We start from the raw sequence: 110,000 nt of genomic DNA, 5'->3' as shown, positions 1-110,000 counted from the left end.
CTTCGCTGAAGTAGGCCGGCAGCCGTGGATCCTGCGGGGCTACATGAAGGTATCCGATGCGGCCACGACTTCCGCCCACGTAGATGCCATGCTGCTGCTGTTCTGCCTGCTCTATCTGCTGCTCGGAGTCACGGTGGTACGCGTATTGAGTAAGCTTTTCCGCAACTATGATGTCATCCAGGAGATGATCTCTCTCGGTATTGAGAAAGGGGGCCTACGTTCATGACCTATGAGCTGCTCGGGATCACCGTTCTCTGGACCTTTCTGTACGGCTATCTCATCGTCGCTTCCGTCGACTTCGGAGCCGGATTCTTCAGCTATTACAGCGTGCTGACCGGACAAAAGAACAAAATCCATAAGATTATACAGCGGTACCTCTCCCCCGTATGGGAAGTGACGAACGTGTTCTTGATCTTCTTCGTTATCGGCATCGTCGGTTTTTTCCCGGAGACGGCTTACTACTACGGCACGGCGCTGCTGATCCCAGGCAGTATCGCCATTATTCTGCTCGCCCTGCGCGGCTCCTATTACGCCTTCTCCACTTATGGGAACAAGGAGAACCGGGGATATATGCTGCTGTACGGCGCGACAGGCCTGCTCATCCCCGCTTCGCTGTCCACGGTGCTGACCATATCGGAAGGCGGGTATATCGAGGAGAGGAACGGCCAGGTGCTCTTCCTGTGGAACCGGCTGCTTGCCAGCCCCTACTCCTGGAGCGTCGTCCTGCTTGCGATCGTCTCGGTTCTCTATATCTCGGCCATGTTCCTTACTTACTACGCAGCCCGAGCAAAAGATGAGACGGCTCTCGAGGTCGTCCGGGGCTACGCGCTCTTATGGAGCGCTCCGACGATCATCAGCTCCTTCCTTGTCTTCCTGGGGATCCGATCGCAGAATCCGGATCATTTTGCGGGGATGATGGAGTTACCTTGGATGTTCGCCGCTTCGTTCCTCTGCTTCCTGGTCGCTGTTTACTGCGTGTGGAAACGGGAGCGGTACGGAACGGCCTTCCTGTTCGTGATGCTGCAGTTCGCCTTTGCCTTCTACGGCTACGGTGCCGGGCATCTTCCCTATGTGCTTTACCCTTATATCAACATCTATGAGGGGTTTACCAATGAAACCATGGCGGGGGCACTCCTTGCCGCCTTTATCGCCGGCTTGTTCGTCCTCATCCCTTCGCTGTGGCTGCTCATGCGGCTGTTTCTGTTCGATGCGAATTATGTTCAGGGGGCGGGTCCCCCAAAGAAAGGATGACCACCATGGATGAATTTCTTATTTTCTACCTCCCCCCTCTGATCGTGGCGGTTTCTCTGGTCTTCCTGTTCCTGTGGAACGGCCGGACCCAAGACGGTGACGCTGACGGGCACCCTCAGTCTTGACACGCTCCCCCAAGCGGTGGCAGAAGCAGAAAACAAAAACCCCCCATGCTCCAAGGATTCATCCAAGGAGTGCATGGGGGTTTTGCATGTTACCTTACCGTGCCCCTTACCAGAACCAGCCGCCGCCACCATAAGGACCGAAGCCGTAGCCGCCGGGATACCCTCCAGGATACCCCCCGTAGCCGTACCCACCGCCATAGGCGTAAGGGGCTGTTCCTACTGCAAGCAGATCAAACAGGACCAAAGGCAGGATAGCCGAGGTTTTCACCTGTTTGCCCTTGCGGGGGGAGATAAAAATTTGGGTTCCGCTGACACGCACCAGTTTGCCGCGGACAGTCGTTCCGTCTTTACGTACGGCAACCACTTCTTTGCCGATCAGCTTCGACACATCTTGCTTACGGACCGCTTTGTGCACTCTGCACACCTCCGAAAAAATATAGGCTGATACAGCAAGCAGGACCCTGCTGTCTGTTACCCTATATCCTATGGAAGGCTGAGAGGCTCTGCCTGTACCTTTGTACGTGAAGCGTCAAGTTGTGCCGCTGCCCTCCAGGGCACGAATCCGGATGTACTCAGCTCCGGCGGAGCTTGCCGAGTTCCGTGGTAATCGCTTCAATCTCGGAGATGCTGAATTGGTTCTTGCCGGCTACCATCTCATAGATGTCGCGCAGATCTTCATACTGCGTATCGTTCAATTGGGAAGCCTTCAGGGCGGCGCCAGAGGCCATGCGCAGCTTTTTCTTGATTTCCTCAATCATAAATTCCGTATTCTCAAGGGTATTCACAGCGAGGTTCACGTGGTTCTTCATCCTTTCGATCGGGCAAATTGGGCTGCATATTCCTATTGTACCATGTTTTGTAGGCGGGTGCGCCGTGTAATATAATGAGAGCAAGCGAGCCCTATCAACCTATAAGGAGGTTCTTCCATGATACATACCCTGCAGTTCCAAACCCGGGAACGCGATTCCATGACGGACATCACCCGGGAAGTGCACGATCTTCTGAAACAGGTCCAGATGGAGGATGGCCTCGCCGTTGTCTATTGTCCGCATACGACTGCCGGTATCACCATCCAGGAGAATGCCGACCCGGACGTACGCCATGACGTGCTGATGCGCCTCGATGAGGTGTACCCTTGGGAGCATCCCAAATACAGACATGCGGAAGGCAATACGGCTTCCCACTTAAAAGCAATGACCGTTGGCTCGTCGCAGACGATACTTGTCGCCGGCTCCCGTCTTGTTCTCGGAAGATGGCAGGGAATCTATCTGTGCGAGTTCGATGGACCGCGGGAACGAAATGTCATGGTAAAGTTTGTACGCGGTTAAGCTTTACCGTATTAAAGTTAGGGGCTGCAAAGAATCTTAGGATGCGGATTTCGGCAGTATGCTATCCTTGCAGCCCCTCGCACAAATATTGGACATGTTGTTCGGCCAGCCGCTTGACGTCGGCGTACGTTTGATTGAAGTGGATGTTGTAAGAGATAAAACCGTGCAGCGACATGAATAGGCTCCAAGGCAGGCTGTACATTTTCTTCTCTCCGCCTTCCTGCTTGGCCACTACCGACCGTACCACCGTAGCGAAGAGATCGAGGCACTGCGCCTGCTCCGTTCTGGAATAGCGCTGCAGTTCCGGATCTTTGATCATAAACATGATCTCATAATGGTTCGGATTCTCCAGCCCGAACTTGATGAACTCCAGCATCAGCTTCTCCAGCTGTGCCAAATCGCCGAGACGGGTCCGCCGGATCATTTCTTTCTGGCGCTCGAGCAGCATTTGAAAGTCCTCGATTACCAAGGCGTAGAACAGCTCCGCCTTCTCCCTGAAATGATAATATAACGCCCCATGACTGTACCCCATCGACTTGGCGATGCTTCGCATCGTTAAAGCATAGTAGCCGTGTTGGACGAACAGCTGCCGCGCTTCCTCCAGAATCCGTTCACGGCTCAGCTCCTGTGCTACCGCTTTTCTTGCCACATCCTCACTCCCCCTGCTGCGTAATGACAATGCATCTATTACATGAAGCCGCCGAGGTTCCTTACGAAAGCTCGGCATGCTCTACGTAGCGTGATTCACCTTGCAAAATCAAACTTTGACCTTGGGTCAAATCAGTCATCCAAGCGATGAAGCTGTCGGCTTCCGTCTCCCTCGGCAGACAAAGCAGTGTCACTTTATCCGCAAATGTGGTCTCCCCCAGGAGTGTCCCCCGGCCGCGCAGCTCGTTCTCCACTTTGCCGAGCCATGTGTAGTCGATCTCTACCCGAACTTCCCGGTGGAGCACCTGATACACCTGCTCTGCCGCAGCTAGACCGGCCACCGCCCCGTCGGTATACGCACGGATCAGTCCCCCGGCCCCAAGCATAATCCCGCCAAAGTAGCGGGTTACGACAACAACGACATTCTTCAGTCCCTGATTCTTAATGACTTCCAGAATCGGCTTGCCTGCTGTCCCGCTCGGTTCCCCGTCGTCCGACGCTTTCTGGATCTCGTCCCGCTCACCGATCATATAGGCGGAACAGTTATGCGTGGCGTTCCAATGCTCTTTCTTGATCCCTTCAATGAACGCCACCGCTTCCTCCTCGGTCGACACCGGCTTCGCGAAGCCGATGAAACGGGATTTCTTGATGACGATCTCGGCGGAGCCGAAGGCCCGCACCGTCCGATACTGGGGTAACATGAGGCGTCGCCGCCCTCCTTCACTCCAAGCTTTCGAGCAGCCGCGCTCCCCTTTCAAAAAAAGCAGCCATCCGAAGGATGAACCGCTTCTTTTGCAGCCGGGGACGGCTTCTTCTCATTACATGATTTTACTTATTCAAACGGGCTTCAAGCTCCGCTTTTTCCTTCTCGTAGCCCGGCTTGCCGAGCAGCGCGAACATGTTCTTTTTATATGCCTCTACACCCGGTTGGTCGAACGGATTGACGCCCAGCAGATAACCGCTGATGCCGCAGGCTTTTTCAAAGAAGTAAACCATATAACCGAAGGTGTATGGCGTCATATCCGGCAGGGTCACGATCAGGTTAGGCACGCCGCCGTCCGTGTGGGCGAGCATGGTGCCTTCGAATGCCTTGCGGTTGACGAAGTCCATCGTCTTGCCGCTCAGGAAGTTCAGCCCGTCCAGGTCCTGGCTGTCGGTACCGATCGTGATCTGTTCGTTCACCTGCTCTACTTGAATGACCGTCTCGAACAGGTTGCGGGAGCCTTCCTGAATGAACTGGCCCATGGAGTGAAGGTCGGTGGAGAAGTCAACGGAGGAAGGGTAGATGCCCTTGTTGTCCTTGCCTTCGCTCTCGCCAAACAGCTGTTTCCACCACTCGGACACGAAGTGCAAGGATGGCTCGTAGTTCACGAGAATCTCGGTCGACTTGCCTTTGCGGTAAAGTGCATTGCGCACCGCCGCGTATTGGTAAGCTTCATTCTCCTTGAGGCTCGGATTCGAGTACACTTCCCGCGCATCCGCCGCGCCGCGCATCATGGCTTCGATGTCGATGCCGGCCGCTGCGATCGGCAGCAGACCCACCGCGGTGAGTACGGAGTAGCGTCCGCCCACATCGTCCGGAATGACGAAGGACTCGTAGCCTTCCTCGGTCGCCAGACTCTTCAGGGCGCCCTTCGCCTTGTCGGTCGTAGCGTAGATGCGCTTGCGTGCGCCTTCCTTGCCGTACTTCTTCTCGAGCAGTTCGCGGAAAATACGGAACGCGATCGCCGGCTCCGTCGTTGTACCGGACTTCGAAATGACGTTCACGGAAATGTCTTTGCCTTCGAGCAGCTGAAGCAGGTGGGTAACATAGGTCGACGAAATGTTCTGGCCGACGAAGTATACTTCCGGCGTCTTGCGCTGACCCTTCGGCAGCAGGTTGTAGAAGCTGTGGGACAGCATCTCGATCGCCGCGCGGGCGCCGAGGTAAGAGCCGCCGATCCCGATGACAACCAGCGCGTCGGAATCCGACTGGATGCGCTGTGCCGCCTGCTGGATACGGGCAAACTCCTCTTTATCGTAATCGGCCGGCAGGTCGATCCATCCTAGATAGTCGCTGCCTGCGCCGCTCTTGTTATGCAGCTGTTCGTGCGCGAGGGCTACCGCCCCTTCCAAATAGTCCACTTCATGCTGCTGGATGAAGCCCAGGGCCTTGCTGTAGTCAAAACGAAGCTTGGCTGTCATGAGTTCTAATCCTCCTATTTCCGAATGATCCGGATGCGTCTCATTTATGTATCTATAAGCTAAGAATACTTGATTTTCCATCCTTAACGCAAGAGAATTCACACGCTGCCCGGCGAAATGCTACAATGGTACCAAGACGCCCGGACCAGCCCCCCTAATCCGGCCGGCGTTCGGCTCCGGAAGACGATCCTAACGAAAGACAGGTGGAATCATGAAAACGATCGGTTTTATCGGTCTTGGCACCATGGGTAATCCTATGGCGGTCAACCTGCTGAAAAAAGGCTTTGAAGTCATTGCTTATAACCGCACGCCCTCCAAAGCCGATAACCTCCTGGCGCTGGGCGCACGCAGCGCAGCCACACCCGCACAGGCTGCCAAGGATGCCGATGTGGTCATCACGATGCTGAGCACGGACGATGTCGTCCTGGAGCACATTCTGGGGGCTGAAGGAATCATTGCGGCCCTTCGTCCGGGCCAGACGGTCATCGACTGCTCGACGGTCTCTCCCGTGACCAGCAGACGGATTCACGGCGAGCTGGCCGCCCAAGCGGTCGACTTCCTCGACGCGCCGGTTACCGGCAGCAAGCCCGGAGCCGAGAACGGCACGCTGGTGTTCATGATCGGCGGGGAGGAAGAGGCCTTGGAGACCCACCGTGATGTCTTCGAGGCAATGGGCACCCGCATCGTGTATATGGGCCCCTCCGGCTCCGGCTCCCACGCCAAACTCGCCCACAACACCATGGTCGGCATCAATGCGCTCGGCCTGATGGAAGGGCTGTCGCTGGTTACTAAGGCCGGACTCGATCCAGAGCGGTTCCTGGGCATCGTACTCGCCGGAGGTGCAAGCTCCAAGCAGGCGGAGCTCAAGGGCCAGAAGATCGTGAACCGCGACTTCAGCAACCAATTCTCGCTTGGACTGATGCTGAAGGACCTGCTGCTGGCCGGCGATACCGCCAACGACTTCCAGCTGCCTTCCCCAATGCTCCGCGCGGCGACGGGGATCTTCCAGATGGGACGGGCCAAAGGCCTCAGCGAGGAGGATCTCTCCTCCGTCATCCAGTGCTATGAAGACTGGATGGGCCTGCAGGTAGGCGCATGGACCGAAGCTCCTGCCGCCAAGACAACCGCCGAGGAGAGACGCCGCAGCGCCCGCGTGCAGCTCAATATCAAGCTGCACCTCTCGGTGTACCAGTGGCAGCAGGAAGGCTCCTTCTCGGGACAGTTGATCGACGGGACGCTCGTCGACCTCTCGGAGAGCGGCCTGCTCATTACGTCCTCCTCCCCGCTGGCCCAAGATATGTTTGTAGTCATCCACTTCCCTCAGGAAGCGGACCTGCCGCCGGTGACCGGCCGTATCATCCGCATTCATGCGGAAGGCGACCACTACCGCTACGGCTGCATGCTCTCCGGCCTGCCGCCTTATGTCCGGCTCAAGCTCGAAGCCTATGTTCGCAGCAAGGCGGAAGCGTAAGGCGCAAAAGCGAAAGAATAAAGATACAGGCTTACGGCACCAGGAACAAATAAAGAAACGGCTGCATCGTCCACGTTCGGACCTGCAGCCGTTTTATTGTTATTACTCGCTGATGTAAGAGCAGCAGTAGTCCGTTACCGTACGGACCTTCAGCTTGAACTTCTCCCCGGCCGGAACCGTGAACTCGCCCTTGCCGCTGATCTGCAGCCATTCGCTGGAGCCGGGCAGCAGGACGCTCAGGTCCCCTGCCAGAATCTCCATGATTTCTTGTACATCGGTGCCGAACTCATACTCACCCGGCATCATGATACCAAGCGTCTTCTTCGTGCCGTCGGCAAACAGCACCGTACGGCTGGTCACTTTGCCGTCGAAGTAGACATTCGCCTGTTTTACTACTGTAACGTTCTCGAATTGGGACATGGGGAAACAACCGCTCCTCTGATGTAAGTTGCTTATTTCAACAGCTGCTTCACGCGGGCAACCACGTTCTCAACCGTAAAGCCGTATTCCTTGATCACAACCGGGCCCGGTGCCGAAGCGCCGAACTTGTTGATTCCGAGCACATCGCCGGCATCGCCGACATAGCGCTCCCAGCCAAAGGAGTGACCCATCTCGATCGCAAGGCGGGCCTTGACGCCAGGCAGAATAACGGAATCCTTGTACTCCTGCGTCTGCTTGTCGAACAGCTCCCAGCTAGGCATGGAGATGACGCGGACGTTCACGCCCTCTTCCGCCAGAGCCTTCTGTGCCGCAACCGCCAGCTGCACTTCCGTGCCTGTCGCGATGATCTGTGCCTGAGGGTTGCCATTAGGCGCATCGGAGAGCACATAGGCACCGCGGTCCACGGCACCCTTCTCAGAGCCTTCCAGCTTCACAGCCGCTTGACGGGAGAAGATCAGGGCAACCGGACCTACTTTGTTCTGCACGGCATATTTCCAAGCTGCCGCCGTTTCGCTGCCGTCCGCCGGACGGATGATCGTCAGACCCGGAATGACGCGCAGCGCCGCAAGCTGTTCGATCGGCTCGTGTGTAGGCCCGTCTTCGCCGACACCGATGGAGTCATGCGTGAAGACGTAGATCGCCGGCACGTTCATGATGGAGGCCAGACGGATCGCCGGACGCAGGTAGTCCGAGAAGACGAAGAAGGTGCCGCAGAATACCTTCAGGCCGCCGTGAAGGAGCATGCCGTTCACAGCCGCGCCCATACCGAACTCACGCACGCCAAAGTAGACGTTGCGTCCGCTGTAATCCTTAGGCGTAAGCTGTCCGAGCCCCTTCATGTGCGTCATCGTGGAGGACTCCAGGTCAGCCGAGCCGCCGATGAGCTGTGGCACGGCATTCGCGATCTCGTTCAGCACGATCCCCGAAGCGGTACGCGTGCCCTTCTCTGCCGGAGCGTCCAGGGAAACCTTGGACTCCCAACCTTCAGGAAGCTCGCCGCTGAGGGCCGCTTCGAACTGCTGGGCCAGCTCAGGGAATGCCTTTGCATATTCGGCGAAAGAAGCCTTCCAGGCGTCGTAGGTTCCGACGTTCTTGCGCTTAACCTCTTCAAAGTGGCTGCGCACGGCATCCGGAACGTAGAAGTGCTGCTCGCGGTCCCAGCCGTAAGCGTCCTTCGTCAGGGCCACTTCGTCTACGCCAAGCGGGGAACCGTGAGGACCCACGTGGCCGCCCTTGCCGGCCTTGTTCGGAGAACCGTAGCCGATGACGGTCTTGACTTCGATCAGGGTCGGACGGTAGTCGGCCTGCGCTTCCAGGACCGCCTTATGGATGGCTTCCAGATCGTTGCCGTCCTCTACGCGGAGCACCTGCCAGCCGTAACCTTCAAAGCGCTGAGCCACGTTCTCGGAGAACGAGAGGTTCAGTTCGCCGTCGAGGGAGATATCGTTGGAATCGTACAGGACGATCAGTTTGCCGAGCTTGAGATGGCCGGCAAGCGAAGCGGACTCGGAGGAGATGCCCTCCATCAGGTCTCCGTCGCCGCAGATCGCGTATGTATAGTGGTCTACGATACGGAAGCCTTCCTTGTTGTACACCGCGCCGAGATGCGCCTCGGCGATCGCCATACCCACAGCCATACCGAAGCCTTGTCCGAGCGGACCGGTCGTAGCGTCAACGCCAGCCGTGTGGCCCACTTCGGGATGACCCGGAGTTTTGCTGCCCCACTGGCGGAAGTTCTTCAGCTCTTCCATAGGCAGATCGTAGCCGGAGAGGTGCAGCAGGGAATACAGCAGCATGGAGCCGTGGCCTGCGGAGAGCACGAAACGGTCGCGGTTGATCCAGTTCGGATCTTCCGGGTTATGTTTCATCACCTTGGCGAACAGCTCGTACCCCATAGGTGCGGCGCCCATAGGCATGCCGGGATGGCCGGACTTCGCTTTCTCGATCGCATCGATCGACAACGTACGGATGGTGTCGATGGAAAGCTGCTCAATCGATTTGTTTGTGACCGTCATTAGTAGTCCTCCACTCTGTTTCTTTTTGACAGCAATGTGCTAAAGGCAGAAGGGCGCGGTAACAAGCCGGAGGCTGCGGGCCAAATCCCTCCGACGCCCGTCTTGTTAACGTGTGCACAACGCCTTATGAACACTTCATTCTTACCTTATTGTACCACTGTCCGACGCAGTTTGCCATATCCCGACGCGGCAGCACGCGGGCGCTGCCCGTGTACGCAGACATTCCGTTAAAATAGATGACGATGGACCGTCCTTGCCTCCACCTGGAACACAGAGCTTCCATCCTAAAAATTCCGGCCGGCCCAAGGCCATCTCCTATTGTGCATTCCTGCCAGCCGCTTTATCCCTGCAGCACGCAGTAAAAAGAGGCGGATGGGGCCGCCGCCCACCCGCCTGCCGGTTTCTCCTCGCAACACAGCCGTCCGCAACTCATCAAGCCGTCAGGCCGCCTGTTCCCTCCGTCAGAAGATAGATGTTATCGGCCTTATCCGTTTCCACCTCGAAGGTCTTCACACAGCCCTCGTCCGGTGCTTGAACGAGGCCATCCTTCACATTGATCTTCCAGTCATGAAGGGGACAGAACACATGATGGTCGCAGACAATCCCTTCCGACAGCTTCCCGTTCTTGTGCGGACAGCGGTTCTCCACCGCATACAGGGCACCCGAGGAAAGCTTGAAGACCGCCACCTCCGTCCCCTCTACGCGGACCGTCCGCGAACGGAGCGTAGGGATATCCGATACCTTCCCAACCAAAATGCGTGTCATGGCGTGACCTCCTAAGTAAAATAGATAGTAACCCCTCTGAAAAGAGCCTCGGGACAACCGTCCCGCAGGCCGGTCAGCTTAAGGCCTTTCCGCCGCCGCAGCTTCCGACTCGGCCGCGAGGCCGGCAGCCGCTTCCGCAGCAACCGAAGCATCCACAGCCAGCGAGCCGGGCAGTTCCTCGAAGGTGGCGCGCAGTGAAGGCGTCTCGATAATCTCCTTCCACGGATCGGCCATCACCTGCAGCGCCTCATCGATCCGTGCAACCAGAGCCTGCCGCTTCTCCGGTGTATCCAGCGCGGCGCGAACCGTATCGAGCCCGACCCGCGGCAGCCATTCGCTCGTCCGCTCGTTCCATTTGCCTGTCTCCCGGTAGAACTGCAGGTAAGCGGCCGCATACTCCATCACTTCTTCTTCCGTCTTCACCTTGCAGAGCAGGTCGGTCGCACGAACCTTCACGCCGCCGTTGCCGCCGACATGCAGCTCCCAGCCGCCATCGATCGCCACGATCCCGAAGTCCTTGATCGTCGCTTCCGCGCAGTTCCGCGGGCAGCCCGATACGGCGATTTTCACCTTAGCCGGCGTGTTCAGGCGCTCGAAACGGCGCTCGATGGCAATCCCCATTCCCATCGCATCCTGGGTGCCGAATCGGCAGAACGTGTTACCAACGCAGGTCTTCACAGTACGCAGCGCCTTACCATAACCATAACCCGACGGCATATCGAGATCCTCCCACACCTTCGGCAGGTCCTCTTTCTTCACCCCAAGCAGGTCAAGACGCTGTCCTCCGGTGAACTTCACAAGCGGCACCTCGTACTTCTCCGCCACCTCGGCTATCCGTTTGAGTTCTTGAGGAGAGGTGACGCCTCCATAGATCCGCGGGATAACGGAATAGGTTCCGTCTTTCTGGATATTGGCATGATTGCGTTCGTTGACGAACCGGGATTCCCGCTCCTCCTCATGCTCCACCGGCCAGACCATCCCGAGATAATAGTTGAGCGCGGGGCGGCACTTCGAGCAGCCTTCCGTGTTCTCCCACCCCAGCACGTTCATGACTTCCTTACTTGTGGTCAGGTGCATGGAGCGGATCGCTTCCACGACCTCGTCTCGGCCCATCGTGGTGCAGCCGCAGATGCCTTCTTTGACGGCCGTCACCGCCTCTGCCCCAAGCGTGCACTGCAGCACCTCTCCGACGAGCGGTTTGCAGCCGCCGCAGGAACGCGACGCGCCCGTGCAGGCCTTGATCGCATCTACCGACGTAAGCCCCTGCTCGTTGATCGCTTTGACGATAGCCCCCTTCGACACCCCGTTGCAGCCGCAGATGATCTCATCGTCCGCCATGGCCGCTACGCCGGAGCCTGCACTCTTCCCTCCGGCGCCGCCGAAGCCTTCGCCGAGCACCACTTCCTTCTCCCGGCCGCTGACATCCTCGCCGGTCCGGACCAGCCTGAAGATCCGGGTGCTGTCGCTCGTATCTCCGAACATCACGGCACCGACCACCTTGCCGTCACGGATCAGCACCTTTTTGTATATGCCGTCGAACTCATCGACCACTTTGATGGCCCGCGTCCCCGGCGCTTCTCTGTACTGTCCGGCGGAGAATACGTCTACCCCGGATACCTTGAGCTTCGTGGAAGTTACGGAGCCCTCGTAACCCGCCACTTCCAATCCGCAAAGCCGCTTCGCCAGCACATCCCCCTGTTCATAGAGCGGAGCGACCAGACCGTAAGCCACTCCACGGTGCTCGGCACACTCCCCTACCGCATAGATATTCGGCACATTCGTCTCCAGGAAGTCGTTCACCACGATCCCGCGGTTCACCTCAATACCGTGATCCTTCGCGATTGCCACGTTCGGGCGAATCCCGACAGCCATGACCACCAAATCCGCCTCCACTACGCTGCCGTCCTTGAACTTCACGCCGGTCACCCGGTCTCTGCCAAGAATCTGCTCCGTGTGCTTCTGCAGCAGGAACTTCATCCCTTGGGCTTCAAGCTCCGTGCGCAGCATGGAAGATGCCGTCTGGTCTAGCTGGCGCTCCATCACGTAATCATGGATGTGCACAACGGACACTTCCATGTTCAGATTGAGCAGCCCGCGGGCCGCCTCCAGACCGAGAAGTCCGCCGCCGATAACCACGGCCTTCCTATATTTCTTGGCCGATTCAATCATCGTCTCGCAGTCTTTGATATCGCGGAACGCGATGACGCCTTCCTTATCCGCACCCGGTACCGGAAGAATGAACGCCCGGGAACCTGTCGCCAGAATCAGCTCATCGTAAGGAACCGTAACCCCCTTGTCGGAGGTGACCGTGCGCTTCACCTTGTCAATCTTGGTCACCGTGTGCCCCGCATGGAGAGTGATGCCGTTATCCCGGTACCAGTCCCAGTCGTTCAGAACGATGTCTTTCATGCTGGAGTCCCCTGCCAGCACCGAAGACAAAAGAATCCGATTATAGTTCGGATGCGGCTCACTGCCGAAGATCGTCACTTCAAAACGCTGGGGCGCCAGCTTCAACATATGCTCCACACACCACACGCCCGCCATCCCGTTCCCAACCAGCACCAGTTTCCGTTTCATCTCTCTCCACTCCCCACAGTGTTGTTATTTTCATGTAACATCTATTCAAACTCTGCCAACAAGGAACCATCCGCTTCATTTTATGTTATATTAACTAACATATATTGTTCTTGTGTTAAATATACAAGAGAAATCCGTAAATTACAATACCCAAGTGTAATATTTGTTAACATTTTTAATACAGCAGATTAAAATCGCGTACATTCATGTTAATATTCGATATTATTATTCGTATATATCTTCTGTAAGCGCATAAAAACGAAAAGCAACCGTTTACAGGAACTTTCTAATGTGAGGTTACCTACCACATTTCACGCCACAAAAAAAAGGCCGGTACCTTCCCTTGGGGGAAAGTACCGGCTTCTGCCGATCTCCTGCTTCGAAATGATCCTTTAACTAAACACTACCGTCTTGTTGCCATGTACAATCACACGGTCTTCGACGTGCCAGTTCACGGCACGGGCCAGCACGGTCCGTTCGATGTGGCGGCCGATCCGCTTCAGATCCTCGACATTGTCCCGGTGGCTGACCCGCTGAACGTCCTGCTCAATGATCGGGCCGCCGTCGAGCTCTTCCGTCACGTAGTGGGCCGTAGCGCCGATAATCTTGACACCGCGGTTGTAGGCCTGCGCATAAGGCTTGCCCCCGACGAAGGCCGGAAGGAAGGAGTGGTGGATATTGATGATGCGATTCGGGAAGTGCTCGATGAATTTCGGCGAAATGATCTGCATGTACCGCGCCAATACCACCGCGTCCACCTGGCCGTCCACGAGCTCCAGCTGGCGCTTCTCGGCCTCCGCCTTCGTCTCGGCGGAAACGGGAATGTGGTGATACGGAATCCCCAGCGGCTCCACCAGCCCGCGCATATCGTCATGATTGGAAATGACCATGGCGATATCGGCGTCCAGATCGCCGGACTGCCAGTGCCAGAGCAGCTCCAGCAGAGCGTGGTCTTCTTTGGAGACGAATATCGCGAGGCGCTTGCGGCGGCTGGCACGGGTAATGCTCCAGGTCATCCGGAACTCGTCCGCCACCTTCGCGAAATCGGCCTTCAGGCCCTCACGGCGCTCATCGAGATTCTCGAGATCGAATTCGATCCGGATGAAGAACAGACCGCCTTCCGGATCCATCGTATATTGGTCGGATTGCACGATATTGGCTCCGTGCTCGCAGAGGAACCGGGAAACCGCGGCCACGATACCCGGGCGGTCCGGGCAGGATACCAGCATCCGTGCACGGTTGGCACGGTCGATGCGTTTGTTTTGGGATGTCATTTTAGGAACCATGGAACTCTTCTTCTACTCCTTTGCCTTAGGGCAGCGCCGTACGTCTCAGTCCTATAACGGCCTGATGCCGTCCGGCGGCTGCCATGAATTATACTGCTGCGAATACTTGATCGCCGGCAAACCACGCGGTGAGCCTGTGGTTGACTTCTTCTTCCTTAAGCTGCGGGAACAGGTTGTCCGCCATGATCAGGTCATAGAGGCGCTCCATCGGCTCACGGCCGTCAGCCTTCTTCGCTTTGGCGTCGGTCTTAAGCAGCTCCCAGGTCTGAAGAACATAGCTGCGCGGATCGAGCTCCTGCTTTTTGAAGAAATGGCTGAGAATCTCGACATCGGCGAGGAAATCCGCACCGAACCGATCCTTTACCGTACCGCCCAGCAGAGCGATCTCCGCCTCATACATCGGGCGCTCGGTTCCATCTTCTTTGCCGATCCACGGCGTCTCCAGAATGAACGGGAGATGCTTCAGCTTCTCGTGGTGCACCAGGCGGTGCATCGCCTCGAATCCGATCCAGCCGGCCCCTACCGGAGCGTGCCGGTCTTTTCCTGCGCCGCGCGGATTCTTGCTGTCGTTGAGGTGGATGACAGCCAGCTTGTCCAGCCCGATAATCCGGTCGAACTCCTCCACCACGCCATCCAGATCGTTCACGATATCATAGCCGGCATCGTGTACGTGACACGTATCCAGGCATACGGTCAGACGGTCATTCTTCTCGACCTTCTCCATGATGGAGGCCAGCTCCTCGAAGCTGCGGCCGATCTCGGTGCCTTTGCCCGCCATGGTCTCCAGCGCAATGTGAACGCCGGTGTCCTTGACGCCCTCGAGCACTTCATTCAGCCCTTCAGCAATCCGTCCGATGCCATACTCGGCATCCTTGTCCGTGTAGGCCCCCGGGTGCAGCACGATCTGCTTCACGCCGATGTAGTCCGTCCGGCGCATCTCTTCCTGCAGGAAGCGGACGGCAAGCTCGAATGTGTCTTCCTTATAGGAAGCAAGGTTAATGATATACGGAGCGTGAACGATGATCTCGCCGATCCCGTTCTCCTCCATCACCGTCCTGCCTTCTTCGATGAACTGATTCTCAATCGGCTTGCGGCGCGTGTTCTGGGGGGCCCCCGTATAAATCATGAACGTGCCGGACCCGTAAGAAGCGGCTTCTTTGGCGGCATTGAGCAGACCTTTATCTGAAAACGATACGTGCGATCCAATTCTCACCATAGCTCTTCAAACACACTCCTTCTTTTGCCTCACTCCCGTCTATTTTACAGGGAATGAACGAAGAAATCTATAAAAGGACACAAATCATCGCCCTTCTCCATGTTTTCCCGGCCGGGCCCCTGAGGTATAATGGAGAATGAGGTGAATCCATTCCATGATCTATCTGAGCACAAAAGCCGCCCCTGACGGGTTTATGTATTTTATCATGTTCTGGGTCTTCGTTCTGATTGCCTTCATGTCCATCGGCGGCTACTTCATGTTCCGCAAATTCATCAAGGTTCTCCCCAAAGAAGACGGCAGGTCGAAGCTCGACTGGCAGAATCACTATGTCGAGGCCTCGCGGCACCTGTGGACCGATGAATCGAAGCAGTTCCTCGAAATGCTGGTGGAACCGGTGCCCTCCCCCTTCCGGGATATCGCACGCCACACGATCGCAGCCAAGATCGGCGAGGTCGCTCTAGCGGACAACGCTTCTGCTGTCACGCAGGATCACTGCATCCGCGGTTATATTCTGGCCACGCCGCGCCGCGACTATAAGAGCCTGATCTCGTACCTGGACAAAAAGCAGATCGACTACGCTCCGTACAAGCATCTGCTGCAGTAAAAAAGCGGCCCCCCGGAGCCCGCAGCGCAAACAAAGGCTTCCCTCTCCCCTTAGGAGAACGGAAGCCTTTGAGTTTTTGTCTGACCCGAACAGCCGGGATGGACGCGATGGAAGCTTTAAGGATTTATTTTTTCTTACCCTTGGCCGGCATCTCATCCAACAGCTTGGTCGTAAGGGTAGCCACATTATCTACCGCGCCGACCTGCTTCTCCCTCTGCTGCGTCCGGAACACTACGGAAGTCACCCCATCTACAGGAATGGTCATCGGCAGGTCTTCCTGGCGTACGAATCCGATCTGCCCGTCAACAATGACATAGAGATCGACCTTCCAGTCGGATTCGAGATCGAACTGAAGGTACTCACGCCCGTTGGGCCGGACCGTCGTCTCAATCTCTCCCTTACGCAGCACATTGCGGGAGATCACCCCGGTGCCATCGGCACCGATCACGGCCGGAGGCACGGATGCACCGCCTCCTGCAGAGGCATTGCCGCCGGCTGCTCCGCCGCTTACCGGAGGAACCGCCGTACCGGCCGTACCACTGCCGCTTCCCGTGCTTCCATCCCGCTCCGAAGGTTCCTCGAGCTCCACGGACGAATAATCGGCAGTATACCCGAGTCCCCGGAGATACAGATAGATCCGATCGAGGATCGTCACGGCTTCCGCACGACTCACCGCATCGAGCGGCCGGAAATATCCCGCATCATCCGCCGACATAATACCGGATGCCTGCAGGCTGGCCAGCGCTTTCGCCTGCTGATTCGAAAGCTCGTCGTCCCCGTATGCACAGTTGCCGGTTCCGTTACCCAGGAACAGCGTCGGATACACGGACCCGGCCTCCTCGGAATTCATATAGCCGCTTGCCACGTAACGCCCGTCGGCCTGTGCCTCACTATAGACCTCCGTGTCCGGCAGGAACTTCGACGGAACGTCCTTCAGGGAAGCGACGAGGGAGCAGGCATCACTTGGAGCCAGCTGCGCATTCAAGAGACGGTTGCGGAACAAGCTCCCGAGAATCTGCGCCAGCTGCAGCCGGTTCAGCCGCATATCGGGCCGGAAGGCAAGGTCGCCGTGCAAATCCTCTCCGAAGCCTCCGATCCGGAATGAGGCATCGTATATCTCGGTGATCGGCTGATACGCCCAGTGGAGCGGAGGCACATCCGCATACCCCTCCACCTTGTCCGATCCATACGCATACAGATTCGGGCGATATTTATCGAACAGCCGGTACACCATCGTCGTCCATTCCGCCTTCGAAATGCTCTGGTCCGGCAGAAAACGGCCGTCCGGGTAGCCGGTTACAATCCCTTTCTCCGACATGACTTCGATAGAGCTGATCGCCCAGGCGTGCCGGTTCGGATTCACATCCGGGAAGGGAACCGCCGCAGACGCAGGGGCCGCAGCGAAGGGAAGCAGCAGCGGCACTGCCAGCACAAAGGGCAGGACGCGGGCTCCCAGCGAACGTACATTGAACATAGGTCTGGAACCTCCCATCTCTTCCCTCTTTATCGGAAGGACAGGAGGTTTTCTTTATGCCTCCGGGAGCAGTTTCTTCTGCCTCCCTAAGTCATTCTTTCCAGCAGCGATCTCAGCCGGGCCGGATAATCGGTAATGATCCCGGACATGCCCGCCATCACCGCCCTATGCATCTGCCCTTCATCATTCACTGTAAAAGGATACACCTGCAGTCCGTTCGCCGTCGCATCCGCCACATCTTCGGGATCGATCAGCAGATGGTAAGGATGCAGAGAGTAAACATTCATACCCGAACTCTCCGCAAGCCGCCGGTGATGAACCAGGTTTGCATCGTACAGGAGCCCCACCTTCAACACCGGTTCGGCAGCCTGGAGGCTGTGGAGGATTTTGTGATTAAAAGAGGAAACCACCGTCCCCTCCAACCGGCCGTAGAGCTTCAGCAGTTCAAAAAGTCTCATCTGCAGCCTGCTGCTGTAAGGACATTTGATCTCCACATTGATCATGACGCCTGCGGGAGTCTCGCGGAAGACCTCCTCCAGTGTCGGCACAGGCTCACCGGCATACTTCTCGTCGAACCATCGTCCCGCATCAAGCCTGCGCAGCTGAGCGGCCGTTAGATCGGCGATCGCACCGGCCCCGTCGGTCGTCCGGTTCACTGTCGCATCATGACAGACGATCAGCTCACCGTCCGCAGACAAGTGAACATCAAGCTCCACCGCATCCGCCCCCTGCTTCACCGCCAGCGCAAAGGAAGCGAGAGTGTTCTCCGGCGCTTCCCCGGCCGCCCCCCGATGCCCGATCACCAATGGCTTATTCTGAAGAATGTTCATATTCCCTTCCTCCTCACGTCTGCCGTATTGTTACAATGAGCCTATTATGGGCCGGGCCGGCACAGACTTGCAACCATTATGCGTTAAGCCCATTTTAAAATCCTGTAAAGACCGCGGCTACACCACCATGCGGATACATAGATAAAAGGAAACCCGGGCCGCCGCGTCGAACTCCTGAGCACAGCGATGTATTCCATACAGCCTATCCAGCGAGGTGACCTCACATGTCCGGCCTGTTTTCTTCTCCCGTCTCCCCCGTGGTCATCATAGGTGTCCTGCTCCTAGCAGCAGCCCTCTTCGGCATCCTGCTTCGAAAACGCAGCAGGAGCGCCAACCGCCCCTTCGGGCGGCGCAGCACATCCACTCTCGGCCGGCAGAGCTGCTCGTACTGCCGCCGCAAGGTGCCCGCCAAGGAACTCACGTTCTACGCCGGTCCCAGCAAAGTGGTGGGCGTCTGCCGCCAGTGCCGGCCGCAAGCCGAACGCCAGGCGCTCATGCGCCTATAGCCCGGCCGTTCCCGGCCGCCCGGGTAAATCAAAAAAAAAGAGAAGCCGCCCGGGCAGGAAGAGCCCCTTCGACTTCTCTTTCGTCTGTGTTCCTATGATGCGGTTGAGAGGACTCGAACCTCCACGGGCGTAAGCCCACTACCCCCTCAAGATAGCGTGTCTGCCATTCCACCACAACCGCAGGTGATGCTCCTCATTATACCTCTTTGCCATCGGAGAGTAAAGCGGAGAGAGAGGGAAGCCGTAATGCAGCGACAAAAGCCCGGATGGGAATGAGCAGTGACTCTTTCCCATCCGGGCTTCATCTATGTGAAACGGCATACCGCCTTGACCGCGATGCCGGATTACAACCCAGCCGAACGCTGCAGACGCTGGGCGATCAGCATGAATTCCTCCGGTCCGATGCCCGGAGCGAACTCTTCCGGCGTCTCGTCAAACTCCGGCACCGGCGCTCCTTCCGGCACTCCGTCGATGACCTCAAGCGGCTGCCCGTCTTCGGGGTGAGTCCCTTTCCAGATGTCGCGGATGCCTTTGTAATCCTCATCGCTGAAGGTGAAGAGCTTCGTGTGCAGCCCCGCCGCTTCGTATTTGCGCGTGGTTTCAAAAGCTTTGTTGCTCAGGTTCGGAATCGGGATGAGCTTCGTTACATCCACCCCTGTCGCCACCTCCAGCGCCTTGGCATAAGCCACCACGTGAACGCCGCCGCGGACGAGCAGATAACCAACCATCTCACGTGCAACCGGATGGTCGCTCATTTCATAGACGCGCATCTTGTGAGTCCTCGCCCCACACTCCAGGAAGAAGTTGTGCAGCAGGTCGAGGATCAGGTTGCCGCTGTTAAACACATACTCCCCATTCCATGCCTTGCCCATGGAATCGTACGGCAGCGCCGATTGTGCCCCGGCAATAAAGTGCTGGGTATTGCGGAAGTTCTTCGCATCCTGGAGCGGAGACATATCCGGCTCGGCCGGAGAAGTCGAACCCGCCAGACACAGGTTGATCGCGTTCGTTACCATCTCGACGTGACCGAACTCCTCCGCCGTGATGCTTGCCACAAGATCATAGAACGGTCTCAGCTTCGTTTTGCCCTTGAAGTTAAACGATTGGAACAGGTAGTTATTCAGTGTCGACATCTCGCCAAAACGCCCGCCAAGCAGTTCCTGGACGGCAGCGGCCGCATTCGGGTCGGCATACGTAGCCTTCGGCAGGTCGGCGGCAATTCGATCGATACGTTTGAACAATAGATTTCCCTCCGTTTCTTCTTCGGAACATGGATTAAGCAGTACGGGACAAGTCTCCCCCACCTTTCATTAACTCCGTCCTCTTGACTGGAAACGGCAGAAACACTCAAAATTTTACAAAAAAAGAGCACAGAAGAGTTCTCCTCTGTGCTCCCCGTACGAGCTGAATCCGTGCCCGATTGTTTTATTTTTCCCATACCTGCGGCCCTGTCGAACCTTCATACAATTCCACCCGGGTCGGAACCACCTTCAGGATGACATACTCCGGATCATGCGGTCCTTTGAACCAGGCCTCGAACTTGTCGTTCCAGAGCTTCTCACGCAGGGACCGGTCCTCGCATACTTCCGCTTTCGCGGCGATCTGCAGAATCTCGTCGGACTTGCGCCCGTCATACCCAACAAGCACGAAGACGTTATCGTTTTCCTTCAGTTCATCCACCTTGTCCGTCTTGCTGTTGGTCGCCAGATAGATCGTCATGCCCTCATGCAGCAGCGCCATATAGCGCACCCGCGGCTGATTGCCCGATACCGTCCCGAACGAACAAACGTCATTGGCCTCAAGCACCTTCACAATCCGTTCTTCCAACTGTTCGGTTTTCAACATCCTTCTCCGCTCCCTTCGGAATGATTGGATCTGCCTGCCCATCTCTGCAGATAGATTACCCGAAAGACACCTTCCCCAAACAAATCACGGATGCTGAGCCGTTTCAATATCGAGGCTTGGAAGATGCGGGTAGACAAAACAAAAAAGGCCTGAGCTTCATCCTCAGGCCTTCTTCCCGTTCTGCTTCAATGCGGTTGAGAGGACTCGAACCTCCACGAGCGTACGCCCACTACCCCCTCAAGATAGCGTGTCTGCCATTCCACCACAACCGCGTATAAGAAACTGACCCGTAGGGGATTCGAACCCCTGTTACCTCCGTGAAAGGGAGGTGTCTTAACCCCTTGACCAACGGGCCTTATTAACTATTTTGTCGTTTCCTTCGAAGCGACAAGTGTTATTATATCGAACCGCTTGTCCTTTGGCAAGTCTTTTTTTATAAATAATATGAATCTTCGGGTTACATCTTCCGGCGTGCTATCGATGTGCGGTCAAGACCCTCCGCTTTGCAGCAAACGTTAGCCTGGAACGGCTCTGCAGCAGTACATCTTTCCACCAGAGCGTCCGCCTCCCTGACCCAACCCTCTTAGGAGGCTGCATTTAGCGGAATTCCTTGTCCCTCCGGTCGCCCTCTGGTGAATTGTGTTAGCAATGGCCTTCATTTCATGCCGAATTTACATACCCTATATAATAGAAAAAAACCGCCTAATTGGCGGTTCTTCATTGTACGGAGAGAGAGGGATTCGAACCCTCGCACCACTTGCGCAGTCTAACCCCTTAGCAGAGGGTCCCCTTGAGCCACTTGGGTATCTCTCCAAAAAAAATTGGCTCCCCGAACAGGACTCGAACCTGTGACAACTCGATTAACAGTCGAGTGCTCTACCAACTGAGCTATCAGGGAAGGACATTTTTTAATTTATCATGAATGCTGTTTCAAGTCAAGTGCCAGCAATTTCAACTTCCCCTTGCATTTGCCGCACACGTATTTACGGGGATCAACCTTGCGTTTGCGCAGATATTCCATCGGGCAGCTCACGCAGGCGAGCTTGTACTTATACGGCTCCTTGCGCTGGAATGCCTGAGGCAGGGATTGGCAGTAACGCGATCCGCCCACCTTCTCGAGCAGCCACTTGAAGTCCGCATCCTTGTGCTGATACCCTCCGCCTTTGATATGAAGATGATAATGGCAGAGCTCGTGCTTGATGATCTTCTCGACATCTTCCATACCGAACTGCTCGTAGTGGAGCCAGGAAATCTCGATATCATGGCTGCGCATAAAATAGCGCCCGCCCGTGGATCTCAACCTCCGGTTAAAACGGGCCTTGTGTTCAAACGGTATGCCAAACGACGACAGCGAAATTTGTTCCACCCACAGCTGCAGCTGCCGGTCATCCATTTTTCTCCCATCCTTTGCTCTGATCTCTCTATAGGTTTCTCACTTGAATTGTAACCGCAGGTTGGGCTACACTGTCAAGTAGGAATCGCGGAACAGCGCTTCGGCTTGTTCGATCATCCCCTGTTCCGAAGTACGGAGAGGAGCCTTTACCCCCATGTCGACGTCCAACATGAAGTATGCCCTATTGAAGCTGAATGATCAACTTGAATTCGTTGAAATGCCCGCTACGCACATGTACCAGCTCGGCGCACTGAACCAGCGGCTGCACAAGGAACTCGACAAATTGACGGCTCCGGGAGCACCGGTCCTGCCCGTCTTTATCGCCGAGTTCGACGGCATCGAGATCGTTCACCCCGGATATGAGGTGCAGCACGGACTCGAGTATATCAATGCGCTCGAGCGCTCGTTCGCTGCACTTCTGGAGCAGGAGAAGCAGTATCCTCTGATCTCCCTCCTTACCGAGATCCGCGCCCTTCAAGCCCAGCTGGAGCAGTGGTACGAAGAGGAAGAAGAGCTCGCTTAACCCTTCATCCGTTCCGTCCGCAGTGGGACCTGCACCCCGGAAGCCCGGAGCCCATAAGCTGTAGTACAGAGCAGCTAGAGCGAAGGGACTGATGAGCCTTGCCACAATGGCTTTGCAACCAACTCATGCGGGCATTCTACAACAAGAACCGCCGGCAGATCCGGCTTCTGAACGACTGCTGGTTTTTTTACCGGACCCGCAAATCCGATGAGGAGCCAAGCGACCAGCCGGCTTCCCCGGTCAACCCCTAATCAGCCGAATAGAGCATAAGCCCGAGGTCACCGGGACCCACTGTCCAGTGTACGGTCCCCTCCTCCGGCCTATGCTCTATTTCTGTTGATCCACGCTAATATCAATGCCCGATGCCTGGGTGAGCGCACTCCCGCTTCAGCACCACTAAAGCAGCTGAGCTTGGAAAAGGCAGCCGTTACACGTCCGCCGGCTTCTTCATGGTGAGGCCGACCCGGCCCTTTTTCGTATCCACGTTCAGTACCCAGACGGTGACCACGTCCCCGACCGACACCACATCCATCGGATGCTTCACGAACGAATTGCTGAGCTGCGAAATATGCACGAGCCCGTCGTTCTTAATCCCGATGTCCACGAAGGCACCGAAGTCAATCACGTTGCGCACCGTTCCCTTGAGCTCCATGCCCGGCTTCAGGTCCTCCAGCTGAAGCACATCCGTGCGGAACATCGGCGGCGGCAGCTCTTCCCGCGGATCCCTTCCCGGACGCAGCAGCGAGTCCAGAATATCGCGCAGCGTCGGCACGCCTACGCCGAGGTTCCCGGCCAATGCCTCCACATCCGCCTGCTGCAGCTTCGCTTTGAGCTCAGGGGAGCCCAGCTCCGACGCGCTCAGCTTCAGCTCGCGGAACAGCTTGTCCACTACATCGTAGGACTCCGGATGAATCGGCGTGTTATCCAGCGGATTCTTGCCTTCGGCAACCCGCAGGAACCCTACGCTCTGCTCGTAAGCCTTCGCACCGAGACGCGGCACCTTCTGCAGCTGGGTACGACTGACGAACTTGCCGTTGTCGTCGCGGTACTTCACGATGTTCTTCGCCAGCGTGCTGTTGATCCCCGACACGTATGAGAGCAGCGACGGCGAAGCCGTATTAACATCCACGCCGACGTGGTTAACCGCCGACTCGACGACGAACGTCAGGCTCTCGTCGAGCCGCTTCTGCGCCACATCGTGCTGGTACTGCCCCACGCCGATCGCCTTGGGCTCGATCTTCACGAGCTCCGCCAGCGGATCCTGCACCCGTCGGGCGATCGAGATTGCGCTGCGCTCGGCCACGTCGAGATCCGGGAACTCGCTCTGCGCCAGCTTCGACGCGGAGTAGACGCTCGCCCCCGCCTCGTTTACGATCAGGTACTGAAGGCGGCGCTCCTTCAGCTCGCCGATGAGTTCAGCGACGAACTGCTCCGTCTCGCGGGAAGCCGTCCCATTGCCTACAACAACAAGCTCAACGCCGTACTTCTCGATCAGCGCCTTGAACTTCGCCTTCGCCTCCGCTACCTTGTTGTTCGGCGGCGTAGGGTACGTGACGGCAATCTCCAGCATCTTGCCCGTGTCGTCCACCACGGCCAGCTTACAGCCTGTCCGGTACGCCGGGTCGACGCCCAGCACCACCTTGCCCTTGACCGGCGGCTGAAGCAGCAGGTTACGCAGGTTCTCGGCGAACACCTCGATTGCCTTCTCCTCCGCCTTCTCCGTCATTTCGTTGCGTACCTCGCGCTCGATCGACGAAGCCAGCAGACGCTTGTACGCATCCTCAACGACCGCCACCAGCGTATCCCTCACGATCGACGGCCCCTTCACAACCTGCTTGATCATGAAGTCATGGATCCGCTCCACCGGAACATCCAGCGACACCTTCAGCATCTCCTCCCGCTCTCCGCGGTTGATCGCCAGAATCCGGTGGGGCGGAAGCTTCCGCACAGGCTCCTGATAGCTGTAGTACATCTCGTATACGGATTCAGCCTCCGCATCCTTCGCTTCGGTCCGCAGCACGCCCTGCTCCGTCGTATGGCGGCGGACCCAAGCGCGGATTTTGGCATCGTCGGCAATGCTCTCCGCCAGAATATCCATCGCGCCCTGCAGCGCCTCTTCCGGCGTATTCACGCCCTTCTCGCCGTTCACATACCGGCCCGCTTCGCCCATCAGGTTCCCCTGCCGAGGCTGCGACCCGATCCACTGGGCGAGCGGCTCAAGCCCCTTCTCCTTCGCTACGCTGGCCCGCGTTTTGCGCTTCTGGCGATACGGCCGGTAGAGGTCCTCGACCTCCTGCAGCTTCACCGACGCTTCGATCGACCGCTGCAGCTCATCCGTCAGCTTCCCCTGCTCATGAATGAGGCGGAGCACTTCGAACTTACGATCCTCCAGGTTGCGCAGGTACGTCAGGCGCTCCTCGATATCCCGCAGCTGGTTCTCATCCAGCTCTCCGGTCATCTCCTTGCGGTAGCGCGCAATGAACGGAATCGTGTTGCCTTCTTCCAGCAGGCCTACGGTCGTCTTCACCTTGCCTGCCGGCAGCGACAGCTCCCCTGCAATCTGCTTCAGGATCCGCTCGCGTACCGCCGCTTTCTTCTCATCGGTCAACTCCAGTACAGATGTACCCGTTCCCTCTTGTGTCATCGGCTGTCCTCTTCTCCTCTCAAATCCCACACCGGTATACAGCGAAAAAAGCAGGGGCATACGCACCCCCGCCTCCGGCTGGCATAACATGGTTTTAAAATTCAATCAGTCCGACACTTATCTGAAGGGCGTCATCGACCTTGCGCATGGTTTCTTCATCCAGATGGGTAATCTTATCTGTAAGACGCTGTTTGTCTATGGTGCGAATCTGCTCCAGAAGGATGACGGAATCCCTGTCAAAACCGTGCGCTTCCGCGTCGATCTCCACATGCGTGGGCAGCTTGGCTTTTTGAATCTGGGCCGTAATGGCCGCCACGATGACCGTGGGACTGAATCTGTTACCGATATCATTCTGAATGATCAGAACGGGCCGGATACCGCCCTGCTCGGACCCCACGACGGGGGACAGATCTGCGAAAAAGACATCGCCACGTTTGACAATCAACCGAGTCACACCCCGCTCACCAGACGGTCAAGCGTGGTATCCGCCTCTTCCTCCGCTTGGAATGCTTCCGAGGCCATGTGAAGGTTGATCTTGGCCATTTCCATGTATCCACGCTGCATCGTTTCACGCAAATGCCGCTTCTTGCGCTCAGTCAAATAAAGCTTCATCGCTTGTCGGATGAACTCGCTCCGATTGGAATTTTCCTTTTCCACGAGATAGTCCACCTCCTGCAGCAAATGGTCCGGTAAACTGATCATAATTCGTTTCGTGTTCTGCACATTGGCCACCTGATCATGCACCCCCAAAAACATACAAGCACCCTACTTCCATTATGGCAAAAGTTCTGTAAATATATACAAAAGCAATATATGCACAGAGTATAGCGGATATGTTATACCGGGAGGCTCCTGAAACCATGTCTCCCTACATATTCGCGGCAAACCAAGAAAATCCTCTCAAGCCCTACGAAAAAAATCGATGGAAATGAAATCCTTTCGACACGGCCTGTCAAACCCTGACCTGGATGCTCCTTATTTGCGCTCCCATAAATGCCGCAGCAGCGGATTGATGGTCGAGACCACTTGCCCCCCGCGGATGTACATCCGGGGCACCCGGTGGGAGATCATACAGACGACTTCGTAATTGACTGTGCCCAGCCACTGCGCATGCTCTTCCGCCGAGATGGTCTCACTCCCCTGCCTTCCTAATATGACGACTTCTTCCTCACTAGAAATATCGGCAAGGGGCGTAACGTTCATCATACACTGGTCCATGCAAATTCTCCCAACGATCGGCACGCGTCTGCCGCGGACCAAAGCATACGCCTTGCCCGTCAGCATTCGTGAGAAACCGTCAGCATACCCGATGGGCAGCGTCGCGATCGTTTCCTCTTCCTGGGGCCGGTAGACCGCGCCGTAGCTGATGCCCTCACCTGCAGGCACCTTCTTCAGCATGACGACACCGGTCTTGATGCTGAGCACCGGCTGCAGGTCGACCCGCTCCTTCATCACCTCATTCGACGGATAGAGGCCGTACATGGAGATGCCGAGACGCACCATGTTGTAGGTGAGCTCCGGCGTGTCAATCGCCGCCGCACTGTTGCCGGCATGCACATAGGGGAACTCGATTCCCCGGCTGCGGAAATGTTCCACCACCTGCTGAAAGCGCGCGTACTGCTGCAGCGTATAGCATTTGTCCTCTTCGTCCGCGCAGGCATAGTGGGTGAACAGCCCTTCCACCTGCAGTCCGGCCATGCCCAGCGCCCGCTCGATGAGCGCGACGGCCTGCTCTTCACCGGTGACGCCGATCCGGTTCATTCCTGTGTCGACCTTGATGTGAATGCGCAGCGGCCGCTCCCGCGGTCCGAGTCGTTCCCAGGCATCGAGAAGTTCATCCGTGTACAGGTTGAGCGTGATATCATGGTTCCAGGCTGTCTCCAGCCCCTCCGGCGGCGTGTAGCCCAGCACCAGAATCGGAGCGGCAATCCCCGCCTTCCGAAGCTCCAGGCCTTCGTCCAGGAACGCTACCGCGATGTATTCCACACCGCACTGCAGCACCTCCCGGCACACCTCCACCGCACCGTGTCCGTACGCGTCGGCTTTGACCACCGCCATCATCCGCACATGCTCCGGCAGCACCCTGCGGAACTCTCCGATGTTATGGCGCAAAGCATCCAGCGAGATCTCCACCCGCGTAGGACGGTAAAACGAATCCATGCCTCCACCTTCTTCTGCCTCATTAGATCTTACAAAACCCAGGGAAGCCACCCTTCGGGGGCCTGATAGGCGTCCCGGAGAGAGCTTCCCTGGATGGTCAATCGCTAAACCCATGTTAATCCGTTCCACCGCAACCTGTCAACGTAGAAATTGGTAATTCGGGAGAGGATGCGCTATGAAACCCTTCCAATGGGTTATTTATTTGCCCAGCTCGCCCTGGACCGCCTGGGCGACTTTGATCATCTCATCTTGCGGCAGATCCGCTGTCGAGAGGCGGAACTCCACGCCCTCGGAGGTCCAGACGAGCGTCTTCTTCGCTTCCCCGGTGACCACGCCCAGCGTGAATCCGAGATCAAGCACATCGCCCGGCAGGTAGGACACTTCCTTGGTCGTCGGACGCGACTCGAGCAGCGTAAAGTTGTAAGTACCGGAGTAGCGCAGCATCACCGCTTTGTCTTCGCCGAGCTTGACCTCGGTCATGTCCTGGCGTTTCACGCCGCTCGGCAGGTAGTGAGGCTCGATCACGCCGAACGATGCCGTCTGCTTCGCCGCAGAGCCGGAGGCAGCTGCGCTGGAGCTGGCGCCGGTATCGATGGCCGGGCCGGCTGTGCTGGTGGCCGCTGGGGCCGCGCCCTGGCCCGCCGCGCCTGCGGCGGCTTGGCCGGCTGCGCCTGCGGCGGCTTGGCCGGCTGCGCCTGCGGCGGCTTGGCCGGCTGCGCCTGCGGCGGCTTGGCCGGCTGCGCCTGCGGCGGCAGCAGCGGTGCCGTGCGTGTCGGCGGCTCCAGCGGCGCCGTGAGCGCCTTCTGCTGCGGTGCTGCCGGCTGCGGCTCCGCCGGTGCCGGCAGCTGCCGTACCGCCCGCTGCGGCGCCCTCAGCGCCTTTGCCGGCCGCGCTGGAGCCTACCGTGCCGTTCGTGCCGGCAGCCGCCGTGCCGCTTGCTGCAGCGCCCTCGGCGCCTTTGCCGGAAGCACCCGCTTCACCCGCAGTACCTGCCGCCGGCTTACCGCTGCCGGAGGCCTCGCCGGCCTTTTCCTTCCCTGTCTCCTCATGCTTCATCGTCGGCAGGGTCTTCGTCTGCCAGCCTGTCATGTTATGCTGCATGTCGAACTGGGCTTTATCAAACTTCGCGTCAAATTGGAATTCGCTGAAGTTCAGCTCCACCATCACATTCGCGCTCGCATCCGATACTTCCACATGCTGCGGCTGGTACGTCTTCTTATCCAGCCAGATCTTCTGACGCACCAGCGAATTGTTCTGATAGTTCGCCGCCACGTCAAACACGTACGCTTTCTCATCCTCTGCGAATTGACGGTCTGTATCGGTGACAATGCTCTCTACAAGCGATTGATACAGATAGACTTGTCCCTGGTTGTTCGGCCAGTCGCTTTGGAACCGGAAGCTCTTGTTCAAATGCGGGGTCAGCACGAACACCCCATCATCGTTGCGCAGCACGATCTGCGTAATATCTTTCTTTGCGTTGGTCAGCGAGATCCGATAATAGGACGGCGCCTGATAGCACACTTCCACGTCATACTCCTGGGCTTCCGCGCTCGTATTGAGCCTCATAAGCCCTTTGGCATGATAACTTTGCAGCTTGCCGACCACCTTGTCCAAATCCTTCACGATCGAACCCGCATCCTTCTTCCCGCCGCAGCCGGTTACCACCAAGACCATACACAACATTACAAGGGCAACAACCCATGTATACCGCCGCATCCCTTCATCCCCTCCACGCCATAGTCAAGAATCCATCTGATAACATGTCTATGTGGGGACTTGGCCCAATATGCAGACAAGGGGTACAATCGAGTAGGAGGAGGCGGCTAGCCTCCGTCCTCTCACACCACCGTACATGCGGGTCCGCATACGGCGGTTCCAAAAGGTTAACAAAGTTCCGAGTAACGAGAAAGCAAACTTTTAAGCCCTTTCGCTTCCCAGTAGGAAGTCGGGAGGGCATTGTTTGTGCTACGGGACATTTCCCACGGACCTCGACGGGAGTTTGCCAACATATAGGCAGCCCAGTTCGGAACGCCGAGCGCACGTAGTTCGCGAATGCGTGTCTTCACCCGTTTCCACTGTTTCCATAGACACATGCGGAGTCTTCTCCGAATCCACTTGTCAAAGGCTTGGCAGTGCGTCTTCGCCGAGGCTAGGCGAAAATAACCTAGCCAGCCCAGCATGTACTGGTTCAGGCGCCGGATGCGTTCCTCCATCGGTACAGGCTTGGTTCGGTTCGTCAGTTCCCGGACTTTCTCTTTGAATCGCGAAATTGTCTTAGGAGCCAGCCGAATCGTCGCCTGTTTGTTCGACAGGAAACTAAAGCCTAGGAATTTGCGGTTCCATGGCCGGTCCACTGCACTTTTATCCCGGTTCACTTTCAGTTTCAGCTTTCCTTCCACAAAGCGAATCACCGATTCCATCACGCGCTCCCCTGCTCGCTTGCTGGAGACAAAGATGTTGCAGTCGTCCGCATAGCGGACAAACCGCAGTCCCCGTCTTGTCAGTTCCTTGTCCAGATCGTCCAGCAGGATGTTCGCCAGAAGCGGACTGAGCGGACCGCCCTGCGGCGTGCCTTCCGGTGTGCGCTCCAACGCTCCATGCGACATGACTCCGGCGTTCAAATAGGAGCGGATGAGCTTCAGGACACGCTTGTCCTCCACCTTCCGTGCTACTCTAGCCATGAGCATGTCATGGTTCACCCGGTCAAAGAATTTCTCCAGATCCATATCCACGACCCATCTGAGGCCGCTTTGGATATAGCTTTGTGCCTGCTTTACGGCGTCATGCGCCCGTCTTCCCGGGCGGAAACCGTAGCTGTACCCCGAGAAATGTGCATCAAAAATCGGATTCATCACTTGCAGAAGCGCCTGCTGGAGAAAAACGGTCCATTACGGTCGGGATGCCAAGCAGCCGTACACCGCCTCCGGGTTTGGGGATTTCCACCCGTTTGACTGGCGCGGGTCTGTAGCTTCCCGTCAGGAGGTTGGCTTTCACCTGTTCCCAGTGGGTTTTCAGGTAAGCTTGTAGCTCGGCTACCGTTACACCATCCACTCCGGGCGCTCCTCCGTTCTGTACCACTCGCTTGTAGGCGAGCCGAAGGTTGTGCCCTTCGAGCATCTTCTCCAGCAGCCTGCTCTGGCCTTTGCGAGAGAAAAGGTCGGCTTGTGCCGGCGAAGAACTCGGCGCTCCGGCATACCCTGGCGGCTTCACCGCTTCTCTCTGCCGCGAGCTCCCTTGCGGAATATTCTGCTGTCTCTGCTCTTCACGCGAACGCACCGGTTTCCTCTCTCCTTTCGGTTCAGCCCTTCCGCTTTCCGGCGTCCCGTACTCGCGTACTATGGCCTCTGCTGACTCCTGCGGATTCAGCGCGGCTTCTCAGCCGCGGTTACGAAGTCACTTCGCGTATCCGCAGGCCTCCCCAGATAAGAACGCCATCTGTCTGCCCGCGACCACCTAAGTTTACAGCATCAGCCCTTGGCGGCTTTGGATTTCGTCTTGTCTTGGAGACTCATCCGACTGACACTGCCTCAAATTAGGTTCGTGTACCTTGGCCCGTGCATTTGCCTCCGGCTTCCTTCAGATTCCGCCTCACGGCCGACACCCTTGCCCTTGGCTAACGGTAGGCGCTCGCCAGCCCCCGTTCGGGACTCTCACCCTAGAGATGGCGCCCATGCTGGGCGTACAAGAAAAAACTCCTGCAACCATCGGTTGGAGGAGTTTCGCGTTGTATTAAGTAGGTATTAATAAGTACATGGGCAGCTCTTAAATCCTGCGTACTGCATAGTCATGCTGGTACTACCTGTATACACCTTATTTATTACAGTGATTCCCTCTACTAATAAGCGTTCTTGTTCACGAAACCATTGATGATCGTCTTCCAGATAATCTTGATATCGAAGAGAAAGCTCCAGTTCTCAATATAAAAGATATCGTACTTGATCCGGTCTTCAATCGAGGTATCGCCACGCAGACCATTGGACTGCGCCCACCCGGTAATGCCTGGGCGGATGTGGTGCTTAACCATATACTTCGGGATTTCTTCCTTGAACTGTTCCACGAAGTACGGCCGCTCCGGACGCGGACCCACCACACTCATGTGCCCGAACAGCACATTGAAGAACTGCGGCAGCTCATCCAGACTCGTCTTGCGTAGGAACGTACCGAACTTCGTCTTCCTCGGGTCGTTCTCCGTCGTCCACCCCGTATCGGATGTACCATCCGTCTGCACCCGCATCGAGCGGAACTTATACATCATGAACGTCCGTCGGTTCAGCCCGACACGCTCCTGCTTGAAGATCACCGGCCCCGGCGAAGTGAGCTTAACGCCAATCGCGATCAGCACGAGCAACGGCAGCGTCATAAGAATCGCCGCGAGGGAGAAGATAATATCGAAGGCGCGTTTTAAGAAACGGTTGCGGAACTCGTCGAGCGGAATATCGCGAACGTTGATGAGCGGAATGCCTGCAAAGTTATCGAAGTAGGGTTTGGACGGCAGATAATCAAAATAATCCGGGATAATCAAGGTTTTGACGCCGGCCTTCTCGCAGATATTGATAATTTTACCGTATTTGTGATGGGCATTCAGCGGCAGTGCGATGATAACCTCATCCACGAGCAGGTTCTGCAGGATCGCTTCCAATTCATTGATCTGGCCCACAATTGGTTTGTAATGCTCGAACCCCGTTTCATGCTTTCTTTGAAAATCATCCAGAAAACCAACGACTTCATACCCCAGTTCCGGATGCCGGTTCAGGTTAGCATAAAACTTTTTGCCCAGCGACCCCGCTCCCAGAATAAGAACAAACTGCTTATTGTATCCTTTTTGTCTGAACTTCTTGAGAGCGATCTTTAGGGCATAACGATAAAAGCTGATGCCAAGAATATTGGATACTAAATACAGCAGCAGGTACGAACGGGATATGTCCAACTCCTTAAAAATAAATAAGAAGCTGAGCAAAATCAGCAGGCTGATGACATTAATCTGTATAATGGTGAAGAGCTCGTAAGAGAACCTCTTCTTCCGCTTCGGTGTATAGAAATTCGAGAAGTAACTGAGAAAGATGGCGACAGCGCCATAGACCATGCTCCACAAGGCATACATCTCGATAGGCAGCGGATTCTCATGCGGGATCCAGCCGCTTTTGAATTTCAACCACCAAGAAAACAGAAAGACGAGCTGGATACATAAGAAATCCGTTAGCGCGTATAATTGGGACAAAAAGCCTTGGCTTTGTCGAACCACTCTTTTCTCACCTCACCGACCCGAATCGATTCATCATCAAGGACAATACCAATTTTATGCTAATGCCAGCGTAAACCAACCCGTTAATGAGGAAAGAATATTTACGCTGGAAGTGCTTTTTATGAAAAAGAAACATCGCTCTATGAAACTCATAAATAATCTTAAAAGGCTTTCGGCGACTGCTTGCGCCCTTATAGTGAACAATCTGGGTTCTGGGGAAATAGTAAATCCCCCACCCGGCCTGCTTAATTCTATAGCACCAATCAATATCCTCGCCATACATAAAAAATTCCTCGTCCAGCATGCCTACCTGCTCGATGGCCTCTCTTCGCACCATCATGAAAGCACCAACGAGACAATCCACCGGATATTCGTCATCGGGATCCAGATGACTCAGCTGATACTGATTGAACTTAGCTGACTTGGGGAACAGCTTCGAAATGCCAAACGCATAATAAAAGGAAGCCGAAGGTGTAGGAAAGCCGCGTTTGCACGCTTTGTCCAAGGAACCGTCGGGAAGAACGATTTTACAGCCCGCTGCGCCAAACTGCGGGTTCTTGTCCATCAAGTCAACCATAACCTTGAGCGTATCCGGTTGGATGACCGTGTCCGAATTCAGAAGAAGGATGTAGCGCCCCTTAGCTAAGCGCATCCCCTGATTGTTCCCTTTGGAATACCCGACATTCGCTGAGTTGGCTACCAATGTAACAGACGGATATTCTCTCTCAATGGTTGCAACCGAATCATCTTTTGAAGCATTGTCGACCACGATGACTTCAAAGCTGCAGCCTTGTGAACGATATACGGATTCCAAGCACTGCAGGGTTAATTCACGGGTATTATAGTTAAGAATAATAATACTCAAGTCCATTAAACTTCTCCACATAGCATGACATATAGTCATATTATATCATGAAATAGTAGGAAGAGTGGAACACAGGGCCCTTACTCAAAAAATCTATAAATCTCCTGCCACTCCGATTTTCTTCTGCTATGGATGTATTCTCTTTTCCGTCTAAGCTCGCTCCACGTACTCCATACGGATTTCCACGCTCCAAGTACCTGAGGTTCTCTCACCAGAAAGTAAAGTAAGCTTGGAAGCTCATACATGAAGAGCGGCACACACTGCTTGAGGACCTCGAGCAGCCGGTCGTTTTTCATCATCATTTTATATCGGTTGATATAGGAATATCGCCGAATCCGAAGCGGGATCGTCCCTCGTGAGCCCTTCTTCCAGCCGCGGCGGTGATAGCCCTTGGCCTCCGGTACATAGAGGGCTTTCCATCCCATCACACGGCTTCTCCAAGCGACGTCGACGTCTTCTTTATAGGCAAAGAAATCCTCATCATAGAATTCGCCATCCACACTGATATCCCGCACCATTCGACTGGAATAGAACGCGGCTGCCCCGGATACGCCGAATACTTCGTCCTCCTGTCTCCACCGATCCGCTGCTTCTCCTTGCCCACGATCAAAAGCCCTTCGGGCTCTGTTGATTCGCAGGCCTGTACTATCGATAACCGTTGGGTTTTCGGTGAACACCAGCATACCTGTCGCGCTTCCAATCGATGGATCCTTCTCCACAGCCTGAACCAGAGAAACAACATAATCCGGATGCAATTTGACATCCGGATTCAGTACAAGATAGTAATCCACTCCAGGATCGGCCATGCGGATCGCCTGATTATGCCCACCGGCAAACCCATTGTTCTCCTTATTGGCGACCACCGTGATTCCTCGGTCTTGGAGCCCATGAATCGCTTGGACCGTGTTATCCTGTGATTGATTGTCGATCACAATAATCTGATGAAGGGGATACGTCTGCTCCAATACAGCCATCAGACACTCCGCAATATCATCCTGACTATTATAGGTAACGATATGCACGTTTACTTTTTTCATGCTTTAACCTGACTATATTTATGCAAAAAGTCGACCAACGCTTCACGCCAAGGGCGAATCTCGCTGAACCCGTTGATACGGATGGACAAGTGGTCCATTACAGAATAGGAAGGACGCGGTGCAGGTCTTGGAAATTCATCCGTTGTACAAGGTTCGACGATCGTCGCTTTCCCGCTCTCTTCGAAGATGGCTTTAGCAAACTCATACCAGGAGCAGGTACCGGAATTCGAAGCATGATAGATCCCGTATTTCTCCGTACCCACCAAAGCCAGCAGGAAGCCGGCCAAATCTTCCGTAAAGGTCGGAGAACCGATTTGATCATGTACCACCTTCAAACGATCCCTATCCTCCGAGAGCTTGAGCATCGTCTTGACGAAATTATTCCCATGCAGTCCATAGACCCAGGACGTACGCACGATAAAATAGCGAGAGCACAAGGATATGGCGAGCTGCTCTCCGGCTTCCTTGGACTTCCCGTATATTCCGGACGGATTGGTCTTATCGTACTCCTTGTATGGGGAAGTGCCCTTTCCATCAAATACGTAGTCCGTGCTAATATAACAGAGCTTGCTGCCGACCTTCTCTGCCGCTACAGCCATATTGCGTGTGCCTACTGCGTTAACCCGGTAAGCTCCATCGACATCGGTTTCAGCTTGGTCTACTGCCGTATAAGCGGCACAGTGAATAATAACATCCGGACGGAAAGACTCCACCTGCTCTAGACATTGCTCCAGCTCTGTAATATCAAGCTGTGCACGACCAAGCCCCCGTACTTCATGCTGCTCAGCAAACAAAGCAACAACATCCTGCCCCAACTGGCCATTCGCACCGGTAACCAGCACCTTCATGTTCTAGTTCACCAATCTCGAAGCATACTGACGGTTGTAGTACTCTTGATATGCCCCTGACTGGATCCGCTGCCACCATTCCTTGTTGTCCAAGTACCAGGCAATCGTAGCTTTGATTCCGGATTCAAAATGATACTTCGGCTTCCAGCCCAGCTCATTCGTAATCTTCGCTGCATCAATACCGTATCTGCGGTCATGACCCAGTCTGTCCTGGACATAGGTAATCAAGGATTCAGGCTTGCCCAGCTGTTCTAGGATCGTCTTTACGATCTGGATATTGGTACGCTCGTTGTTACCGCCAATGTTATATACTTCGCCGCTCACCCCATCATGCATTACCAGGTCAATCGCGCTGCAGTGATCTTCTACATACAGCCAGTCACGGATATTAAGGCCATCCCCATAGACCGGAAGCTGCTTGTCATTCAAGGCATTGGCAATCATCAGAGGAATCAGTTTCTCAGGGAATTGATATGGTCCATAGTTGTTCGAACAGCGCGTAATGTTCACATTCATGTCGTACGTTTCGTGATAAGCGCGCACGATTAGATCTCCGCCAGCCTTGCTTGCGGAGTATGGGCTGTTTGGCGCCAAGGGGGTAGTCTCCGTGAAAAGTCCTGTCTCGCCAAGAGATCCGTACACTTCATCCGTGGACACTTGAACAAATTTCTTCACTTCGTGCTTCTTCGCCGCGTCCAAGAGAACCTGGGTGCCGAGCACGTTTGTCTTCGTAAAAATTTGAGGGTCCAGAATACTCCGATCTACGTGGGACTCTGCCGCGAAGTTAACCACTACATCGATCCCTTCTTGGAACAAGCCTTCTACGAACGCAGAATCCGCAATATCCCCTTTGGCAAAAGTATAATTCGGATTATCCTGAACCGCCGTCAGATTCTCCAGGTTACCTGCATAGGTTAAAGCGTCAACGTTGATGATTTGGTACGAAGGATATTTATTGAGCATATAGATCACAAAGTTACTGCCGATAAAGCCGGCTCCGCCGGTTACAAGAACTTTCATAAAAGAAGGCCTCCGTTATTCGAAGTTGTTGTCTGCGTCTGCGAGAAGCGGATGCTTCCCATCCTTGTCCGACAGCACGGGTTTGGATACCGGCCAGTCGATTCCAAGAGCCGGGTCGTTCCACGCGATGCCTCGATCATGCTCAGGCGAGTAGTACTGGTCCACCTTATACAAAACTTCCGTATTGGGTACCAGCGTACAGAAGCCATGAGCAAACCCCTGCGGAACGAGCAGCTGACGTTTATTCTCTGCACTCAAAATGACACCGACCCACTGACCATAGGTCGGGGAGTTCTTACGAATATCCACAGCCACATCATAGATGGCCCCGGCTGCTACACGAACAAGCTTCGTTTGGGCCTTGGGATTCAACTGATAATGCAGGCCGCGGAGCACACCCGCTTCAACGGATAGCGAGTGGTTGTCCTGAACGAAGGGATATTCCAGCCCTGCTTCTTTCAGCTTCTGGGCACTGAACGTTTCCATGAAGAAGCCCCGGTTGTCTCCAAATACAGCCGGTTCGATAATGACAACTCCATCCAACTTGGTTTGAATAATATTCATCTCGACGCCACCTCTACAATTTCAACTTGCCGAACTCTTCACCAAATACAAGCTCCTGAGCCAGATCATTAGCCTTAGCCAAGGATGCATGGGTACCTGCGTCCGTCCACCATCCCTGAAGGATGTCATATGTAAGGGTACCATTAGCAATATAAGCATTATTCACGTCCGTGATCTCCAGCTCACCGCGACCCGATGGTTTTAACGTTTTAACGATGCTAAACACGCTGCTATCGAACATGTAGATCCCCGTTACCGCATAACTGCTCTTTGGAGCTGCAGGCTTCTCTTCAATCGAAACAATCTTGTCTCCCTGCAGCTCTGGAACTCCATAGCGGTTCGGATCGTGTACTTCCTGGATCAGAATCTTTGCGCCCGTTTGCTGCTGTTTGAAGTTTTGGACATAAGGAGCAATGCTGTCCGAGAATACATTGTCACCAAGAATAACAACCATTTGGTCATCACCGACAAATTGCTCAGCAAGACCAAGCGCTTGGGCAATACCGCCCGCTTCATCTTGAACCTTATAAGTGAAGCTTACCCCCATATCCGAGCCGCTGCCGAGCAAGTTGACGACATCACCCATGTGGTCCTTTCCCGTAACGATAAGAATGTCTTGGATGTCTGCTTCTTTTAATTTGGCTACAGCATGAAAAATCATCGGATACTTACCCACCGGGAGCAAGTGTTTATTGGTTACTTTGGTTAAGGGGAAGAGGCGCGAGCCTGTTCCGCCTGCTAGGATAATACCTTTCATGAGGGCCTCCTATCTTCTGTAAGAATTTATTCGATACCATCTGCTATGAGCTTTTTGACTCTATTTTTGATTTCTGATTTGGATAACCCTTCGGCGTTCATCAAACGATGTACAAATGGATCGTTAATAATAAGGGCATTTCTCTTATAAAAATTTAATAGCGATTTAACAAAACCCTCATTATTATATCTGACACGCATGTAATCTTTCTCTTTATTGATCTGTTCTTTATTATGCATGATATGATAATGGTAAACTTTGGATGAGGGACAATTCAACATCTTATATCCCAAATTTTTAATTTGAATTGCAATATCATTATCTTCAAAAGCATTAATATACCCCTCTGAGTAATCGAGCCTATCTACAACTATCCTCTTAAACAGTGTGGCCCCGCCTGGCACCCAGCCACATTCGTGCCATAGAGCAGTTTCAACATCTTCTTCCCTTTTACTATTATCTGTGAGTAAAAAAGTAATAAAGTCATTGTTTGTGATACTGTAAGTACCACCATTAAATTGAATTTCTCCATTAGGAAAAACTGTTTTACAACATACGGCTCCTATATTAGGCTCTTTCTCCGCGGTTACTAGAAGTTCTTCTATCCACCCCTCAGTAACAAGTATATCGTTATCTAAATTGATAATGTAGTCGCCTTTAGCAAACGTAGTTGCTTTCCTCCTACCGCCAGGACAACCTAGGTTCGAATCGGAATAAAAAACAGTTACTTTAGGTAGCGGTTCAACCTTCTCCCGGATAAACTCTTGGGTTTCCTGCGAGGATGCATTGTCAAAGATAATAATTTCATATGGAACTTTTACAGAATTCATTATAGACTCAACACATTGTAGGGTCATATCTTTTTTTTCAAAAGACAAGATAACAAAAGATACTAACTTATCAGACTGACCCTTTCTAATCTGATTTCTAAGTTTTGCTTCATTCTTAATTGTGGCAACTATCTTTTCTATTCGTATTGCAGCTTCCTGGGTAGTTTGCTTATCATGGATTCGATGATGATAGACTGCTTCAGGGAGATATGCGAAAGCATCCCCAAAATGAAAGGCCGTCTTTAGAGCAATGTCATAGTCTTGTGCTCCATCGAATCGAGATTCATGTAGCCCTATTTTTAGGAAAACATCCTTTTTAATAATTTTCAGATGTGTTGTATACATACCTACTAGTAATTCGTTGAAATAGTTTTGAGTAGGTCTTACTGCAAACGATTCGATTTTTCTGGAATTCGAATTTTCAAATTCGTTAATTCTATCCGTGTAACCATACACCGCATTCTTCTCATGAATAACATTCATTAACTTTGAGACTGCATCAGGTTCCAACCAATCATCACAATCTAAAAAGGCTATCCAATTACCTTCCGCTTTTATTATTGCATTATTCATAGTAGCACTTATTCCGCTATTAATATTATTTTTAAATGCTTTAAATCTTTTGTTTGTAGAATACTCATTAATAATAGCTTGCACTTCATTCTCTGTTGAACAGTCATCCACCACTACAACTTCTATATTTTCATAATTTTGGTTCAGTGCACTGTCGAAACACTGTCTAAGAAATTTAGAATTATTGTAAACCGGTATGATTATAGATACCAAATCATTATTAATATTCATTTCTTTACTTTTTGATTTACTAGTTCTTTTAAATAATCTGGGAGCACGGAGGGAATCACGAACTCTATAGTATTTAGATAAAAATCTCCACCCATTTGATTGATATATAATTTCTAATTGGTTGTTTAAATCGTCTATTAAATTATTTTGATTTTTAATGAGACTTAAAGAGTTTTGTTTTTCTTGTTCCAATTGCAAAATCTGCTGTTCGTAACTTTTAATTTTAACCTCTAGATTAGCAATCGTAGTTAATAAATCACTTTTACCTGCATCTTTCATGCCTGCACCCTCTTTAACATTAGTAGTTTCTCAAAAAGTTATTGAACTGCCGGATCAACTTATCTTTAAATTTTCTTATTTTGGCATTCTGTTCTTTATAGTTTTTATAATCCTCTACTTTAATAGTTAGGTATTCTTGTTGAATCAATTTATATACTTGCATACTTGCATTTTTAAAAAAGTCTTTTCGCCTCTTTCTATCCCTTCTATTAGGCGGCACTTTATATAAAGACGTAATTTTAGGAATAAATAAAAATGAATTACATTTAAAAGCGTACTTCAGCCATAAATGCCAATCTTCTAAAACATCTAAAGCCTCATCCAATCCACCAAATTGTTTGTAAAGTCTACCAGAGAACATTACTGTTTGTATTGGCAGGAAGTTTCTTTCCAATAAGGTTAGTATATTAAATCTTTCATTAAATATTAGATTATATTTAATATTTCTAGTTTCAGAAACCTGGACTGAAATCGGAGTTTCAAAAGCCAGACTGTAAGCCACTAAGTAATTTGAGTTATTGGTCAGGGCTGATAGCAAAACTTCAATGTGATCAGGATAAAACAAATCATCATCATCAAGAAAATTAAAATACTCACCTTTTGCAAGAGACAATCCTAAGTTTGCAGCTTTAGTTCTTCCAACTTTCATTCCTGTTGCTACGTATTTTATCGCTAAATCAAAAAACTCTACTTGTATTAAAGATTCAGCAAAATTCTGCCCATCTTCAATAACAATAATTTCTATATGTTTATATGTCTGGTTTTTAATACTCAACAAAGCTTCTCTAAGCATCTGAGGCCGATTGCAGGTTCTTACTATAACACTCACCAAAGGATTTCCATTAACAGGTGTATTTTTATACTTTGCTCCTAATCTTTCTATCTCGTAATCCCATATTTTGAATTTATATAAATCTCCATTTCGCCCGCGTCCCCAGAAAGGCATTCTCTTTCCCTTTCTCCCTTTTCTAATAGTAACACCCTTAGGTATACTATTAGAAAGCAATGCCAATAAGCGTATACGATTAATTTGTCTTCCCTTTAAGATAAGAAGAATACACAAAAGATATCCCTTGATTACATCAAAGAAACTACCAAACTTATATCTAAGAAGCAAATTACTAAAAACACTATAATAATATTGGTCCGGCTTTTCTTTTTCCGATTGTTTACGATCAAAAGTAAAGTGGTATACAGTACTTTCGGGAACATATACCAGTTTATAGCCTTTCTCCTTTAATCTCCAGCTAAGATCCACATCTTCCCCATACATAAAAATTTGCTCATCAAAGCCACCTATCTCCAAATATGCACTCCTTTTTATAAGACAAGCAGCAGCACTAGACCATGAGGTTTCAAAGGTAAGGGGGTTGTAAATTTTGGGGTGCTCATAAGGAAATTGTCTTAGCTCCCACAGAGCAATATTACCATCACTTTTTATAACTCTATTGACTAGAAACTGCAAAGAATCCGGTTCAAGTTCTGTGTCTACATTTAATAGCAAAATATAATCTTGGCAACTGTTTTTTACTCCTATATTATTGCCTTTACCAAAACCATGATTATGCTTTTCCTTCAATATATTAAAACCACCAAAAATAGAAGCCTTATCAAAGTCTTCTGCTATTCTTATCGAATCATCACAAGAATCATTATCAACAATTGTTAAAAATATATTTTTATGATTATATCTGGTAAACGCGATACTCTCCAGGCACTTATAAATCCATTTGGCAGAATTATAAGTGACAATAATAATGTCTATATTAAGGGATGACATATGCTCACCTACTTTTTCTTTAATGTCCTCCCTATGAATCTAACTGGACGGGTAACTCTCCATGAAAGTGAATTTGACATCAAGTTGATTATATTTTGTTTCTCTGATATAACTTGGCTTAATAGCTTGACTTCTGCACCAAGGTTTTCAATGTGACTAAGAGCATCAGCAAGCTTTACAATATTAATATTATAAGAAACCTCTAGTTCTCTTATTCTCAAGTCCTTCGATTTTAATTGACTACCTAAATTAGCCACATCATTTTGCAGTTGCGCAACATTTTCATTGAGTTCATTAACTTGCTCTAACCAGTTATTTTCTCTCATACTATAAAGCTGCTTGGTTTCCTCGAGTTTGGCTTTTATAAAATCACTTGCGTCTTTTATATTTTTCGAAACTCTAATATTTACCTTAATAATAATTTTCCCCTTCGTTTCAGGAACTTTTAAAAATAAATGATTTTTCTTGTCTAATGTCAAAAATGAAAAAACATTCCCCTTTTCTATGATAAGAATATTATCACTATAGGAGAGGTTAGCAAATTCAGTCTCCTTATCACAAACAAAAACTCTTTCCAACTTATCTACATTCACTTTATATAATTCAATGGATTTTATATCCACTAAAGCTGGCAAATTAACAGGATCAATTCGAATATGATCTTCAAATGGATCTGAAAACTTAAAAGACAGCTCTTTAAATTCTTCAGAAAATTCGTTTTGGTTAGTTTTCTCGTAAGTATAGACATTATTTATTGGAAGAAGAACTTGTACATCGTATAAATTATCATAGATTAAGCTAGTTACCTTTTGCGAAGTATAAGGTTCTTTATTGTAAGAACTCAGTATCCCAGATTTATATTTTTCGCCATGTACATAGACTTGGAAAAACTCTTCTTCCATCCGATAAAAGAGAAGCGCCTCATCAGTCGAAATATCTAACAGTTCCAATATTTCCTCCATTGTGACTACTCGACCGATTTGGGTTTGATACTTAATCCAGAATGCATACACACTTCTAAATAGAATAAACTTTAATGGAATATTAAAATTAAAAACCCATTCACAATCCAAAATGATATTCTCTGTCTTTTCTTCAATTATAAAAACATTATCAAATATAAGATCAATATTAGCTGGACACACACAATGCGCCTGCTCCAGTTCAATTTCTATCCCAAATACCTTTTTAAATTCATTGCATGCTTTAAAATATCCACTTGTTGTAGACTGTAGACTATGTATATACAATGAAAATTCTCGCAGAAGTAAAATGAATTTATCCTTGCCCTGATGAAGTAGAGCCTCTAAAAGCCTGTTATCCCAAGTTTGGCCATTCAAAAATTTATAGACTAACGAATTTTCTCTTTTATGGGGAATAAGGACTTGCCCACTATATATTTTAGCCAACCTCATGGTATTTTCATAAATGTTACTAATGTGCTCGTCCGCTTGAGAAGATAGCCCCCTTTTTATGACCTGTCTCCCACTATGCGCGTCTTCAACAAACAATGTTTCGGTCTGAAAATCCGGCAATCTTTCCCTTGAATATTTAGCGTAAAGAACTTCCAATTTTAATCCCACCTATCTACCGCCATTTTCACAAATAACTAAAAAGGAGTTAGCGAAAAATTCAAACTGCCCATCGGCAATTAAGTTATTATAGACAAGCCGCTCATCAAAAAGTGAGAGTCTATCACTATCTGTATTTACATAGCCATTTATATTTCCAATGTTAGGGAGCCTTTTTTCTGAGAAAACTTGGGTCGGCAATTTATAATCAGGCATAGGATAATAAAATTTTAAATTAACAAACCCATTTCTCTGGAGAAGCAATGTTATTTCATTCTTACTGAATGTTTTAACACGCTCAGTATTATAGTAATTTTGAATACTATCAAACATAACCCCAGTATGATCTTCCTTGGCACCAGCCCAATACTTCAAACCGTATTTATTCTCAATAGCGACAATAAGCTTCTTACCAGGTAAAATAAAATCTTTAATTTTTGACAAAAAACGATCAAACGGCTTCTCATCAACAGTAAAACTTGGTGCGTATTCAAGAACACCAACCAGGGTAACAACATCAAACTTTTCGTTAATTTTCATGTCATTTAGATTACCGACAAGGATCTCTAAATTACTATGTCGTTTATTTCGATAGGCATTAATCTCAGCTCTTCGTTTCGACAATTCAATCGCGACCACTCTTTGTGCCTTCTCACACATTAAACCGGTTAACGCTCCACATCCGGCACCAATCTCTAGAACACTCTCTTGAGATGAGATAGGTACCCATTCCAATAAATTTCTTCTTATTGGAGATAAATGATATAAAATAGGCCAGCGTTCATCATTCTCTACCAAGTGGGTATAATCTTCAGTATTTTTCACAATCTCTAAGATTTCGTTCTCGATATCACCGTCACTATATCCATCTTGACCAGTATAATATTTCAGATTAAGACTGACTTCACCATATTTTTTTTTCATATTAACCTCTCAATCCAAAAACATTATTTTACAGCTAGTTTGGTATAATTTATCTTTGACTCCAGATTTGCTATTCCAAAGCTACGATCCTTCCCATTAGGCAGAACCTTCAATTCAATCGCGTCATACCTTCTATCAAGAGGGGTTATCTCCTCGTTAATTAATTCAACGAATCCAAAAGAGATAAAATAGGTCCCTGGCATTAATACTAATCTATGTTTAAATTCCACCCTAATGCTTTCGTCTTCTGATAAGGGAACAAATTCATGATTCTGATAGTAAGTATTTGTTCCATATATTTCAAGACCCTTAACAGTTTTAATGGTAATCGCGTAAATTGGTTTCTTAATATATCTGTGTGCTGTCGCGTCCATTCTGACAATGACTTCCTCACCCGAAGTCACTACTGTTGTAGGTTTTCCTTTCTTATCAAGGAGACTAACTGAATCAATAGTGCCGTCTCCATTACCATATCGAAATTCCTTAGACTCCGAAGAACTACTATCGTTATCTAGTGTATTGGCGCCCTGAAACGCTTCCGTCTCTCCCTCTTCTTCATTAACTTCTTGTGCTGAGAATAATACTTTAGTGTATTTATTTACAATATCATTTGGAAGGCCTTGTTCTAGCAGTCTACCTTTATCAAACAAAATGCACTCGTCACAAAACTGCCGGATGGATTGCAGGTCATGGGAAACCAAAAGAATGGTCGTCCCAGCTTCCTTGAGGGCTTTTATTCTTTCAAAGCATTTTAACTGAAAGCGCCCGTCTCCCACGGCTAAAGCCTCATCCACAATAAGTATCTCCGGGTCAACACTTATAGCAACAGCAAAAGCAAGTCTTACATACATTCCGCTTGAGTAAGTTTTAACCGGTTGATCAATGTAATCACCAATATCCGCAAAGGCTAAAATGTCGTCTAATCTATTTTCCATTTCCCCCCTACTAATTCCCAGAATAGCACCGTTCAAGTAGACGTTCTCACGACCAGTAAATTCAGGGTTAAAACCACTTCCCAGCTCAAGCAGAGCGGCCACTCGGCCGTTTACTTCCACAAAACCTGTTGTGGCTTGTAAAGTACCAGTAATAATTTGGAGCAAGGTACTTTTTCCCGACCCATTTCTGCCAATTATTCCAACAGTCTTGCCCTTTTCAATGTTAAAAGAAACGTTTTTCAATGCGGTAAACTCTTGGTAAAAGTTTCTCTTTCCTCTATATAAGGACTGTTTCAAACGATCCTGAGGTTTGTTATAAATTTTATATACTTTTGAAACGTCGGATACTTTTATGGAAACTGAATTCATATAAACCTCCATTTATTAAATTACATCCGCAAATCCCGGCCGAGTTTTTTGAAACCAAATGTAACCCACAAAAAACACAATAACACCAATAAGCATTTCCACACCCAGAGTTCCCCATTCAGGTGTTTGTCCCCAAATCATGACTTTTCTCATATTCTCCACAACATATCCCACAGGATTTAAAAAATATAAGAATAATAGATCTTTTGGAATTAATGTTGCTGGATAAAAAATAGGAGTTAATAGCATTAATGCTTGTACTGCAATTGTAACGACTTGAGCAATGTCCCTTAAATAAACGCCTAGTGCCGATAGAAACCATCCTAAACCTACCGCTAACAACAATAATGGACAGAGAACTATGGGAACAAATATAAGTGTCCAATGAATGGCCCCCATAAAAAGACCAATAAAAAGAATCAGTAACCCCATACTGATAAGACTATTAATTAATGCTGAGCCTAGAGCAACTACAGGTAATATCTCTAGTGGAAAGACAACCTTTTTTACATAGTTTGAATTATTCAATATGAGAGAAGGAGCTCTACTGACAACATCTCCAAATATGTTAAATGTAACTAGACCACAGAATAATATAATAGCAAACTCTATCTTACTGTTACTTGCAGCATTCCATTTTGAGTTAAACACTTCGCTAAATACAAACGTATATACTACTAGCATAAGTAAGGGGGTAATAAAAGACCATAAAATCCCCAAAACCGACCCCTTATACCTGGATGCCACTTCACGGAAGGTTAAATCTTTAATCAACTGACGATATCCCCATAAATTTTTTGAAATTCCTACCGGATTTTTGAACATACAGTTTACCAACCATTTCTATAATTTTTTTACAACTACGTTATTATATCAAACTATTAGATAAGATATAAATAAAATTGGCCATTAGTATAAGTTTATGATATATTTTTTGCGTATTTAATGAAAATAAAGGAGAATTAATATGAGTCCCCAAAAAAGTTACTCCTATTCTGCAGGCTTAAAAAACTCGTCAGATTCACCCGACAAAAGTTCAATCCTATTCTGGATTCTTGCATGTATCACGACAATCTTCTTGGTTTGGGCGCCTTTTCAAAGAGCATTATTTAACGGAAACAATTTTGATTTCGAGGGCCCGATTTACTCTTCCTTTGTTTGGGCAGCCGTTATCTTTATTTTAGTGGGTATATATCTATATTTTCAATGGAAAATGGAAGTAGTAGCTGATCTAGCAGCTATTCTAATTTGGTTCCTCCCCCTAGCTTACTTGATTTCCACCATTAGCGCAGCTTCTAGTAAATATGCGACCAACATGGTTTACATTCAAATAATATACGTTGCCTTCTTTACAATTGGGTACTACTTAACAAAAAATAATAATTTAGGCCTGACACTTCTTAAAAATGCTACTGTTACAACTTCGTATCTTATTTTATGGTTTGGGATATTGAACTGGCTCGGTAACAAAGAGTTCGCTTATTCATTGGTAAAATGGTTTGCTGCCCCTATGCAGGATAACTATTATCTCCATGCAGTTATGTCCGATTCCAACGGTCCGCGTCTCACTTCAGTTTTTCAATATGCTAACACATACGCAGGCTTTCTGACTGCCCTCTTATTCATCGCAATCTACCTTGTCGTAACGTCAAAGAAATGGATTGTAACGGGGGTCCATTCATTTATGGTTATCCCCATCATTATTTCATTTTTTGTTACTCTATCTCGCGGCGGATTTGTAATACTGCCATTTGTTCTGCTTACCATATTGCCATTCCTTAAGGCTGGTCGGCAACTTTTATTTCTTATACACCTGATTCTTTCTTTCGCGCTTTCCTTTATTATTCTCAATAAAATCACTACAATTGGCGTGGAGCAATTCAATACATTCACCCCTTCCTTGGCCTCGTCCGGTTGGACAAGCTTGTTATTCGTTTCACTTATTTATGCGGTACTTGCCGTGCTTCTTCAAAAATTTGGAGAACCGGCCATTTCCAAGATCTGCAGTCAGTTTGAAAATAAAGCATGGTCGCGATTTTCCATTCCCGCTGCTGCAGTTATTATAGGTGCATTAAGTGCAGGTCTCCTCTTATCCGGAAGCGGTATAACTAAGGTGCTTCCTGAGAATATCCGTACTCGTGTAGAAAACATAAATTTTCAGCAGCACAGCGTACTAGAGCGAGGAACCTTCTACAAAGATGCACTTAAACTATTTAGTGATTATCCAGTTATTGGTGCAGGCGGAGGGGCCTGGGCTGCCATGTATGAGAAGTATCAAAACAATCCTTACACCAGTCGTCAGGCTCATAACTTCTATCTTCAATACCTGACCGAAGTTGGTATATTGGGTTTCGCTATTTTTGCAGCTATATTGATCTTGATTTTCTATATTTTTATCCGAAATTATATGCGGCAGGATGAGGATGAGAGGTCCCAGCGGTTAGTCTTTTATATCTTGGCTGTATCCCTGCTCATTCATAGCGCACTTGATTTTGATTTGAGTTATGTATATTTAGGCTTTATCTTATACCTGTGCCTAGGCGTCTTGATCTCTTGTGATAAATTGATGCTCAAAAAGTCAGCTGCTGTACTTCAACGCGGTGGCAGTGTACGTTGGATCTACCCATCTTTTATATTGCTTATCTCTCTCGTTCTTTTCTTTAATGCCGTTCAGCTTGTCAGCGCGAACCGTGAATTTAAAAATGCCAAAGCATTAGCAACATCGGGACAAAGCAGCTTAGGTGAAATCCTAGCTCCTCTAAACCAAGCATTAACTATTGATCCCACTCATCCGGATTATGTCTATACTAAGGTAGGACTTCTTCTTCAGGCCTACAATCAAACCAAGGATGAAAAGTACTTTGCAGAGGCGGATACCCTGCTCCAACAAGCAAGACAAAAAGAGCCATACAACTACCTTTTGACAGAACGTCAAATCTACAACTACATTACAAAAGAAAAGACCCAAGAAGCTCTTGAATTGGCTAACATGGAACTAAATAACTTCCCATGGAAAGTGGAACTATACGAACTCAGTATCTCCCTTAATACGGATCTGGGGCATAAGGCCCGTGAAGCGGGAAATGTCGAGCAGCAGAATCAGCACTGGGATGCGGCTTTGGCCACGCTTAAACAGTTTGAGGAAAAGCAAAAGCATCTGGCTACACTGCCAAAAGAGCAAGGTCAAGGTAATCCGTTCAATATCACACCGCGCATGACTCTTGCCCTCGGACAAATTTACTTCTTCCGAGACAACTTCGCGGATGCAGAAAATATGTTTAGAAACAGTATCGGTGGTTCACTTGATGACGCGGCTGTATTACAGAATGTCCGCTGGTATCTCGCCGCGATGCAAAAGCAGGGCAAGAGTGACCAAGCGCTGATGGACAAGCTCCTTGCTAAGGATCCGACAGAGAAGCAGAAAATCGAAAGCCTGGTCAATGCTAATCTGTAATAGCCTTACCGCTTAAAATGGTAGCCAATCCCAGTCGGGGCAGGCTACCATTCTTCTATTTAGTTATGATACAATGATCCCTGTTGTGCTATGAAAGAGGTGCGTTTAGTTTAGTAGATTAATATCTATTTAGAGATCACCCCTTACATAAACCAGCTTACTTCTGAAAGGAGAGAAATGAAGATGAACCAAGCTGTATCCCGCAAGATCGCGAGCCTGCTCGCAGCCTTCATGATGATGGCCATCATGCTGCCTGCCATGACATTCGCAGCAGCTGACTCCAGTGCTGCAAGCGCAAATGAGTCTGTATCCGATTCCGTTTACACGGACGTATACAATGTGAATGAAGAGGTCTATGCAGAGGTTACTTTTGAAGATCTGGCTTCCCACTGGGCTCAAGCTGACATTGAACTGCTCGCAAGCAAAGGCCTCATTAGCGGTGTAACGACGAGCGAATTCCAACCGGATCGTGCAATCACCCGGGCTGAATTTGCAGCTCTGATTGTTCGTTCTATCGAACTTCCATCGGTAACTTCCAGCACATACTTCACGGATGTGAATGCTTCTGCATGGTACGCTGGGACGGTTGCTTCGGCCGTGTATGCCGACATCATCAACGGTTACGAGGATAATACCTTCCGTCCGAATGACTCCGCAACACGTGAAGAGCTGGCCGCCATTATTGTTCGCGCCCTGGATAATGTCCAAATCTCTGCTCATGTCCCACAAGCTACTCAGGATAAGCTGTTGTCTGGTTACACTGATGCGAATGAAGTAGTTTGGGCTCAACAAGAGCTGGCCGCCGCATTGAATGCTCACTTGATCAATGGTGTAGCTGACAACCAACTGGGTTCCTCGAAGCCGGCTACCCGTGCGGAAGCAGCTGTTATGCTGAAGCGGTTCTTGAAGCTGGCGGATCGCCTGTAATTGAATGATGTCGAAGATAGAAGGTTGGATTCTTTGTGAATCTACCTTCTTTTTTTGTGTAAATACTACCATTAATGTCGGATTGATGATAGAATATACCCTGGTCCTTACAATTATGCGCTGGAAAAGGAGGTGTGAATACAAAGTGCAATCGAATGAACAACAAACAAATCTATTGAGAAACAAAAGGAGCACTATTGGCATGAACACACGCGTAATGAAAAAGACTTCCCAAGCCTTGGCATTATTTATGCTTGTTTCGATCCTGCTTCCCGTACTCGCTTTGGCAGCAGTGCATTTCGAGAACGTGAAGTACGATAAGTACAACAGATCGGTTAGCGGTTCGGTATACTCTGACACCTACTCCGTAGGACAAAGTGTATACCTGACTACTTATGCTTCCGGTTCTTCCATCCTGTCCGCTACATATGCAACCTACAACGCTTCGACAGGGCGATACGATTTCCGGTTGAACTGGTCGAAGAGCGTCAGCTCGACAACATACGACAGCGTGAACCTGAACGCTTACTTCAACAGCGTTCTGGAAGCAACCTACAGCGTTAACAACTCCGGTAAAAAATCGAGCCCTGGTGGCGGTGGCGGCGGTGGTTCCACCAGCAGCAACGGCAAGATTGATGCTGTAACGGGTTCCGTATCGGCTTACGAGCTGCAAACCGCTTTTGCTGCAACCAACAAAGTAGAGATCACGATCAAAGGCGAGAAGCTTGACCTGCCTCTGTCCGCTCTGCTGGATGCGCTGAAGAAGTACAACAACGCGCAGATCACGGTTATCTCCGACAACGGTACGTACACGCTCCCGCTGTCCGTACTGAACGGTGATGCTCTGGCGAAGTCCCTTTCTGCTGAGCAGAAGGATGTTACGGTTACTGTGACGATTGCCAAGAAAGCCGGCGAAGATGTAACCAAGGCTGTTTATGCACTGGGCGCTGCTCCAATCGCACTCGCTGTTGACTTCAACGTAACAGCAAGCGCGAAGGGCAAAACGGTTGCCGTTGACCTGGGCAAAACTTTCGTTTCCCGTACGCTGAACGTGAACAAGAATGTAGACTCGAAGAAAGCTGCCGGCGTTGTTTACAACGAAACAACGAAGACGCTGAGCTTCGTACCAACTACGTTCGAAACGACTGACGGCAAGACGGTTGCTACGCTGAAGCGTAACAGCAACAGCATCTATACGGTTATCGAGTCCAACAAGTCCTTCGACGATCTGGCTTCCCACTGGGCACAATCCGATGTGGAACTGCTCGCGAACAAGCTGGTTGTTGACGGCGTAACCGCAGACGAGTTCCAACCGGACCGCAGCATCACTCGTGCAGAGTTCGCTGCTCTGGTTGTACGTTCCCTGAGCCTCAACGCTGTAACGACAAACACTTACTTCACAGACGTGAACTCTTCCGCTTGGTATGCTAACACGGTAGCATCCGCTACGTATGCAGGCATCATCAACGGTTACGAGGACAACACGTTCCGTCCGGACGCAGAAATCACTCGTGAAGAACTGGCCGCTATGGTCGTTCGTGCTGCAAACTATGCAGGCATCGAGACTTCCGTTTCCTCCTCCAAGCAAGCTGAAGTACTGAGCAAGTTCGAAGATGCGGACAGCATCGTATGGGCTCAAGCTGAAGTTGCAGCTGCAATCAACGCAGGTCTGGTCAACGGTCTGACGGACAGCGAAATCGCTCCGGTAAGCGAAGCTACTCGTGCTCAAGCAGCTACGATGCTGAAACGCTTCCTGTCGCTCGCTGACTTCATCGACTAAGAGCAAGCCAAACAGCAAAGGGGCTATCCCGGTAGAGAACTCTACTTTGGGATAGCCCCTTTGCTATGCTTATGGGTCAGACAGGAAGCTCCGCATCCTATACCCTGACCTGATGTGCTAAGTTGGATCGATTATTGGCTCAAGCCTACTTTAAGGCACCCGCCCACTACCTAGGGGCTGATGAAAAAAAGGCTATATAGACCCTCAACAACCGTTTGAAAATGTGGCCGTAAAACGATTATGCCTAGAACAATAAGACAGCGGCAGGAAGACAGCCAATAGCTCAGCTTAGTTCAATGGCTGGATCATTCACTCCACCTTAGAGCAAACAAAATGACGCACTCCCCTCTAATACCAAACTGCAACGACCTGCCAGCTCCGTGCTGGGCCTTCTTCAAGACTTGGCCGCTTTCCCAATGGCCTCATACAGCCGCTGCCATGCCGGGGACATGCGCTGCAGATGGGGCGCTCCCTCTACGTCCAGGCCTTCGAGAGGATCGGAGGGTGGCGCCGTTTTGCTTTTCCTCCCACGCTTGGGCTTCACGGCATTCACAGTTCCTTCTTCCGAAGCTCCTGAAGTCCCCTCCCTCTGCTCCTCATTCAAAGAGCCGATGGCCGACAGCTCCCTAGGCTCCTGTATCTCTTCTCTCATGGCCTGTCCTCCTCTTACTTGCCGATCCACTCACGCCGTAGGGCGAACAGCTCTCTCAGCTCATGCGTCGACATCTCCGTGACCCAGTTCTCGCCCGTGCCCACGATCTGCTGGCTGAGTCCCAGCTTGCGCTCGATCATCTCATCGATCCGCTCCTCCAGCGTGCCGAGGGCAATGAATTTGTGCACCTGCACGTTGCGGGTCTGTCCGATACGGAACGCCCGGTCGGTCGCCTGGTTCTCGACAGCAGGATTCCACCACCGGTCAAAGTGGAACACATGATTGGCGGCTGTCAGATTCAGCCCTGTGCCTCCAGCCTTCAGAGAGAGTACAAACACACTGCTGCGTTCCCCATCGGCTGAATCCGGACGCTGGAAGCCCTCAATCATGGCATCCCGCTGTGCTTTGGGCACCCCGCCATGCAGGAACAGCACCCGCTCGCCAAGCTGCTCTTCAAGCGTACGTTGAAGCAGATTCCCCATCTCAACGAACTGCGTAAAGATCAGGCAGCTCTCCCCTTCAGCGCGCAGCTCCTGCACCAGCTCCAGCAGCCGGGACAGCTTGGAGGAGCGCTCCAGCTCCGACTCCACGGCCGTCCCGCCGCTGTCTTTGAGAAAGAGGGCGGGATGATCGCAGATCTGCTTCAGCTTCGTCAGGGTGGCCAGGATGAGACCCTTTTTCTCCATGCCGCTCAAGGTATCGATCCGGTTCATGAGATCCTGTACGACATTCTCATAGAGGGTCGCCTGCTCGACGGTCAGCGATATATAAGCCTTCGTCTCGTACTTGTCCGGCAGATCCAGCTGAATGGCGGGATCCTTCTTCACCCGGCGCAGCAGGAAGGGACGAATGAGCTTCTGCACGCGTCCTAGCAGTACTTCGTCACGGGTCTTTTCGATCGGCCCCACGTAATTATGATTAAATTCATTCAACGAGCCCAGGTACCCCGGATTAATGAAATCGAAAATGGTCCAAAGCTCCGTCAGCCGGTTCTCGACCGGGGTGCCGGTGAGCGCAATTTTATGTCCCGCTTCGAGACGCCGGACAGCCGTCGACTGCTTCGTATAAGCGTTTTTGATGTTCTGGGCCTCATCTAACCCTATCACATCCCAAAGCACGCCGGAGAGCGTCTCCTCGTCCATCTGAGCGAGGGTATAGGAGGTAAGCACAAGATCGACTCCGCTCACCGCCTCAGCAAAAGCATCCCCTTGATGACGCGAAGGGCCATAGTGCAGATGGACCTTCAGCGTCGGTGCAAACCGCTCGAGCTCCTTCTGCCAGTTGCCGAGCACCGAGGTAGGGCAGATCAGCATGGCCGGGGCCAGCTGCCTGCCATCATCCGCCGCCTGCTCCCGCGAAGCGAGCAGGTAAGCAATAAACTGCAGCGTCTTCCCGAGCCCCATGTCATCCGCAAGGCAGGAACCTAAGCCAAACCGACGCATGAACAAGAGCCAGGACATGCCTTCCTTCTGATAGGTACGCATCTCCGCCTGCAGCCCCGCCGGGGGTTCCACGATCGGGATCTGCTTCGTATGCTGCAGATGCTGAAGCAGCTGCGCCATATGGGCGTTGAGCTCTACCTCCATCTGAAGCGCAGGAGCAGCCCCTTCGCCGGCAGCTGCCGGATCGTCCTCTACATCAAGCTCAGCCTGCTCTCCAGCCAGCAAATGCAGCTCCAGCACTTCGCGCAGGGACAGGCCTCCCCGCCGGTCCGGCCCTCTCATGGCCTCCTGCATCTGCCTCAGCATGGCCGGGTCCAGTTGAATCCAGCGTCCTCTGACCTTCATGAGACGCTTCTTCTCCGCTGCCATGCGGGCAAACTCCTCTTCGGAGAAGTCCATATCGCCAATGGCGACCTTCCAGTCGAACTGCATCAGCTGATCCCGGCCGAGCAAGGAGCTGCCCCCTGAGCCGACAGACGACTTCAGCTTCGCCTTCAGACGCGGGGTCAGCCGCTGGAGCTCTTCCCACCAGGCCGGCAGGAACACCGAATAGCCCGCCTGCAGCAGCTTCAGGCTGCCTTCGTGCAAGAAAAGCCAGGCTGCATTCTCTCCCAGCCGGCTTCTCACTAAGCCGCTGCCGCCCTCACGCTCCAGCTCCGGAGCCGCGCGGAGGCTGCGCTCCACGTCCTGCGGCACACGCCGGGCCGCATGCTCGGCCCACTCGGCCGGCAGCCCGTCAGGCGCCAGCAGCAGTCCATCCGCCTCCAGGGTGATCTCCACCAGCCGAGTCGGATCATCCTTATCCTGCAGCAGCATCCGCAGCGTCCACTCGTCGTCCTCATCCTCCGGCTCAATAAGCTGGAAGCAGCTGCGGAACGGCACCTCGTCTGGCCGCCAGCCGGCAGCGGCCAGCCACGCCTCTTCGTCCAGCCGCAGCGACGCCTCAGCCAGCGCCTCATCGCCCACGGCCAAGTCCAGGGCCACCGCCTGCAGCAGCGGCTGCTCCCGCTGCAGCTCGTCCCAGGCCGCCTGCACGGTCGGGTCGCTCTGCAGCAGCTCGCCGAGCGCCCGGCTGAACCAGTCGCCGCCGTCGACGCCGTGCGCTGCGGCCGCTTCCATCCGCTCGGCCGCCTCAGCAGCCCGGGCCTCCGGCACGACAAGCTGCCAGCCCAGCTGGCCGGACTGCCAAGCCTGCGCGTCAGGGCGGTACCAGCCGCTGCGCAGCGCCTCCATGCCAAGGGCAGCCACCTGCCTGGCAGCTTCCAGCTGCGCCGACCAGTGCAGCGGCAGATGGATGGCCGTACCCGGCGCGGCCAGGTACTCCAGCGCCGCATAGGCGCTCAGCCGGACGCTCTCAGGCTGGCTGCCTGGTTCGAGCAGCGCACCGTACAGGCTGCGCTCATGCCATGCGAACAGCCGCAGGCGCAGCTCCGCAGTCGTGATGGCCTGTCCCCGCTCGTTGAGGGCCCAGAGCACCCAGCTGCCGTCCGCCTCGCAGGCTCCTTGGACGTCCGCCAATGATTTCAGCAGCGTCACGAAGCATCTCCTCCTTTTCGCAGTTTCTGCATCTCCTCCTGAAGCGCCCTCAGACGCGAATAGCGGGTCGTCAGGTAGACCAAATACCGGTCCCAGACCTCCGTACGCTTCAGCTTCTTGTAATGGCTCTGAAGCTTCTTCAGCAGCCGTACCGCACGCTTGTACGCATCCCGGTTCTTCTCCGCGATGAACAGCTCTACGCTGTGGTGATACCAGGGCAGCAGCAGCTCCCGTTGCTCCGTCTCGATCGGTTTGAGTTCACTCGCCCGAAAATCCATCGGGGTATACCCAAGAACGAGGTGTACGTCGACCCATTCCTTGTACAGACCGGAGTTCATCAATTCTTCCGTATAGTAATCCAGGCTGCGGGGAAGAAGCGCGAAGACAGCGTCTTTCCACTCCTGCTGCAGCCCCAGCGCCCCTCTTACCTGCTCCCACAGGGCAAAGTAGCTGCCGAGCTGACCGCCGGGAACGCGCGTCATCCAAGGAACCAGCCGCTGCAGCCACGCCGCCATGCGCTCCCAGTTGCGAGTGCGCGCCATAACCTCCAGGTACGGAAGCACCTTCGCCGGAGCCGAATGACCCATCCGGGCGGCCAGTGCCATCGCCTCCTCATCCATGCCTCCACGCATGGCGAACAGCAGCTGTGCACTCATCAGCCATTCGGCACGGGAAGACGGAAGCTCCTCCTCTTCGGAAACCTTTAGCAGCCGGGCTTTCTCCCTCTCAGCACCCGCCTCACTCCACAGCAAGTCCCACCAAAGGGCCGTATAGATCTGCATCCAGGGCACAACCGTAGAGGGTGCGGGCTGGGCATAGGAATGCAGCACCTCTTCCGTCTCCAGCAGCACCGATTCATAGTGCTCCCAGGCGGCCTGCCTTGGGATTACCCTCACTATATCCGCAAAGTGCTCCCAGCAGCGGGAAGCGAGATCCCGATACACTTCCATCCGCTGATAATACGAAAAGTCATACTGCTGCCGAATATGGCTCACCTGAATCTCTTCCGTCAGCTTCATCGCAAATAGAATGACGTGCAGCTCATAAAGCTTAGCCGCCGTCTCTTCCCAGCCTTCAGCTATAGGAAGCAGCTCACCCAGCACCTTGTCGTAGAGCCCTGATGCCGCCTGGAGGCTGCTGAAGCGGTTCGGATGAACACGGCTGCGGAAGTACTTATGCCAACCGACCGGCCCACTCCCCTCAACAGGTGACTCCAAATCAACAGCCGATTCCTCCCGGGGCAGCAAGCTTCTTGCCGTGGTCAGCGTATCCAGGATCGAGGCCCAATCGCCTGCTTCCCCTCCTCCTGCCGAGGACAGACGCGCAGCCGAACTCCCGCCCGTTCCCCCCAAAGCCGAACTGCCGGACTTCAGGAGCTTCGCAGGATCGTAATCGGCCCGGTCACACCATTCGAACACCACGGCCGCCATATGCTCACAGTAACCATCGGAATGGCAGTCACAAGTACTGTATCTAAGATCCTCCAAGTTGAGCTCAACTAGAAGCGGGTAATCCCGCTCGTAAGAGTCATCCATAACAAAGGCCCGGATCAGTACTCCATCGACGATATAATCGATAATCCGACCCTCGGAATATACTTGCCAGCCCTGCTCCAAGACTGGATATGGGAAATAACGGTAGACCGCTGCGGCCAGTCCGTTCATCGTTAAATGAAGCATAGAATGCCTCCATACTCTTTAAGGTTCTATTCTACCTTTGTGCCCTCCAAGTATATCATAAATACCTGGACGGTATGGATGACAGGCCTGAACGTTCCTCAGCAAAAGGCGACTGTCTGTCAGGGTACCCGGCTGAAAGCAAAAAAAGATGGCGGCACCCTTAAGGATGCTGCCATCTTCCGCAGATGGATCGGATTAGAATCCGCCCATGCCGCCCATACCACCCATGCCGCCCATGTCAGGCATAGCAGGCTTATCTTTTTCCGGCTTGTCAGCGATAACCGCTTCGGTCGTCAGGAACATAGCCGCTACGGAAGCCGCGTTCTGCAGAGCGGAACGGGTAACCTTCGCAGGGTCTACGATACCGGCTTCGATCATGTTGACCCACTCGCCGGTTGCCGCATTGTAGCCGATGCCTGTAGCTTCTTTCTTCAGGCGCTCCACGATGACGGAACCTTCTTGGCCAGCGTTAGCTGCGATCGTGCGAACCGGCTCTTCGAGAGCGCGCAGGATGATGTTTACGCCCGTCTTCTCGTCGCCTTCAGCAACCACGTTAGCAACTGCATTGTACACGCTCACGAGTGCCGTACCGCCGCCGGCTACAATACCTTCTTCAACCGCTGCACGCGTAGCGTTCAGCGCATCTTCGATGCGGAGCTTACGCTCTTTAAGCTCGGTTTCGGTCGCTGCGCCAACTTTCACGACAGCTACGCCGCCGGAGAGCTTCGCAAGACGCTCTTGGAGCTTCTCTTTGTCGAAGTCGGAAGTCGTTTCTTCCAGTTGGGCACGGATCTGGGATACGCGCGTACCGATGTCTTTCTTGTCGCCGGCGCCGTCCACGATGATCGTGTTTTCTTTCGTTACACGGATTTGACGAGCGGAACCCAGCTGCTCCGGACGCGTCGATTTCAGCTCAAGGCCGAGTTCTTCCGTAATGACTTGGCCGCCGGTCAGGGCAGCAATGTCGCCGAGCATAGCTTTGCGGCGGTCGCCGAAGCCAGGAGCTTTGACAGCCACACAAGTGAACGTACCACGCAGACGGTTGACTACCAGCGTAGCCAGGGCTTCGCCTTCCACGTCTTCCGCGATGATCAGGAGCTGCTTGCCGGATTGAACCACTTTCTCGAGAACCGGCAGGATCTCTTGAATGTTCGTGATTTTCTTATCTGTGATCAGGATGTACGGGCTGTCCAGAACAGCTTCCATCTTGTCCGTGTCCGTAATCATGTAAGGGGAGATGTAACCGCGGTCGAACTGCATGCCTTCAACCACTTCCAGCTCCGTAGCGAAGCCCTTGGACTCTTCAACGGTGATTACGCCGTCTTTGCCCACTTTCTCCATCGCTTCTGCGATCAGCTCGCCCACTTCGTCGTCAGCAGCAGAGATAGCCGCTACTTGTGCGATGGATTGCTTGCCTTCGATGGACTTGGAGATGCTTGCCAGCTCTTCAACCGCTGCACGAACCGCTTTGTCGATCCCTTTGCGGATAACCATAGGGTTAGCGCCAGCCGTTACGTTCTTCAGACCTTCACGGATCATAGCTTGAGCCAGAACCGTAGCTGTCGTCGTACCGTCACCGGCGATGTCGTTCGTCTTCGTAGCTACTTCCTTCACGAGCTGAGCGCCCATGTTCTCGAAAGCATCTTCGAGTTCGATTTCCTTCGCGATCGTTACACCGTCGTTGGTGATGAGCGGGGAACCGAATTTCTTCTCGAGTACTACGTTGCGGCCTTTAGGACCGAGTGTAACTTTAACGGCATTCGCCAGAGCGTCAACCCCGCGGAGCATCGCGCGGCGAGCGTCTTCGCTGAACTTAATTTCTTTAGCCATGAATGAACCCTCCCGAATATAAAAATGGTACTGCCATGTATACTTCCTCCGGACGACTCCGGATCCATTGTGTAAGTAAGTGAAAGCGTCTAACTTAAGTATATAGCGGCTGCGTTCCTAAGCCAGAATCGCCAGGATGTCGCTTTCGCGCATAATCAACAGCTCACGGCCGTCGAATTTCACTTCCGTACCGGCATATTTGGAGAAGATCACGCGGTCGCCTTCTTTCAGCTCCAGCGGAATACGCTCGCCGTCTTTCAGGGTACCGCTGCCTACAGCGACGACTTTGCCTTCTTGCGGCTTCTCTTTCGCTGTGTCCGGCAGAACGATGCCGCTTGCGGTCGTTTCCTCTTTTGCAATGGCTTCAATAACTACGCGATCACCCAACGGTTTGATCATGAGAAAATAGCCTCCTTTAAAATTAGGTACAGAGTCGAGTCGAATCTTGTTGTTAGCACTCGAATACCTCTAGTGCTAACAACACTCTTTATGATACCGACTTCGTCGTGAATTTGCAAGTGCTTTTACAACTTTTTCGCACCTCCCCCATTGTATCCAAGCAAACCGGAAATATACGGCAGCTGCTCCCCGGCCGCGAGCTTGAACGGGGTCTCCCGCCCACATCCTTTCTGTCCTCTTGGTAAAAGAAAAAAGCCTGTCATTCGACAGACTTTGAGCTTCCTTCCAGCGTGGCGGCTTCGGCCTCCCATGCCTGATCCTCCAAGAGCTGCTTGCGGTAAATGGTCGCGGACAGAAATACACTGAACTCATACAGTAGAATCATCGGCAGGGCCACAACGATCGCCGACACCGCATCGGGCGGTGTGATCATGGTAGCGATCACGACAAGCGCCAGGTAGGCATACCGCCGGACTTTCTTCAGCACAAGCGGATTCAGCACCCGGATTTTGGTCAGGAACATGACTACGATCGGCAGCTCAAAGACAAGCGCAATCGGAAGCAGGATATTGAACATAAACGAGAAATACTGTGCGGCGCCGTAGGTTTCGGTCAGCTGCAGGTTCGCGGAGATCGAGGACGTGAACAAGAAGGCCATTTTGAACACGACAAAATACCCGAACGCCAGCCCCAGCAGGAACATGAAGAAGGCAAAAGGAACGTACAGCAGCGAAGCCTTCTGTTCCACCTCACGCAGCCCCGGCTTCAGAAAGGCCCAGATCTGGTACAAGGCAAAGGGCAGGGCGATGAGCAGCCCCGTGACCAGAGAGAAATTCATATAGAGCTTGATGGGCTCCCAAGGGGAGAACGTATGCCAGCTCACATTCGCGATCGGCGCAATGGACTGCAGATAGAGGATCAGCGGCTTGGCGTAGACCAATCCGATGACCATCCCGATGACCAGGACAAGCAGGACCCAGAAGATCCGCTTGCGCAGCTCGGTCAGATGCTCGACCAGCGTCATTCCTTCTTCTTCATGATTCATGCGGATTCACCTGCCAAGGAAGTTCAATGATAATCGTGCGGAGTCTCAATCCGGAAGCCGGCGCTGGTCTGTCCGGTTCTCCGCCGGCGTCTCGGATTTCGGCGCCGCCGGCTGGCTCGGTGCGGATGCCGGCGCTTGTGCCGCCGGGGCCTCCTGTGCAGATGCCGGGGCCTGAGTCGGCACGGCCGCCGGCGGTTCCTGCGGAGTTACATCCTTGCGGGGCGGCGCGGACTCCGCTTCGTCACCAAGCAGTTCACGCGTACCTTGCTTGAATTCACGCAGCGTCTTGCCGAGGGCCCGGCCCAGCTCCGGCAGCTTGCTCGGTCCGAACAAGAGCAGTGCGATGACGGCGATAAGTAGAAATTCGCTGATGCCTATATTCCCTAACATAAGCATGCTCCTTCATGAAATGGTTGGCACGGTACTCCGCTGACTGTCAGCTAACAGCCGAGCAGCCCGCCGTATCCGAGCTCTGTAATATCTTGGCGTTCGATGATCTCTCCCGCGCAGATGCGGGGAAGCAGCACATCGAACGAGGTGAACGGATCATGCATGACACAGCCGGGCAGACCCATGATCGGGACTCCCTCGATATAGCCCATAAGCAGCATGGAGCCCGGCAGCATCGGCGTGCCGTAAGAGACGATATCCGTCCCGGCCGCCTTAATCGCACCGGGGGTGCGGTCGTCCGGATCGACGGACATGCCGCCCGTCAGCAGGATGAGCTCGGCCTTGTCCTCGTGCAGGAACCGGTGAATCTCCCGGACGATCACAGGGCTGTCATCCGGGGCAAACCGCTGCTCGATTATCTCGGAGCCGAAGGCGGCCAGCTTCTCCCGCACCACCGGGCCGAACTTGTCCTGGATGCGGCCCTTGAACACCTCGCTGCCGGTCGTAATGAGCCCCGCCCGCAGCGGACGGAACGGCTTCACCTGCAGCACCGGCTCCTCCGAAGAGGAGGCGATGCGTTCCACCTCCGCGATCCGCTCCTCTTCAATGATCAGCGGGACGACGCGTGTGCCGATCAGCGGCTGCCCCGGCTTCACCGGGGTATGCGAGCGGATCGTCGACATGACGATCCCGTCGAGCGCATTCATCGCATCGATCCGCGCCTTGTCGATGACCGCGAGGCCATGGATCGCCGATTTCAGCGTGATCTTGCCTTCATGCGGCTCGGTCAGCTCCACCTGCGGACTGCGGACGGCTTCGGCCATCCGGCGCGCAGCCTCGTCCTCATGCAGGATGCCATCCACGAGCCGCATCGTGTAGATGTGCTCTTTGCCGATGGACAGCAGAGCCGGGATATCCTCCTCGCGGATCACGTGACCTTTGCGGAACAGCCTCCCCTTGAACTGCCCGGGAAGGATCTGCGTCAGGTCATGGGCCAGCATCAGGCCGACCGCCTGCTCCACCGCCACCTCTTGAAGGAGATCCTCACGCTTCATCGCCGTGGTCCCCTTCCCTTCCGGTGAGAATCCCGAGCGCATGAGGGAGCTGGCCCATCACCGCCGACAGATTCTCCATCACGCCCTTCGGCGCTCCGGGAAGATTGAGAATGAGCGTCCGTCCGCGGATACCGGATACGGCCCGGGAGAGCATGGCGCGCGGCGTCTTCTGCATCGACGCCATACGCATCGCTTCGGCGAAGCCCGGAGCCTGGCGGTCGATCACGCCAAGTGTCGCCTCGGGCGTCACATCGCGGGCGGCCAGGCCCGTTCCGCCGGTGGTGAGTATAAGATCGGCTTTGAAGTAGTCGGTCATTTCGATCAGTGCGGCCATGATTTCGTCTTTTTCATCCGGTACGACACGGTATTCGATGATCTCGCCGCCGATCTCTTCTTCGATCAGCTCCCGGATCACCTGGGCGCTCGTGTCTTCCCGTTCCCCGCGGAATCCGCGGTCGCTTGCGGTCAAGATAGCCACCTTCCAGCGCATAAGCCTGCTCCTTTCCCGGGTATGGATTGTGCATACAAAAAAAATCAGGGTCAAAGGCCGGCTTTTCCGCTTCACCCGAAGCCCCGAGAGCCGGCTCCCGCCCCGTCCGCCTACAGCTCCGCCTGATAATCGCCGCTCTTGCCGCCCGTCTTGCTGAGCAGCAGCGTAGGCCCGATGCGCATCGCTTTATCTGCCGCCTTGCACATGTCGTATACCGTAAGTGCAGCAGCCGATACCGCCGTCAGCGCCTCCATCTCCACGCCGGTCTGGCCTTTGGTCTTCACGGTCGCTTCTATATAAAGCTCGCCCTCTCCGTTATCGGAATAGCGGACCTCCACACCGGTCAGCGGGAGAGGGTGACACATCGGAATCCAGTCCGACGTCTTCTTCGCCGCCATGATCGCCGCCACCTGCGAGACGCCAAGCACATCGCCCTTGCCGATCCGGCCTTCCTTAATCAGATGCAGCGTACCCTGCTGCATGGTCACGGTAGTCCGTGCCGTAGCCGCACGGACCGTCTCGGCTTTGTCCGAGATATCCACCATCCGTGCCCGGCCCTCCCCGTCAAAATGGGTCAGGGCCCCTGCTCCACTCCCTTGCTCAGCCATCGGTCTTCCCGCTCCCTTCCACGATCGTTCTCGTCTCGGTGATGAGCTCGTTGATCCGGAAATCGAACAGCCCCATAGGGACCTCGGGGATCAGCTGCTTATCGAAGGAGGCGGCGATAATATAAGGCTTCGGCAGCCCCGTGCGCACGTACTGCTGCATGAAGCGGTCATAGAACCCGCCTCCGTAGCCAAGACGGCCCATGTTCTGGTCAAAGGCCAGTCCCGGAACGAGCGCAACGTCAATCTGCCGGATATCCATCAGCTGCTGCGCTTTGGCAACCGGCTCCCGGATGCCCCAGGTTCCCCGCTCCAGATCCGCATAAGAACGGACTTCATACAGCTTCAGCTGTTTGTGGGCGGCGAACACTTTGGGAACGACCACACGCCAGTGGCGCTTCCAGCAGGCTTCAAGCACCGGAGTCACATCGACTTCCGTCTTCACGGGCATATAAGTGAAAAGCGTCGGACGCCGGCGCACGGAAGGATCCGGCTGCAGCAGCTCCTCGAGGCGTTCAATCACCTTGGCGCTGATGACGGAGGACTTCTCTTTGCGCTGTTCCTCCGTCAGGGCAGACCGAATGGCTTCCGCTTGGCGGCGAAGCTCGATTTTTCTCTCTTTTATATTCATGAGGGCGGCCTCTCTTTAGCGGTTCAATTCTGGAATACCAACATTCTATCACAACATGAAAATAAAAACAGCCTTTCCCCCGCCTGCGGCTCCGGGCAGCCGGACCCCCTGCTTGGAAACGGGAGTGCCTCGGACGAAGCCTCGGGAGGGAATGCACAGCGGCGCGGGAATATGCTACACTACACAAGAAAAGAAACCGTCATTCATTTATCCAACTACCCAAGATTATTTCGAGGTTCGGGAGGCTTGTCAACCATGCTGCTGCAGGTGTCGGGAATCACCAAAAGCTACGGGGTCAATACCGTGCTTTCCAATATATCACTACAAATCGAGGCCAGGGAACGGATCGGGCTCGTCGGCGTGAACGGGGCGGGCAAGTCAACGCTCCTGCAGATCATTGCCGGCGAGCTGTCGTATGACGGCGGCCAGATCTTCAAGAACAAGGAAACGCGGATCGGCTACCTCAAACAGAACAGCGGCCTGCATTCGGACCGTTCGATGTGGAACGAGCTGCTCAGCGTCTTCTCGGAGCTGCTCGAGACCGAAGGGGAGCTTCGCCGGCTTGAGGCGCTCATGGCCGATGAGGCCGTGCTGGCCGACGAGAAAAAGACGGAAGATACAATGAAGCGCTATGCCGAGCTCTCCGAACGATTCCGCGAGCGGGGCGGCTATGAGATCGAAGCCAAGATCCGCGGCATCCTGAACGGCATGGGCTTCGGGAGCATGGACCCCGCCACGCCGGTGCAGGCACTGAGCGGCGGACAGAAAACCCGCCTCGCGCTCGCCAAGATGCTGCTCGAAGCGCCGGACCTGCTCCTGCTCGACGAGCCGACGAACCATCTGGATATCGCGACGCTGACCTGGCTCGAGCAGTACCTGCGCTCCTACTCCGGCGCCATCCTGGTCGTATCCCATGACCGCTATTTCCTGGACGCGCTCGTCGATGCCATCTACGAGATCGAGCGGACCACTTCGCGCCGCTATACCGGCAACTACACCAGGTATGTCGAGCTCAAGGAAGCCGATTACGAGATCCAGCTGAAGCAGTACGAGAAGCAGCAGGACGAGATTGCGAAGATGGAGGAGTTCGTCCAGCGCAACATCGTGCGGGCTTCGACCACGAAGCGCGCCCAGAGCCGGCGCAAGGCGCTTGAGAAGATGGAGCGGATCGACAAGCCGCTCGGTGACCTGAAGCGGGCGAGCTTCTCCTTCGAGGTCGACAGCATCTCCGGGCGCGAGGTGCTGGACGTGCGGGGCGTCGCCGTGTCGTATGACGGGGTCAACCCGCTCATCCGGAACGTGACCTTCCAGCTGCGCCGCGGCGATACGGCCGCCCTCATCGGCCCGAACGGGGTCGGCAAGTCGACGCTGCTCAAGACGCTGATCGGCCAGCACGCGCCGGACCGCGGCTCGTTCACCTGGGGCGCCAACGTGAAGATCGGGTACTATGATCAGGAGCAGACCGGTCTCAACCCGCACAACACGGTGCTCGAAGAACTCTGGAGCGAGTATCCTCACCTCGAGGAAGCCCGGGTGCGTACGGTCCTCGGCTCGTTCCTGTTCAGCGGCGAAGATGTCTTCAAGAAGGTCGGATCACTCAGCGGCGGCGAGAAAGCCAGAGTCGCGCTCGCCAAGCTTATGCTGCTGAAGGCCAACGTTCTGATTCTCGACGAGCCGACGAACCACCTGGACTTATACAGCAAGGAAGTGCTGGAGTCGGCCCTCATCGATTACGAAGGCACCCTCCTCTTCATCTCCCATGACCGGTACTTCCTGAACAAGATGGCCGAGAGCATGCTGGAGCTGGCAGCGGACGGGGTGACCGGCTATCTCGGCAACTACGACGATTATATGGAGAAAAAGCAGGAGCTCGCGGAGATGGAGCAGGAGCGTCTCGCGAAGGAGGCTGCAGCCCGAAGCGCGAAGAGCGGCGGCGGGACAGCCGCTTCCTCCGCTCAGGAAGCGGACAGCGCCAAAGGCGGCGGGTATGAGGCCGGCAAGCAGGCGAAGCGCGAAGAAAGGTCCCGGCAGCGCCGGCTGGAGCAGCTCGAAGCCCAGATCGCCCAGCTGGAGACGGAGATCGGCGAGACCGAGGCCGAGCTGGCGCTCCCTGAGGTCTATAACGACTATGTCCTCGTACAGCAGAAGAACGCGCTCCTCGAAGAGAAGCGCGCCCAGCTTACGGCCTGCTATGACGAGTGGGAGGGACTGGCGGAATAGCTCCAAGTGCATAAGCCGGTGCTCCCGTTCTTACGTTAAGCCTCCGGACGGCGGTCGTTTCGGTCGTCGAACAATCCGGCGAGGTCGATCTCCGGGGTCGGATACTGCAGAGGCAGCGCCTCCAGCTCCTCCACGATAATGCGCAGCACCAGGTAGTCGCGAAACCAACGCTTGTTGGCGGGAACGACGTACCAGGGACTGCGCTTTTTTGCGGAGCGGGCCAGCGCCACCTCATACGCTTTGCGGTACTCTTCCCAATATCTTCGTTCCTGAAGATCGCTCATATCGAATTTCCAGAGCTTCTCCGGGTTCTCCAGCCGTTCCCGGATTTTGCCGAGTTGAAATTCGGGTGAGATATGTAGAAAAATTTTGATGATCACCACATTGTTATCGAGCAGCAGCGCTTCAAAATGCCGGATATGATCCAGCCTGCGGTCCGCTTCTTCGTCCGAGATCAGGCCGTGCACCCGGGTAATCAGCACATCCTCGTAGTAAGAACGGTTGAAAGCGGCCATATACCCTTTGGCCGGCATGACCTTATGCGTGCGCCACAGAAAATCGTGCGCCGCCTCATCGGCCGTCGGCTTCTTGAAGCTCTCCGCCCGGAACCCCTGCGGGTTCAGGTTAGACAGCACCTTTTTGATCACGCCGTCCTTCCCGCTGCAGTCCATGCCCTGGAAAATAATCAGCACGGCATGCGTTTTGCCGGCATACAGCTTATCCTGAAGCTCCTTCAGCCGCTCCTGAAGGTCCTTAAACTCTTCGTGAATTTGTTCCTTGCTCTCAATGCCGCCGGTCTCTTCGGGGTCAAAGGAAGACAGATTCACCTCATCGCTTTGAATCAGCCGGAATCGGTTCAGCATGGGACACCATCCTTTCTAGCGGTTTCAGGCTTTGTATTTATATCACCCCTGTGGATAGAGTCGAATCATCCGTTTGCTTTGGGCCGGTTGTCCACAATGTGGACTTGTTCCAAGAAATGTTGTCCACGGATTCATGTATTCGCTTACAACGGGCTGAGGATATCCAGAAAAATGAAGTCCCTATCCACAGCCTTATCCACATAAAAATTTGTCGTTTTCCTTGATATTATCGGCTTTTTTAATTCAATCCACAGATTTATCCACATTATACACAGCTTTTTCATGAAAACTTATCCACGCGTGCCGCGAAATGAGAAACCTCCCAAACCCGCGAATCGCAAGCCTTTTTTGAAGTTACCCACATTATACACAAGGGCTGTGGATAACTAGTATCCACAGCCCTTTTTCCAGTCATTTTACCTCATTAAGTATCCTGCCGGCAGCCGCCTTAGGAGATCCGGGCCTCCGCTATCTCTGCCTGCTCCTGCACCTCGGCCCCCTCTCTCGCCGCCTGGTTGCACGCCGCCATGAAGGCGTGAGCGGCGGCGATCAGGATATCACGGTGAGCGGCAATCCCCCGGTAAGAGGCTCCATCCCTGCGTACGGTGACGATCGCCTCCCCGCTGGCTTCTTCGCCGGAGGACAAGGAGTACAGCTCGAGATCGGCGAACTCGACGGCGAAGGGCAGCGCCTGCTTGATGCCCGCCACGACCGCCTCGACAGGGCCCTCACCCGTTCCCGTATAAGTCTTCTCTTCCCCGGTCGCTTCGCTGCGGATCGTGCATGATGCGACGCGGTGTCCGGCCGTTCCGGTCACGAGCTGGGTGGAGACCAGCGTGTACGGTTCCATTACCCGGTTCACGGCATCCCCAATCAGCTGCATGAGCTGATGATCGTGAACCACTTTCTGGCTGTCCGCCAGGCTCTTGAAGGAAGCGTAGAAGCCTTCCATCTGCTCGTCGGTCAGCTCCACACCCAGCTCGCTTACCCGGTGGCGAATCGCATGGCGGCCGGAATGCTTGCCGAGAATGATCATGCTGCGCGGTACCCCCAGCCGCTCCGGATCCATAATCTCGTAGGTATTCCGGTTCTTGAGCAGGCCGTCCTGGTGGATGCCGGCCTCATGCTGGAAGGCGTTGCGGCCGACCACCGGCTTGTTGAAGGCGATCGGGAAGCTCATCGCCCGGGAGACCATCTGCGAGGTGGCGAAGATCTCTTCGGTACGGATGCCTGTGACCGCCCCCATGGCATTCCCCCGGGTTTCGAGCGCCATGACCAGCTCCTCCATCGAGCAGTTGCCTGCACGCTCTCCAACGCCGTTCACCGTAACCTCCACCTGGGAGACCCCCGCTTTGATCGCCGCCAGGGAGTTCGCCACCGCCAGCCCCAGGTCGTTGTGGCAGTGGGCGCTGAACTCCACCCGGTCGCTGCCCCGCACATTCTGCATCACCCGCGTGAACATGGCCCCGTACTCGTCGGGGAGCGCATAGCCTACCGTGTCCGGGATGTTGATAATCGTCGCTCCCTCGGCAATGACGGCCTCGATCATCTCGAAGAGGAACTCGTCTCCGGTCCGTGTGGCATCCATCGGCGAGAATTCGATGCGCTCCACGAACTGTTTGCCGTAGGCGACCATCTCCCGGGCCATCGCAATGGCCTGCTCCCGCGATTTGCGCAGCTGGAAGTCCAGGTGAATGCTCGATGAGGAGAGGAACATGTGCAGACGACGGCGTTCCGCGTCCCGTGTCGCTTTCACGGCCGCATCGATATCCCCCTTGACGGCGCGGGCGAAGCCGCAGATCTCCACGCCCGTTACTTCTCTTGAGATTTGTTCCACCGCGGCAAAATCCCCTGGGCTCGAAATCGGGAATCCGGGTTCAATGACGTCCACGCCCTGCTTCGCAAGCTGCCGCGCAATCACGATCTTCTGCTGCGGTGTCAGCGTCGCTCCCGGGGCCTGCTCTCCGTCTCTCAAGGTCGTATCGAAAATCATAATTTTTCTCATGTCGTTATCCTCCCAAAATGTAGTGTATTGGCTTATCCCTTGTCCTGATGCCATTCTTAAAGACCGTGTTCCCAACTACCCTGATGAAATATCAAAAAAGCCCGCCGTCTCTGCATAAGAGACGACGGGCTCGATGCCCTGCCGCGGTACCACTCTTCTTGAATTCCGTATCCCCGCAGCCTGCAGGCCGCCGGTTCATCAGGAATTCCACCTCGAAGCCCTTCTCACGGTGGGCCTCCGTCGGAATCTACTCCAGCCGAAGAGCACCTGCCGCTCTTCCGCTGTTATCAATCCCGCCGCTTCCGGGCGAGCTTCAGACCTGCCGCTGACTGCGTCGCACCACCCCGCAGCTCTCTGTTCACCGGCCTGCCTTACTGTTCCCGTTCATCGCGTTTACTGCTATGAAATTGATTGATGCCCGGCATTGCCTCCGGACTGAAAATCAAAAAGCCCGCCGTCTCTAAAATAAGAGACGACAGGCTGACCTATCGCGGTACCACTCTTGTTGACAGCTCCCTCATCATGAGTTCAAAGCTGCCCGCTTGAAGCCTGTTCACGGAGGCACCCGTCAGAGCTTACTGGCGTGGATGCAATCTGCATCAGCGCTTCGGCTCTGCCGCTCCCGGGTGAGTGTTCACCGGCGTCCCTGACTGCGTTGCACCTTTCCGCAGCTCTCTGTACAGGTTCTTCCCGCTACTGTTCCCGTTCGTCGCGTTTTTATTATGGGGTTTGTTTTGGATTTGTTTGTCATTATAGTATGCGTTCCGGGGGAAGTCAATATACTTTTCTGAAAATTTAAAATACGAAAGTGGTACCGAGTGATTCTGAACATACGATAGCCCCGGCCGCCAGACAGTGATTGTCCGGCTTCCGGGGCCTGGTCCCCTGTAATATATATTTATCTGTTTGTCTGTTTAAGAATTCCCCTTAATCCTGATCCTGCCAAGGCCTCACACGTTTATGACCTTAGCCGTTTATTCCCCGCCGAGGAAGACATAGCGGGCTACAACCAATACGGCTAGCAGCCACATCATCCAGTGGACTTTGTACTGCCCCTTCGCTCCTACATTCGCCACGGTCGCCAGCAGCACGTAAGAGACGATCCCGAACGAAATCCCGTTGGCGATGTTGTACGTGAACGGCATCAGCGCCACGATGAAGAAGGCCGGGATGCCATATACGAGGTCCTGGAAATCAATCTCGCGGACGGCCTGCATCATGAGGACGCCGACAACAATGAGCGCCGCCGCCGTCGCAGACCCCGGAATCAGGGCAGCCACAGGGGCGAGGAACAAGGCAAGCAGGAAGCACACGCCTGTCGTCACGGCGGTAAGACCCGTACGTCCGCCCTCGGCTACCCCAGCCGCACTCTCTACGAACGCGGTTACGGTGCTCGTACCGACGAGCGCACCGGCGCTGACACCTACAGCATCGACCATCATGGCTTTGCCGACGCGTTTGTTGCCTTCTGCCTTATCTTTCATCATACCCGCACGGTTGGCAGTACCCACCAGCGTACCGAACGTATCGAACAGCTCCACGAACGTGAATGTGGCGATGACGGTGATAATCCCCGCGTTAAGAACGCCTGCGAAGTCAAAGTGACCGAACGTCAGCTTGCTCATATCAGGAACCCACGTGGTCTCAGGGCGGCCCAGGTTCGCAAAGTTCACTACGGCGGAGCCGTCCGGATTATGCATGAAGGCTCCGACAACGGTAGTGAGCAGAATTCCGAAGAGGATGGCCCCCCGCACCTTGAGTACCATGAGCGCCGAGATCAGCACCAGGCCTACGATACAGAGAATGACATTCACATTATGCATGCTGCCGATATGAATGACCGACTCGAAGGAGAGCAGATCGGTATACTTGCCTTTGGCAATATCGTTTGTCGATTCAACGGCAATCGTCATCAGACCGCTGTTCTTCAATCCGACGATAGCGATGAACAAACCAATCCCCACCGTAATCGCGTGCTTGAGCGAGTCCGGTACGGCTACCAGCAGAATCTGGCGCACCTTGGTCACCGTAAGCACAATGAAAATCAGACCGGAGATAAAGACGGCCGTAAGTCCCATCTGGTACGTGAACGTACCCTGCGAAGCCAAGATCACCGTAGCGAAGTAAGCATTAAGACCCATGCCCGGAGCCAGTGCTACCGGGAAGTTCACGAAGAGGCCCATCGCAATCGTCATGACGCCGGCGGCAATCGCCGTCGCCAGGAAGACCGAGGTCCAGTCCATGCCTGTAGCTCCGGAACCGAACGCACTGAGAATATTCGGGTTGACGGCCAGGATGTACGCCATCGTCATGAACGTCGTCAATCCGGCCATCACTTCGGTGCGTACCGTGGTTCCGTTCTCCTTCAGCTTAAAGAAACGATCCATCCTAAAATCCCTCCAAGTGGTTTTGGGGAACAACGAGCTCGGATCAGCGTCCGCCGGAGGCGGGATACGCTTGGGGCGGCATGGGAAATCATCCACAGGCCGCGCCTTCTGTTGCAGACAGCTGCTTGCTTGGAGCACTGAATAGCTTCAGAAAATATAAGGTTGGCTCATATTCCCTAAAATTATACAAAAAAGCCCGGCACCATGAAGAGGGTCCGGGCTCGTCCAAGCATAAAGAAGGCTCCACGGGGATTCCGTGAACCGATATCCTTGTTCGTAGCCAGATCATTTACGGTGATCTCGTAGAAACTCCCGGGCCAATTCCCGGAATTATACGAAACGTTATTCCTGTATGCGGTTTTGTTGGCTGCTGCTTTACTCTTTCCATTCTAGAAGGCGTGTCGAAGCTTGTCAATGGATATTCCGAACATTGTCATATTTTTTTTGACCTTCGTTCGGTAATCCGTCTTTATTTCATCGGGCCCAATGGAAAAACCTGCATTTCCCCTCGGGAAAACGCAGGTCCTCTGCTTTATCTTCTATTCCCACTCGATCGTAGCCGGCGGCTTCGACGTGATATCATAGACAATCCGGTTGACGTTGTCGACTTCGTTGACGATCCGAACGGAGATCTTCTCGAGCACGTCCCAAGGAATGCGCGCCCAGTCCGCGGTCATGCCGTCGATGGACGTCACGGCGCGGATGCCGACCGTGTACGAATACGTACGGGCGTCACCCATAACGCCTACGCTCTTCATGTTAGGAAGCGCGGTGAAGTACTGCCAGATTTCGCGGTTCAGGCCCGCTTTGGCAATCTCGTCGCGAAGAATCGCATCGGACTCCCGCACGATGGTCAGCTTCTCCTCGGTCACTTCGCCCAGCACACGGATCGCAAGCCCCGGGCCCGGGAACGGCTGACGCCATACGATCGCCTCCGGCAGACCGCACTCCTCGCCCACCTTGCGAACTTCGTCCTTGAAGAGCGCCTTCAGCGGCTCCACGAGCTTGAACTTCATGTCTTCAGGCAGACCGCCCACGTTGTGGTGGGACTTGATCGTCTGTGCCGTTGCTGTGCCGCTCTCCACGATGTCCGTGTACAGCGTACCCTGTGCCAGGAAAGCAAAGTCGTCGAACTGTGCCGACTCTTCCTCGAAGACACGGATGAACTCCGTACCGATAATTTTGCGCTTCTGCTCCGGATCGTCCACACCGGCCAGCTTGCCGAGGAACCGCTCGCGCGCGTCGATCTTGACGACCTTCATGTCGAACTTGCCGACGAACGTGTCCATGACGCTCTCCGCCTCGTCCTTACGTAGCAGACCGTGGTCGATGAACATACATGTCAGCTGGTCGCCGATCGCCTTATGGATCAGCATCGCGACAACCGAAGAATCCACGCCGCCGCTCAGCGCGCAGAGCACCTTCTGGTCGCCCACCTGCTCGCGGATCTCACGTACCGTATCTTCAATGAAAGTCTCCATGCTCCACGTGCCTTCACACTCACAGATCTTGTAGAGGAAGTTGCGGATCATTTCATTCCCGTAGACGGAGTGCTGCACTTCCGGATGGAACTGGACGGCATAGAGCTTACGGTCCGGATGGCTCATCGCGGCAATCGGCGCATGCTCCGTACCGGCATCGACAACGAAGCCTTCCGGTGCCTGCACCACGAGATCACTGTGGCTCATCCATACCGTTTGACGGCTCTCCAGACCGTGAGTGAGCCCACAGCCCGCCGCGAAGTCAACCTCCGCCTTACCGTATTCCCGCTTCAGGGCGCCTTCCACTTTGCCGTTGAGCTGATGGGCCATCATCTGCATCCCGTAGCAGATCCCGAAGATCGGCACGCCAAGATCATACACCGCCGGGTCAACCAGCGGAGAAGCTTCCCCGTACACGCTGGCAGGTCCCCCCGAGAATACGATCCCTTTGGGCTGCAGTTCCCGAATTTTGTCCGCCGGCGTATTGAATGGCAGCAGCTCGCTGTAGACGCCAAGGTCACGGATGCGGCGCGCGATCAACTGGTTGTACTGCCCCCCAAAGTCGAGCACCACGATAATTTCATTCGGCTTGTCCATGTTCTGTTTGTTCCTCCGCCTCTTTTTTTAATAGCCCTTATTATAAGCGTCTCCCGGACAAAGGGCAATGCCTATCCCGATTTGGGGAACAGGGCGGAAAAGTGGACGGTCCGGTCGAAAAAACCTTCTAAAACGCCTTCTGCGCGCAGCTATGGGGTTGATAGCGGTTACGAAAAAATCGCCCTCGGTGGGACAAGAAGAGATGGGAATTTGAGGGGATTATCCTCTCGAATTCCCGTCGGTTCGCTTAGGATAAGCGATGCCGCAAGGGATCACCTGGGACTTGGGTCGGAGTGACGGGCTTCTTTGAAGTACAGCGCAGATGACATGAACACCGACTCCAATATATGGTAAAATTAAATCAAGAATGGGATTTATCATTATGAAAAGGAGGCGGCAGTTATGTTCATCAGCCCTTTGGGAATCCTGCTCTTCCTGGGATTTCCGTTGTACGTGATCTTTCGGCTCGAATCGATCTCCAGGCGGCTCCGTCGGCTCGAGGAAAGGCCCAGGGAAGGTCTCCGTTCCGATCTGCGGGCCCATAATGCGCGGGTTGTGGAAGAGTGGGAGCGCAGGGGGCGGGAGCAGCCCAACGAAGCACAGACGCCTGGCGAGGAGCGGCGCAACGACAGCAAGCGTGAAGGGGAGCAGTAGTGCCGCCGGCGGTACGGCTGTGGCATGTGAGCGGACCGCTCGGCTTACAGGCTGCAGTTATACAGGAAAAGCAGGGAATACAGGCGGCCCGGTACAGGGATGCGGGGGGATACTCCTGCCCTGGGAAAAGCTCAGGGTCGATAGCCTAGTCTCCACAAGACCGGTAAAAGAAGACCCGCAACCCAAAAGCCCGGATCCGCAGCATCGGCGGAATCCGGGCTTTTCTGCGCCATGTCGGCGGCTTATTTCGGGCCGGCTAGAGCCGCCGGCTGCGCTTCACGTGCCGCCACGCTTCCGTCAGCGAGCGGCGCGTTACGCGCGCTTCCGGCGCCCGCGGGTCAGCGTAGCGCAGCGCCTCGAGCAGCTGAGTGAGCTGCAGCAGTGCGGCCTGCTGGGCTTCACCGGCACAGCACCGGGACGCGGCGTACTCGCGCAGCGTCTGCGCCTGCGCCGCCCGGCCGTGGGCCCGCTGCAGGCGGCGCCAGAGCCGCTCCGCGAAGGCCAGGCGCACCGCGCGCCGCAGGCCCGGCAGCAGGCCGAAGCCCGGCAGCGCGGGCAGCCGGCGGTACTGCCGCCATAGCGCGTACGCGGCAAGGACCGCGACGGCAAGGGCAGCTGCGACGGCTGCCGGAACGGCATGGCCGGTCACAGCCGCCAGGAGCCGGCGGAGCAGCGGCCCGCCTTCCTCGCGGAGCGCCGACAGCCCGGCTGCGGCTCCCTGCTGCAGCGTTCCCCCTCCGGCGGCCAGCCAAGAACCGGCCCGCTGCCAGACCGAGTCCCCGGCAGCCTCAGGCTCCGCGGCCGGCGCAGCCGCCGCTTCCTTCCCGTCTGCCCGCTGCGCCGAAGGGAGTGCAGGCGTGGGGTCAAAGGAGACCCAGCCGAGCTGCGGGAAGTACACTTCCACCCACGAATGGGCATCCCGCTGCCGAACCTGAACCGTGTAGCTCGGCTTCCCTCCGTCCCCCGCCGTGACGGCCATTACCTCGCCGGGGGTGAACCCCTTCACCCAGCGGGCCGGTATGCCGCCGGCCCGGAGCAGCACCACCATGGAGGAGGAAAAGTGGTCGCAGTACCCTGTTTTCTGCTCGAACAGGAACCGGTCCACAAGGTCCTCCCCGGCCTCCACCGCCCGGGTGTCCTGCAGGCTGTAGACATACTGCGACTGGAGATAGTCCTCCACCGCCTTGACTTTCGCATACGGTGTTATGCCGGTTTGCGTCAGGCCGACAGCCAGCGCCCTGACACGGGCCGGCAGGGAGTCCGGCAGCTGCAGATTGCGCCGCAGAATCTCAGGCGGGTACGCCAGGGAATCGGCACGACTCACCTCGTCCTCTTCGGCGGCCGGCCTGGACTCCACCGTATAAGAGACCATCGGATCACTGAGCACCGGCAGAGAGATCCGGTCCGTCCCCTTATCCTTCCAGACCCAAGAGGCAGGAATGGCCAGCCCGCTCTCCGACGTCATCTTCGTCACGGCGGTCACCGTGCCGCCGGCAAACAGCTGGCGGTTCAGGCTCCACGCCTGAACGGTTACCTGCTGACGCAGGGTGCCTGCGGCGGACGGCGATCCCTCGATGACCGCACCGGAAGCAAGGTCCTGTGTCAGTTCCCCGCCGGACTCCGTCCACCCCTGCCCTGTATAATAGCTCTTGGCCTCCCCCCGCCAATACGTCAGCCGGGGGGTCACCGCCGTGAACGCCGGGCTGCTGTCCGGGGTCAGCGGCTGTCCAAGCTTCGTGTCATCGGTTCCATATCCGGTTTGTGCCGCCGCTCCCCGGTCCTGGGGGACCCACGGCGCTCCGTGAATCCCCTGCTCCAGCGCACGGAGCGCCGCCGACCAATCCGGCGGGCGCACCGCGCCCGGATGCAGGAGGGTACCGAGCCAGCCGAAGAGCAGACAGCAGGCGGCCAGTACCACACCGGCGGGCAGGGTCCCCCCATAGGGCCGCTCCCGGACAGCGCCGGTCTCCGAAGGCGAAGAATCCTCCGCAGCCGCTCCGCTCCACCAGTGCCAGCGTGCCCCCTGCAGGCAGCCCTGCAGCAGCAGCGTCCAGCCCACGCTCCGCAGCGCGGCGTATCCCATATCGACGCCGAAGATCCATTCGATCGCTCCCAGATAGAAGAGCGTCAGCCCGCCGAACCAGAGCATGCTCCGGCGCTCAAGCACGAAGGACTGGACTACGGAGAGAAAGAACGCCCATCCTGAGAGAAACAGCAGGGTCCGCGTGGCCGGCTCCCAGCCGGCCAGCTCGCCCCGCAGCCCTTCCTCGGCATCGGCGAGCAGCTCGTGCCCCCACTGCTCCCACCACACCAGGGAAGGCAGGGTTCCTCCGGCATGCAACCAGGCCGTCACCGTGACGATCCAGGCTGCCTTGACCGGCCATACGGCCCACGCAGGCAGGCGGAAGGTATCGGCAAGGAGCAGCAGCGCGAAGGTAAGCACGAACGGGCCGATCGCATACACTTCCGTTACATAGACGAGCAGGCGGAGCGGATACAGCCACTCCACGAGCAGCAGGAAGAGCAGCAGGGTGAGTCCCGCATCCGCTCCCCAGCCGAGCAGCGGGGATTCGGCCGCCCGGCGGGCTGCCCAGGTCCCCGCCGCGTGCCGTGCCGGCACAGGTTTAGGTGCCCCATACCGCATGGCGGGCACCCCCTTCCTCAGCCGGCGCGGGGAACGCAGGCGTCCCGGCCGGCAGCAGCGTTACCGGGCAGCCGAGCGCCTCGAGCTGCCGCTTCCACGCGTGCACCGGGTCCGGGAGCTCCCCCGGGCCGTGCACGAACACCACGCCGGCGCTGCCCTTCGGCAGCCGGCGCAGCACCTGCGGCAGCTGCGCATCGGCGCGCGCCGTCACAAGCGTGAGCGCGCCGCCGCCGGCCGAGCGGGCCTCGCGCAGCACGAGCGCGGCGAAGCCTCCGCCGCCCGTATCCGCGGCCGCCCCGCCGCGCGGCACCGCCGCCAGCAGGCGCAGCAGCCCGGCCAGGCGGGCGCTGCCCTGCGCCTCCGCGGCGCTGCCGTGCGCGTCGCTCACCGCGAGGCGCACACGCCGCCCCTCGGCGAGGCTGCGCCGCAAGAGCCCGGCCGCGGCCTCCGCCGCCGCCGTAAGCAAAGGATCCGCCCACAGGGCGGCTCCTTCGCTCCCCCCGGCTCCGGCCGCGTCCAAGAGCACGAGCTGCCGGCCCGGGCCGGGCGGCTCCAGCTCCTTCGCGCGCAGGTCGCCCGTGCGCGCACTGCTGCGCCAGTGGATCCGGCGGAGCGGATCGCCCGGCGCGTAAGGCCGGGTGCCGCTCAGCTGCGGCACCTCAGCGGCAGACCAGGCCAGGCGCCGGACCGGCCGGCCATCGCCGAGCGAACCGGCAGGCCATGCCGCAGCGCCCAGGCACCGGGGCAGCACCCAGATCTCTCCGCCGCCGGGCTCATTCCCTTCCGAAGCGGCTGCCCGGCCACCCGGCTTCACTGCGGTTTGATCCTCAGCGCTAAACCAGCCGGGCACTCCGCTCTTCTTCTGCACCTCCGCCTTACCCGCCTGAACGGGAGACGGCCTTTCGCTTCCCTCCTCCAGGCTCCCCGCCTTCATCTGCAGCAGCCCGAACGCGTCGCTCAGCCGCACTTCCTGCGCCTCGCGCCGGTAGCAGCCCCGCCTGAGCGGCGGCAGTCCCCCGTGAAGCTCCGCGCCGCTGCGCTGCAGAGGGGCCGCCATCCGCACCAAGAGCCGCTCCCCGGTGCCCTGATGCACCCAGGCTTCTTCCAGTAGCACCCAGATCCCCGGTACCCAGCCTCCGGATAGCCGCACCTGATATCTTAGGTGTACCGGGTCTCCATGGTCCACAGCCCGGTCCGGCCGATCTACGGACCGCTGCGCCTCCTCACTTCCCCGATCCGTTTTCACCCGGACCCCCTGGCGTGCCGACCACAGCAGCCCTCCGGCGTACAGAAGCAGGAAGGTCATCGCATAGACCGTAAACCAAGCCGTACGGCCTCCCCAGAGAAAGGCCCAGACCGCAGACCAGCCTGTAACCGCCAGCCAGCCCAAGAACAACAGCACGCTCCGCATGGCCGTCGTCCCTCGCTAGCCTGCCGCAGGCCGGCGTACCGGCACCGCAGCCGTTCCGGCTATAGCGTCAACCACTCCTTCGGCGGTGCGGCCCACTGCCGCCGCCCCGGGTGCCAGCATCAGCCGGTGGGCCAGCACAGGCACCGCCAGCTCCTTGACGTCGTCGGGGATGACGTAGCCCCGCCCGCGCTGGAAAGCCAGGGCCTGGGAAGCCTGCATCAGCGCGATGGAAGCCCGCGGGCTCGCCCCGAGCACCACATCGGCATGCGTGCGCGTAGCCGTCGTCAGCCCGACGATGTACTGCTTGATCGTCTCATCTACGTGGACGGTACGAACCTCTTTTTGCAAAGCGGTGAACTCTTCATGCAGCACGACCGTCCGTACGGCGGCGAGCGGATGGATCTCCTCCATCCTCCCCAGCATCTCGACCTCCTCGCGGGGGCCCGGATAGCCGAGACTCAGCTTGAGCAGGAAGCGGTCGAGCTGCGCCTCCGGCAGAGGATACGTGCCTTCGAAGTCCAGCGGGTTCTGCGTCGCCAGAATGAAGAACGGCTGGGGCAGCGGGTAAGTCGTGCCGTCCACCGTGATCCGCTTCTCTTCCATGGCTTCCAGCAGTGCCGCCTGCGTCCGGGGCGAGGTCCGGTTCAGCTCGTCGGCCAGGACGATCTGTGCGAGCAGCGGGCCCGGCCGGAACTCAAAGTCCGCCGTACGCTGGTTATACACGGACACGCCCGTAAGGTCCGAGGGCAGCAGATCCGGTGTGCACTGGATCCGTTTGAAGCTGCCGTCTACGGCCCGGGCCAGCGCCCGCACCAGCATCGTTTTGCCGACGCCGGCACATCCTCAAGGAGCACATGCCCCCCGCAGAGCAGGGCGGTCATCAGCTTTTCCACAACATCTCGTTTGCCTACGATCACTTTCTCAACCTGATAAATAATCTTCTCGATAAGAGCCTGCGGTGAATCCGGAGCAAAGGGGGAATGGGTCATGGCACTGGAACCTCCTAGCGTTTGTGCGAGAATCCAAGCGGGGGCACAGCCTCCCGAATCTCGCAGTCTATGTTCTCCAGTATGACCCGATATGAGAGAGTTTAGACTTGCCCCGACGCCTTCAGGACAGGGACCCCATAGGGCTGCAGCCGCCACCAGTTGCCGTAGAGTATGGCGCTCACCTCCGCGGCTTCCCCCATGGTCTGCGCATCTACGGTAGAGAGAATCCGGCTGCCGAAGAGCTTCAACGTCCCTTCGAGCGGTACCGTGACTGTTCCGTCCTTCAGCCTCATCTCCGGCAGCGGCACTACCTTCGTTTCCTCGCCGGGACGGTACAAGCGAAGCTCCAGACGGTCAAAATCATACTGGGCCGCATGCCCGGCATAGCGGGCCGTCGCGGTGCGGAGCTTCCCGTTCCACTGGACCTCGCCCCCCATCGCCTCCACCAGTTCCCGCAGAGGCACCGTGTAGCCGCCCTCCCCGGCCTCGAACGCCCCCTTGGCCAGCGTCAGACGCTTCGAGCCCAGCACGACGTCGAGCCGGTCCGGTCCCGGCGCCTCCGGCTCCGTGGTACCGGAGGCGAGCACGCTCGGCGGCGCGGGCAGCACCGCCGGCACTTCCCCGGCCGGTTCGCTGTGCCAGACGTAGCTGATCTGCCGCATCTCGGCCAGCCGGGCCGCATGGCCTTGCGGCGTGATGCTCCGGGCCCATTTGACCTTCCCCGTAGAGAACTGCGGCGGCTTCACCTCCGGTGTCAGCGAAGCGAAGGCATATCCCTTCTCCTTGAACAGCCGGATGATCTTCGGCAGCGCTTTCAAGGTTTCTTCGTGGCCCGCGCTGTCATGCATGAGCACGACCGCCTCGTTCGGGAATGGTCCCCGGGCTACGGTTCCGTATATTTCATCAGCTGTCACACCCTTCTTTCGGGCATCCGAGCTGTCGATCGTCCAATCATAAATCTGATAACCGGCCTGTTCCAGATAATAGAAGTAGAAGGCATCGAAGTTTCCGAACGTGCCGCCCGGAGCGCGGACCAGCCGCGGCCGGACACCTGCCGCTTCCTGTACCGCCCGCTCCGTATGCTGCAGCTGCTCCCAGAAGACGGAGAAGTCGCTGTAAATTTCGCGGTACACATGGTTGTACGTGTGGTTGCCCAGCACATGGCCTTCCTCGGCAATCCGCTTGGCCACTTCGGGTCTGGCTTCCACCTGCTCTCCCAGCACAAAGAAGGTGGCCGGCACTCCTTCCTCTTTCAGCACGTCGAGGACCTTCGGCGTCAAATGGCTCGGGCCGTCATCGAACGTGAGGTAGACGGTAGGCTTGCCGGCAGCGGTATAATGCCCGTCGGCCGCGACTCGCTTGCCGGATTGTAAGGTGGAGTACACTTCGTTCCCGTTCTCTTCGGGCATGGCCCGGAGCGTTCCTGGAAAGAGCAGCAGAAGCAGGATGATGCCTAACGCCACGATTGCAGCTTGCCGGGTTACTGCGGATAATGCCGCCTGCGTTCTGCCCGCCATAAAAAAATCCCTCCGTATAATCTAGTATTCTGGAAATACTAGATTATATGGGGGACCGGAAGCTTTTATGCCTTGGAAGGCGCCTGTCTATCTGCGTTTTTGCACCACAGGGCGCCTAGGTTCTTCCATGCTAACGATGCACTGAGGATGCGGATTTCTAAGTACCTTAATGCCATGGAATACGCCCCTTTTCAGCGCTTTAGGATATGCCCATGCGATGCAGTGGAGGCGCCTTCCAATACCTATAAGTATCGGACCTGCGGCCCTTCGTCCTCTTGTGCCCCTGCCGATGTTTACCGGCTCTAGGCAGTACCCGCCGCTATGGCAGGAACCGGATGCTCACCGGCTTCGGCAGGGCAAGCTCCCGGCCCGCCGGACTCAGGCTTCCGTCTTCCTCGCTGATCCGCAGCACGACGACGGAGCCCGAGTTCTGGTTGGCCGCCAGCAGGAATCTTCCGTCCGGCGTCACGGCAAAGCTGCGCGGGAAGCTGCCGAGCGTGGATTGATGCTGTACCGCACGGAGAGCCCCCGTCCCCTGGTCGATTTCGAACACGGCGATGCTGTCATGCCCCCGGTTCGACACATAGAGGTACCGCCCGTTCGGATGGATATGGATATCCGCCACATGGCTCTCTCCCGAATAGCCCTCCGGCAGGGTGGATACCGCTTCCCGCTCCACCAGCTCTCCTTCAGCCGGAGCAGCGGCGAATACCGCTACCGTCGAGTCAAGTTCATTGGCCGCATAGGCATACGGCAGCGTCTCATGGAAGACGAGATGCCGGGGACCGGCCCCCGCATGAACGGCCGCTTCACCGTGCGGTATCAGAAGCCCTTCCTTCGCATCTGCCGCAAGGCGGTACGTGACGATCCGGTCCTTGCCGAGATCCGGTACGTAGACGAAGCCTTCCCGGATCACCACGCAGTGGGGATGGGGCTCTCCCTGCCGGTCCGCCCGGACGCTGCTCCCGGTGTGCCGGTGCGTTTCCGCCAGCTCCAGCAGCTCTCCGCCTGGGCCGATGCCGAAGACGGATACATTGCCGCTGGAATAATTGGCGGTTACCAGCGTCTGCTCTCCTGGAGCCAGAGCCAAGTGGCAGGGGGCCGCCCCATGGACGTCCTGTCTGCCGAGAAAGCTCGCCTCCCCCGTCAGCGGATCGATCCGGTAAGCGGCGGCCCCGCCGCCGGTGCGTCCTTCGATATCGATTTCGCTTACGCAGTACAGCCGGTCTCCCGCCGCGCTGCGGATGACAAACGAGGGGCTCTGTACCTCGGCATACGCCGCCTGGCGCCGAAGCTCTCCGGTCTCTCTGTCCATCGTAATCAGGAACAGCGAATCCTCGCCTTCCTCACTGTATGTACCGATATACATCCGAATGCTTTTTTCCCGATCGAGACTCATGAACAAAATCACTCCCCAGCTTTGGAATGGACTATCCCGTTCTCTTCTGAGCTTGCCCCGGCTTGCCTGGCCTGTACCTTACCTCGCGGCGTTCACCACATTGCGAGGCGTCCCTGCAAGGAAAGCCGCCACATTGTCCGCCGCCAGGCCGAGCAGCCGCGTCCGTGCCTCCACGGTCGCCCATGCGATATGCGGGGTGATCAGGCAGTTTCGTGCGGTCAGCAGCGGCTGGTTCTCCCCGGGCGGCTCCACCGACAGTACATCGAGCCCTGCGCCGGCAAGCCGGCCATCGTTCAGTGCATCCGCCAGATCCTGCTCCACGAGGAGTCCGCCGCGGGACGTATTGATGAGCAGGGCGGCGGGCTTCATCCGGCGGAGCCGCTCCCGGTTCACGATCCCTTCCGTCTGTGGCGTCAGCGGGCAGTGCAGAGAGAGCACATCGGAGACGGCGAACAGCTCGTCCACCGGCACCCATGGCACCTCCTCGAAGCCCGGAACAGCCTTCGGCTGCCTGCCGCTGACGACGACGTTCATGCCGAAGGCCTTGGCGATGGCTGCCGTCTTCTGCCCGATACGGCCGAAGCCCAGAACACCGAAGGTCCGACCGGTGAGCTCCAGCAGCGGCGACTTCGTGAAGCTGAAGTCCGCGCTCCGGGTCCACTCGCCCGCATGAACCGCATCGCTGTGCAGCTTTACATGCAGGGTGAGCTCCAGCAGCAGCGCGAACACCAGCTGCGCTACCGAATCCGTGCTGTAGTCCGGCACATTCGCCACCGGAATGCCCCGTTCGGCTGCAGCAGCCGTATCCACGATATTGTATCCTGTCGCCAGCACACCGATATACTTCAGCTTCGGCAGCCGGGCGATCATCCCGGCGGTCAGCGGCGTCTTGTTCGTGAGCACGATCTCCGCCGCCCCCGCACGCTCCACTACCTGCTCCGCGGGGGTGCGTTCATACACGGTTACCTCGCCCAAGGCTTCCAGAGGCCCCCAATCGAGATCTCCCGGATTCAAGGTATACCCATCCAGCACCACGATACGCATCTTCCCTATCTCCTCCTATGCTATTTCACCGGCAGCCGCTCAAGCGAACCGCCGGACTTCCAATCCCTTCCTCCAGTGTACCTCTTGCCCCGCCATCCTCCTACCCTTTTTTTAAAATCCAACCATTTATATCGGCGAAGCCGTTTATCGTGCCAAAAAACAAAAAAGACCACTCCGTAAGAGCGGCCTTCCGGCATCCGTTCAGGACAGATGCTCCTTGATGTACTGCAGGGCCTGATCCACATGCCCCTTCACCTTCACCTTGCGCCATTCCTTCACGAGCAGCCCGTCCTTGTCGATAATGAACGTCGAGCGTTCGATGCCCATGTATTCTCTGCCGTACAGCTTCTTGAGCTGCCACACCCCGTAGGCTTCGGCCGCGGCATGGTCTTCGTCCGAGAGCAGGACGAACGGCAGCCCGTACTTGGCCAGGAACTTCTCATGCTGCTTGACGGGATCGGGCGAGACGCCGAGAATGACGGCATTCGCTCCGCTGAATTCGGCCGCGCGGTCCCGCAGATCGCAGGCCTGGCTCGTGCAGGTCGGGGTCATGTCCTTGGGGTAAAAGTACAGAAGAACGGGGCGTCCTCTGAAATCCGAAAGAGAAACGTCCGTACCCCCCGTCGCGGGAAGCCGGAATTCGGGTGCAGGCTGTCCAATCACTGCTGTCATAAAGCGGTCTCCTTCTCCTGCGCCGCCTGCTCCATGGCAGACGGTGACTTTCACTTTACAGCATACCCGAGGCCCGCTTCCCTCTTCAAGTCCAGCCAACCCTTCTCTCTGCTTCGGAGAATGGCTTCAATCCGGTTCTTCACCCGAAGCTTGTCAAGAATTCCCGATATGTAGTTGCGCACCGTGCCTTTGGAGAGATGAAGCTCACCTGCGATTTCCTGCGTGGTTTTCCCTCCCGCCACCAAGAGAAGCACTTCCTTCTCCCGCTCGGTCAGCGGATTCACCTCTGCAGTGCTCTCTTCCAGCAGTTCATGGGTATAGACGCGCCGTCCGCTCATGACGCTGTAAAGCGCCTTAATCAATTCCTCGCTCCCGCTGGCCTTGGACAGATAAGCGCTCACCCCCGCCTGAATGGCCCGTTCAAAATAGCCCACCTGCACGAGGGCCGTCAGAATAACAACTTTACAGCCGCCGCCCTTGATCCTCTCCGCCAACTCCAATTCCCTCATCCCGGGCAGGTGAATGTCCGTTATGCATAGATCGGGACGGGTTAATCCGATGAGCTTCAATGCCTCTTCTCCAGTAGATGCCTTGCCGACGACCTCAAAATCGGAATGGAGAGAAATCATGGCAGCCAAAGCGTCGAGCAGCATCCTCTGGCCCTCTGCAATAACGATACGTATCATTATGCATTCCCCTTTTCAGTCAGATCCGGACTTCGCCATTCCCATGCGGTTTATTCTTATCGGTCTGGGGCAGGTCAAGCCGCCCTTCCTCCCCCTCAGCACAAATACCGCCCATGCGGGATTCACGGTCCCGAATAGACGGAGGGGATGACCGAAGCCGGTTGATTTTACCTCTCCAGCATACCTGCCATCTATGAACCCGGCATGACGGGAACCTTAAAAGAACCTTAATAATGGATTAAATTTCCTCCCTTGCTCTTCCGAATCCGGTGCTTCAAAAAGAAAGAGCCTCCCGAAGGAAGCTCTCTGAGTCCTAGCCTCATAAACCCAAAACTCTATCTCTCACGCATGGCTGCAGCCGGATTAAGAGCCTGCGCCGCGGTACCGTTTGACCCCGTAATTCCATACGGCGAGGCCGAAGGTCAGGAACACGGCGCCGACGACCGGAGTCAGCAGCGCGAAGGCCCCCCAATTCTCCCGGTCAAGGAAGTAAGCCGCCGGATAGAAGCCCACGAAGCCGAACGGCAGCACCCAAGTCAGCAGCAGCGAGAGGCCGCGGTTGTAGATCGTCATCGGATAGCGGCCGTAATTCTGCAGATTCCACAGCAGAGCGGTGATGCCGGTCGGCGAATCCGAGAAGAACGAGAGCGCGGTGAAGAAAATGTAAATGCCCCCGTAGATCATCATAGAGCCGAGTACGAGCAGTACGAATACCAGCGGATCGTACCACATCATGCCCAGGTCCAGCTGGGTCCACGAGTAGCCCATGATGAGGAAGCCGACCAGCGCTGAGAACAGCGAGGAGGGATCCATGTTCTCGAGCATAAGCTGCACGAGATTGTGGGCCGGCCGCGTCAGGATGCGGTCCATTTCGCCTTTGACGATGTATTTTTCGCTGAAGCCCCACAGGTTGAAGAACGTGATGAACAAGCCGTACGGCACCATGAAGTAGCCGTAGATGAACAGAATCTGCTGCTCGTTCCACCCTCCGATCGCGGCCGTATGGCCGAAGACCACCAGAATGAAGAACAGGTTGAGCCCGTTGAACAGCAGGTCGGACAGCACCTCGATCCAGAAGTCGGAGCGGTAGGTGAGCCGGGTCTTCATGTAGTTTTTGAGATAATCGAATACGAGTCCCCCATAGAATCTCATGCGCGTCAGCCCCCTTGCACGAACAGGCGCGTACGCGCGCCCCGCCAGAGTATGAACAGCGGAATAATGAGGAGGGCGAACCAGACGAGCTGAACCGCGAACACATTCCATGCCCCGATGCCCGCCACTTTCCCCGTGAAGACAGAGCCCGGCAGGTAGGTGATCGCCGGGAACGGCAGCAGGTTGATAAGACCCTGAGACCACTCGGGGAAGAACGACATGGGCACGACGAGCCCCGAGAACAGATCCACCGCCACCCGCTTCATCCGCATCAGCCCTTCATTGTTCTCGAGGAAGAACGCGGACAGACCCGTGATGATGTTGATCTGCGTGTTGATCAGGAAGCTGAGGAACAGCATCGCGAGGAACACGAGCCATACACCGGGATCGGTCGGTAGCTTCACCGGGAAGAGCAGCGAGACGATGACCATGCCCGGCGTGGAGAACAGCAGCAGCCGGAACAAGCCTTCTCCGAGCCCCTGCATCATTTTTACGATAATATAGTTATAGGGACGGATGAACTGGATCGCCACGCTGCCGTCCTTAATCTCATTGGCGATCTCCCTGTCCAGATTGTTGAAGTAGAATGCCCGCGCCATCCAGGATACGGCCACATAGGTCGTCATCTGGGTCAAGGTCAGTCCCCCCAGCACTTCCTTGCTGCCGTAGATGGCTTTCCATAAGAAATAATAAGCGCCGATATTCAGCGAATAGATGATGATGCCGCTGTAGTAATTCACCCGGTAGGCCAGCATCATGAGGAACCGCATTCGGATGATCTCAAAATAGGCGCTACCCATGAAGCGTCACTTCCATTTCCCTAACCTGCTTCGTCTCCGCTGACCCCGACTTGTAGATCTCCCGGACGATATCGTCAGTCGTTGTCTCAATAATCTTGATGTCCTCGATCGCCACAGCATTCACCACGCGGCCGAGCACTTCCGACACGCCGGCCTGCTCCTGCGGAATCCAGACCTTTGCCGTCATCTCGTTTTCGAGGGACCAATGCACCTCGAGCCCTGCCGTCAGCTCCTTCAGCCGCTGGAGGGAAGCCGGCTGCGCGAAGCGGAGGATGACCTCTTTGCCTTTGCCCCAGCGGGCTTTGAGCTCCTCCAGGCCTCCGTCATAGATGATGCGGCCGTCATCGAGCATAATGACCCGGGAGCACAGGGCCTCGATATCCTGCAGATCGTGCGTCGTGAGAAGGATTGTCGTACCGAACCGCTGGTTGATCGACTTCAGGAATTCGCGAATCTCCGTCTTCACCACAATATCGAGACCGATCGTCGGCTCGTCTAGGAATAGAATCTTCGGATTGTGAATGAGCGAAGCCGCGAGCTCACAGCGCATTCGCTGGCCGAGGCTCAGCTTGCGCACCGGACGGTTCAGCAGCTCTCCCAGCTGCAGGCGGTCCGTCAGCTCGGCCAGTCGTTCGCGGTAATCCGGGTCTTCCACACGGTATACCTTCTTCAGCAGCTGGAACGATTCCACCACCCCGAGGTCCCACCACAGCTGGCTTCGCTGTCCGAACACAACGCCGATGCCGCGGACGAACTTCTCCCTTTCCTTATACGGGATGTACCCGTTCACGCGGATCTCTCCGGCGGTCGGAACGAGTATGCCAGTGAGCATCTTAATCGTGGTCGACTTGCCCGCTCCATTCTCTCCTATATATCCGCAGATCTCCCCCTCGGGAATCTGGAAGGAGATGTCTTTTACGGCGCGAACTTGGTTATACTCTCTTCTAAACAGATCCTGAACGGCCCCTTTCAGCCCCTCGCGGTTTTTTTGCACCATGAACTCCTTGCGGAGTCCTTGGACATCAATAGCCAGCGTCAATGCCAACACGCCTTTCTGTCATATTTTGCCGAAGCTTGCAGGGATGCGTCCCCAGCTTTTATAATGGGTCATATTGGATTTACCCGAACCTGCGCATGACACGGACGATCGCTCCAAATGTTATAGGTAGGGTTAGCATGCCCTTCTCCCGGTATCCGCTCCCGGTACCTTGCTTCGGACGATGCGGTCAGAGCAGCACAGTCCCTTTCCCACGCCTGCAGGATTCTGCTGAGGCTTGACGGACAGCCGGTGTGCACCGGCCCACTAAATATCAGAAACCCGAAGTCTCCACAGCACGAAGCATTCTGATATTTCAAGAAAGGAACCGATCGAATATGGCCCGTACGCTCAAATGGACTTTTGGTTTATTGATTACGATCTTGCTTGTCGGTATTGGTTATTTTACATATTCTTTTCTCCGCTTCGCAAACCATATCCAGGATGATCCCGCTTCACCCAAATGGGGAGGACTCACCCCCAAGCAGGTGGCTACTAACGAATCTTACACCCCGCCGAAGTGGGAAGGCAAGCAGCGGGTGAATGTGCTGATCCTCGGCGGCGACTCCCGGGGCCTGAAGAAGAACGAGATTCCGCGCTCCGACTCGATTATGGTCGCCTCGATCGACCCTGTCACGAAGAAAGCCTACCTCTTCTCGATCCTGAGGGATACGTACGTCAAAATTCCCGGTCACGGCGACGACCGCATTAACACGGCTATCGCCACGGGCGGGCCCAATCTGGCCATGAAGACGGTCAGCGATCTGCTCGGCATTCCGGTTCAGTATTATGTGTATACGGATTTCAAAGGCTTCATCGCCTTGATTGATGCCATTGGCGGCATCGAGATCGACGTGGAGAAGGACATGAAGTACAAGGATTCCGCCGACGGACACGAGTACGACATCAACCTGAAGAAGGGCCTTCAGCAGCTCGACGGCAAAAAGGCGCTGCAGTACGTCCGCTTCCGCCACGATGCGCTTAGCGACTTCTCGCGGACGGAGCGCCAGCGCAAGTTCATCCAGGCGGTAGCGGTCAAGATGCAGTCGACCGGATCGCTTATCCGGCTGCCCAAGGTGCTGAACAGCATTGATCCTTATATCTCGACCAATCTGACGACCACCGATATGCTGAAACTCGGCACACTCGCTTATGAAGCGAAGACCGAAGGCATGGTCTCGTCCCAGATTCCTCCGACGGAGCTGGTGGTGGAGAAGCGGGTGGGCGGCGCCGAAGTCATCAGCGTCAACAAGGAGAAACTCCAGAACTATATCAAAGCCCTGTTCGAAGGACGCGATCCGTTTGCTCCGGCCGAGAAAACCGGAACAAAGAGCGGCAGCGGCACATCCGCGGCCGGGACAAGCTCGACCAAGAAGCAGTGACCGGCCATCGGTTTATGTCCCAAATGATACATGCGGTGAAAGTTCCATGGTGTTAAGAAATCGTAAACGGGATTGAACCAGCGAAGAAGCTGCTTGATAAGGAGGCCGGTCCGGCCTCTTTTTCTTTTTATGCCGGATCGGCCTCTTGTCCCCAAAGCGCTTGGCGGCTTTCTTCCGGAAGGTTGGTAGGCAGCGATTGCTGGCCTGCCCCTGCCCTTCCGCCAGCTGCAGGGTCCGAGTCTTCCCGCCCCCGCTATGAGCTCAACTGTTTCACTGTACTGTTTCTCCCCGCTTTCGCCTCTGTTACACTTCTCCATAACGCAGTCAATTTTACTTAATCCCAAGGAGGAGTTCCCCTATGTCAGAATCCCTATCCGAATCCCACCCATCCCTTTCCCTGCCTGAAATTCACATCATCGACGCCTTCGCGGAGGGCCCGTTCCGCGGCAACCCGGCAGCCGTCACCCTGCTGGAGGTGCAGCCGGCGGAATCCTGGCTGCAGCAGGTCGCCATGGAGATGAACCTGTCCGAAACCGCCTTCCTCTGGAAGCAGGAGGACGGCAGCTTCCGGCTGCGCTGGTTCACTCCGGCGGTCGAAGTGGATCTGTGCGGCCATGCCACCCTGGCCAGTGCCCATTATTTGTGGGACCGAGGGCTGGCCGATCCGCAGACCGTCCTGCAGTTTCATACCCGTAGCGGCCTGCTGAAGGCGGAGAGGAACGAGGACGGACGGATTACGCTCGACTTCCCCTTGAAGCCGGTCCGTCAGCTTTCCCTGGAAGAGAATGACCTGGCGGAACAGCTCCGGAAAACACTCGGCGGGATTCTTCCCTCCGCAGCGGCTACGGATGGCGACGATCTCATTCTGGAGTTCTCCTCGCAGGAGGCGGTCCTCAGCCTGAGCCCGGATTATGCCCTGCTTGGGGCACTGCCGTACCGCGGACTGCTCGCCACCTCCCACTCGTCCGAGGAGCGCTATGACTTCGCTTCCCGCTGCTTCTTCCCGTCCCTGGGAATCCCTGAAGATCCGGTCACCGGCTCGGCGCACTGCTCCCTCTTCCCTTATTGGCACGGCAAGCTGGGCCGGGAACGGATGACGGCACTCCAGTGCTCCTCGAGAACAGGGGTGCTCCACCTCGAGAAGACCGGTGAACGCATCCGGATCGCCGGAGAGGCCGTCACCATGCTCCGGGGACGCTTGACCCACGCCCCGCAGGTGTAAGGAAGGCGCGTTTCCCCTTCTCGCGGCGATCGCTTATAATGAAGAATATGGACTGGGAGGCGCCCCGCTTCGGGGCGTCTTTCCGTTCCATTCACTATAGAAGAGAATCGTTTGGGAGGGTTATACATATGAGTCAGCTGAGTCAGCAATCATCCGCAGGGGACGCCAGGCCGCGCTCCTCTTCCTTATATCAAGAAGCGCTCCAGCATATCGTAGGCGGCGTCAACTCGCCGTCCCGGTCGTTCAAGGCCGTCGGCGGCGGTGCCCCCGTCTTTATGAAGCGCGGGCAGGGAGCCTACTTCTGGGATGAGGACGGCAGCCGGTATATCGATTACCTGGCAGCCTACGGCCCGGTCATCCTCGGCCATGCCCATCCGCATGTCACAGCGGCCATCGTGCGTGCAGCCGAGAACGGGACGCTGTACGGCACGCCTACCGAGCTTGAGATCCGCTTCGCCCGCATGCTGAAGGAAGCGATCCCCTCGCTCGACAAGGTCCGTTTCGTCAACTCCGGCACGGAGGCCGTCATGACGACGATCCGCGTGGCCCGCGCCTACACCGGCCGCAGCAAGATCATCAAGTTCGCCGGCTGCTACCACGGCCATTCGGATCTGGTGCTCGTCGCCGCAGGCTCAGGCCCTTCCACCCTCGGAATCCCGGACAGCGCGGGGATTCCGGTCTCCATCGCGCACGAGGTGATCACCGTGCCGTTCAATGACCCTAAGGCGCTGGACGAAGCGCTCGCCCGCTGGGGCGATGATGTCGCTGCCGTGATGGTCGAGCCCATTGTCGGCAACTTCGGCATGGTGATGCCGCAGCCCGGCTTCCTCGAGGCGCTGTGCGGCGCGGCCCGGCGCAACGGCTCCCTCGTCATCTACGACGAGGTCATCACCGCCTTCCGCTTCCATTACGGCGCCGCCTCCACGTTCGCCGGCCTTCCGGCGGGCACCGATTACGCCGCCATCGAGCCCGACCTGACGGCGCTAGGCAAGATCATCGGCGGCGGGCTGCCGATCGGCGCCTACGGCGGGCGGGCGGAGATCATGTCGCAGGTGGCTCCGCTGGGTCCGGCCTACCAGGCCGGCACCATGGCGGGCAACCCCGCTTCGATCTCGGCCGGCATCGCCTGCCTGGAGGCTCTGAGCGAGCCGGGCACCTACGAGCGCCTCGACCGGCTCGGCGCGATGCTGGAGGAGGGACTTGCCGCGGCGGCAGCGGAGCACGGCATTCCGCTGACAATCAACCGCATCCGCGGCGCTTTGTCGACGCATTTCTGCTCCCATCCGGTGACCAACTATGAGGAAGCGCAGGATACCGACGGCGAGAGCTTCGCCTCCTTTTTCCGCCGTATGCTGGCCGAGGGAGTTTGTCTGGCCCCTTCCAAGTACGAAGCCTGGTTCACGACAACCGCGCATACCGAAGCGGATATTGCTTACACCATCGAAGCGGCAAGCCGCGCCTTCTCCCGCATGAAATAACCCCCTGCCCATAACAAAAATATTTATCACTACAATCACGAACTATTATCACTATATGATAATAGTTCGTTCGTTTTTTATAGAACACACAAAATCGCAAGAAAATTGCCTTTATTCACCACGTATGCACAATAGATAACGCTTACAATTGGTTCCTTTGCCGAATGTTCTATTGTCTAAGTAACATTTTCATGGTATCCTATAACTACTTTATAACCCAATATCATCGGCTAATTGTAAGGTTTTCGCCATGATAGCCACGAGGATATGCGCTCATTTTGTCGACTTGGGCACATTTATTTTTTTAATTATGGCCCAGTGTTCTTACCCGATTATGAGTGTAAGGGCGCGTCGGCAGCGCCATTTATGCAGAATAATTGTATTTTTATTCATCCATTCTGCCCATTTGGCTTTGTCCGCTTTCTTTGCAGCAGCATCGGGGGTCCGGTGCCCTTCCGCGGCTTGAGGCGTTAGGAGCTCGTCCCCATGATTTAGAGCCGGTATAGAGCCTTGCTATATACTTTCTAAGATCATGTACAGAACCTTCTATTATGGACGAAACCGCAACTTAATTACATGGGAGGTGACGGTCAGCCTGCTGACCACTAGAATGAATCAAGTTATGCGTGATGAAGGCCGTTTTCAGAATCTCTTGGCCACCGAACATGACTCCTGCGGCATCATTTGTATTGTAGAGAAAGACGGTTTCCCATCCCGTGACAACATCCAGAAAACGATTGAAGCTCTTGTTAAGATGGAGCATCGTTCGGGATTCATCAACGGTGAAGGCGACGGCTGTGGGATCCTGACGGATATCCCGAGAGCCCTCTGGGAGAAGAAACTCCAGGAGAACGGCCTCGACGGCAAGCTTGCATACGATGAGCGTTTCTCCGTAGCCCACATCTTCGTGCCGCGCAAGCTCGACCTGACGGTTGCCCAGATGCAGGAAGGCATCCGCGCCCTGTTCGCTAAGTTCGGTGTCTCCATCCTGATGGAGCAGGAGAACCAGGTGGACAGCTCCGTCCTCGGTCCGAACGGCCGCAATGACGAGCCTACGTTCTGGCAGATCGCCGGCCTCTGCGAGAAGCAGGAAGTGAAAGTTGCCGATCACCTCTTTGAGCTTCATGTTGCGATCGAAGATCAATACACCGTGCACGTCGCCACACTGAGCAACGTGACTGCGGCTTACAAGGTCATGGGTGCCGCAAGCATCCTGCCGAAATATTTTAACGATACCCGCGACCCGCTGTTCGCAGCTCAGGTCACGATCGGACATAACCGTTATTCCACGAACACCCAGTCGAGCTTCTTCCGCGTTCAGCCCTTCTCCCTTCTCGGCCACAACGGCGAGATCAACACGGTGAAGAAGCTGCGCATCGAAGCCGACATGGTCGGCGTACCGCTCGTCGACGGGGGCAGTGACTCCCAGGACATGAACCGTACGATCGAGACGTTCATTCACCGCTCCGGCATGTCCCTGTTCGAAGCGATGGAAGTCGTCTTCCCGCCGATCCACAACGAGATGAAGCTGTTCCGTCCGGAGCTGCAGGATCTCTATGTTTACTACCGCCAGACATGGGGCCACTTCGCCCAAGGTCCTGCCGGTATCGTATCCCGCTACGGCAACGAGTGTATCTTCAGCGTCGATGCCCTCGGTCTTCGTCCGGTATGGATGGTGGAGAGCGAAACTTCGCTGTACTTCTCCTCCGAGCAGGGCGTGATCACCGTCGGCGAGATGGTTGCTGATCCGAAGCCGATCGCACCGGGCGAGAAAATCGGCGTGGTGCTGACACCGGGCGAGCATATCCAGGTTATCCCTTACTACGAAGTGCAGAACCTGGTACTGAAGCGCGCTTCGGCACGCGTTGGTCTGGACGGCCTCCGCAAGCACCTCGTACAGGATGTAGCTGTTAGCGAATCGGCTCCATCGGCTGACGTTGTACCTAACGATGCCGTATACAGCTCGTTCGGCTGGGACCGCGACGGGATCACGATGATCGAGTCGACTGCCGAAACCGGCGCCGAGCCGATCCGTTCCCTCGGTCACGACAGCCCGCATGCGGCCCTCGCATGGGAGCGTCAGAACATTCCGGACTTCATCAAGGAAAGCGTAGCTGTCGTTACGAACCCGGCGATTGACCGTGACCGCGAAATGGAGCACTTCTCCACACGCGTCGTTGTCGGTCCTCGTCCGAAAGTATACGGCGAGCCGGATGCCCGCCCTCGCGTGGAGATTCTGTACCCTGTCGTGCTCGAAGGCAGCAACGGGATCGATTCTCTGGCCGAGCTGAAGCAGCCTAGCCTGGAGCAGCTCGTGAACCTCTTCGGCGGCCCGAACGGTGAGAGCGTTGCTGTGCTGTCGACGACGTTCCCTCGCGGCGGTTCGCTGGAAGCGGCTCTGAATGAGCTGGCGGCTGAAGCGGTCCGTGCTGTGAAGAACGGCGCTATGCTGGTTGTCCTCGACGACAGCGAAGCGCATCAGAACGACCGTCTGTGGATGGATCCACATCTGGCTGTCTCCAAGGTTGATATTGCCCTTAGAGCCGAGAAGCTCGGATTCGGCGACAACCTGCGCCGCCAGACGACCATCGTCCTGCGCAGCGCGGCGATCCGCAACCTGCATGACATTGCTGTGGCCTGTGGCCTTGGCGCAGACGTTCTGTCTCCATACATTATGTTCGCTACCGCTGCTTCCAAAGACGGCGCGCCGGCAGCTCGCAAAGTATTCACGGCCCTCATGAAGGGTCTGGAGAAAGTCATCTCCACGATCGGTACGCACGAGCTGCGCGGCTACACCCGCTTCTTCTCGTCCATCGGCCTCAAGCCAGAGCTGGCCGACGTGCTCGATATCGTGAACTACCTCGGCAGCGACAAGGCCGGCACAGGGTATGCCGAGCTCGAAGCCGAAGCCGAAGCGCGCTACAACGACTTCACAAACCCGAAAGCCAAGGCGGCGAAGAACTTCCGCTTCTTCCAGCGCATGTGGAAGGCTCTCGGCGACGCAGCTTCCGGTGCGGCTCCTTACACGGACTACCGCGACAAGCTTCGTGACGAAGAGAAGAAGAACGCCATCTCGATCCGTCACGTTGCCGGATTCGACTTCGAGAAGGCGCACAGCGAAGGCCGCAAGCCGCTTGACCCGTCGCAGGTCGAGATCGGTATCGGCGGACACAGCCTGCCGATGCTCATCTCCTCGATGTCCTTCGGCTCGCAGAACGAAACAGCTTTCCGCGCTTACGCCGAAGCCGGCGAACGCCTCAACATGGTTACCATGAACGGCGAAGGCGGAGAGATCAAAGACATGCTCGGCAAATACAAGCGTACGCGCGGTGCGCAGGTCGCTTCCGGCCGTTTCGGCGTCAACGTCGAGCTGGCGAATGCCGTAGCGTTCCTTGAAATCAAGATCGGTCAAGGCGCGAAGCCGGGCGAAGGCGGTCACCTTCCGGGCTCCAAGGTTACGGCCAAGATCGCAGCAGCACGGAACGCCACGATCGGTTCCGATCTGATCTCGCCATCCAACAACCACGATATCTACTCGATCGAGGACCTGGCACAGATCATCTCGGAGCTGAAGGAAGCTTCCGGCCGCAAGGCACAGATCATCGTCAAGATTCCGGTTGTACCGGGTGTCGGCACCATCGCCGTCGGCGTAGCCAAGGCCGGCGCAGACGTCATCACGCTCTCCGGCTTCGACGGAGGTACGGGTGCGGCGCGTATTCACTCCATCACGCACGTAGGTCTGCCTACCGAGATCGGAACGAAGCTCGCTCACTTGGCCCTCATCGACGCAGGCCTTCGCCACCGCGTGGAACTGTGGTCCGACGGCGGCATGAAGTCCGGTCAGGACGTCGTCAAGATGGTTATGCTCGGCGCCAACCGTGTCGGCTTCGGTTCCATCGCGATGCAGTCCATCGGATGTACGACCTGCCGCGGATGTCACCTGGATACCTGCCACGTAGGTATCGCTACGCAGATCGACTCCATGGAAGAAGCCGAAGAGAAAGGTCTTCGCCGCTTCGTACCGCGTGTGTACGATCTCGCCGTAGACGGCCTTGTCCGTATCTTCAGCGGTATCGGTGAAGAGGTTCGCGAAACCGTTGCCCAGCTCGGCTTCAAGAACCTGCAGGAACTCGTCGGCCGTTCCGACCTGCTCCAGCAGATCTCGCACCTCGAGCGCATCGACCTGTCCGACCTGCTCCGTCCGGCTCCGCTCTCCTTTGCTGCTGCGCAGGAAGCTCATGCCGAAGTGGCTGCTGCCGTATCGTCCGATATCCGGATCGCTGCCGGCGCCGAAGGCCAAGAGTTCTTCCCGGATGCCGTATCGTTCCATGCACCGGTTGAACGCACTTGGAGCAAAGTCGATGCCGAATCCCGTATTCTCGGGGCACGCTATGCGAGCCACCGCGTAAGAGACCGCTTTGACGGCAGCTACGACAGCCTGCCTGCGGTGAACATCACGATGACTGAAGGTTCCGTACCGGGCAACGGTCTGGCCGCATTCAACGCCCGCGGCGTAGACATCACGGTACACGGCGGTGCGGAAGACGGCGTCGGTAAGATGTCCCTCGGCGGCAAGGTTGCCATCCTGAAGGCACCGAGCAAGCACAAGCAGTTTATCAACGGTTCCGTTGGTAAATCGTTCGGTTACGGCGCTCAGAAGGGTCTGTTCCTGATCCAGGGCAATGCCGATACTCGTGCCTGCATCCGCTTCTCGGGCGCAGACGTTGTCTTCGGCGGCGAGATTACCACTCCGCTCCGTGACGATCTGGGCGGCCTCGCCTCCCGTGCGAACCTGAAGGGTTTTGCGTTCGAGTACATGACCAACGGCCGTGCCGTGGTTCTCGGCGACCCAGGTCCATGGATCTGCGCAGGGATGACCGGCGGCGTAATCTACCAGCGCCTCGTTCCTGAGATGGGACTGGATCAAGCGGCTATCGAGCGCCGTATCGCCAAAGGTGCCAAAGTGAAGATCGAACAGATCGGACCTCAAAGCACCAAGGATCTGAACGAACTGCTCGGCGCTTACCTGGAAGAGCTTACGAAATCCGGCCAAACGGAAGCCGCAGCAACGATCGAAGGTCTGCTGGCTAACCTCCAGGCGAACTTCGTCCGGATCGCTCCGGTGAACCTGCAGGCTGATCAATCCGTTGCTACGGAGTAGATCAATCTTTCAAGCATCACCCTGTGATTGCCATCGCATTCCCAACAGCCTCCTGCTTGCAGGGGGCTGTTTTTCTATCTTCTTAGTTCCGCCACCACCCATCTTGGCCCCTCTGATTTGCACGCGCTTTACTTTAACCGGCATGATCACCCGCCCCCCTCATTTCGACCATCCTACCGCTGTACAACAGTGTTCGTTGTAATGGCATGTGCCTTCTATGTGCCTCTTTTCCCTCCTCCCCCCCCTACCCTCACTTCCCTGTGGGATGCTCGTGCTTATAGCCTACCTATGTGTCTAAGTATGTGCATGCCTTCTATGCCCTCTTGGCTTCCGAACGTCCTTGTTGTCTCCATGTCGTCATCCTGCCTTAGCTTTCGGTGTGAAGCGCTGGGGACACCGTTTAAGGGGCAGCCCGTCAACTCCCTGCACGAGCATGTGTTATGCCTCCTGTCTCGTTTTCCATAGCTGCCTTCAATCCTTGCCTTCTTTGCCTCCATGCGTCACTTTTTCCTTCCCCTTCTATCTCCCTCTGGCTCTTGGCAGCTTTCTCCGCATAATACTTTATCATGTTTGTGCATACCTGTAGGAAGGGTAATAGCCGAGTATTGCGGCTGTCCTGCTTTGTACCATTCCTGTCCCTCCCCACTGTACCGTATAGTTTTAACTTATCGATTGATAAAATAAAGGAGGCCCCATATGTCCGACGAACGTTACCGTGCAAGCCAAGAAGGAGATCATGATGTTTTCCCTTGCACCTGGTATACTGTAGGCTGGTCCAAAGAATTGAAGCCGGGCCGGCTCCTTAGGAAAAGGATTGCCGGACGCGACTTCGTCCTGTTCCGCGATTCAGCAGGTACTGCTCAGGCACTTCATGCCTACTGTCCTCATCGCGGGGCAGACTTATCGCTCGGAAGCTGTGAAGGTGATCGGCTGCGCTGCCCCTACCATGCCTGGACCTTTCAGGGAGATGGCACCTGCACATCCATTCTCGCCCAGCCGGACAGGAAGATTCCCGACTTTGACCACACCCAGGCTTACCCTGTCAAGGAACAAGCGGGCCTGCAGTGGATCTCCCATGACACTGCGCGAACTGAACGGACAGATGCCGGAGCCTCCTTCCTTATTGCCGGAGCTTGACGACCCCGAACTTGTGCTGGCCCCCTACGATGCCGTGTGGCAGGCTCATCTCTCCCAGGTCATCGAGAGTGTCATCGACACAGCCCACGTGCCCATCGTTCACCGCCGGACCATCGGGTGGAACAGCTCTTCAAGCATCCATATCGATTTTGAAGCCACCGATGATCGGATCACCATTCGCAATGGCAGCGGCCTGCTAACCTACCGATTTCCCCAGCAGTGGCTGCTCACTCCGGCCGAGCCACGGCGAAGCCGGTTCATCAATTACGTAACTTTTACCCCGGTTGATCGGGAAGTTACGGCGATCTTCGGCTATGCAGGCAGGAATTTCACCAAATTTCCGTGGGTGAGCCGTATCTTCTCCCGCTACAGCGCACGGGTGCTGGAGGAAGACCGTGCCGTCGTAGAGAGCCAGCACCCGCGTCCCATCCCGGATGCCCTGCGCATGGAAGCCCATGTGGGAGCCGACGGTCCTCAGGTCCGGTTCCGGCAGCGCTGGTACCAGTTCTTGACCAGCGGGGAGCCCCGGATATCCCTCAAAGATCGCGTACGCTGACACCATACCGGCTGCGTATCCTTACATCAGACTCAGCACAGGCCCTGCTGCCACTGCCATTCTAGAGTAAAGGGCAGAAAATTTCTGCCCCTCCTCATCAAACCGTACGTGAGGTTTTCCCTCATACGGCTTTCCGATGTTCGTCATTCATGTGCATGCAGATCACAAAAGCGCTTTAAGTCCATATTGCCTGGTCAGAAACCTTACTTCTTGAAGCGAACTCCCCCACCTCGCACGTTGCCTCTTCTTGGCATACCATCTCGTAAACCTTTGCAAAATGTACCAGTCCAGTTTGGCCAGCTTTAATTGGCTGTAGGCTGTGTAGTAGTAATTCCTCCACCCCTGAATCTTTGGATTCAGCCACCGCACATGTTCGGCGAATGACTTGTGTCTCATCTTCGGCGGTGCGAGACGTTCTTTAACAACCTCCCGAATACGTTCTTCCGCTTTCCGGGTTAACCACTGCTGGGTTGTGTAGTACACCTTCCCTTGGGAAGTTTCCGCTTTTGTTTTGCGATGGTGCATGCCGAGAAAGTCAAACCCTTCTTCTCCTGTCCATAACCCGACAAGGCGCGTCTTGATGGGATGCAGGGTAAGATCGAGCCGTTCCATAATCGTCTGGATCAGTTGGTAGGCTCTTTCTGCTTCTTTCCTTGTTTTGCACACTACTACCAGATCATCGGCATATCGTGTGAGTTCCCCCAGTCCGCTCCCATGTCGTTCCCACAGGATGTCGAAGTAGTTCAGATAGATGTTCGCCAAAAGGGGAGAGATGACTCCGCCCTGCGGCGTTCCCAGATCCGTGCGTCGAATCATTCCTTCCTCCAGGACACCCGCGTTCAGCCACTTTCTTACCAGCTTCAAGAGGCGCCTGTCACTAATTCGCATTTCCATCAGCTTCATCAACTTCTCTTGATTGATGTTATCGAAGTAAGCTTGGATGTCGACGTCGACCACCCAATTCCCTTTACGGTTGCATGCTTTTCGGATACGATCCAGCGCCTGCTTGGCGCTTCGCTTCGGCCTGAATCCAAACGAAGCTTCCTGGAAATCCGCTTCAAAGATCGGTTCTATGACCAGTTTCGCTGCCATCTGTACGACGCGGCCTCGGATGGTAGGGATACCCAGCGGCCTTTGCTTTCCATCTTTCTTCGGAATGTAGCGCCGTCTTACCGGCTGCGGATGGTACTTGCCTTCTTTTAGGATTCGTTGGCATTTGTACAAAAAGACGTTCTCTCCTTGTTTCACTATGTCCGCAAGTGTCTCTCCGTCGATTCCAGCCGATCCTTTATTGGCTCGTACTCTCCTCCATGCCTCCCTCAGAATGTCCATCCGATACACCTTGTCATAGAGCGCATGGAATCTACGCTTCTTGTTCTCCTTGGCCGCATGACCTAGTTTCTCTTGGAGTTGTTGAACGTTTTCCTTTGGTGTCGTTAGCCGCTTGGCATTCACTGACTCGTACCTCCTTAAGAAACATGAACAAAGCAGAGCTCCTTCCCTCCCGCAGGTTGTGTTGTCCTGCGTTCCTCGGTAGTATGAGCCCCTCGGACTCCCTTCCTGCAGACTACTCATTTAGCCATGCATGCTTATAGAGAGTCTCTTTACGGGTTCAAAAAAAAATTCCCGTGCAGGGGAGGGTCTCCCCAGTTCACTGCATCCTCTTTCATGTCATGCCGCTCCCTATACGCCGGAAGATTCTTCGCTGCAGCTCCAAGTTCCATACAGCTTCCTTGGCCTTCGTCCTTATAGGCGAGACTCGGCTTCCTCTTTTCCCTCTTGCGAGGCCTTTTTGACGACGCGGCAGGATTCACTTCATGTTACGGCCTGACATGTTGCTCGCGCTGTCTCTGACAGCACTTCCGTCGATACGCTTTTACGTACAGATTTCGCCATACGCAAGTATCCAAGCTACGCGGGGGCTTGGCCCCTCCCGCGACCGGACTTTCACCGGCTAGAAGATGCGTGCTTAGCTGGGCACGCCCTAACAAAAAAGAAGGTGCCCTTTCCGCTTGGAAAGAGCACCTTCTTCAACGATTAGGCCTTGGCTGCACGATAAGCTTCCACGTACTGGGCCGCCTTCTTAGCTACAAGGCTGTAATCGCGCTGCTTGACCGCTTCGGTCGTCAGATCCGATCCGATGCCGACAGCTACGGCCCCCGCTTTGATCCACTCGCCCAGATTGTCGAGCGATACCCCGCCGGTCGGCATGACATTCGCCTGCGGCAGAGGACCCTTGATCGCTTTGATCATGCTCGGGGAGTACAGGTTGCCTGGGAACAGTTTCACTACATCCACACCCAGCTCGAGCGCGCGCTGAATCTCCTGGATGGTCATCACGCCAGGCATGACAGGTACACGGTACCGGTTGCACAGCGTAACGGTATCGGGATTAAGCGAAGGCCCGACGACGAACTCGGAGCCGCTCAGGATGGCCGCGCGTGCCGTTTCGGGATCCAGCACCGTACCTACACCGATGATCGCATAACGGGAGGCATCGACCGTGGTGCTCGAATATTTCTTCGCCAGCTTCTCAATCGCCTGCAGGGCGAAAGGAACGGTCATCGTCACTTCAATCACCTTAATGCCGCCTTCAATCGCCTGTTCGGCCATTTCAACGACTTCGTCCGGTGTGTCGCCGCGCAGTACCGCAACGACCCCTTCGTTCACAATCTTCTGTACGAGCTGCAGCTTTTTCATTGGTTGTATCCTCCCCCTACCGTTCCACGTGCTTGACGTTGTTCAAGAATGCTTCTACCTGCTCCCAAGTGGGGATGCCTTCCCAATCGCCTTCCATCTGGACGACCATACAGCCGATCAGATTTCCGAGGCGAACAGCTTCCACGTGCGTGTATCCTTTGAGCAGACCCACAAAAAATCCGGCGCAGAACCCGTCTCCGGCTCCCACCGTATCCACTACCTGTTCCGCCTTATAGTACGGTACCGCAGAGACCTCGCCGTTCTCGACAACGTAGGTTTCGTCATCTCCGCCTTTGACGATGGACACCGCTTTCAGCTCGGACAGCTTCGCCACAATCTCATCGAAGTTTTCCGTCTGATAGAGCAGCTTCAGCTCATCCAGTCCCGGAAGGAAGTAATCCGCTTCTTGAGCCAGCTCCAGCAGAACGCCTCTTGCTTCCTCAATCGTCCACAGCTTCAGACGCAGGTTCGGGTCAAAGCAGACCTTCACGCCGTGCTTCTTCGCCAGGCGGATTGCTTCTCGGAGGGTGGCCCGGCACGACTCGCTCAGGGCCGCTGTAATGCCTGTTACATGTAGATATTGGGCCTGGGCAATATATTCCTCATCGAGGTGATCAGGCCGCAGCAGACTGGCAGCTGAGCCTTTGCGGTAGTAATACACGGAAGTCTTACCGGATACGACTTCGCGCAGCATCAGGCCTGTCGGTGCCTCGGTCGTCAGCTCCGTGCGGGAGACGTCCACGCCTTCCCCGCGGATTTTCTTCAGAATCATCCGCCCGAAAGGATCTTTGCCGAGCCGGCTGAACCAGCCTGCCCGATGCCCGAGACGGGATACGCCGATCGCTACATTGCTCTCCGCGCCTCCGAAGAGCCCTTGGAAGCTGCTCGAATACTCGATGCCTTTGGACCCCTCCGGCATAATGAGAGCCATGGTTTCTCCGAAGGTGATGATCTCCGGACGGAACATTTGGTGTTCTTGGGTTTGTCCGCTCTCTGCCATTAGCGTGCCATCCATCCGCCGTCAACGGCAAGCACGTGGCCGCTCATGTAGTCCGAAGCAGCGGATGCCAGGAAAATCACAGGCCCCTGCAGGTCTTCCGTCGTGCCCCAGCGTCCTGCCGGAATACGAACGAGAATCTGGGAGCTGCGCTCTTCATCGGCACGAAGCGCGGCCGTATTGTCTGTAGACATATAGCCCGGTGCAATCGCATTCACTTGGACGCCCTTGCTGGCCCACTCGTTCGCCAGGGCCTTGGTTACGCCTGCAATCGCATGCTTCGACGCCGTGTAGCCAGGAACGTTGATCCCGCCCTGGAAGCTCAGCAGGGATGCGATGTTAATGATTTTGCCCGAGCCCTGCTTGATCATCTCGCGGCCCACCAGCTGGCAGAGGAAGAACGCGGAGTTCAGGTTCAGATTGAGCACGTCATGCCAATCCTGCGCACCATGCTCCGCAGCCGGTGTCCGGCGGATGATCCCGGAGTTGTTGACGAGTATGTCGATCTTGCCGAATACGGACAGGGCCTCTTCCACGACGCCCTTCAGCGCCTGCTCGTCCATGAGATTGGCTACGATCGTATGTACTTTACGTCCCAAAGCTTCAATCTCCTGTTGAACTTCACGCGAACGGTCGTTGCTTGTAACGATGACAATATCCGCGCCTGCCTTGGCTAAGCCAAGCGAAATGCCTCCGCCCAGTCCTACGGCACCGCCGGTGACCAAAGCCACTTTTCCGGTCAGATCAAACAAATTCATCTCTACACCCCATTTAAACGTTTTAAGTCTGTTCGCACACGTTTGCGAAGACTTCTCCCTATCATTATATGACATCCGCCGACATTGTGCCATACTCCGGGCCCCAAATCTACCTTTTTCCATACAATGCGTAATACATATGATAGGTGGCCGGAATCCCCGCTTCCCCATAGGTCTGGTTGTACGTTTCGGTCATCAACTCCATTCGCTTACGTGCCATAGCGAATCCGGAGCGACCATCCCGGACGCTGTTCCCCGCCCCCACCCGCTTCACGCTGTCGAGGAATGAACGAACGCTGTCAAACCTCCGGGTCACCCGCTTCTCCTCCCAATCCAGCTCCCAGGAAACCTCGCCGCAGGCATACAGCAGCCTTTGCCATTCTTCCCGGTTCACGAACCTCTGCCCGCTGGCCTGGTGAGGAATTCCCAGAAGGATCTCTGCCTGCCGGAAAGCACTATGCAGCTCATGGAACGTCTCCGGCCCGAAGGTGCTAAATGCCAGCAGTCCATCCTGCCGCATTCGGCTCAGCCAGCCGCTGAGCGTCTTCTCCGTGTCATTAAACCACTGAAAGGCCGCATTGGATACAACCAGATCAACCCCTGATAACTGTTCCTGTGTGCAAAAAGGTGACATGAGCAGAGTCTCGGCATCCCCAGCGAGCACGGTAAGACGTTCGCCGGCCCAAGGACAGCAGCGAAGCCTTGTCACCTCCGCCATCTTCGGTGAAAGGTCGATCGCCATCAGCTCTGCCGCGGGATAGGCCTGCAGAAGCTTCTTGGTAAGCCGGCCGGTACCACATCCGATTTCGACGATTCTGCTCACCTCAGGGCCCTTTCTCCACAGCAGCAGGCGGCTCATCAAGTCGTTGGCCATCTGCTGCTGAACTTCCGCATACAGGTCATATTCATGGGCATGCAGGTCAAAATGCCGCCGGACCCTCTTCTTATCGATACTCCAGGTTTCCATGAAGAAACTCCTTTATGCATTGGTAGAACTCCGGCGTTCTCTCCAAAAAGGGTAGATGCCCTACACCTGGAAGGATAACCTTCCTCCATCCCTCTTCTTCCTTTGGAACCGCTCCAACCGGGCAGATGTTGTCCTCCTGGCCCTGAAGCCACAGCAGACGCATCGTGCCGCTCTGTAGGGCCGGTCGGGCGAGAGCCTGCCAGTCGGCCCTGAGGTCTTCTTGAATCAGGAAACTCAGCCCCGCATGCAGTCCCTCCGGGGAAAAATCGGTGGACCGGACCGCCGCTTTCACCTGATCCGCCAGCCTTTGGTCGTACCCTGTTCCCGTAAGCATGGCTTCGGCAAACCGTTCCGCCACTGCGCCAGGCTCCGCATCCACCCGTGCCCTCATTCGCTCTACGATGCGCCGCGGCCATCCGTAAGTCCGATCCGAGTCGATGAAACGGAGGCTGGTGCCCGTAAGAATAACTAACGGCATTCCACCGTGCATCCTCCCGCCTCGCTGCCTGCCGGACCGTAGCTCCTCCACCAGGCAGCGAAGCATTTGCATTCCACCCAGCGACCATCCGACAACCGCATCGGGCCTCTCATCCCATAGGCAGCGATGAAGCCGCTCAAGCATCTGCACAGCGGAACGGCACCCTTCGTATGTAAAATAGCTGTGGCTCCAACCTGGAAGAAGGTCCTCTGGCTGCACAGAATGGATTCCCTTACCGGCTTCAGCGTTATGAGGCCAAATGATGGGACTCATGCCCCATCCGTGAACCCACAGCATGCGGGGCTCACTCCGCGGCAGATTCATGCTTCTTCACGTCCTATTCGAATTATGCGTTCCAATGCCCACTTAAGGTCCTCATCCGAATGGATTGCCATCAGGCTGAAGCGGATCCTAGCCGTTCCTTCCGGTACCGTAGGAGGCCGGATAGCAACGGCAGCAACTCCCTCCTGCTGCAGCTTTTCACTGACTCTCAGTGTCTTTTCATTGCTGCCCAGTACCAGCGGAACAATATGACACTCGCTTCCTCCCGTATCGAAGCCGGCTTCCTGCAGTCTCTGCCGGAACATCTCCGCCTTACGCTGCAGCTCATCTCTCCGCACGCTGTGGCCTCTGACCGACTGCCAGCTCTGGTACACCGCCGAGATCACGGCCGGAGGGAGCGCGGTTGTAAAAATGAAACTGCGGGCCTTGTTTATCAGGTAGTCCTTTAACATGGAATCCCCGGCGATATAGCCTCCATAAGCACAGTAAGCTTTGCTGAATGTTCCCATCTGAACCTCCACCCGGGAGGTTAATCCCATAGCATGAACAAGCCCTTGGCCTTCTTCGCCGTATAGTCCGCCGCTGTGGGCTTCATCCACCATCAGGATGGCCTCATAGCGGTCTTTCAGCTCCGCCAGCTCACGCAGCGGCGCCATGCTGCCGTCCATGCTGAAGATCGAATCCGTAACGATCAGCTTCTTGGCACCCCGAGGCGCTTTCTTAAGCTGATCTTCCAGCCGGTCCAGATCCCTATGGGGATAACGGAAGCATTGCGCCCTGCTGAGGACGATGCCGTCTATGATGCTCGCATGATTGAGGCGGTCGCTGAATACACAGTCCGACCGCCCTACAAGCGCAGGGATCACACCGGTATTCGCCATATAACCGCTGGAGAAGAGCAGGCAGCTCTCCGTCCCTTTGCAGCGGGCAAACTCCTCTTCCAGCCTCGTACATAAGGGATGATGACCGGTTATGAGCCGCGATGCCCCAGCTCCCATACCGGCCGGAAAGGCCCCCAGCTCCTGTCTTATCTGCAGCAAATCCGTCCCAAGATATTGGTTGGATGCCAGATTCAGCATCCGACGCCCTGAGCGGATGACCCAACCGCCGGGCCGGGGCTCCGAGTCTACGAGTGAACGGTACTGCCCCCGCTCTCTCAGCGACTCCAGTTCGCTTTGCATCCACATCATATGCTGTCGGCTCATTCCTCACATGTCCTCCCTAAAGGGCACAGAGCTCAATCTCGAAGCCCATATCCTCGATCATATGATGATCCGCCGTTGCCTCCTGGCCTTCCGTGGTCAGATAGTCGCCTACGAACACCGAGTTTGCAGCATACAGCGCGAGAGCCTGCATCGACCGGAGATTGACCTCCCTGCCGCCAGCCACCCTGATTTCTTTGGTGGGGCAGATCAGTCTCATCAGCGCCAGCACCTTCAAGCACCGCCGCGGGTCCAAATCCCTTTGATTCTCCAATGGAGTTCCAGGTATGGAGTTAAGAAAATTCACCGGGATCGAATCCGCATCCAGCTCTCGCAGGGCATAAGCCATCTCGACGATCTCCTCATTCGTCTCTCCCATGCCGATGATACAGCCCGAACATGGCGACATGCCTGCTGCTTTCGCCTTCTCTACCGTCTCTACCCTGTCGTCATAGGTATGAGTCGTAGTAATATTGCCGAAGTTGGCTTTGCTCGTATTGAGATTATGATTATAGCGGTCTACACCGGCTTCTTTTAATTTGACGGCCTGCTCTTCGCTGAGAATGCCGAGGCAGGCGCAAATTTTCATCGGCATGGTCGATTTGATCTCTTTCACCGCCTCCACCACCTGATCAAGCTCCTTGCCGGTTGGCCCCCGTCCGCTGGCCACAATACAGTATGTACCTACTTTAAGCTCCATCGCTTTGCGCGCACCGTCCACAAGCGTTTCCTTCTCTAGCAGAGGATACTTCGTAATCGCCGCCTTTGAGACAATCGACTGGGAGCAGTATCCACAGTCCTCCGGGCATAACCCGCTCTTGGCATTGATGATCAGATTCAGCTTGACCCTCTTGCCGTAGTAATGCCGCCTCACCTGAAATGCCGCATCCATAATCCGCAGCAGTTCATCATCCGGTGCTTCCAGCAGGTCGAGCCCTTCTCGCATTGTCAATCGCTCACCCAGTATCGCTTTCTCCGCCAGCCCGTTCCAGTTGGTAGATGTCGTAACCATTCATCCCAGCTCCTCTGCTTCTTCTATGGAATCCCTATGATTTATAAAAAGGCCATGATCTCGTCCATACGTACCCGGTTCTCCACGATCCCGATCCATTTGCTCCTCCAGACTTCCCATTCATTCATCGTTGCCGGATCCTCCTCCAGCCTCGGCAGTACACCCAGGACCGGAACGGAGCCAAAGTGTTCGATCATCTCGATCGTCTCGCTTAATGCCAGATCGTCCTCTCCCGAATAGCCGTTTAGTATAACACCTGCCATTCGGAGTCCCTTCTGTCTTGCCGCCGCAATGGTCAGCAGCGTATGGTTAACCGTACCGAGCTGGGTCCGTGCGACAACCAGCAGCGGCAGAGCTATAGCTGCAGCCAAGTCCGCAACGGTGTGCCGCGCTGTTAGCGGAACAAGCAGTCCACCGGCTCCTTCTACCAGGAGACGAGGATACGCTGCCAGCCTACGTGTTCCTTCGGCCAGCAGCTCATCCCAAGGGATCGGGATCTCAGCCCGCCGCGCCGCCATCCAAGGGGCCAACGGAGCCTGCAGTGTGATCGAGACGGTCTCCGTCTCGGATTGTTCGATACCACTGCCTCTCAGCAGTCGCCTACTATCCGCCCTAGGATCACCTAACCTGGTTCCAGATTGTATTGGCTTCCAGATGTGCAGGCTGGTGGCTTGCCCAGACCTTCCAGTCTGTAGAGTTAAGCGTCTTACTGCCGCAGCGGCAAGGACGGAGGTGACCCAGGTCTTGCCTACTTCCGTATCCGTTCCGGTAACGAAAAAACCTTTCCCCATATAGATCGCTCCAATACGTTAACCATTTAAAACGATTATAGGTTAACAATTCACTCGGTTCGATTCTACATGAACTTCGAGAGAGGGGCAAGCACAATTTTCCATAGGAGGAATCGGGTGGTTGAACAAGCTTTCGAGAAAACACAAAAAAACCTTCTACACAAAATGTAGAAGGTTATATATTCATAAAAAGCGTCCCAGGAGGGATTCGAACCCCCGACAACTCGCTTAGAAGGCGAGTGCTCTATCCGACTGAGCTACTGGGACATGGAGCGGGTGATGGGAATCGAACCCACGCTACCAGCTTGGAAGGCTGGAGTTCTACCATTGAACTACACCCGCATGAGGTTAAAGAAAACTGATGGTCGGGACGACACGATTTGAACATGCGACCCCCTGGTCCCAAACCAGGTGCTCTACCAAGCTGAGCTACGTCCCGTTAAGATGATGCCGGTAGAGGGACTCGAACCCCCACGGTTTCCCTCACGATTTTGAGTCGCGCGCGTCTGCCAATTCCGCCATACCGGCATGTATGTTACGGAGGTGGGAATTTGGAGCGGAAGACGGGAATCGAACCCGCGACCCTCGCCTTGGCAAGGCGATGCTCTACCGCTGAGCCACTTCCGCATAATAACATAAAATACTGTGATACGCTAGATCGAATTGATGGAGCGGAAGACGGGAATCGAACCCGCGACCCTCGCCTTGGCAAGGCGATGCTCTACCGCTGAGCCACTTCCGCAAAGGGGATGTAAGAAAAACATGGTGAGCCATGTAGGACTCGAACCTACGACACCCTGATTAAAAGTCAGGTGCTCTACCGACTGAGCTAATGGCTCTTACATGGCTGGGGATCTAGGATTCGAACCTAGGCATGACGGAGTCAAAGTCCGTTGCCTTACCGCTTGGCTAATCCCCAATAGAAGAAATGGGGCGGTCGAAGGGAATTGAACCCTCGAATGCCGGATCCACAAACCGGTGCGTTAACCACTTCGCCACGACCGCCATAATGTTGCTGGTGCCGTCGAGAGGAATCGAACCTCCGACCTACGCATTACGAGTGCGTTGCTCTACCGCTGAGCTACGACGGCATATTTCATAAAACAACACCGATGCAGTAGAAACGTAAGTTTCCCGTTCTCGATGTATTTGTTGTAAAAAATGGCGGAGCCGACGGGATTCGAACCCGCGGTCTCCTGCGTGACAGGCAGGCATGTTAGGCCTCTACACCACGGCTCCACACTAAGAAAATTGGTTGCGGGGGCAGGATTTGAACCTGCGGCCTTCGGGTTATGAGCCCGACGAGCTACCGGGCTGCTCCACCCCGCGTCAGTAAAATCATTATGGTGGAGGCTGACGGGATCGAACCGCCGACCCTCTGCTTGTAAGGCAGATGCTCTCCCAGCTGAGCTAAGCCTCCATGGGATAAAGATGACCCGTAGGGGATTCGAACCCCTGTTACCTCCGTGAAAGGGAGGTGTCTTAACCCCTTGACCAACGGGCCGAACCAATGATAATTGCAATAAACCCTAAAGGTAATGCTACGGAGAGAGAGGGATTCGAACCCTCGAGACGCTTGTGACGCCTACACGATTTCCAATCGTGCTCCTTCGGCCAGCTCGGACACCTCTCCAAGAAATGGCTCCCCGAACAGGACTCGAACCTGTGACAACTCGATTAACAGTCGAGTGCTCTACCAACTGAGCTATCAGGGAATAGTGAGCTGTATCATGGATCTTAAGATCCGCTTGGCGACGTTCTACTCTCCCAGGACCCTGCGGTCCAAGTACCATCGACGCTGGAAGGCTTAACGTTCGTGTTCGGGATGGGTACGCGTGGTTCCCTTCCGCCATCATCACCAAACGGTTTGTGTATCGGCCAGGATACACGGTAATACATATTCAAGGCAGCTTGTACCTTGAAAACTGGATATACATTCGGGTATATCATTTTGCGTTCCGTTGTGCTTCGCACAAAGGTCACTACCAAAATGATATATCCTCACTCGCTAGCTAAAGACCTCACATCTACATTACTGCTGCCGCTTCCTTACGGAAGCTAGTGGATAAGCCCTCGACCGATTAGTATTCGTCAGCTCCACACGTTGCCGCGCTTCCACCCCGAACCTATCAACCTCGTCGTCTACAAGGGGTCTTACTGACTTGGGAAATCTCATCTTGAGGGGGGCTTCACGCTTAGATGCTTTCAGCGCTTATCCCGTCCGTACTTGGCTATCCAGCCGTGCTCCTGGCGGAACAACTGGTACACCAGCGGTACGTCCATCCCGGTCCTCTCGTACTAAGGACAGCTCCTCTCAAATTTCCTGCGCCCGCGACAGATAGGGACCGAACTGTCTCACGACGTTCTGAACCCAGCTCGCGTACCGCTTTAATGGGCGAACAGCCCAACCCTTGGGACCTACTTCAGCCCCAGGATGCGATGAGCCGACATCGAGGTGCCAAACCTCCCCGTCGATGTGGACTCTTGGGGGAGATAAGCCTGTTATCCCCAGGGTAGCTTTTATCCGTTGAGCGATGGCCCTTCCATTCGGTACCACCGGATCACTAAGCCCGACTTTCGTCCCTGCTCGACCTGTTTGTCTCGCAGTCAAGCTCCCTTATGCCTTTGCACTCTTCGAATGATTTCCAACCATTCTGAGGGAACCTTGGGGCGCCTCCGTTACGCTTTAGGAGGCGACCGCCCCAGTCAAACTGCCCACCTGACACTGTCCCCGCACCGGATCACGGTACCAGGTTAGAACTCCGATACGATCAGGGTGGTATCCCAACGGCGCCTCCACCCAAGCTGGCGCTCAGGCTTCTCAGGCTCCCACCTATCCTGTACAGATCGTACCAAAGTCCAATATCAAGCTGCAGTAAAGCTCCATGGGGTCTTTCCGTCTTGTCGCGGGTAACCTGCATCTTCACAGGTATTAAAATTTCACCGGATCTCTCGTCGAGACAGCGCCCAAGTCGTTACGCCATTCGTGCGGGTCAGAATTTACCTGACAAGGAATTTCGCTACCTTAGGACCGTTATAGTTACGGCCGCCGTTTACTGGGGCTTCGGTTCACAGCTTCGGGTTACCCCTAACCGCTCCCCTTAACCTTCCAGCACCGGGCAGGCGTCAGCCCGTATACTTCGCCTTGCGGCTTCGCACAGACCTGTGTTTTTGCTAAACAGTCGCTTGGGCCTTTTCACTGCGGCCCCCTCGGGCTATTCACCCTACCGAGGCACCCCTTCTCCCGAAGTTACGGGGTCATTTTGCCGAGTTCCTTAACGAGAGTTCTTCCGC

General features: G+C 55.1%; 88 protein-coding genes, 21 tRNA genes, 2 rRNA genes, 2 pseudogenes, 1 riboswitch and 1 other annotated feature (2 of these 115 running past the window's edge). Of the genes and pseudogenes, 20 read left to right on the top strand and 93 right to left on the bottom strand.

Translation table 11 applies throughout. The features are described from left to right. The 3 genes in view from ACP26L_RS03465 to cydS are tightly spaced (at most 5 nt apart) and all read left to right on the top strand, a layout consistent with a single transcriptional unit that may run on beyond the window. A protein-coding gene (locus ACP26L_RS03465) for a cytochrome ubiquinol oxidase subunit I (RefSeq protein WP_426451131.1) crosses the window boundary here: on the top strand, positions 1-226 show its 3' portion. Its footprint begins 1,124 nt before the window's first position; 226 of the gene's 1,350 nt are visible here — the last part of the coding sequence; the start codon falls outside the window, past its left edge; it ends in the stop codon at positions 224-226. After that, on the top strand, positions 223-1,251 hold the full coding sequence (locus ACP26L_RS03460) for a cytochrome d ubiquinol oxidase subunit II (RefSeq protein WP_426451130.1): 1,029 nt from the start codon (positions 223-225) through the stop codon (positions 1,249-1,251). The genes ACP26L_RS03465 and ACP26L_RS03460 overlap by 4 nt, the downstream gene beginning before the upstream one ends. 5 nt (positions 1,252-1,256) lie before the next feature. After that, entirely contained in the window at positions 1,257-1,376 is a 120-nt protein-coding gene (gene cydS / locus ACP26L_RS03455; RefSeq protein WP_426451129.1) for a cytochrome bd oxidase small subunit CydS, read from the top strand. Between the two features lie 106 nt (positions 1,377-1,482). Here cydS and ACP26L_RS03450 read toward each other — a convergent pair whose 3' ends face one another. Beyond that, positions 1,483-1,791, bottom strand: coding sequence for a hypothetical protein (locus tag ACP26L_RS03450; protein WP_426451128.1), 309 nt, complete (start codon positions 1,789-1,791; stop codon positions 1,483-1,485). Between the two features lie 157 nt (positions 1,792-1,948). After that, positions 1,949-2,173 (bottom strand): DUF1128 domain-containing protein, encoded by a 225-nt coding sequence (locus tag ACP26L_RS03445; RefSeq protein WP_426451127.1) that lies wholly within the window; start codon positions 2,171-2,173, stop codon positions 1,949-1,951. 129 nt (positions 2,174-2,302) lie between these two features. Here ACP26L_RS03445 and ACP26L_RS03440 point away from each other — a divergent pair, with 129 nt between their 5' ends. Next, positions 2,303-2,704: a secondary thiamine-phosphate synthase enzyme YjbQ gene (locus tag ACP26L_RS03440; RefSeq protein WP_426451126.1), complete on the top strand. Its 402-nt coding sequence runs from the start codon at positions 2,303-2,305 to the stop codon at positions 2,702-2,704. 61 nt (positions 2,705-2,765) lie between these two features. Here the strand turns inward: ACP26L_RS03440 and ACP26L_RS03435 are convergent, their stop codons facing one another. The 3 genes from ACP26L_RS03435 to ACP26L_RS03425 all read right to left on the bottom strand — a co-directional run bounded on the left by ACP26L_RS03435 (position 2,766) and on the right by ACP26L_RS03425 (position 5,536). Then, positions 2,766-3,353 carry a TetR/AcrR family transcriptional regulator gene (locus ACP26L_RS03435; protein WP_426451125.1) on the bottom strand — a complete coding sequence of 196 codons (588 nt, stop codon included), beginning with the start codon at positions 3,351-3,353 and terminating at the stop codon, positions 2,766-2,768. 61 nt (positions 3,354-3,414) lie between these two features. Beyond that, positions 3,415-4,053 (bottom strand): YigZ family protein, encoded by a 639-nt coding sequence (locus ACP26L_RS03430; protein WP_426451124.1) that lies wholly within the window; start codon positions 4,051-4,053, stop codon positions 3,415-3,417. Positions 4,054-4,180: 127 nt separating this feature from the next. Next, a complete protein-coding gene (locus ACP26L_RS03425) occupies positions 4,181-5,536 on the bottom strand; it encodes a glucose-6-phosphate isomerase (protein WP_426451123.1) in 1,356 nt (451 codons plus the stop codon). Positions 5,537-5,747: 211 nt separating this feature from the next. Between ACP26L_RS03425 and ACP26L_RS03420 the strand changes: the two genes are divergently transcribed. Beyond that, complete coding sequence (locus ACP26L_RS03420; protein WP_426451122.1) at positions 5,748-7,007, top strand: NAD(P)-binding domain-containing protein; 1,260 nt, start codon at positions 5,748-5,750, stop codon at positions 7,005-7,007. A gap of 102 nt (positions 7,008-7,109) precedes the next feature. On the opposite strand, the gene ACP26L_RS03415 is transcribed toward ACP26L_RS03420, so the two are convergent. From ACP26L_RS03415 to ACP26L_RS03390, 6 genes are all read right to left on the bottom strand, one after another. Continuing rightward, positions 7,110-7,427 (bottom strand): pyrimidine/purine nucleoside phosphorylase, encoded by a 318-nt coding sequence (locus tag ACP26L_RS03415; protein WP_426451121.1) that lies wholly within the window; start codon positions 7,425-7,427, stop codon positions 7,110-7,112. Between the two features lie 32 nt (positions 7,428-7,459). Then, on the bottom strand, positions 7,460-9,463 hold the full coding sequence (gene tkt, locus ACP26L_RS03410; RefSeq protein WP_426451120.1) for a transketolase: 2,004 nt from the start codon (positions 9,461-9,463) through the stop codon (positions 7,460-7,462). Between the two features lie 432 nt (positions 9,464-9,895). Then, positions 9,896-10,228 (bottom strand): nitrite reductase small subunit NirD, encoded by a 333-nt coding sequence (nirD, locus tag ACP26L_RS03405; RefSeq protein ID WP_426451119.1) that lies wholly within the window; start codon positions 10,226-10,228, stop codon positions 9,896-9,898. Between the two features lie 78 nt (positions 10,229-10,306). Then, positions 10,307-12,805: a nitrite reductase large subunit NirB gene (nirB, locus tag ACP26L_RS03400; protein WP_426451118.1), complete on the bottom strand. Its 2,499-nt coding sequence runs from the start codon at positions 12,803-12,805 to the stop codon at positions 10,307-10,309. A gap of 392 nt (positions 12,806-13,197) precedes the next feature. Beyond that, positions 13,198-14,091, bottom strand: a complete 894-nt coding sequence (gene purU, locus ACP26L_RS03395) for a formyltetrahydrofolate deformylase (protein WP_426451116.1) — start codon at positions 14,089-14,091, stop codon at positions 13,198-13,200. Between the two features lie 88 nt (positions 14,092-14,179). Then, positions 14,180-15,307 (bottom strand): deoxyribonuclease IV, encoded by a 1,128-nt coding sequence (locus ACP26L_RS03390; RefSeq protein ID WP_426451115.1) that lies wholly within the window; start codon positions 15,305-15,307, stop codon positions 14,180-14,182. A gap of 154 nt (positions 15,308-15,461) precedes the next feature. On the opposite strand from ACP26L_RS03390, the gene ACP26L_RS03385 reads away from it, so the two are divergent. Next, positions 15,462-15,911 carry a DUF2621 domain-containing protein gene (locus ACP26L_RS03385; protein WP_426451113.1) on the top strand — a complete coding sequence of 150 codons (450 nt, stop codon included), beginning with the start codon at positions 15,462-15,464 and terminating at the stop codon, positions 15,909-15,911. 124 nt (positions 15,912-16,035) lie between these two features. Here ACP26L_RS03385 and ACP26L_RS03380 read toward each other — a convergent pair whose 3' ends face one another. Together ACP26L_RS03380 and ACP26L_RS03375 are read right to left on the bottom strand one after the other, a co-directional pair. Next, a complete protein-coding gene (locus ACP26L_RS03380; protein WP_426451112.1) occupies positions 16,036-17,385 on the bottom strand; it encodes an S-layer homology domain-containing protein in 1,350 nt (449 codons plus the stop codon). 86 nt (positions 17,386-17,471) lie between these two features. Continuing rightward, positions 17,472-18,215 carry a glycerophosphodiester phosphodiesterase gene (locus tag ACP26L_RS03375; RefSeq protein ID WP_426451110.1) on the bottom strand — a complete coding sequence of 248 codons (744 nt, stop codon included), beginning with the start codon at positions 18,213-18,215 and terminating at the stop codon, positions 17,472-17,474. 224 nt (positions 18,216-18,439) lie between these two features. On the opposite strand from ACP26L_RS03375, the gene ACP26L_RS03370 reads away from it, so the two are divergent. Then, positions 18,440-18,721 carry a hypothetical protein gene (locus tag ACP26L_RS03370; protein WP_426451109.1) on the top strand — a complete coding sequence of 94 codons (282 nt, stop codon included), beginning with the start codon at positions 18,440-18,442 and terminating at the stop codon, positions 18,719-18,721. 98 nt (positions 18,722-18,819) lie between these two features. On the opposite strand, the gene ACP26L_RS03365 is transcribed toward ACP26L_RS03370, so the two are convergent. The 8 genes from ACP26L_RS03365 to ACP26L_RS03330 all read right to left on the bottom strand — a co-directional run bounded on the left by ACP26L_RS03365 (position 18,820) and on the right by ACP26L_RS03330 (position 21,959). Continuing rightward, a tRNA-Leu gene (locus ACP26L_RS03365) sits at positions 18,820-18,902 on the bottom strand. A gap of 163 nt (positions 18,903-19,065) precedes the next feature. Next, positions 19,066-19,962: a manganese catalase family protein gene (locus ACP26L_RS03360; RefSeq protein ID WP_426451107.1), complete on the bottom strand. Its 897-nt coding sequence runs from the start codon at positions 19,960-19,962 to the stop codon at positions 19,066-19,068. Between the two features lie 184 nt (positions 19,963-20,146). Further along, complete coding sequence (locus tag ACP26L_RS03355) at positions 20,147-20,566, bottom strand: pyridoxamine 5'-phosphate oxidase family protein (RefSeq protein ID WP_426451106.1); 420 nt, start codon at positions 20,564-20,566, stop codon at positions 20,147-20,149. A 189-nt stretch (positions 20,567-20,755) separates the two neighbouring features. After that, positions 20,756-20,838, bottom strand: a tRNA-Leu gene (locus tag ACP26L_RS03350). An 11-nt stretch (positions 20,839-20,849) separates the two neighbouring features. Further along, positions 20,850-20,921, bottom strand: a tRNA-Glu gene (locus ACP26L_RS03345). A 370-nt stretch (positions 20,922-21,291) separates the two neighbouring features. Beyond that, positions 21,292-21,379: transfer RNA gene (locus ACP26L_RS03340), tRNA-Ser, on the bottom strand. A gap of 9 nt (positions 21,380-21,388) precedes the next feature. After that, positions 21,389-21,464: transfer RNA gene (locus ACP26L_RS03335), tRNA-Asn, on the bottom strand. A gap of 18 nt (positions 21,465-21,482) precedes the next feature. Further along, complete coding sequence (locus ACP26L_RS03330) at positions 21,483-21,959, bottom strand: SprT family protein (protein ID WP_014368385.1); 477 nt, start codon at positions 21,957-21,959, stop codon at positions 21,483-21,485. 154 nt (positions 21,960-22,113) lie between these two features. Here ACP26L_RS03330 and ACP26L_RS03325 point away from each other — a divergent pair, with 154 nt between their 5' ends. Continuing rightward, a complete protein-coding gene (locus ACP26L_RS03325) occupies positions 22,114-22,482 on the top strand; it encodes a hydrolase/acyltransferase (protein ID WP_426451105.1) in 369 nt (122 codons plus the stop codon). A gap of 98 nt (positions 22,483-22,580) precedes the next feature. Next, positions 22,581-22,733, top strand: coding sequence for a cortex morphogenetic protein CmpA (gene cmpA / locus ACP26L_RS03320; protein ID WP_143768091.1), 153 nt, complete (start codon positions 22,581-22,583; stop codon positions 22,731-22,733). A gap of 176 nt (positions 22,734-22,909) precedes the next feature. On the opposite strand, the gene ACP26L_RS03315 is transcribed toward cmpA, so the two are convergent. From ACP26L_RS03315 to ACP26L_RS03225, 19 genes and pseudogenes are all read right to left on the bottom strand, one after another. Continuing rightward, on the bottom strand, positions 22,910-25,126 hold the full coding sequence (locus tag ACP26L_RS03315; protein ID WP_426451104.1) for a Tex family protein: 2,217 nt from the start codon (positions 25,124-25,126) through the stop codon (positions 22,910-22,912). Between the two features lie 94 nt (positions 25,127-25,220). Continuing rightward, a complete protein-coding gene (locus ACP26L_RS03310; protein ID WP_014649298.1) occupies positions 25,221-25,571 on the bottom strand; it encodes a type II toxin-antitoxin system PemK/MazF family toxin in 351 nt (116 codons plus the stop codon). A 5-nt stretch (positions 25,572-25,576) separates the two neighbouring features. Continuing rightward, positions 25,577-25,858: a CopG family ribbon-helix-helix protein gene (locus ACP26L_RS03305; RefSeq protein WP_041617724.1), complete on the bottom strand. Its 282-nt coding sequence runs from the start codon at positions 25,856-25,858 to the stop codon at positions 25,577-25,579. Positions 25,859-26,101: 243 nt separating this feature from the next. Continuing rightward, complete coding sequence (gene alr, locus ACP26L_RS03300) at positions 26,102-27,286, bottom strand: alanine racemase (protein ID WP_426451103.1); 1,185 nt, start codon at positions 27,284-27,286, stop codon at positions 26,102-26,104. A 198-nt stretch (positions 27,287-27,484) separates the two neighbouring features. Continuing rightward, on the bottom strand, positions 27,485-28,960 hold the full coding sequence (locus ACP26L_RS03295; RefSeq protein WP_426451102.1) for an outer membrane lipoprotein carrier protein LolA: 1,476 nt from the start codon (positions 28,958-28,960) through the stop codon (positions 27,485-27,487). 209 nt (positions 28,961-29,169) lie between these two features. Next, positions 29,170-30,562 (bottom strand): annotated as a pseudogene (gene ltrA / locus ACP26L_RS03290) (group II intron reverse transcriptase/maturase). Positions 30,563-31,121: 559 nt separating this feature from the next. Further along, positions 31,122-32,528, bottom strand: a complete 1,407-nt coding sequence (locus ACP26L_RS03285) for an undecaprenyl-phosphate glucose phosphotransferase (RefSeq protein ID WP_426451101.1) — start codon at positions 32,526-32,528, stop codon at positions 31,122-31,124. 7 nt (positions 32,529-32,535) lie between these two features. After that, entirely contained in the window at positions 32,536-33,399 is an 864-nt protein-coding gene (locus tag ACP26L_RS03280) for a glycosyltransferase family 2 protein (protein WP_426451099.1), read from the bottom strand. 74 nt (positions 33,400-33,473) lie between these two features. Next, positions 33,474-34,430: a glycosyltransferase family 2 protein gene (locus tag ACP26L_RS03275; RefSeq protein ID WP_426451098.1), complete on the bottom strand. Its 957-nt coding sequence runs from the start codon at positions 34,428-34,430 to the stop codon at positions 33,474-33,476. Further along, positions 34,427-35,278 (bottom strand): dTDP-4-dehydrorhamnose reductase, encoded by an 852-nt coding sequence (gene rfbD, locus ACP26L_RS03270; protein ID WP_426451097.1) that lies wholly within the window; start codon positions 35,276-35,278, stop codon positions 34,427-34,429. Before rfbD ends, ACP26L_RS03275 begins: the two co-directional genes overlap by 4 nt. Positions 35,279-35,281: 3 nt before the next feature. Further along, the gene (rfbB, locus tag ACP26L_RS03265) at positions 35,282-36,298 is read right to left on the bottom strand and encodes a dTDP-glucose 4,6-dehydratase (RefSeq protein ID WP_426451096.1); all 1,017 of its coding nucleotides are present in this window, start codon (positions 36,296-36,298) and stop codon (positions 35,282-35,284) included. A gap of 15 nt (positions 36,299-36,313) precedes the next feature. Further along, on the bottom strand, positions 36,314-36,862 hold the full coding sequence (rfbC, locus tag ACP26L_RS03260; protein WP_426451095.1) for a dTDP-4-dehydrorhamnose 3,5-epimerase: 549 nt from the start codon (positions 36,860-36,862) through the stop codon (positions 36,314-36,316). A 13-nt stretch (positions 36,863-36,875) separates the two neighbouring features. Next, a complete protein-coding gene (locus tag ACP26L_RS03255; protein ID WP_426451094.1) occupies positions 36,876-37,619 on the bottom strand; it encodes a sugar phosphate nucleotidyltransferase in 744 nt (247 codons plus the stop codon). A gap of 26 nt (positions 37,620-37,645) precedes the next feature. Then, entirely contained in the window at positions 37,646-39,532 is a 1,887-nt protein-coding gene (locus ACP26L_RS03250; RefSeq protein ID WP_426451093.1) for a glycosyltransferase family 2 protein, read from the bottom strand. Between the two features lie 19 nt (positions 39,533-39,551). Then, positions 39,552-41,312 (bottom strand): glycosyltransferase, encoded by a 1,761-nt coding sequence (locus tag ACP26L_RS03245; protein WP_426451091.1) that lies wholly within the window; start codon positions 41,310-41,312, stop codon positions 39,552-39,554. A gap of 8 nt (positions 41,313-41,320) precedes the next feature. Next, entirely contained in the window at positions 41,321-42,883 is a 1,563-nt protein-coding gene (locus tag ACP26L_RS03240; protein ID WP_426451090.1) for a hypothetical protein, read from the bottom strand. 12 nt (positions 42,884-42,895) lie between these two features. Next, on the bottom strand, positions 42,896-43,807 hold the full coding sequence (locus tag ACP26L_RS03235) for a class I SAM-dependent methyltransferase (RefSeq protein WP_426451089.1): 912 nt from the start codon (positions 43,805-43,807) through the stop codon (positions 42,896-42,898). 23 nt (positions 43,808-43,830) lie between these two features. Further along, a complete protein-coding gene (locus ACP26L_RS03230) occupies positions 43,831-45,123 on the bottom strand; it encodes an ABC transporter ATP-binding protein (RefSeq protein ID WP_426451088.1) in 1,293 nt (430 codons plus the stop codon). Between the two features lie 3 nt (positions 45,124-45,126). Further along, positions 45,127-45,936 carry an ABC transporter permease gene (locus ACP26L_RS03225; protein ID WP_426451086.1) on the bottom strand — a complete coding sequence of 270 codons (810 nt, stop codon included), beginning with the start codon at positions 45,934-45,936 and terminating at the stop codon, positions 45,127-45,129. Positions 45,937-46,078: 142 nt separating this feature from the next. Between ACP26L_RS03225 and ACP26L_RS03220 the strand changes: the two genes are divergently transcribed. The 3 genes from ACP26L_RS03220 to ACP26L_RS03210 all read left to right on the top strand — a co-directional run bounded on the left by ACP26L_RS03220 (position 46,079) and on the right by ACP26L_RS03210 (position 51,272). Then, entirely contained in the window at positions 46,079-48,565 is a 2,487-nt protein-coding gene (locus ACP26L_RS03220; protein ID WP_426451085.1) for an O-antigen ligase family protein, read from the top strand. A gap of 183 nt (positions 48,566-48,748) precedes the next feature. Next, positions 48,749-49,492, top strand: coding sequence for an S-layer homology domain-containing protein (locus ACP26L_RS03215; protein WP_426451083.1), 744 nt, complete (start codon positions 48,749-48,751; stop codon positions 49,490-49,492). Positions 49,493-49,694: 202 nt separating this feature from the next. Next, the gene (locus ACP26L_RS03210; protein ID WP_426451081.1) at positions 49,695-51,272 is read left to right on the top strand and encodes an S-layer homology domain-containing protein; all 1,578 of its coding nucleotides are present in this window, start codon (positions 49,695-49,697) and stop codon (positions 51,270-51,272) included. 394 nt (positions 51,273-51,666) lie between these two features. Here ACP26L_RS03210 and ACP26L_RS03205 read toward each other — a convergent pair whose 3' ends face one another. The 11 genes from ACP26L_RS03205 to ACP26L_RS03155 all read right to left on the bottom strand — a co-directional run bounded on the left by ACP26L_RS03205 (position 51,667) and on the right by ACP26L_RS03155 (position 63,026). Further along, positions 51,667-51,924, bottom strand: a complete 258-nt coding sequence (locus tag ACP26L_RS03205) for a hypothetical protein (RefSeq protein ID WP_426451080.1) — start codon at positions 51,922-51,924, stop codon at positions 51,667-51,669. A gap of 14 nt (positions 51,925-51,938) precedes the next feature. Beyond that, positions 51,939-54,902, bottom strand: a complete 2,964-nt coding sequence (locus tag ACP26L_RS03200; RefSeq protein ID WP_426451079.1) for a DEAD/DEAH box helicase — start codon at positions 54,900-54,902, stop codon at positions 51,939-51,941. Next, on the bottom strand, positions 54,899-56,581 hold the full coding sequence (locus tag ACP26L_RS03195) for a hypothetical protein (protein WP_426451078.1): 1,683 nt from the start codon (positions 56,579-56,581) through the stop codon (positions 54,899-54,901). The genes ACP26L_RS03200 and ACP26L_RS03195 overlap by 4 nt, the downstream gene beginning before the upstream one ends. A 195-nt stretch (positions 56,582-56,776) precedes the next feature. Beyond that, entirely contained in the window at positions 56,777-58,411 is a 1,635-nt protein-coding gene (groL, locus tag ACP26L_RS03190) for a chaperonin GroEL (RefSeq protein ID WP_426451077.1), read from the bottom strand. Between the two features lie 117 nt (positions 58,412-58,528). Next, the gene (gene groES / locus ACP26L_RS03185) at positions 58,529-58,810 is read right to left on the bottom strand and encodes a co-chaperone GroES (protein ID WP_013914383.1); all 282 of its coding nucleotides are present in this window, start codon (positions 58,808-58,810) and stop codon (positions 58,529-58,531) included. Between the two features lie 259 nt (positions 58,811-59,069). Further along, positions 59,070-59,855, bottom strand: a complete 786-nt coding sequence (tatC, locus tag ACP26L_RS03180; protein ID WP_426451076.1) for a twin-arginine translocase subunit TatC — start codon at positions 59,853-59,855, stop codon at positions 59,070-59,072. A 45-nt stretch (positions 59,856-59,900) separates the two neighbouring features. Further along, positions 59,901-60,245 carry a twin-arginine translocase TatA/TatE family subunit gene (locus ACP26L_RS03175; protein ID WP_426451075.1) on the bottom strand — a complete coding sequence of 115 codons (345 nt, stop codon included), beginning with the start codon at positions 60,243-60,245 and terminating at the stop codon, positions 59,901-59,903. Positions 60,246-60,295: 50 nt separating this feature from the next. Further along, complete coding sequence (locus ACP26L_RS03170; protein WP_426451073.1) at positions 60,296-61,300, bottom strand: molybdopterin-binding protein; 1,005 nt, start codon at positions 61,298-61,300, stop codon at positions 60,296-60,298. Continuing rightward, positions 61,290-61,790 carry a MogA/MoaB family molybdenum cofactor biosynthesis protein gene (locus tag ACP26L_RS03165; protein ID WP_013914379.1) on the bottom strand — a complete coding sequence of 167 codons (501 nt, stop codon included), beginning with the start codon at positions 61,788-61,790 and terminating at the stop codon, positions 61,290-61,292. Before ACP26L_RS03165 ends, ACP26L_RS03170 begins: the two co-directional genes overlap by 11 nt. Before the next feature lie 110 nt (positions 61,791-61,900). Next, positions 61,901-62,398, bottom strand: coding sequence for a cyclic pyranopterin monophosphate synthase MoaC (gene moaC / locus ACP26L_RS03160; protein WP_426451071.1), 498 nt, complete (start codon positions 62,396-62,398; stop codon positions 61,901-61,903). Continuing rightward, complete coding sequence (locus tag ACP26L_RS03155; protein ID WP_426451069.1) at positions 62,391-63,026, bottom strand: 5-formyltetrahydrofolate cyclo-ligase; 636 nt, start codon at positions 63,024-63,026, stop codon at positions 62,391-62,393. The genes moaC and ACP26L_RS03155 overlap by 8 nt, the downstream gene beginning before the upstream one ends. A 255-nt stretch (positions 63,027-63,281) precedes the next feature. Here ACP26L_RS03155 and ACP26L_RS03150 point away from each other — a divergent pair, with 255 nt between their 5' ends. Next, positions 63,282-65,246 carry an ABC-F family ATP-binding cassette domain-containing protein gene (locus tag ACP26L_RS03150; protein WP_426451068.1) on the top strand — a complete coding sequence of 655 codons (1,965 nt, stop codon included), beginning with the start codon at positions 63,282-63,284 and terminating at the stop codon, positions 65,244-65,246. Between the two features lie 35 nt (positions 65,247-65,281). On the opposite strand, the gene ACP26L_RS03145 is transcribed toward ACP26L_RS03150, so the two are convergent. From ACP26L_RS03145 to guaA, 4 genes are all read right to left on the bottom strand, one after another. After that, complete coding sequence (locus ACP26L_RS03145; RefSeq protein WP_426451066.1) at positions 65,282-66,109, bottom strand: PPK2 family polyphosphate kinase; 828 nt, start codon at positions 66,107-66,109, stop codon at positions 65,282-65,284. A gap of 448 nt (positions 66,110-66,557) precedes the next feature. Continuing rightward, positions 66,558-68,114: a 2-isopropylmalate synthase gene (locus ACP26L_RS03140; RefSeq protein ID WP_426451064.1), complete on the bottom strand. Its 1,557-nt coding sequence runs from the start codon at positions 68,112-68,114 to the stop codon at positions 66,558-66,560. Positions 68,115-68,579: 465 nt separating this feature from the next. After that, positions 68,580-68,833 (bottom strand) — a binding site (T-box leader). Positions 68,834-69,088: 255 nt separating this feature from the next. Beyond that, complete coding sequence (locus ACP26L_RS03135; protein ID WP_426451063.1) at positions 69,089-70,501, bottom strand: NCS2 family permease; 1,413 nt, start codon at positions 70,499-70,501, stop codon at positions 69,089-69,091. Positions 70,502-70,758: 257 nt separating this feature from the next. Then, a riboswitch (purine riboswitch) is annotated at positions 70,759-70,859 on the bottom strand. A 181-nt stretch (positions 70,860-71,040) separates the two neighbouring features. Then, entirely contained in the window at positions 71,041-72,579 is a 1,539-nt protein-coding gene (guaA, locus tag ACP26L_RS03130; RefSeq protein ID WP_426451061.1) for a glutamine-hydrolyzing GMP synthase, read from the bottom strand. A 402-nt stretch (positions 72,580-72,981) separates the two neighbouring features. Between guaA and ACP26L_RS03125 the strand changes: the two genes are divergently transcribed. Beyond that, positions 72,982-73,233: a hypothetical protein gene (locus ACP26L_RS03125; protein ID WP_426451060.1), complete on the top strand. Its 252-nt coding sequence runs from the start codon at positions 72,982-72,984 to the stop codon at positions 73,231-73,233. Between the two features lie 256 nt (positions 73,234-73,489). On the opposite strand, the gene ACP26L_RS03120 is transcribed toward ACP26L_RS03125, so the two are convergent. The 11 genes and pseudogenes from ACP26L_RS03120 to ACP26L_RS03070 form a co-directional block, all read right to left on the bottom strand. Beyond that, the gene (locus ACP26L_RS03120) at positions 73,490-75,853 is read right to left on the bottom strand and encodes a transglutaminase-like domain-containing protein (RefSeq protein ID WP_426451059.1); all 2,364 of its coding nucleotides are present in this window, start codon (positions 75,851-75,853) and stop codon (positions 73,490-73,492) included. A 4-nt stretch (positions 75,854-75,857) separates the two neighbouring features. Next, entirely contained in the window at positions 75,858-77,288 is a 1,431-nt protein-coding gene (locus ACP26L_RS03115; protein WP_426451057.1) for a DUF58 domain-containing protein, read from the bottom strand. A gap of 15 nt (positions 77,289-77,303) precedes the next feature. After that, positions 77,304-78,277: pseudogene (locus tag ACP26L_RS03110) on the bottom strand (AAA family ATPase). 101 nt (positions 78,278-78,378) lie between these two features. After that, positions 78,379-79,794, bottom strand: a complete 1,416-nt coding sequence (locus ACP26L_RS03105; protein WP_426451056.1) for a polysaccharide deacetylase family protein — start codon at positions 79,792-79,794, stop codon at positions 78,379-78,381. Between the two features lie 319 nt (positions 79,795-80,113). After that, the gene (locus ACP26L_RS03100; RefSeq protein ID WP_426451055.1) at positions 80,114-81,193 is read right to left on the bottom strand and encodes a lactonase family protein; all 1,080 of its coding nucleotides are present in this window, start codon (positions 81,191-81,193) and stop codon (positions 80,114-80,116) included. Between the two features lie 78 nt (positions 81,194-81,271). Then, positions 81,272-82,237: a D-2-hydroxyacid dehydrogenase gene (locus ACP26L_RS03095; RefSeq protein WP_426451054.1), complete on the bottom strand. Its 966-nt coding sequence runs from the start codon at positions 82,235-82,237 to the stop codon at positions 81,272-81,274. 201 nt (positions 82,238-82,438) lie between these two features. After that, positions 82,439-82,909: a thioredoxin-dependent thiol peroxidase gene (bcp, locus tag ACP26L_RS03090; protein ID WP_426451052.1), complete on the bottom strand. Its 471-nt coding sequence runs from the start codon at positions 82,907-82,909 to the stop codon at positions 82,439-82,441. Positions 82,910-82,959: 50 nt separating this feature from the next. Next, the gene (locus tag ACP26L_RS03085) at positions 82,960-83,595 is read right to left on the bottom strand and encodes a response regulator (RefSeq protein WP_426451051.1); all 636 of its coding nucleotides are present in this window, start codon (positions 83,593-83,595) and stop codon (positions 82,960-82,962) included. A 363-nt stretch (positions 83,596-83,958) separates the two neighbouring features. After that, on the bottom strand, positions 83,959-84,747 hold the full coding sequence (locus ACP26L_RS03080) for an ABC transporter permease (protein ID WP_426451049.1): 789 nt from the start codon (positions 84,745-84,747) through the stop codon (positions 83,959-83,961). A 5-nt stretch (positions 84,748-84,752) separates the two neighbouring features. Then, positions 84,753-85,547 (bottom strand): ABC transporter permease, encoded by a 795-nt coding sequence (locus ACP26L_RS03075; protein ID WP_426451048.1) that lies wholly within the window; start codon positions 85,545-85,547, stop codon positions 84,753-84,755. Next, positions 85,540-86,544, bottom strand: a complete 1,005-nt coding sequence (locus tag ACP26L_RS03070) for an ABC transporter ATP-binding protein (protein ID WP_426454800.1) — start codon at positions 86,542-86,544, stop codon at positions 85,540-85,542. Before ACP26L_RS03070 ends, ACP26L_RS03075 begins: the two co-directional genes overlap by 8 nt. Positions 86,545-86,921: 377 nt before the next feature. Between ACP26L_RS03070 and ACP26L_RS03065 the strand changes: the two genes are divergently transcribed. The 6 genes from ACP26L_RS03065 to ACP26L_RS03040 all read left to right on the top strand — a co-directional run bounded on the left by ACP26L_RS03065 (position 86,922) and on the right by ACP26L_RS03040 (position 97,519). Further along, a complete protein-coding gene (locus ACP26L_RS03065; RefSeq protein WP_426451047.1) occupies positions 86,922-87,965 on the top strand; it encodes an LCP family protein in 1,044 nt (347 codons plus the stop codon). Between the two features lie 358 nt (positions 87,966-88,323). Next, positions 88,324-89,187, top strand: a complete 864-nt coding sequence (locus ACP26L_RS03060) for a PhzF family phenazine biosynthesis protein (RefSeq protein ID WP_426451046.1) — start codon at positions 88,324-88,326, stop codon at positions 89,185-89,187. A 128-nt stretch (positions 89,188-89,315) separates the two neighbouring features. Then, complete coding sequence (locus ACP26L_RS03055; protein WP_426451045.1) at positions 89,316-90,665, top strand: glutamate-1-semialdehyde 2,1-aminomutase; 1,350 nt, start codon at positions 89,316-89,318, stop codon at positions 90,663-90,665. A 622-nt stretch (positions 90,666-91,287) separates the two neighbouring features. Continuing rightward, on the top strand, positions 91,288-95,826 hold the full coding sequence (locus ACP26L_RS03050) for a glutamate synthase-related protein (RefSeq protein ID WP_426454799.1): 4,539 nt from the start codon (positions 91,288-91,290) through the stop codon (positions 95,824-95,826). A 696-nt stretch (positions 95,827-96,522) separates the two neighbouring features. Further along, a complete protein-coding gene (locus ACP26L_RS03045) occupies positions 96,523-96,963 on the top strand; it encodes a Rieske 2Fe-2S domain-containing protein (RefSeq protein WP_426451044.1) in 441 nt (146 codons plus the stop codon). Beyond that, positions 96,902-97,519 (top strand): hypothetical protein, encoded by a 618-nt coding sequence (locus ACP26L_RS03040; RefSeq protein WP_426451043.1) that lies wholly within the window; start codon positions 96,902-96,904, stop codon positions 97,517-97,519. Before ACP26L_RS03045 ends, ACP26L_RS03040 begins: the two co-directional genes overlap by 62 nt. Before the next feature lie 162 nt (positions 97,520-97,681). Here ACP26L_RS03040 and ltrA (ACP26L_RS03035) read toward each other — a convergent pair whose 3' ends face one another. From ltrA (ACP26L_RS03035) to ACP26L_RS02905, 27 genes are all read right to left on the bottom strand, one after another. Continuing rightward, entirely contained in the window at positions 97,682-98,974 is a 1,293-nt protein-coding gene (gene ltrA / locus ACP26L_RS03035; protein WP_426451042.1) for a group II intron reverse transcriptase/maturase, read from the bottom strand. 582 nt (positions 98,975-99,556) lie between these two features. Continuing rightward, positions 99,557-100,219, bottom strand: coding sequence for a bifunctional 2-keto-4-hydroxyglutarate aldolase/2-keto-3-deoxy-6-phosphogluconate aldolase (locus ACP26L_RS03030; protein ID WP_426451041.1), 663 nt, complete (start codon positions 100,217-100,219; stop codon positions 99,557-99,559). 16 nt (positions 100,220-100,235) lie between these two features. Further along, a complete protein-coding gene (locus ACP26L_RS03025) occupies positions 100,236-101,186 on the bottom strand; it encodes a sugar kinase (protein WP_426454798.1) in 951 nt (316 codons plus the stop codon). 32 nt (positions 101,187-101,218) lie between these two features. Next, on the bottom strand, positions 101,219-101,974 hold the full coding sequence (gene kduD, locus ACP26L_RS03020; protein ID WP_426451039.1) for a 2-dehydro-3-deoxy-D-gluconate 5-dehydrogenase KduD: 756 nt from the start codon (positions 101,972-101,974) through the stop codon (positions 101,219-101,221). A 109-nt stretch (positions 101,975-102,083) separates the two neighbouring features. Beyond that, positions 102,084-102,941, bottom strand: coding sequence for a malonyl-ACP O-methyltransferase BioC (bioC, locus tag ACP26L_RS03015; RefSeq protein WP_426451038.1), 858 nt, complete (start codon positions 102,939-102,941; stop codon positions 102,084-102,086). Further along, the gene (locus ACP26L_RS03010) at positions 102,919-103,716 is read right to left on the bottom strand and encodes an alpha/beta fold hydrolase (protein WP_426451036.1); all 798 of its coding nucleotides are present in this window, start codon (positions 103,714-103,716) and stop codon (positions 102,919-102,921) included. Before ACP26L_RS03010 ends, bioC begins: the two co-directional genes overlap by 23 nt. Before the next feature lie 23 nt (positions 103,717-103,739). Beyond that, entirely contained in the window at positions 103,740-104,906 is a 1,167-nt protein-coding gene (gene bioF / locus ACP26L_RS03005; RefSeq protein ID WP_426451035.1) for an 8-amino-7-oxononanoate synthase, read from the bottom strand. A 16-nt stretch (positions 104,907-104,922) separates the two neighbouring features. Beyond that, on the bottom strand, positions 104,923-105,915 hold the full coding sequence (gene bioB, locus ACP26L_RS03000; protein ID WP_426451034.1) for a biotin synthase BioB: 993 nt from the start codon (positions 105,913-105,915) through the stop codon (positions 104,923-104,925). A gap of 41 nt (positions 105,916-105,956) precedes the next feature. Beyond that, on the bottom strand, positions 105,957-106,706 hold the full coding sequence (gene bioD / locus ACP26L_RS02995; protein WP_426451033.1) for a dethiobiotin synthase: 750 nt from the start codon (positions 106,704-106,706) through the stop codon (positions 105,957-105,959). A gap of 193 nt (positions 106,707-106,899) precedes the next feature. Further along, a tRNA-Arg gene (locus tag ACP26L_RS02990) sits at positions 106,900-106,973 on the bottom strand. A gap of 1 nt (position 106,974) precedes the next feature. Further along, positions 106,975-107,048, bottom strand: a tRNA-Gly gene (locus ACP26L_RS02985). A 20-nt stretch (positions 107,049-107,068) separates the two neighbouring features. Further along, positions 107,069-107,145: transfer RNA gene (locus ACP26L_RS02980), tRNA-Pro, on the bottom strand. Between the two features lie 9 nt (positions 107,146-107,154). Next, positions 107,155-107,234: transfer RNA gene (locus tag ACP26L_RS02975), tRNA-Leu, on the bottom strand. Between the two features lie 24 nt (positions 107,235-107,258). Next, positions 107,259-107,333 (bottom strand) — tRNA-Gly (locus ACP26L_RS02970). A 40-nt stretch (positions 107,334-107,373) separates the two neighbouring features. Then, positions 107,374-107,448 (bottom strand) — tRNA-Gly (locus ACP26L_RS02965). A gap of 21 nt (positions 107,449-107,469) precedes the next feature. Continuing rightward, positions 107,470-107,545 (bottom strand) — tRNA-Lys (locus tag ACP26L_RS02960). A 5-nt stretch (positions 107,546-107,550) separates the two neighbouring features. Then, positions 107,551-107,625 (bottom strand) — tRNA-Gln (locus tag ACP26L_RS02955). Positions 107,626-107,635: 10 nt separating this feature from the next. Further along, positions 107,636-107,711 (bottom strand) — tRNA-His (locus ACP26L_RS02950). Between the two features lie 11 nt (positions 107,712-107,722). Beyond that, positions 107,723-107,797 (bottom strand) — tRNA-Thr (locus ACP26L_RS02945). Positions 107,798-107,868: 71 nt separating this feature from the next. Beyond that, positions 107,869-107,945, bottom strand: a tRNA-Asp gene (locus ACP26L_RS02940). A 13-nt stretch (positions 107,946-107,958) separates the two neighbouring features. Continuing rightward, positions 107,959-108,035, bottom strand: a tRNA-Met gene (locus ACP26L_RS02935). Positions 108,036-108,050: 15 nt separating this feature from the next. Next, positions 108,051-108,126, bottom strand: a tRNA-Val gene (locus tag ACP26L_RS02930). Between the two features lie 12 nt (positions 108,127-108,138). After that, positions 108,139-108,210 (bottom strand) — tRNA-Glu (locus ACP26L_RS02925). Between the two features lie 40 nt (positions 108,211-108,250). Beyond that, positions 108,251-108,339 (bottom strand) — tRNA-Ser (locus ACP26L_RS02920). A gap of 6 nt (positions 108,340-108,345) precedes the next feature. Further along, positions 108,346-108,421, bottom strand: a tRNA-Asn gene (locus tag ACP26L_RS02915). A gap of 31 nt (positions 108,422-108,452) precedes the next feature. Beyond that, positions 108,453-108,569 (bottom strand): 5S ribosomal RNA (gene rrf, locus ACP26L_RS02910). A gap of 198 nt (positions 108,570-108,767) precedes the next feature. Further along, positions 108,768-110,000, bottom strand: a 23S ribosomal RNA gene (locus ACP26L_RS02905) (it continues 1,699 nt past the right edge of the window).

Source organism: Paenibacillus sp. S-38 (assembly GCF_049942825.1).
GTDB lineage: Bacteria > Bacillota > Bacilli > Paenibacillales > NBRC-103111 > Paenibacillus_G.
Note: the sequence above shows the minus strand (reverse complement) of the source record. Positions and strands in the feature narration are given on the sequence as shown.

Bases quoted from the DNA above. Each gene is read 5' to 3' on its own strand.
- ACP26L_RS03125 (WP_426451060.1), top strand. From the start codon at position 72,982: ATGTTCATCAGCCCTTTGGGAATCCTGCTCTTCCTGGGATTTCCGTTG.
- ACP26L_RS03385 (WP_426451113.1), top strand. From the start codon at position 15,462: ATGATCTATCTGAGCACAAAAGCCGCCCCTGACGGGTTTATGTATTTT.
- moaC (WP_426451071.1), bottom strand. From the start codon at position 62,398: ATGGCTGAGCAAGGGAGTGGAGCAGGGGCCCTGACCCATTTTGACGGG.
- ACP26L_RS03030 (WP_426451041.1), bottom strand. From the start codon at position 100,219: ATGAAAAAGCTGCAGCTCGTACAGAAGATTGTGAACGAAGGGGTCGTT.
- ACP26L_RS03230 (WP_426451088.1), bottom strand. From the start codon at position 45,123: ATGGAGGTTTATATGAATTCAGTTTCCATAAAAGTATCCGACGTTTCA.
- cydS (WP_426451129.1), top strand. From the start codon at position 1,257: ATGGATGAATTTCTTATTTTCTACCTCCCCCCTCTGATCGTGGCGGTT.
- tkt (WP_426451120.1), bottom strand. From the start codon at position 9,463: ATGACGGTCACAAACAAATCGATTGAGCAGCTTTCCATCGACACCATC.
- rfbD (WP_426451097.1), bottom strand. From the start codon at position 35,278: ATGAAGGTGCTGGTTACCGGTGCGAATGGCCAGTTGGGGCAGGATGTT.
- bioB (WP_426451034.1), bottom strand. From the start codon at position 105,915: ATGGTTACGACATCTACCAACTGGAACGGGCTGGCGGAGAAAGCGATA.
- ACP26L_RS03425 (WP_426451123.1), bottom strand. From the start codon at position 5,536: ATGACAGCCAAGCTTCGTTTTGACTACAGCAAGGCCCTGGGCTTCATC.
- ACP26L_RS03100 (WP_426451055.1), bottom strand. From the start codon at position 81,193: ATGAGTCTCGATCGGGAAAAAAGCATTCGGATGTATATCGGTACATAC.
- nirB (WP_426451118.1), bottom strand. From the start codon at position 12,805: ATGAAACGGAAACTGGTGCTGGTTGGGAACGGGATGGCGGGCGTGTGG.
- ACP26L_RS03050 (WP_426454799.1), top strand. From the start codon at position 91,288: ATGCGTGATGAAGGCCGTTTTCAGAATCTCTTGGCCACCGAACATGAC.
- bioD (WP_426451033.1), bottom strand. From the start codon at position 106,706: ATGGGGAAAGGTTTTTTCGTTACCGGAACGGATACGGAAGTAGGCAAG.
- ACP26L_RS03085 (WP_426451051.1), bottom strand. From the start codon at position 83,595: ATGATACGTATCGTTATTGCAGAGGGCCAGAGGATGCTGCTCGACGCT.
- ACP26L_RS03135 (WP_426451063.1), bottom strand. From the start codon at position 70,501: ATGGATCGTTTCTTTAAGCTGAAGGAGAACGGAACCACGGTACGCACC.
- ACP26L_RS03415 (WP_426451121.1), bottom strand. From the start codon at position 7,427: ATGTCCCAATTCGAGAACGTTACAGTAGTAAAACAGGCGAATGTCTAC.
- ACP26L_RS03140 (WP_426451064.1), bottom strand. From the start codon at position 68,114: ATGAGAAAAATTATGATTTTCGATACGACCTTGAGAGACGGAGAGCAG.
- ACP26L_RS03255 (WP_426451094.1), bottom strand. From the start codon at position 37,619: ATGAAAGGTATTATCCTAGCAGGCGGAACAGGCTCGCGCCTCTTCCCC.
- ACP26L_RS03070 (WP_426454800.1), bottom strand. From the start codon at position 86,544: ATGGTGCAAAAAAACCGCGAGGGGCTGAAAGGGGCCGTTCAGGATCTG.
- ACP26L_RS03430 (WP_426451124.1), bottom strand. From the start codon at position 4,053: ATGTTACCCCAGTATCGGACGGTGCGGGCCTTCGGCTCCGCCGAGATC.
- ACP26L_RS03150 (WP_426451068.1), top strand. From the start codon at position 63,282: ATGCTGCTGCAGGTGTCGGGAATCACCAAAAGCTACGGGGTCAATACC.
- ACP26L_RS03220 (WP_426451085.1), top strand. From the start codon at position 46,079: ATGAGTCCCCAAAAAAGTTACTCCTATTCTGCAGGCTTAAAAAACTCG.
- ACP26L_RS03235 (WP_426451089.1), bottom strand. From the start codon at position 43,807: ATGAAAAAAAAATATGGTGAAGTCAGTCTTAATCTGAAATATTATACT.
- guaA (WP_426451061.1), bottom strand. From the start codon at position 72,579: ATGGACAAGCCGAATGAAATTATCGTGGTGCTCGACTTTGGGGGGCAG.
- ACP26L_RS03175 (WP_426451075.1), bottom strand. From the start codon at position 60,245: ATGTTAGGGAATATAGGCATCAGCGAATTTCTACTTATCGCCGTCATC.
- ACP26L_RS03170 (WP_426451073.1), bottom strand. From the start codon at position 61,300: ATGAAGCGTGAGGATCTCCTTCAAGAGGTGGCGGTGGAGCAGGCGGTC.
- ACP26L_RS03055 (WP_426451045.1), top strand. From the start codon at position 89,316: ATGAGTCAGCTGAGTCAGCAATCATCCGCAGGGGACGCCAGGCCGCGC.
- ACP26L_RS03375 (WP_426451110.1), bottom strand. From the start codon at position 18,215: ATGAACATTCTTCAGAATAAGCCATTGGTGATCGGGCATCGGGGGGCG.
- ACP26L_RS03315 (WP_426451104.1), bottom strand. From the start codon at position 25,126: ATGACACAAGAGGGAACGGGTACATCTGTACTGGAGTTGACCGATGAG.
- ACP26L_RS03075 (WP_426451048.1), bottom strand. From the start codon at position 85,547: ATGGGTAGCGCCTATTTTGAGATCATCCGAATGCGGTTCCTCATGATG.
- ACP26L_RS03390 (WP_426451115.1), bottom strand. From the start codon at position 15,307: ATGGTGAGAATTGGATCGCACGTATCGTTTTCAGATAAAGGTCTGCTC.
- ACP26L_RS03205 (WP_426451080.1), bottom strand. From the start codon at position 51,924: ATGAGAGAAGAGATACAGGAGCCTAGGGAGCTGTCGGCCATCGGCTCT.
- ACP26L_RS03440 (WP_426451126.1), top strand. From the start codon at position 2,303: ATGATACATACCCTGCAGTTCCAAACCCGGGAACGCGATTCCATGACG.
- ACP26L_RS03460 (WP_426451130.1), top strand. From the start codon at position 223: ATGACCTATGAGCTGCTCGGGATCACCGTTCTCTGGACCTTTCTGTAC.
- ACP26L_RS03165 (WP_013914379.1), bottom strand. From the start codon at position 61,790: ATGCGCTGGAAGGTGGCTATCTTGACCGCAAGCGACCGCGGATTCCGC.
- ACP26L_RS03060 (WP_426451046.1), top strand. From the start codon at position 88,324: ATGTCAGAATCCCTATCCGAATCCCACCCATCCCTTTCCCTGCCTGAA.
- ACP26L_RS03065 (WP_426451047.1), top strand. From the start codon at position 86,922: ATGGCCCGTACGCTCAAATGGACTTTTGGTTTATTGATTACGATCTTG.
- ACP26L_RS03420 (WP_426451122.1), top strand. From the start codon at position 5,748: ATGAAAACGATCGGTTTTATCGGTCTTGGCACCATGGGTAATCCTATG.
- alr (WP_426451103.1), bottom strand. From the start codon at position 27,286: ATGGATTCGTTTTACCGTCCTACGCGGGTGGAGATCTCGCTGGATGCT.
- ACP26L_RS03080 (WP_426451049.1), bottom strand. From the start codon at position 84,747: ATGAGATTCTATGGGGGACTCGTATTCGATTATCTCAAAAACTACATG.
- rfbB (WP_426451096.1), bottom strand. From the start codon at position 36,298: ATGAAAGTTCTTGTAACCGGCGGAGCCGGCTTTATCGGCAGTAACTTT.
- ACP26L_RS03045 (WP_426451044.1), top strand. From the start codon at position 96,523: ATGTCCGACGAACGTTACCGTGCAAGCCAAGAAGGAGATCATGATGTT.
- ACP26L_RS03195 (WP_426451078.1), bottom strand. From the start codon at position 56,581: ATGCTTCATTTAACGATGAACGGACTGGCCGCAGCGGTCTACCGTTAT.
- ACP26L_RS03295 (WP_426451102.1), bottom strand. From the start codon at position 28,960: ATGGTCTTGGTGGTAACCGGCTGCGGCGGGAAGAAGGATGCGGGTTCG.
- ACP26L_RS03105 (WP_426451056.1), bottom strand. From the start codon at position 79,794: ATGGCGGGCAGAACGCAGGCGGCATTATCCGCAGTAACCCGGCAAGCT.
- nirD (WP_426451119.1), bottom strand. From the start codon at position 10,228: ATGACACGCATTTTGGTTGGGAAGGTATCGGATATCCCTACGCTCCGT.
- bcp (WP_426451052.1), bottom strand. From the start codon at position 82,909: ATGACAGCAGTGATTGGACAGCCTGCACCCGAATTCCGGCTTCCCGCG.
- ACP26L_RS03275 (WP_426451098.1), bottom strand. From the start codon at position 34,430: ATGAAAAAAGTAAACGTGCATATCGTTACCTATAATAGTCAGGATGAT.
- rfbC (WP_426451095.1), bottom strand. From the start codon at position 36,862: ATGAATATTATTCAAACCAAGTTGGATGGAGTTGTCATTATCGAACCG.
- ACP26L_RS03355 (WP_426451106.1), bottom strand. From the start codon at position 20,566: ATGTTGAAAACCGAACAGTTGGAAGAACGGATTGTGAAGGTGCTTGAG.
- ACP26L_RS03280 (WP_426451099.1), bottom strand. From the start codon at position 33,399: ATGGACTTGAGTATTATTATTCTTAACTATAATACCCGTGAATTAACC.
- ACP26L_RS03095 (WP_426451054.1), bottom strand. From the start codon at position 82,237: ATGCGTATCGTGGTGCTGGATGGGTATACCTTGAATCCGGGAGATCTC.
- ACP26L_RS03250 (WP_426451093.1), bottom strand. From the start codon at position 39,532: ATGAAAGATGCAGGTAAAAGTGATTTATTAACTACGATTGCTAATCTA.
- ACP26L_RS03115 (WP_426451057.1), bottom strand. From the start codon at position 77,288: ATGCGGAGCGTGCTGTTGTTCTTGGGCTGGCTGGCGGTTACAGGCTGG.
- ACP26L_RS03325 (WP_426451105.1), top strand. From the start codon at position 22,114: ATGTCGACGTCCAACATGAAGTATGCCCTATTGAAGCTGAATGATCAA.
- ACP26L_RS03155 (WP_426451069.1), bottom strand. From the start codon at position 63,026: ATGAATATAAAAGAGAGAAAAATCGAGCTTCGCCGCCAAGCGGAAGCC.
- ACP26L_RS03040 (WP_426451043.1), top strand. From the start codon at position 96,902: ATGACACTGCGCGAACTGAACGGACAGATGCCGGAGCCTCCTTCCTTA.
- ACP26L_RS03025 (WP_426454798.1), bottom strand. From the start codon at position 101,186: ATGTTCCGTCCGGAGATCATCACCTTCGGAGAAACCATGGCTCTCATT.
- purU (WP_426451116.1), bottom strand. From the start codon at position 14,091: ATGGTTCCTAAAATGACATCCCAAAACAAACGCATCGACCGTGCCAAC.
- ACP26L_RS03225 (WP_426451086.1), bottom strand. From the start codon at position 45,936: ATGTTCAAAAATCCGGTAGGAATTTCAAAAAATTTATGGGGATATCGT.
- bioF (WP_426451035.1), bottom strand. From the start codon at position 104,906: ATGAGCCGACAGCATATGATGTGGATGCAAAGCGAACTGGAGTCGCTG.
- ACP26L_RS03215 (WP_426451083.1), top strand. From the start codon at position 48,749: ATGAACCAAGCTGTATCCCGCAAGATCGCGAGCCTGCTCGCAGCCTTC.
- ACP26L_RS03010 (WP_426451036.1), bottom strand. From the start codon at position 103,716: ATGCTGTGGGTTCACGGATGGGGCATGAGTCCCATCATTTGGCCTCAT.
- groL (WP_426451077.1), bottom strand. From the start codon at position 58,411: ATGGCTAAAGAAATTAAGTTCAGCGAAGACGCTCGCCGCGCGATGCTC.
- ACP26L_RS03380 (WP_426451112.1), bottom strand. From the start codon at position 17,385: ATGTTCAATGTACGTTCGCTGGGAGCCCGCGTCCTGCCCTTTGTGCTG.
- groES (WP_013914383.1), bottom strand. From the start codon at position 58,810: ATGATCAAACCGTTGGGTGATCGCGTAGTTATTGAAGCCATTGCAAAA.
- ACP26L_RS03145 (WP_426451066.1), bottom strand. From the start codon at position 66,109: ATGCTGAACCGATTCCGGCTGATTCAAAGCGATGAGGTGAATCTGTCT.
- ACP26L_RS03210 (WP_426451081.1), top strand. From the start codon at position 49,695: ATGAACACACGCGTAATGAAAAAGACTTCCCAAGCCTTGGCATTATTT.
- ACP26L_RS03245 (WP_426451091.1), bottom strand. From the start codon at position 41,312: ATGTCATCCCTTAATATAGACATTATTATTGTCACTTATAATTCTGCC.
- tatC (WP_426451076.1), bottom strand. From the start codon at position 59,855: ATGAATCATGAAGAAGAAGGAATGACGCTGGTCGAGCATCTGACCGAG.
- ACP26L_RS03370 (WP_426451109.1), top strand. From the start codon at position 18,440: ATGTCCGGCCTGTTTTCTTCTCCCGTCTCCCCCGTGGTCATCATAGGT.
- bioC (WP_426451038.1), bottom strand. From the start codon at position 102,941: ATGGAAACCTGGAGTATCGATAAGAAGAGGGTCCGGCGGCATTTTGAC.
- kduD (WP_426451039.1), bottom strand. From the start codon at position 101,974: ATGAATTTGTTTGATCTGACCGGAAAAGTGGCTTTGGTCACCGGCGGT.
- ACP26L_RS03330 (WP_014368385.1), bottom strand. From the start codon at position 21,959: ATGGATGACCGGCAGCTGCAGCTGTGGGTGGAACAAATTTCGCTGTCG.